Genomic DNA, 115343 nt, shown 5'->3' with positions numbered 1-115343 from the left:
CACCGCCGGCAACACCGTGGACACCACCGAGATGTTCGGCAACCCGGCCGCGGAAGCCGAAGAGGTTTCGGCCGAAGAGCTGGCCACCGTCGCCGATGCGACCGAGGCCGACGAGGCCGAGGTCAAGTAATAACAGGCCTAAGCGAACTACGAGCGCGAGCGCGTTGTAGTTTTGCGCTGTGAGCGAAGCAGGGCGGTACCGGGAGTTCGGTGCCGCCCTGCTTCGTTAGGGTCAGTGTCAGCGCTGGAACACCCAAGTGATCGGTAGGGCTCGTGGACCGAGCCGGTGAGAGAGGGCAGGTATCCGTGACAAGTAATCAGGCAGGGGTGCAGATGACATCCGCGACTGCTGGTCTGAACCTCAGTGATTCGGTGTACGAGCGACTGTTGCAGAACCGAATCATCTTCCTGGGCACCCAGGTCGACGATGACATCGCCAACAAGCTCTGCGCGCAGATCCTGCTGTTGTCGGCCGAGGACGCGACCCGGGACATCTCGCTCTACATCAACTCCCCGGGTGGCTCGGTGACCGCCGGTATGGCGATCTACGACACCATGGAATTCGCCGAGTGCGACATCCGGACGGTCGGCATGGGCCTGGCCGCCTCCATGGGTCAGTTCCTGCTCGCCGCGGGCACCAAGGGCAAGCGTTTCGCCCTGCCGCACGCGCGGATCATGATGCACCAGCCCTCCGCGGGCATCGGTGGTTCGGCCGCGGATATCGCGATCCAGGCCGAGCAGTTCGCCTACACCAAGCGTGAGATGAACGAGCTCCAGTCGCAGTTCACCGGCAAGTCGATCGAGCAGGTCACCGCCGATGCCGACCGCGACCGCTGGTTCACCGCCACCGAGGCGCTCGAGTACGGGTTCATCGATCAGGTGATCACGCACGCGCGTCAGGCGAACGGCAACAGCTAGTCCCGCTGCCCACCACACAGACTTTTGGAGACGCATATGTCGAACATGATGGACCCGCGGGGCGCGGGCATCACCTTCGCCGCCGCCGGCGGTATGGCGCCGCAGTCGCGCTACATCCTGCCGTCGTTCGTCGAGCACTCGAGCTTCGGTGTCAAGGAGTCCAACCCGTACAACAAGCTGTTCGAGGAGCGCATCATCTTCCTCGGCGCGCAGGTGGACGACACCTCCGCGAACGACATCATGGCGCAGCTGCTGGTGCTGGAATCCCTTGACCCGGACCGCGACATCACGATGTACATCAACTCGCCCGGTGGCTCGTTCACCGCGCTGATGGCCATCTACGACACCATGCAGTACGTGCGCGCCGATGTCGCGACCGTCTGCCTGGGCCAGGCCGCCTCGGCCGCCGCCGTGCTGCTCGCCGCCGGCGCCCCCGGCAAGCGCGCCGCGCTGCCGAATGCCCGTGTGCTGATCCACCAGCCGTCCACCTCGGGCGGTATCCAGGGTCAGGTCTCGGATCTGGAGATCCAGGCCGCGGAGATCGAGCGCATGCGTCGCCTCATGGAGACCACGCTGGCTCACCACACCGGTAAGGACGCGGACACCATCCGCAAGGACACCGATCGCGACAAGATCCTCACCGCCGCCGAGGCCGCCGAGTACGGGATCATCGACACGGTGTTCGAGTACCGCAAGCTCAGCGCGCAGAAGTAATGCCGTCGGGTGGCGGGGTCATGCGTACCCGCCACCCCGGGCAGGGGTGAATCAAGGCACACGTCCGGCGAGAAACGTGCCCAAGTTGTCGACCTCGGTCGGCGGAAGCGGGTACGGTCACTCTAGGGACCTTTGCTCGTGGTTGTCGGCTCTGCCTTTTAGATAGAAACGGCGTGTGGGATAGATCAGCCGAAAAGCCGGATCCGCAAACTCAGGGGTCACGGCTTACGCTCTAAGAAGGCGGCTCGCCGCAACCAAGGGACAGATGGTTGCACGCGGACAAGGAAGTAGGGACCCAGGAGATGGCGCGCATCGGTGATGGCGGCGACCTGCTCAAGTGCTCGTTCTGCGGGAAGAGCCAGAAGCAGGTCAAGAAGCTCATTGCGGGACCGGGGGTGTACATCTGCGACGAGTGCATCGATCTGTGCAACGAAATCATCGAGGAGGAGCTGGCAGAGTCCAGCGAGGTCAAACTCGATGAGCTGCCGAAGCCCGCGGAGATCCGCGACTTCCTCGAGCAGTACGTGATCGGTCAGGACTCGGCGAAGCGAAACCTCGCGGTCGCGGTTTACAACCATTACAAGCGAATTCAGGCCGGCGACAAGGGCCGTGACTCCCGTGGCGAGACGGTCGAGTTGGGCAAGTCGAACATTCTCATGCTGGGTCCGACCGGCTGCGGTAAGACGTATCTGGCGCAGACCCTGGCCAAAATGCTGAACGTGCCGTTCGCGATCGCCGACGCCACCGCGCTCACCGAAGCCGGTTACGTCGGTGAGGATGTCGAGAACATCCTGCTGAAGCTGATCCAGGCCGCCGATTACGATGTGAAGCGCGCCGAGACCGGCATCATCTACATCGACGAGGTCGACAAGATCGCCCGCAAGTCGGAGAACCCGTCCATCACCCGTGACGTCTCCGGCGAGGGTGTGCAGCAGGCGCTGTTGAAGATCCTCGAGGGCACGCAGGCCTCGGTGCCTCCGCAGGGCGGCCGCAAGCACCCGCACCAGGAATTCATCCAGATCGACACCACCAACGTGCTTTTCATCGTTGCCGGTGCGTTCGCGGGCCTGGAGCGGATCGTTCAAGATCGAGTCGGCAAGCGCGGCATCGGTTTCGGCGCGGAGGTTCGCTCCAAGGCCGAGATCGACACCGCCGATCACTTCGCGAACGTGATGCCGGAGGACCTGATCAAGTTCGGGCTCATCCCCGAATTCATCGGCCGCCTCCCGGTCGTCGCCTCGGTCACCAACCTGGACAAGGAATCCCTCGTCCGGATCCTGGCCGAGCCGAAGAACGCTCTGGTGAAGCAGTACGTCCGCCTGTTCGAAATGGACGGCGTGGACCTGGAATTCACCCAGGACGCCCTGGAAGCCGTTGCGGACCAGGCCATCCTGCGTGGCACCGGGGCCCGTGGCCTCCGCGCCATCATGGAGGAAGTCCTTCTCCCGGTCATGTACGACATCCCCAGCCGCGATGATGTGGCGAAGGTCGTCGTCAATGCCGACACGGTGAACGACAACGTGCTTCCGACCATCGTTCCCCGCAAGCGTCAGTCCGGCCCGGAGCGCCGCGAGAAGTCGGCGTAACCAGACCACCGAAACGGCCCCGCGAGATCATCTCGCGGGGCCGTTCTCGTTTGGGCTGCTCGGCGCTGTCTAGTCCGTGCCGAAGTCGCCGTAGGTCGGTGCGCCTGTCTTGCGGAGGCTGCTGATGGTCACGCCCTTGGAGGTGACTCGGGAATCGGTGAGGTCGAAGCCGGTGGGCTGGGCTCCCTCGGCGAAGAAGCGTTTGCCGGTGCCGAGGATGACCGGGAAGGTCAGGATGTGCAGGGTGTCGACCAGGCCGTGGGCGAGCAGGGTGTGGGCGAGATTGCCGCTGCCGTGGACCTGGAGTTCGCGGCCCGGGCGGGACTTGAGTTCGGTGACCTCTTTGACCAGATCGCCGTGCAGGAGTTCGGTGCCCGGCCAGTCGGCCTGTTCGAGGGTATTGGTCGGTACGTACTTGGGCAGGTCGTTCAGCTTGTTCGCGATCGGATTGCCCGGCTCATTGTGGTGGGGCCAGTAGCTCGCGAAGATCTCGTACGTCTTGCGGCCGAGGAGGAAAGCGTCGACTCGATCGAAGACGGAGACCATGAATGCGCCGAAGTCGTCATCGCCATAGGGTGCGGACCAGCCGCCGTGGGCGAACTTCCCGCTGGAGTCCTCTTCCGGGCCGCCGGGGGCCTGGTAGACGCCGTCGAGGGTGAGGAATTGGGTGACCGAGAGTTCCATGCTGGGCTCCTGTGCGTGCTGATCCTGGCTCGCACCCTCGGAGTCGCGGGGATCGTCCTTGACCCTCTTGGTTCGCCGTTGAACCTTTACTCCGTTGCTTCGAAAATCGGTGCGCTTGCTTCACCTGTTACGACGGTGCGGTGCCACGGAATTCATCGGCTTGCGGAGTGAGAAGGCAAGGAAGTTCAGCGGTTCGGCGATCCGCCGCGGCGGGTGAATCGCAGATTCAGTGGCCGGGGTTCCGGAATGGGGTTGCGTTCGCGCGGGGCGACCAGCATGCACGCCAGGCCGAGCACCGGAAGTGCCAGTGCGCCAATGAGACTGAGTGTGAAGCTCGCGCCGCTCAGGTCCATGGGACGGTGGAAGGCGTGGTAGAGGAAGTGCGGTACGCCGAATACGATCCAGGCGAGCCCCGCCACCCGTCCGAGCAGACTGTCCCGGTACACGACCGCGGCCGTGGTGACCGCCCCCATGCCGAGGAAGAACGCCCCCACATCACCGGCCAGGTGGTGGTTGTACGGTCCGTCCACGCGGACCCAGTGCATCCCGAACCCGGGGAAACTGTCGTAGAAGGACTCCGGCGCGATCACCGCCCACAGTCCGATGATGAGCGCTTGAGCGGCCAGAATGCCGAGCATGATCAGCAGGGCCAGCCAGCGCCGCCGATTCACCTCCAGGCGCATCCGCACCTGTACACCGTCACCGGTGCCGCGCAATGAGATTCGCATCGGGCCCCTCCGTCCGTCGCCGAATCGATGCATTGACCGTAATTCGGCCGACGGACGGTAAACAAGAGCTTCGGGGCTAGATCTTGTCCATCTTCAGATCTTCGGGACCCCAGTAGGCCCGCATGCTGACGATCTTGCCTTCGTCGTCGAACTCCATGATGTCCATCGGCGCGAGCGTCATCTGCTGCCCATTGAAGGTGCTGATCAGCGTGAACGACACCGCGGCGTGCTTGCCGTTGACCTTCACCGTGTGCAGTTCGGTCTGCCGCTCCTGGGCGCTCTCCAGCGCGGTGTACAGCTCGCGGATCTTGTCGTGCCCGTGCCGCGGCTCGCTCCCGATCGGATCCTCGACCACCGCATCGGCGGCGTACAGCGCCACAATGTCCTCGGTCGGCCCGGTGGCCACCAGCTTCACATACTGTTCGACCACATCACGCGGCTGCACTGCCATGCCAACTCCCTACGAATTGAAACGTGTTCTAGGGCGCAGAATAGCAGTCTGACTGGCCGCGCGGACCTGGGAGTATCGCTCTCCGGGACCGTGCCGGGGCCTCCTGAGGCTCGATCTGGACGGTTGATCTTGACGTGAATATGGCGCTGCGAACTCACAGCAAACTTGGCTCGACTTCACAGGTTCGGGGCCGATTCTTCAACTATGACCAACAACCACAACTCCCGGAACTCCCGCCGCGCCTTCGCCGCGGGAATCGCGCTCACCGCCATCCTTACGGCCGGAATCGCCATCCCGGCAACCGCTTTCGCGGACACCCCCGCTCCGGCCGGGCCTGCGGTCGTGGCCTCCGGCTGGGTGACCGGCACCAATGGCTCGAACTTCCAGATCGTGCCGACGGTGGGCCCGCAGCCGCTGATTCCCACCAATGTGGAGACAACTCCGCAAACCGCCGTCACCTATCACGGCGTCGCCGGAGCACAGGAGTCCGAGGTGATGAGTGGCCAGAAGGTTCAGATCACCGGAACCGCTCTGCCGAGCGGCGGCATTCAGGCCTCCGACGTCAATATCGGCTTCATGTTGTGAGTTTTGCCAAACCCCTGATCATCCACCCATCCCACCGCGAGGATCTGCGCTCACCGCGAGCACAGGTCCTCGCGTCATATCCGCACGCGGTCGGTGGCGGAGTAGACGTTCATGGTTTCGCCGCGCAGGAATCCGATGAGGGTCAGGCCGGTGTCGGTGGCGAGGTCCACTGCCAGGGAGCTCGGAGCGGAGACCGCGCCGAGTACCGGGATTCCGGCCATGACGGCCTTCTGGACCAGTTCGAAAGAGGCTCGGCCGCTCACCATGAGAACGAGATCGTGTGCCGGGAGCAGGGATTCGCGCAGTGCCCAGCCGATGACCTTGTCGACGGCATTGTGGCGGCCGACGTCCTCGCGCACGGCCAGGGCGGTGCCGTCGGCGGTGAAGAGACCGGCCGCGTGCAGGCCGCCGGTGGCGTCGAATACCTGCTGGCGGGAACGTAGTTCGCCGGGCAACTTGGAGAGCGTGGCGACGTCCACCAGGGGGGTCGCGGCGGGTAGTGGGTAGCGGATGCGGGTTCGGACCTCGTCGAGGGCGGTCTTGCCGCAGAGGCCGCAGGCGCTATTGGTGAGGAAGTTGCGGGGTTGGACCGGTACCGGTGTGCGCAATCGGATGTCGAGCAGGTTGTAGGTGTTCTGCCCGTTCTCGTCGGTGCCCGCGCAATAGCGGGCGGTGACAATGTCCTCGGCGGTATCGATCACGCCCTCCGCGAAGAGGAAGCCGTGCACCAGGTCGATATCCGCGCCGGGGGTGCGCATGGTGACGGCGAGCGACGCACCGCCGGTACGGATTTCGAGAGGCTCCTCGACGGCCAGGGTGTCGGGACGCTGCACCGTGCCCGTGGGTGAGATGCGCAGCGTCTTGCGTCGTGCGGTGACTCTGCTCATGCGGTGTGGGTATGCCGTTCGAGTCGGATGGTGACCGCCTTGGAGACGGGCGTATTGGACCGGCGCGCCACATGATCGAGGGGGACCAGCGGATTGGTCTCCGGATAGTAGGCGGCCGCATTGCCGCGCGGGGTCGCGTAGCCGACCAGGCGGAAGCCCTGCACGCGGCGTTCGGTGCCGTCGGTCCATTCGGAGATGAGATCGACGAGATCGTCTTCCGCGAAACCGAATTCGGCAATGTCGTCGGGATGCACCAGCACCACCCGGCGGCCATTGTGAATGCCGCGGTAGCGGTCGTCCAGGCCGTAGATGGTGGTGTTGTACTGGTCGTGACTGCGCAGGGTCTGCAGGATCAGGCGGCCCTCGGGGACCGGCAGCCAGTGCAGCTCATTGGCCGCGAAGTTCGCCTTGCCGGTGCTGGTGCGGAATTCGCGGGCGTCGCGGGGCGGGTGCGGGAGCTGGAAGCCATTGCGGCCGCGCACCTTCGCGTTGTAGTCGGCACAGCCGGGGACCACATCGGCGATGGCGTCGCGGATCTTGTCGTAGTCGCGGCGGAAGTCCGCCCACGGCACCGAATGCTCCGGCCCGAACAGCGCCTCGCCGAGCTCGCAGACGATGGCGACCTCACTGCGCAGCTCCTCGCTCACCGGGTGCAGGCGGCCGGTGGACAGATGCACCATGGACATCGAATCCTCGACCGAAACCTGCTGGCGCGCACCGTCCTGCACGTCCTCGTCGGTGCGGCCCAGCGTGGGCAGAATGAGCGCGGTACGGCCGTGCACCACATGGCTGCGATTGAGCTTGGTGGAGACCTGCACGGTGAGTTCGCAATTGCGCAGGGCCGCCTCGGTGACCTCGGTATCGGGGGTGGCGGAGACGAAATTGCCGCCCATGCCGAAGAACACCCGGGCCCGGCCGTCGCGCATGGCGCGAATGGAATCGACGGTGTCCCAGCCGTGTTCGCGCGGGCTGGTGATCCCGAAACGCTTGTCCAGGGAGTCGAGGAAGGCGTCGGGCATCTTCTCCCAGATGCCCATGGTGCGGTCGCCCTGCACATTCGAGTGCCCGCGCACCGGGCAGACGCCCGCGCCGGGCTTGCCGATCATGCCGCGCAGGAGCAGCAGATTGGTGGCCTCCTCGATGGTGGCGACACCGTGCAGCTGCTGGGTCAGGCCCATGGCCCAGCAGATGATGACCGACTTGGATTCGGCCAGTAGTTTCGCGGTGCGGTCCAGATCGGTGCGGGGCAGCCCGGTGGCCTGCTCGACCACGCCGAGATCGACTGCGCGCATCTGCTTTTCGTATTCGGCGAAACCGGCGGTGTGCGATTCCACGAAGGCGTGGTCGATCACGGTGCCGGGGGCGCGATCCTCGGCCTCGAACAGCAGCTTGCCCAGGCCCTGGAACAGCGCCATATCGCCGCCGAGCCGGATTTGCAGGAAGTCGTCGGCAATGCTGATGCCGCCGGTGAGGCCCTTCACCGTCTGCGGGTCGCTGAATCCGATCAGGCCGGTTTCCGGCAGCGGGTTGACGGCAATGATCTTCGCGCCGTGGGTCTTCGCCTCGCCGAGCGCGGACAGCATGCGCGGGTGGTTGGTGCCCGGGTTCTGCCCGGCCACGATGATCAGATCGGCCTTCTTGAAATCGTCGATCGTCACCGAGCCCTTGCCGATGCCGATGGAACTGGTCAGTGCCGCGCCCGAGGACTCGTGGCACATGTTCGAGCAGTCCGGCAGGTTATTGGTGCCGTAACTGCGCACCAGCAGCTGATACAGGAACGCGGTCTCATTGGCGGTGCGGCCGGAGGTGTAGAACAGCGCCTCGTCGGGGGAGCCGAGGCCGCGCAGGGTGTCGGCGATCAGCCGGTAGGCCTCGTCCCATTCGATGGGGGAGTAGTGGGTGTCGCCCTCGCGCAGCACCATCGGATGGGTGAGGCGGCCCTGCTGGCCGAGCCAGTACCCGGATTTTTCCGACAAATCCTCTAGCGAATGTTCGGCGAAGAATTCGGGTGTCACGGTGCGCAGGGTCGCCTCCTCGGCGACGGCCTTGGCCCCGTTCTCGCAGAATTCGGCCGGGCGGCGGGTGCCGCTGGGTTCGGGCCAGGCGCAGCCCGGGCAGTCGAAGCCGTGGCGCTGATTCACCCGGGCCAGGGTGCGGGCGGTGCGGATCACGCCCATCTCGTCGACCGCTCTGCCCAGCGCCACCGTGACCGCCTTGACCCCGGCAGCCACCGTTTTCGGTGCGGTGACCGACAGTTTCGACTCGTCGATATCGCGTTTCGGCGCGGCACGATGCATGGTGACGATTGTCCTCTCCGGCCGCGGGCGCATCCCAGTCGGTCCCTTGGATCGTATGTCCGAGATGCCGGTCTTGGGGCCAGGCATGAACACTCTCGGCATTCCCCGCGATATAGAGGCAACGCTTCGCCGCTCATGCGTCCACCAGGTAACGCCTGGGTGAGATGACTCCGCGACCGGGGTTCCGGGGCCTACCATCGAACGAGCGAGGTCACGCCCGATGATGACACATCTTCAGAACGGTCGGCGTGCCGGCAGGCAGCACCGGCATGCGAAACTCTCACGCGCTGAAAGCTATCCGAAGCGACTGGTCCGTCTCCTTCTGATCGGTGCCGTCGGCTTCGTGCTGGCGATCTCCGCCGGAATCGGCTGGGCCCAACCCGGAATCACCCAGGCCACCGGTGCCGCATCGGTGCCGCTCGCGGACCGCCACGATGCCGTACCGGCGAAAATCCCGCCGCTGGTGGCGAATTCACCGGCGGCAACCGTCACCTCCCAGCCCGGATACAACGGCGGCGACGGTGGCGGCACCCACGACGGCACCGGCGGCCAGAACAACCCGTGCACCGAGGGGTGCACGACGACGAAGTATTGCGACGATGGTTCGGTCATGCCGAAGAGTGGCGTGTGCCCGACGACCCCGAAGTATTGCGATGACGGTTCGGTCATGCCGTCGAGCGGTGTCTGTCCGACGACCCCGAAGTACTGTTCGGACGGTTCGGTGATGCCGAAGAGTGGCGTGTGCCCGACCACCCCGAAGTACTGCGATGACGGTTCGGTCATGCCGTCGAGCGGTGTCTGTCCGACGACGCCCAAGTACTGTTCGGACGGTTCGGTCATGCCGAAGAGCGGCGTGTGCCCGACGACCCCGAAGTACTGTTCGGATGGTTCGGTCATGCCGTCGAGCGGGGTGTGCCCGACCACGACGCCGAAGTACTGTTCCGATGGTTCGGTCATGCCCTCGAGTGGTGTCTGCCCGACCACGGCGCCGCCGGTCGAGCACTGCTCGGATGGGTCGGTCAAGCCCGCGAGCGGAGTGTGTCCGACGAAGGATCCGGGTGGCACCAACCCGGGCGGCGGCACGAATCCCGGTGGCACGAAGCCGGTTCCGACGAATCCCGCGGTAACCATCGTGCCCACGACCGAGCCCGCGGCACCGAACCCCTCGGGCGGTGACCCCCCGACTTCCGGCGGCTCCAATGATGTGTTCCCGGTGCCCGCAGGAACGACCGGGCTCGCGGTCGATCCGCCCGCGGTGACCCAGGGCGCGGCGGTGACGGCGAACGGGAAGGGTTGTGATCCCGGTGCCGCGGTGCAGCTTTCGATCGGCGATACCGCCGCGGGCACCACCAATGCCGCCGCGGACGGTTCCTTCGATGCGAAGGTGTTTACCGGCGGCGCGGCGGTCGGCCACTATCAGGTGACCGCCGACTGTGGCCGCAAACTCGTTGCGCCCCTGGACATCGTGCTGGTCAGTCAGGTCGGCGGCGGTGCCAGCACCGCGACCGTGTTGTTGTTCTTCCTGCTCGTCGGCGGCTGGTTCTACGGCCACCGGCTGGTATCGCACCTGCCCGCTCGGAGGCCCCGATGAATAGCACCCCGCGCTCGACCTCGAAGCTCATCCCCGTGCTGGCGGTCGTATTGCTCTGTGTGGCAGGCATATTCGGTGCTGGACCGGCCGCGGCGGCGGGCGGGGTCAAGGCGACGGCCACCATCGACGGCAAGGCCATCTCCGGCGCGAACGCCCAGAATCCGGTGCGCCTGGACCCGAACAAGGTCACCCCCGTGGTCGTGGAGGTGACGAACACTTCCTCGAATCCGGTGACAGTGCGGCGGGTCGATCTCACCGGGCATGTCATGGGCCTGAACTTCTTCTCGTACTCGACCTCGGTGGAATTGACCGTCGCCGCGGGCAAGACCGAGAAGCTCACCTATCGCCTGGATCCGGCCGGATTGGACGGGCAGGCCACCGGATTGATCGGCTCCGACCTCACTCTCATCGGCTCCGACGGTAAACCCCTCACCTCCGTCCACACCGTGATCGATGTGCGCGGCTCGCTGGTCTCGGTGTACGGCCTGTTCGGCATCATCCTGGCGGTTCTCACCGCCTTGGCCATCGCCGATGCCGCACTCACGGTCGCGCGGCACCGCCTGTCGGCCAATCGCTTCCAGCGCGGCCTCCGCCTGCTGGCCCCGGGTATCGGTCTCGGTCTGATGATCGGTTTCACCGCCTCGATCGCCCGCTGGTGGGTGCCCGGCGCGGTCCTGTGGCTCGGCCTGGCCGGTGGGACCGCCGCCTGGTTCTTCCTGGCGGGCTACTTCTCACCCACTCCGCGCACCCCCGACGATCTGGGCCTCGACCTCGAAGATCTCGCGGCCGCACACGAACTCGACGCCCACGGCTACCCCGCCGGGCCCGACCCGATCGTCACCTACAACCTCGACGGGCCGCACGTGGCACCGGTGGACCCTTACGGCGACGTCGGTTCCCAACCCACCGTCGGACTCCCGTCCGTCCGCTGGCGCGCCGATCAGACTGTGAAACCCACTGTGGGCGCAAAGGATCCGCATCCGAGTCAGCCATTGCCAACCCACCCGTACACCGATCCGTCGGAGACCATCGGACGAGAATCCGCGGGACGCAAGGTCTCCGACGATGAGGATGATGAACCGACCATCCGCAGTGGACCGCAAGGGTTCCAGCCTGGAGGTTCGGTCAGATGAGCGTGGGGGATCTGAGCGGATCCGATATCGGGCGGGTGCGGGCCGCGCTGCCCGGCTATGAGGTCGGCGGTCAGGTCGGGCGCGGCGGATGTGGGGTGGTGCTGTCCGGGACGCATCGCGGGCTGCACCGGCGGGTGGCGATCAAACAGGTGCCGCCGCAATTCGCGCACGATATGCAGGTGCGGCGGCGGTTCGTGGCCGAGGCGCGGGTGATGGCGGCGCTCGACCATCCGCACGTGGTGCCGGTGTACGACTACATCGAGCATGAGGATCTGTGCCTGCTGGTGCTGGAGTACCTGCCGGGCGGGACCGTCGAGAACCGTTTCGTCTCCGCGGGATTCGAGGCGACCGCGGCGGTGGCGGTCGCTCTCTCGTGCGCGGCCGGACTGGACGCGGCGCACCGGCACGGCATTCTGCACCGGGACGTGAAACCGTCCAACCTCATGTTCGCCGCCAATGGCACTCTCAAGCTCACCGATTTCGGTATCGCCAAGATCGTGGGTGGCGACGACACGCTGGTGACCAAGGCCGGTGAAATCATCGGTACCCCCGCCTACATCTCCCCGGAACAGGTGCGCGGACAACAGCTCTCGCCCGCCACCGACGTGTACGCGCTGGCGACCATGCTCTACCAGCTGCTCTCGGGCGTCCTCCCGTTCCCGCCCGGCGAGGACACCCTCTCCATGCTCTTCGCCCACGCCTACGGCGACCCCATCCCGCTGGCCGAGGTCGCCCCCGGCGTACCGCAACCCATTGCCGAGGCCGTGATGCGCGGCCTGGCAGGCGATCCCGCGCACCGCTTCGACACCGCCGAATCCTTCGGCATCGCCCTGGCCGAACCGGCCGCCCAGGCCTGGGGCACCAATTGGCTTACCCCCGTGGGCATCCCGGTCATCGGCGCGGACACCATCGTCGCCGCGGCCACCGGAGGCGTGCGCACTCCCAGACCCGCCGCGCCCTCGCCGTTCACACCCCCGCCCCAGCCCTTCGCCGCCGGGCCGTACACGCCGCAACCCAGCCGGTACCCGACCCCCGCGCCGGTCCACGACCCGCGCGCCCGCACCCGCGACTCCCACCCGGTCATCCCCGGCCCTGATGTCGACACCCGGGACTCCCTGCCGATCGCCGACTCCGCATCCGCTGATTCCCGTGGCTCCACCGGCGATCCGCAGCGGTCCGGCGACCGGACACCACCCCCCGGCCGCCCCCGGCCCGCGCCATCGGAACCGAACGGATGGAACAACACTCCGCGACCCGGACAGCAGCGCGGACCGGATTCCGCGCCCGAGACGGTCGTGCGGGCGGATCCCACCCAGCGCGGGTGGGTCGATTCGCGTAATGCGCCCACCCAGCAGTCACCCGCCCAGCGCGAACGCCCGCCGGAACGGCCGGGCGATCCGGCATCGCGCCGGCCGGATGACCCGGCGGCGCGCCCGGCGGGTGCGCCGATGCCGGGACGGTCCGGTCCGCCGCCGCGTCCGCCACAGTCCTCCGCACCGCGTCCGCAGGCCGCGCCTGGATGGGGCGCGGCCCCGATGACGCGGGTGCGGCCGCTGCAACCCATGCCGCAGAACGGGGTTCGGCTGGTCGATGTCGAGCGTTCGGATCTGGTTCCCGTGCAGCGCGTGGTGACCTTGCCGTCGCCGCGGGTGCCCTTCATCGCGGCGGCCGTGCTCACCGCCGCGGTGGCCGGGGCGGCCGTGCTGGGGGTCGGGGCCGCGCCGGAGCGAAATGTGCCGCCCGTGGGCATGATTCAGCTCGCGGGCGGCGATCCGGGGATGCCCGGGTCGATCGAATTGGATCTGTCCAAACCGGTGCCGGTCACGGTCACCGGTGGTGACGCCGATTCGGCAAAGCTCTCGCTGGATCTGCTGGGGGCACACGTCGGCGGGACGGATACGGCATTGAACGGTGCGACCGGCGAGTTCGCGAGCCCGGTCAATCAGTATGTGGTGGCGGGTGATCTCACGGCCGAATTGACCCTGTCCCGCAATGGGTCCGAGACCGCCCACTACACATTCGGCGTGCACACCGTGCAGCGCGGGCTGACCACCGTCGCGGCCGGAGCCATTCTGCTGTTGATCCTGTTCGCCGCCGCGTACGCGGAATCCAATGCCAGGACATTGCGGCACGGCTACGCGCGATTCACCTCGACCATCGGGCTCGCCGTCAGTGCGGGACTGCTGGGCGTGGCGGCCGTCGGCGCGTCCTGGATTCTGCTCGGCCGCGAACCGTCCATCACCGGCGTGGCCCTGTGTGCCGCCGGTGGCGTCGCGGCCGGTCTTGCCTTCGCCGTCGCCTGCCGCCGGATCGGCAAACGGTATCGCTATGTGCGTCGACAGCTGCTGTCACACCGGGGATAGTCGCGTCCGATATAGGGAGGGGATCACCGGAAACGGTGCATGGACGCGAAGGGGTGGGGCGCGATGACGGGGCAGCCGTTGATCGAGATTCGGGAGTGGGGGCAGCCCGCGCGGCGGCGTGTACTGGACGGGCCGGTGATATTCGGGAGGGAAGGCTCCTCCGAAGTGCTGGCCGATAACGGCGTTTCGCGCCAGCACCTGCGACTGGTGCCGACACCTACCGCGCTGTCGGTGGTGGATCTGGGGAGCCGCAATGGCACCACGGTGAACGGGATCGTGCTGTCGGGGCGGCGGGTGCTGGGGACCGGGGATGTGGTGCGGCTCGGGCGCAGCGAGATCATCGTGCTGCATACGCCGACCGCCGAAGCGGCCGAATCCGATTTCTCGGAAACACAACTGGGGCCGGTACGCGGTTCCGCGCCGCCACCCCCACCTCCGCCGCCGGGCGAGCAGCAGCCGACACCGGCGGTGCTTGTGGCGAATCGGATTCTCGGCATCGACCCGACCGGGAAGCGAGACCTGTTCCCCGCCTTCACCGAAATCCGCTCTCGGGTGCCGCTGCGGGTGTGGCAGGCGGTGCGGTTCGCGAGCATCGCCGCCTATCTCGCGCTCGTGGTGACGCTGTTCGTGCGCCCGGCCGGTGGGTTGTTCGTGTTCTTCGGGGTGATCGTGCCGGTGCTGCCGGGACTGTTCCTGATCGCACCCGGGTTTTGGCGCAATACGTGTCCGTTGGCGGCGACCAACCAACTGCCCCGGTTGTTCGGGTTCAGTCGCGCGGCCAATCCGCCTCGCTGGCTACAGGAACGCGGGTATCTGATCGCCGTGGCGCTGTTCTTCGGGATTGCCGGGTCGCGGCTCGCCGGATTGGATCGCAGCGGGCTCGCCACCGGTGCGGTGCTGCTGTGTGTGGTGGCCGCGGCCTTCACCGGCGGCGTGGCCTTGAAGGGCAAGAGCGGTTGGTGCAGTTCCATCTGCCCGCTGTTCCCGCTGCAACGCGCCTACGGGCAGACGCCGTTCGTCACCGTGGCCAACAATCACTGTCAGCCGTGTGTGGGCTGTGCCAAGAACTGTTACGACTTCAAGCCGCGCGCCGCCTATCAAGCCGATCTCGTCGATGAGCCCGGTTGGAGTGCGCCCCGGAAGCTGTTCGCCGCCGCCTTGCCCGGGTTCGTGCTGGGGTTCTTCCTGATCACGGGGCACACCGATCTGCCTGTGCTGCAACGGTATGCGCTGCTTGCCTTGTTCCTGTTGGCTGCCGTCGGGGTGTATTTCGCACTGGATTCGACCACCTCGCTGAGCCCGGCCATGCTCGCTGCCGGATATATCGCGGTGGCGTTGAATATCTTCTACTGGTTCGCCGGGGCCATTCTCGCGTCCTCGTTCACCACCATCACCGGGGTGGGCGCGTCCTGGCTGCGCTGGCTGATCAGTCTGGGAGTCCTGACGGCGACCGCTATTTGGTTGGCGCGCACCAGGATCAGCGAACTCCAGTACGCCGTGCACACCGGTGTGCGCTCGGAACCCGTGTTGCTGCCCATGCCTAGGCCACGCACCGCCGTGACCGAACAGCTTTCCCGCACAGCGACTTCGGTGATATTCGAACCGGGCGGTACCGTCATCGCCGCCGATATCGGCATGAGCCTGCTCGACCTCGCCGAGCGCGGGAACCTGCCGCTGGAGGCGGGCTGCCGCATGGGCGTCTGTGGGGCTGACCCGGTAGCCGTGCTCGAGGGGGCCGATCAGCTGTGTGCACCGACCGCCGACGAGAAGAACACGCTGCGGCGACTCGGATTCGCCGCGAACACCCGCATGGCCTGCTGCGCGCGCATCAATGGCGGGCAGGTGAAGGTCGGCCTCACCCCGCAGCCCGGCTCCGGGAATGGCGGCACCCCGGCGTATTTCGATCGATCCATTGTCAGCGTGGTCGTGATCGGGAACGGTATCGCCGGTGTCACCGCCGCCGATTTCCTGCGCCGCGGGCATCCGGATTGCGAAATCCACCTCATCGGCAGGGAATCGCACGGCTTCTACAACCGCATGGGCATCTCCCGGCTGGTGTACGGCCGTTCCGCCATGCAGGGCCTGCACCTGCTGCCCGACCAGTGGTTCGAGGACCACCAAGTCCACCCCTGGCTCAATACCCTTGCCACCCAGCTGGATACACGCGCCCAGCGGGTGCACCTCGGCACCGGTGATGTGCTGCCCTACGACCGACTGGTACTCGCCATGGGTGCGGCCGCCGCACTGCCCGCCATCGACGACCTGCACCGGCCCGGCAGTTTCGTACTCCGCGAGGCGGGAGACGCCATGCGTATCCGTGCCTACGCCCAGCAGTATTCGTGCACGCGCGCCGTGGTGGCCGGTGGCGGGCTGCTCGGCTTGGAGGCCGCCTACGCGCTGCACCAGCTCGGTCTGCGAGTCACCGTGCTCGAACGCGGCGAACGCCTGCTGAGCAAACAACTCGACCCCCGCTGCTCGGCCCTGGTCCTCGGCCACTTCGCCCGCGCGGGCATCGAGGTCCGCCATCGCGCCGAAACCGCCAGTCTCCTGGGGGAACCCGGTGTCCGCGCCGCCGTCCTCCGCGACGGCACCCAGCTGCCCTGCGACTTGTTCCTCACCGCCACCGGCATCCGCCCCAATATCGACCTGGCCCGCCGTGCGGGCCTCCCCACCGCGCGAGGCATCCTCGTGGACGACCATATGCGCACCCCCGCCCCCCACGTCTACGCCGCCGGTGATGTGGCCGAACACCGCGATCGCGTCCTGGGCTTGTGGCCCATAGCCGCCGAACAAGCCCAAACCGCCGCCGTCAACGCCCTGGGCGGCAATGAATCCCTCACCGCCGAAACCCCGGCCACCATCCTGAAAGGTGTAGGCCTGGAACTCTTCACGATCGGCCGTGTCGAACCCGCCCGAGGCGACGAAGTGATCATCACCGAACTTCCCGGCGGACGCTCCTACCGCCGCCTCATCATCTCCCGAGACCGAGCCGTGGGAGCCACCATCATGGGCCACCATCCCACCGATGTAGCCGCCGCCCAACAAGCCGTCCGCAACCAAATCCCGGTCCCCCCAAGCACCCGCGCCGCCCTGCGCGCCGGGGACTGGTCGGCATTGCAATGATTCAGCGGCGCGGTGGGTCCGTGCGGTAGGTGAGGATGCGTTCGCCGATGCGGATGCTCCAGCCCGGTTTCAGTTCCACCGGGCGTTGGGCCACACGGACCCAGTCCTGTGCGCCGGGGGCGGCGATGAAGGTGCCGCCCGGGGTTCCGGCGTCCTGGATGAAGACGAGGCTGTTCTCGGCGAAAACGTAGGCGTGGACGCGGGATACGTGGCGGTCGCGGGGGATGACGATCGGTGAGGCAACCGCTCGGCGGACGGATTCGTCGCTCATCGGGTCGCGGCCGATCACATAGGGGCGATCCATCGGGTAGACGGCACCGTCCGCGCTGGTGAGCGCGCCGAGCACCGATGCCATGGTGGCCGTGGGTGGCGGGGGTTCGACGGGCCGGGCCCTTCCCGGCGTGGGCGGACGCGGGCCGGACACGTCCTCGAAGGCCGCGGCCTCCGCATCGAACGCGGCGGTGGGCGGCTGATCATCCGGATCGGGCAACTCGACGGGTACGGGCTTGCCGAGCGGAATGTCATCCGGGTGCGGCTCTTTCGCGAGCTTCGGCTTGCCCGCCTGCTGCCCATGCCGGGGATTGGGTGTGGTCTCATCCGGTTCGGGCAGTGGCTGCGCCTTCTGCGGAGCGTTCTTCGGAGCGGCTGCCGGGCCTTCGGATTCGGAGACGGTCGGCCCGTCCAGTTGGGTGGGATCCACCGGGCGCACAGGCCCTTTGACGCGGGGTGGCGTGGCGGCGGCCTCCGGCGATCCGGCGGGCGATTCCGCCGAATCCGGCGCGGGCTTCGGCACTTCCGCGTGTGGTCCCGTGGCAATCGGCTCCGACCGGGGGCCTGGGGCGCGGGGCGTCTGTCCAGAAGGGGTGCCCGGGGTGCGGGGCGTCGGTCCGGACGGGGTGGCGGGAGTGCGGGGTACCGGTTCCGAAGGCTGTGCGGGCGTTCGGGGTGCCGCTTCCGGCGGGTGGCCCGGAGTGCGGGGAATCGCTTCCGAAGGGGTGCCGGGTGTGGCGAAGCGGGTGTGGGTGGGGGTGGGGAAGGCGGCGCGGCGGGTGATGTTGTCGCTGGTCGCCGGGGGTGCGGGGATGGCGGCGCTCGAGCCGCGGGTTTGGGCGGCTCCGCCCGCTTTCGGGGCGTGGACGACGAAACCGCCGCCCGAGACCACGCCCGAGCGTAGGTCGGTGTGCGGGATTTCGGTGGTCGAGGTCCCGTCGAGGCCGATCGTGAGGCGGCGCACCGGGTCTCGCACGATCTCATCGGCCCAGGTCATGGCGCGTTCACCGGACAGCTGGCGGGTGCCCTCCGCGCCGTCCACCACCGCGCGCACCGGACCGCGCAGCAGCACCAGAATGCCGCCTACCGTCGGCGCGACGACGCCGAAGGCGGGCGGTTGTGCGGACGCGCTGCTGAATACCGTGGCCGCGAGTCTCTGTGCGATCGCCACGCCCGGGTCCGAGGAGCCCGCCGCGGTCTCGGCCGCGCCGAGAATCCGTTCGGTGGACGGGCTTTCACCGGTCACGAATATGACCACGCTGCCGAACCGTGCGACCAGTCCGTCCCCGCGTGTCAAGCCGACAGTGGTCGGAATCCGACCCATCGCGCCTCCTTCTCCCGGCGCTGGAACATCGTTGCCAAGCATAGGACCGTTCACATGCTCCCCGCAGCGATCACCGAACCGCGCGACACGGAAACCGCCGGATTGTCGCAATGCGACCCGTAATGGCCGCACGGGCGCGAGGATCGAGAGATCGCGCCGGGTGCACGAGGCCCCCGCAGCATCGATGAGGACCGAACCATATGGGCACGAGCTATCGGAACAGGACCGCCGGGCAGCCGGGCGAGGGACATCCGGCACCGGCCGATCGTCCGGGCGGTGGGCATCCGCGCGCTACCGCACTGGGATTCGCGGCGACCGTGGCCGCGATCGCCTCGGCCGGAGCCATGCTCGCGGCCCCCGCCGGTGCGACCGGCACCCGGGTGGGGGTGGAACCCGGCATCAGCTTCGGCTCGGCGACCAATTACGGCACCGGCTGCACCTACGCCGTCAACGGCTATGTCGACGACCCGTCCACCCCGGTCGTGTTCTACGACAATGGCGTTGCGTTCACCTGGGCAAAACCGTCGGGCTCGATCGCCGTCGGCCACTGGACCCCCGCCACCACGGGTCTGCACCGACTGCAGATCGGCCAACACAGCGGCGACGGCACCGACGTCTTCCCTTACGTGGACATCACCGTCGGCACCGGCGTGAGCACGGGCTCCGGCTGCAACGTCTTCAACTGACCCGTCCTCCACCCATCACCCGAGCCATCGCCCGCGATCATTCGAGTCCCCTGCCCGGTGATCACTCAAAGCCCTGCCCGGTGATCACTCGAGCCCCGCCCGGGGATCGCTCGAGCCCCGCCCGGACTTATTCGAGCCACCGCACCGGCGATGCCTCCCGGACGTGGATGAGCACGTCGAATGCCGCCGCCGGAGAAGCGACGAGCATGTGTTCGGCCGCATCCCGGGCCGGGTCGTAGACGCCGCTGATCACCCGCAGTTTGGCGGGTTCGACCGCCGGACCGCCCGCACCGCGCAGATCGGCCCACAACACCGGCAGGTCGATCTCGCCGAGCAGCGCGTCCAGGAAATCGGGTGCCGGATCCGGGACCTGGGCCACGCCCAGATTCCCGTGATGGAAGCCGATCGCGATCGACGCGTATCCCGGGCCGTAGTGCTCGCGCAGCACGCTGCCCACGGTCGAGTGGGCTGCACTCCCGTCGGCCAACCCCAGCCCGGCCGGTGCCGCCGCCGTATGAGAGATGCCGTCCCAGTACACGGCCCGTCGCCCGGTCCGCCGCATCTCGGCCATGATCCGGCCCGCCCCGGGTTCGTCGCCTCCGACGAAACTGCCCCGCCCGGCGACGCTCTGCTCATGGAATTCAACGATGAACCGCATGCGCGCCCGCACTTCTTCGGATATCCCGGCGAGGGATTCCAGCAGAGCCGCCGCATCCCGGGCATGCTCGGCGAACGGCCGACCCGGATGTATGCCGCGCGCCCGCTGGACGTGCTCGTCCGCGATCGTGTGCACGGTGCGAATCGGGTCGAGATGCCCGGCCAATTCACTCAACCGATCCGGTGCCGCCGCGCGGACGGCGTCCACGACCGCGTCGTAATCAGCCGATCCGGCCTTCGGCGGTTGGACGCCGATGATCTGCACCGGATCCTCGGTATGCGTGAGATTGAACTCCCGAATCCATTCCAGCGCTCCCGCCATTTCGGCGGTCCGGTGCGGCCGCCACGCCGTCTCCAGTGCGCTCTCCGCCGACCCGGCTCCGGTGCGGACGAACAGATCCATCCGTTCCCCGGCATTGGCGCTGTCCTGCACGGCGAGCAGCCGGAACCCATGCTCGCGCACCAACTCCCAGGTCAGCCGCTCCCGAATCGTGAAGGTCTCGCGCGCGAACCGCGTCGATTCCCCGATCCCGATCACATCGGCAGCGCCGAACTCACGCGCTATCTCCACCACCGCGGCCTCGTCCAAAGCCCGTGCGTGCAACTGCTGTGCCGGGGACGAATCCTGTGCGGCCCGGTCTTCGATCATGCTCATACCCACACTCTCGTACCTCGACAAAGGTTTGGGTCAAGCGATCGCTTGCTGAAGAATGTGAGCATGCTGCTCAGTACGCACGAGGCCGACCTGTTCGAAAGTTGCCGCGGCCGTTTGGAGGCGATCGCCTACCGGCTGCTGGGTTCGGCCGGGGACGCCGAGGACGCGGTGCAGGACACGTATCTGCGCTGGCAGGCCGCCGACCGCGACTATGTCGAGACGCCCGAGGCGTGGCTGACCAAGGTGCTCACCAATCTGTGCCTCAACCAGCTCACCTCCGCGCGCGCCCGCCGGGAAACCTATGTGGGCCAATGGCTGCCGGAACCGGTATTCGCCGGTGACCGCATGCTGGGCCCGGCCGATACCGTCGAACAGCGCGAATCGGTGTCGATCGCCATGCTGACCCTGATGGAACGCCTCTCGGCCCGCGAGCGCGTGGTCTACGTGCTGCGCGAGGCATTCGGCTACGCGCACACCGAGATCGCCGAGATGCTCGATATCACCGAACCGAACTGCCAGCAGATCTACCGGCGCGCCAAGCAGCATATGGCCACCGACCGCACGCGGGTCGAGGTCGATGAGGCCGCCGCGCGCAGAATCGTGGAGGAGTTCCTCGCCGCGGCGGTCAGCGGGCAGACCGAGACGCTGGTCAAGCTGCTGACCGAGGATGCCGTCATCATCGGCGACGGCGGCCTGTTCTACCCGACGCTCAGCCGACCGCTCGCCGGTGCGCGGCGAATCGCGCAATTCGTGCGCCTGGCCATCAAACCGGCCGACGGCAAACGGAAAGCGTTCGGTCGTCCCACCCTGTTCGCCACGATCGCGAATGGCATGCCCGCCCTCGTCATGGTGGACGGTGACCGGGTCGTCGGCATTGTCTGCGTCGAAGCCACCTCCGAGGGCATCGCGGCGGTCCACGCCCAGGTCAACCCGGACAAGCTGGTGCGCGCCAACCGCCGCTGGGCGACCGTCGCCCACGGAGAACCCCTCCTCGAATTGTGGTGACCCACTTCACAGTCCACTCCTGTCAGCCTTCGGGCCGCTATCCGGTTCAAGTTGCGAACCCACCAAGACAGGAGCAAGACCATGAAGCACCGCATCGTCGTCCTCGGAGCCGGATACGCCGGAGGCATTGCCGCAGGCCGCCTCGCCAAGCGACTGCACCGCGACGACGTCGACATCACCCTGGTCAACGCCGATCCCGAATTCGTCGAACGAGTGCGCATGCATCAGCTCGCCAGCGGGCAAGGCCTGCGCTCCCGCCCGCTGCGTGAGATGTTCGCGGGCACCGGCGTTCAGGTCCGCACCGCGTGGGTCGAGGGCCTGGACGTGGACCGCAAGACCGTCGATCTCGGCGGTGAGAACGGCCCGGAAACCCTCACCTACGACACCCTCGTGTACGCCCTCGGCAGCACCATCGCCGACTACGGCGTCCCCGGCGTCGCCGAATACGCCTTCAATGTCGCGAGCAAGCAGGCCGCACTGCGGCTGCGGGCACGCCTGAGCGAATTGAGCCAGGGCGCAACCGTTCTGGTCGTGGGCGGCGGGCTGACCGGTATCGAAGCGGCCACCGAGATCGCCGAGGCCCGCCCGGACCTCGAGGTGTCCATCGCGGCGCGCGGCGGTGTCGGCGACTGGCTGAGTGAGAAGGCTCAGGATCACCTGCGCGGAGCATTCGATCGGCTCGGTATCACCGTCCGTGAGCAAGTCGAGGTGACCGGTGTCGAAGCGCACGGCGTGACCACCTCGGCCGGGACGATTCCGGCCCAGATGACCGTGTGGACAGCGGGTTTCGCCGTCCACACGATCGCCGCCGCGACCACCCTGGACCTGTCCGGCACCGGTCGCATCATGGTCGATGCCACCCAGCGGTCGGTGTCGCACCCCGATGTCTACGCCATCGGCGATGCCGCGCACGCCGCGGGAGTCGGCGGCAAGACGCTCCGAATGGGCTGCGCCACAGCCAGTCCCATGGCTTGGCTGGCCGCCGATGCCCTGGCCGCGCGCCTGACCGGCCGCAAGGTTCCCGACGCCCCGATCGGCTACAACACCCAGTGCATCAGCCTCGGCCGCCGCGACGGCATCCTCCAGCGGGTGACTCCCATGGATGAGCCCACGTCCACGGTTCTCACCGGCCGGGCCGCCGCTCGCATGAAGGAACTCATCTGCGCGGGCGCGGCCTGGAGCGTCCGCAACCCGACCCTGATGGTGCCGAGCCGTCGTCGGCACCTCGTGTCGACCGACGCGGCCCTGACTGTTGCGGGTTAATCGAATGCCGCCTCGGCAGCGACTTGGGCTGCCAGGCGGTCGGATTCGACGAGGCCGATCCGAGTCCGGCGGTCCAGCAGGTCATCGGCATCCAGTGCGCCCTCGTGACTGACGGCGAAGCGGAATTCCGCTGCGGTGACATCCATTTCGGGGGCCACGGGTTCGGTCAGCTTCGGATCACCCTGGGCCAGTTGAAGAATGGCGGTGGCCTCACTGCCGTAACGCTCGACCAGGCGCGGCGGGGCCGGAATTCGATCACGAGCCGCGCCGGACACCGCACCGACCAGCGGCAGATCCCGGGTCCGGCAGGGCGAGGCGGTGAGGTGGGCGTGCGCGATGACCGCATCCACCGTGTCCTCCGCCATCTTGCGGTAGGTGGTGAGTTTGCCGCCGACCACGGTGATCAGACCGGTGGGGGAGGTGAGCACGGCATGCTCACGGGAGATATCGGCGGTGCTGTCATCACCCGTGCGCAGCAGCGGCCGCAGACCCGCGAAGGTGCCGCGAATATCCGCGCGGGTCAAGGGTTCCCGCAGCACCGTATTGACGGTGTCGAGCAGGAAGTCGATCTCGGAGTCGGTGGCGTGCGGAACATCCGGCACCGGGCCGGGCGCTTCCTCATCGGTGAGGCCGAGGTAGACGCGATTGTGCGCGGCAGGGAAGGCGAAGATGAAACGGCTTGTGCTGCCCGGAATCGGCACCGTCAGCGAGGCGCTCAGGTCACCGAACGCGGCGGCGTCGAACACCAGATGGGTACCCCGGGAAGGCCGCAGCTCGATGCTCGGATCTACCTGATCGGCCCATACACCGGTGGCATTCACCACGGAACGGGCAGTGACCGTGAGGGTTTCGCCCGACAGTCGATCCCGCAGCGTGGCCGAAGTGCCGGTCACCTCCGTGGCCTCGACCCGGGTGAGGATCGATGCCCCGTGCCGAGCGGCCGTGCGGGCAATGCCCACCACCAGGCGCGCATCGTCCACCAGTTGTCCGTCCCAGGCCAGCAGTCCGCCGCGCAGCCCGTCCCGCCGCACCGTGGGCGCGAACCGCAGCGCTTCGGCCGCCGCCACCCGCCGCGATCGCGGCAGCACCGACGCCGAGGTTCCCGCCGTGCGCCGCAGCACATCTCCGGCCACGAATCCGGCCCGCACCAGAAGCTTCTGCGCCGCACCGATATTCGGCAGCAGCGGCACCACCTGCGGTAGCGCGCGCGTCAAATGCGGTGCGGTGCGGGTCAGCAGAATGTCGCGCTCCACCGCGCTCTCGTGTGCGATTCCCACCCCGCCACTGGCCAGATACCGCAGTCCGCCGTGTACCAGCTTGGAACTCCACCGGCTGGTCCCGAACGCCAGATCATGCTTCTCCACCAGCACGGTCCGCAGCCCACGCGATGCCGCGTCCAGGGCCACTCCGACTCCGGTGATGCCGCCGCCGATCACGAGCACATCGATCGTGTCCCCCTCGCCGAGCGCCCGCAGCTCGCGCTGCCGCCGATCGGCATTGAGCGCGGAATCGGCCTGAGTCGAATTGCCGGTCATGGCTGGACCTTTCGAGAGCGGGTGGCGACTGGGTGGGGCGAGTGCTACGGCGCGAGATAGCCGTCGATGGCGCGGGTGAGTTCGGTGTCGAGACTCTCGGCATCCAGGACCGGGGCGATGGTGCCCGCCGACTGAACCGCCGACTGGGCGATGAGCAGCAGCATGGCGGCGAGGTGTTCGGGCTCACCGGCACGAATCGAGCCGTCCCGCTGGCCTTCTCGGATCGCGTCGGCGAACAGTGCCATGAGCGCGCGCTGATTTCGCCCGAGGCGTTCGAACACATAGGTGAGCATGACATCGGCATCGGTGCGGAAGATCTTGGCGAACAGCGCGTTCCGGCGCATGGTCGCGCCGCCGTGCACGATGGCGGCGGTCAGGCGGGCGCGGCCGGTCCCGGTGGCGGGTACGGCGTCGGTGATGATCTCGCGTAGTTCCCGCACCAGCAGGTCGGCCACCAGGGATCCGGTGTCGGGCCAGCGGCGGTACACGGTCGGGCGGCTGACGCCCGCGCGACGCGCCACTTCGGTGAGGGTGGTGCGGCGCACCCCGAATTCGGCCACGCAGGCGCGGGCCGCATCGAGGATCGCCTGATCGACGGGGGACAGCGTCCCCGGATCGACGGCGGAGGACGGTTCGATCGACGTCATGGCTGCCACCATCGCATAGGAGTGTTCGTTACTGCTTGACATTCTATGTCAGACTGTAACGCATGGTCGACACACGAGCAGCCTCCACATCGACGGGCGGTGCCATTGAACTAAACCCGGGCGAGCCGCTTTCGCGCCCGAGTATGGTGTGGGACGCCTGGGGCTCCCCATCCGGACATAAACCACTTCCGGAGCAAATTCGGGGACTGCTCGCGCAGGTATTCGGGGTGTCCGGAGAGCCGGTGACTCGTCGCGATGAGGGCGACGTGCCGCTGCGCGCCTCCGCGCTCACACCGGAGCAGCAGTCCGGGCTCGTCGCGGTGGTCGGAACCGCCAATGTCTCCATCGACCACCGCGATCGACTGCGCCACGCGGGCGGCAAATCCACCCCGGACCTGCTGCGCCGTCGCGCCGAAGGACCGCAGGACGCCCCGGACGCCATCGTCTTCCCCGCCGACCACGACGAGGTCCTGGCGCTGCTGAAGTACTGCTCCGCCAATGCCATCGCGGTCGTCCCCTTCGGCGGCGGCACCAGCGTGGTGGGCGGACTCGACCCCGCCCGTGGGGTTTTCGGCTCCGTCATCGCCGTGGATCTGCGCCGCCTGGACACCCTCACCGAGGTGGATCCGATCAGCGGCACCGCCACCCTCGGCGCGGGCCTCACCGGTCCGCAGGCCGAGGAACTGCTTGGGCAACACGGCCTTTCGCTCGGCCACTTCCCACAGAGCTTCGAGTACGCCACCATCGGCGGTTTCGCGGCCACCCGTTCTTCGGGTCAGGCCTCGGCCGGTTACGGCCGCTTCGACGATATGATCCAGCGCCTGCGAATCGCCACGCCCAGCGGCGTTCTCGACCTCGGCCGCGCCCCCGCCTCCGCCGCCGGACCCGATCTGCGCGAGCTGTTCTCCGGCTCCGAGGGCACCCTCGGCATCATCACCGGCGTCACCCTGCGCGTGCACCCGATCCCGGAAACCACTGCGTACCAGGCTTGGTCATTCCCCGACTTCGCCACCGGCGCGACCGCGCTGCGCACGGTCATCCAGGCCGGGGCCGCACCCACCGTCATGCGCCTGTCCGACGAGGCCGAGACCGGACTGAACCTGGCCCGCGCCGGAGACATCGGCGGCGCGGCGGTCGGCGGCTGCCTGGCCGTCACCACCTTCGAGGGCACCGAGGCGCATGTCGCGGCCCGCAGCGCCGAAGCGAGCGCCCTGCTCACCGCGGCGGGCGGCACCGCCCTCGGTGAAACCCCCGCACGCGAATGGGAACACGGCCGCTTCAATGCCCCCTATCTGCGGGACGCGCTGCTGGATGTCGGCGTTCTGTGCGAGACCCTCGAAACCGCCACCACCTGGTCGAATCTCGACAATCTCAAGGCGAAAGTGACTGCCGCGCTGGTGGACACGCTCACCGCCGGTGGCGCTCCGGCCCTGGTCATGTGCCACATCTCGCACACCTACCCGACCGGTGCCTCGCTGTACTTCACGATTGTCGGCAAGCAGGCGAAGGACCCGATCGCCCAGTGGGCCAAGGCCAAACGGGCCGCCGGTGACGCCATTGTCGCTGCGGGCGGCACCATCACCCACCACCACGCCATCGGCGCCGACCACCGCCCGTGGATGACGGACGAGATCGGCGACCTGGGCGTGCAGGTGCTGCGCGCCGTCAAACAGGCGATCGACCCCGCCGGAATCCTCAACCCTGGGAAGCTCATTCCGTGACGAAGATCAGCTCGGTCGCATTGGTGACCAATCCGCTGTCCGGCCACGGTAAGGGCGCCGAGGTCGGCATCGCGGCCGCGAACCTGTTCGCCGCCAAGGGCGTCCAGGTCACCGAGATCCGTGGCGACTCGGCCGCCGACACCGAACGCCGGGTGCGCGAGGCACTCGCCGACCCCGCCACGCGTCCGGACGCCGTGGTCGCGGCGGGTGGTGACGGCCTGACCTGTGTTGTCCTGCAAGCCCTCGTCGGCACCGGGGTCCCGCTGGGCCTGGTGCCGGGCGGGACCGGCAATGACCTCGCCCGTGAACTCGGCGTCCCCGAGGGCACCGTGGAAGCCATCGAGGTCGTGCTGGGCGGCAAGACCCGCGGCATCGACCTCGGCACCGTCGAAGCCGAGGGCGCGCAGCGGCCCATGTGGTTCGCCACGGTCACCGGCACCGGTTTCGATGCCCGGGTCACCTTGCGCGCCAATGAGATGCGCTGGCCGAAGGGCCCGCTGCGGTACACCGCGGCCGCTCTCATCGAACTGTCCGGCAAGCTCGCGGTGCCGTACCGCATAGAACTGCACGGCTCCCCGGATCACCCGGACGGCACCGTCATCGAATTGCCCGCCATCATGGTCGCGGTCGGCAATACCCGTACCTACGGCGGCGGCATGCTGATCTGCCCCGACGCGGTCATCGATGACGGCCTCCTGGACCTCACCGTCGTAGGTTCGATGTCCCGGGTCGACCTGCTCCGCCTGCTTCCCGCTCTCTCCGCGGGCAAGCGCATCGACCACCCGGCCGCCGTCCAATACCGCGCGGCCACAATAAAACTGACCGCCCCCGGTGCCCCCGCCACGGCCGACGGCGACCCCGCCGGCCACCTCCCCGCCACCTTTCAAGCCCACCCCCGCGCCCTCGGTGTGCTGGTCCCCTGACGGAGCAATCGCTGAGGGAGCGACCATGGTGGGAATTCGCCCCAAAATCCGCCACCACAGCTCCCTGATCTTGAATACGCCTGTGCCCCTCCTTGAAGGTGAGGGGCACAGGCGTATTCGGGGTGACTACACGGCAGGCGGTGCGGCCTTGCTGGTCTCCTCGTAGCGGATGTCGTACTTGGCGGCGATCGGGTTGATCTTCGCCGGGTCGAGTGCGCCGTCGGTGAGGACGGCCGGGCCCGCCTCGAAGAGGTCCTCCAGGTAGCACTCCCACCCGCCGGGGGAGGAGATCTGCAGCAGCCGGGGCGGCGGGGTCGACCCGCAGCGCAGGGCGTGCGGAATCCCGTGCGGCAGTAGGACGAACATGCCCGCCGTCGCGGTCACGACGCGGTCGTCGAATTCGACCTCGAGCACACCGTCCAGCACATAGATGGACTCGTCGGCGACGTGGTGGGTGTGGCGGGGGATGTCGCGGCCGAGCGTCACCTCCAGCATCGAGAAGCGGCCTTCCGTGTCATCCGTGCGCGCCTTCACCGCGAAGGCGGGCGGGAACGGAACGCGCCCGGGGCGAACCTCGCCGGGGGGCAGGAGAAGGAAGCGATCGTGGGACATTGCTGATACCCTTTCCGCAAGAAACGGAACCGGAATCCGATTCCGTTTACAGTGTAGGCAGAGAGGGATCACGAGTGTCAACCCCCGCGCGCAAACCCCGCGCCGACGCCTCCCGCAATCGGGACCGCATCCTGGAGGTGGCGCGAAACCTCTTGGCCGAGCGCGGAAGTCAGGTCCAGCTCCCCGAGGTGGCGCGGGCCGCGGGCGTCGGCATGGGCACCATCTACCGTCACTTCCCGGCCCAATCCGACCTCATCGAAGCGGTTGCCGAACAACGCTTCGCCGAGATCGAACAGTTCGCGCGCACCTGCCTGGAAACCGAACCGGGACAGGGCCTGTCGCGCTACCTGCGACATGTAGGCGAGGTGCTCGCCGCCGATCAAGGCTTATCCGCGGCCATCGAAGCCGCCCGGCACGCCCCCGGCAGTGAACCGCGCGGCGAGACGCTGGCGAGACTCACGGACGTCATCGCCGAGATCATCGAAAGGGACAGCGCCGCAGGCACACTCCGCGACGACCTCACCGTGGCCGACGTCTACATGCTCGTCGGCGCGGTATCGGCCACCATCCGCACCGGAAGCGGAGACTGGCGGCGACTCCTCGCCCTCGCCACCGACGGCCTCCGCCCGCGCAGCGTCGGTCAGGGCTGAAAGAAGGACTGTGCCCCTTGCCGGAGGAGTGGCAAGGGGCACAGTCGAATTGGAGTCAAGTATCCGAGGCGGGTATCGGGCGGAGCCCTTACCAGTCCTGGATGACCATGACTCCCTGGGAGTCCGCATAGATGTCCACGGTGCCGCCGGGGTGGGCGGCCGCCTCCCCGACGACATCGGGGAGTCCTGCGAAGACGTGGTAATCATCCTGCGGCAGAGTCGAGCCGGGTGCGGTGCCCACGGAGATCACGGGGCCGGGGAAGAAACGATCGGCCAGGGCCGGGATGGGGCTGTTCGCCAGGGCCTGAGTTTCGCCATGGGAGAGTTCGACGCCGTAGGTCCCGTACTGCGGATATCCGACCGGCGTCACTGCGGCGGCGGTTCCGGCGGCGATCGCACCGGCGATAACGGCTCCGCTCACGGTGGCGGTGAGGGCGATGACTCGAGCGCGCATGGTGACTCACTTTCCAGCGGTGGGATCTGGGATCCCAGAGGGAGGTGTCGAGTACTGCGTCGAACGGTTCCTGCGTCGAAACTGGTAACGACTGGCGCCAGCCGGATAGCTAGAAGACATCACCGCAGGTAGTCGTGGCAATAGGTATGCGGCGCAGCTCACCCCTGCGCATTCGGGTGACCCGGCACACGCCCTCCGACCGGGCGATTTCAGGCCGCGAACGACACCTCGCGCAGTTCGCTCACCGCCGCCCGATCCAGAATCACCACGGACGCGGGTTCGGGCTGCGGCTTATGTCCCGCATCGACCTCGCCGATCAGCCGCTGCCAACGCTGACAGTGCAGCCGGAAGCTCAGCGGCTTCACCTGGCGGCCACGCGCGACCTGTCCGGCCAGGGCCACCTCGGCCGGGGTATCGATCATGATCAGGTGCACCGGCCGCCCGGCCGCGGCCGCCCAGGCCGCCACCAGTCGCCGCACCCATTGCCGGGTGCCGCAGTCGTGGATGATCACCGGCCCGGTGGCCCCGCGCAGCGCCGTCCGAATCCGGCGGTAGTGCGTGACGTGCACGATCGGCCGCCACAGCGGATAGGGGATCGCGTTCAGGGGCGCGGGCAGCGCGCCGAACCGCAGCTCCCACCATTTGCGTGACTGCTGCGAATCCACCAGCGTGGTCGCACTCCGGCCGGGCGCGGGTTCGACGGCATTGGCGGCGCACCCGAACAGCCGCCGCAGCGCGGTGCTCTTCCCCGCCCCTGGGATCCCGCCGATGACCACGACCGAGCCTGCGGGATAACGCAATTCGCGCACCGGATCACCGCGCAGGTCATGCACTTCCGTGGGAGTCATGACGAGCGGGGACAGGAGGAGCGGTTCGGTGGAGCCGAGCGGAACGAAGTCGAGCGGAGGGTTCACCCTATCCAGAATCATGATCGGGAACAGGTGGCACAACCGGGAAAACCCCGAATTCGCCCCGGAATTCGCCCTGATCGTGCTATTCGCCGTTGTGCGGGAGCACTATTCGGGCCGCGCGATCAGCAGATGCACCGGAATCGGCCGATGCTCCAGCCTGCGCTGTTCGACAACCAGACCGGCCTGTTCCAGCGCGGCGGCCAACTCGGTCACCGGGCGAAGCGTGAACCCGTACTGCGTGAACGGCATCTTCGCCATCGCGTCCGGATCGCCGACACCCACCACCAGGCGTCCCTTCGGCCGCAGCACCCGAGCCAATTCCGCACACGCCCGATCCAGTTCGGGCACGAAGTACAAGGTATTGGCCGTGATCACCACATCCAGGGAGCCATCGGCCAGCGGCAGATCGGTGAGCGACCCCTCCAAAACCCGCAGCCGCCCCGACGAGATGTCTTGTGCGAGGCGAGATTCCGCCCGCTTCAACATGTCTCGCGACAATTCGACCCCGGTGACCGTGCCCTGCGCGCCGACCCGATCCAGCAGCAGTGTCAGCCCGATACCGCCCCCGAACCCGATATCGGCCGCCGACTCGCCCGGAGCCACCTCGCTCGCCGCCACCGCGGCGTCGATCAAGAACCGATTGCCCCGGTCCAGCATCCGAGCCACGCCCTTACCCAGAAATCCACTGGGATTACCGAGCTGACCTGCAACGGTGGACATCACGCGCGCCACAACGGGATTCATCCTCACAGGCTACCGGGTACAACACGCGCAACGTGGATGCAACGAATTGCGGTCTACCCTGGCCGATTTGGGTCAAATCCTGAGAATTGCTTATGGATTCCGCGAAGACATCAGAAACACCGGTAAGCTGACTCTCGAGGGCGGGGCTCTCGGTGTCCCTCATCCGCCGAGAGTCCCGCCCTTCGGCTATCTCCCCCCGGCTAGGTCAAAACCCGGTAGGGGGTCGAGAATCCCAACCCGTAGAATCGCACGGTGACCAGCGCAGCCTCTGAGAACCCACGTAATCGTGCCGATGCCCTCCCCAAGAGCTGGAACCCCAGCGACGTCGAGGCCGACCTGTACGAAGGCTGGGTAGGCGCGGGTTACTTCAAGGCCGATGCGAGCAGCGGCAAGCCTCCCTATTCGATCGTGCTGCCCCCGCCGAATGTGACCGGCACCCTGCACATGGGTCATGCCCTCGACCACACGCTGATGGATCTGCTCACACGTCGCAAGCGCATGCAGGGCTTCGAGGTGCTGTGGCTGCCCGGCATGGATCACGCCGGTATCGCCACGCAGTCCGTGGTGGAGAAGCAGCTCGCCGTGGACGGCAAGACCAAGGAAGACTTCGGCCGCGAGCTGTTCATCGACAAGGTCTGGGACTGGAAGCGCGAGTCGGGCGGTCAGATCCAGGGCCAGATGCGCCGCCTCGGCGATGGCGTGGACTGGGACCGTGACCGCTTCACCATGGACGACGGGCTGTCCCGTGCCGTGCAGACCATCTTCAAGCGCCTCTACGACGCGGGCCTTATCTACCGCGCCGAGCGCCTGGTGAACTGGTCGCCGGTTTTGCAGACCGGTATCTCGGACCTCGAGGTCGACCACAAGGAGATCGACGGCGAGCTCGTCTCGCTGCGCTACGGCTCCCTGAACGACGACGAGCCGCACGTGATCGTCGCCACCACCCGCGTGGAGACCATGCTCGGTGACACCGCGGTCGCGGTGCACCCGGATGACGAGCGCTACAGCGCGCTGGTCGGCACCACCCTCTACCACCCGATCACCGGCCGTCAGATCCCGATCGTGGCCGACGATTACGTCGATCCCGAATTCGGTTCCGGCGCGGTGAAGATCACTCCCGCGCACGACCCGAACGACTTCGAGCTCGGCCTGCGCCACGGCCTGCCCATGCCGACCATCATGGACAAGACCGGCAAGATCGCCGACAGCGGAACCGAATTCGACGGTATGGACCGCTTCGAGGCCCGCCTGAAAATCCGCGAGCGCCTGGAGTCCGAGGGCCGCGTGGTCGGCCGCAAGTACCCGTACAAGCATCAGGTCGGCCACTCCGAGCGCTCCGGCGAGCCCATCGAACCGCGCCTGTCCATGCAGTGGTGGGTCAAGGTCGAGGGCATCGCCAAGGCCGCCGGTGACGCGGTCCGCAATGGCGATGTCAAGATTCACCCGGCCAGCCAGGAACCGCGCTGGTTCGAGTGGGTCGACAATATGCACGACTGGAACATCTCCCGCCAGCTGTGGTGGGGCCACCGCATCCCGATCTGGTACGGCCCCGAGGGCGAGATCATCTGCGTCGGCCCGGACGAGCAGGCCCCCGAGGGCTATGTGCAGGACCCGGACGTGCTCGACACCTGGTTCTCCTCCGGCCTGTGGCCCTTCTCCACCATGGGCTGGCCGGACTCCACCCCGGAGCTCGAGAAGTTCTATCCCACCAGCGTTCTCGTCACCGGCTACGACATCCTGTTCTTCTGGGTGGCGCGCATGATGATGTTCGGCATGTTCGTCTCCGACGACCCGGTGCTCACCGCGGGCAAGGAGCATAAGCAGGTTCCGTTCGAGGATGTGTTCCTGCACGGCCTGATTCGCGACGAGCACGGCAAGAAGATGTCCAAGTCGCGCGGCAATGGCATCGACCCGCTGGACTGGATCGAGGAATACGGCGCCGACGCCACCAGATTCACCCTGGCCCGCGGCGCGCAGCCCGGCGGCGACCTCTCGGTCGGTACCGCGCATGTGACCGCCTCGCGCAGCTTCGTCACCAAGCTGTTCAATGCCACCAAGTTCGCGCTCATGAACGGCGCGGCCACCGGCGAATTGCCCGCTCGCGACACCCTGACGGACACCGACCGCTGGATCCTGGACCGCCTGGACGAGGTTGTCGCCGAGGTGGATTCGGCGCTGGACCGCTACGAGTTCGGCAAGGCCCTGGAAGGGCTCTACCACTTCGCGTGGGACGAATTCTGTAGCTGGTACCTGGAACTGGCGAAGGTGCAGTTCTCGGAGTCCGAGGAGCGCGCCGCCAGCACCCGCATCGTGCTCGGCACCGTGCTGGATTCGGTGCTGCGCCTGCTGCATCCGGCCATCCCGTTCGTGACCGAATCGCTGTGGCAGGCCTTGACCGAGGGCACGGAGGGCGCGTCCATCGTGGTCGCGGCCTGGCCGCAGGCCTCGGGCGCGACCGCCGACGAGACCGCCGCGCGCCGCATTGCCGATGCCCAGAAGCTGATCACCGAGATCCGCCGCTTCCGCAGCGATCAGGGACTGGCCGACAATCAGAAGGTGGCCGCCAAGCTGATCGGCGTCGACGCCGCCGATCTCACCGCGCAGGTCGCCGAGATCGGCAACCTGGCCAAGCTCACCGCGCCCGGCGAGGACTTCGCCGCCACCGCCTCGCTCGAGGTGCGCCTCACCACCGCCACGGTGACCGTCGAGATCGACACCTCCGGGACCGTCGACCTCGAGGCCGAGGCACGTCGCCTGGAAAAGGATCTGGCCGCAGCGCAGAAGGATCTGGCCGGTACCACCGGCAAGCTCGGCAATGCGGGCTTCCTGGCCAAGGCTCCCGACGATGTGGTCGCCAAGATCAAGGCCCGCAAGGAGATCGCCGAATCCGACGTCGAGCGCATTACCGCGCGCCTGGCGGAAATCGCGAAGCTGGCGGAGCGCAAGTGAACGACGATATCGAGCGCCAGTACGCGCAAGAGGGCCAGCTGACCAATGGCACCTCCCCGGTCGATCTGGCCGAAATGGCCTTGGTGGAGGTCGAACTCGACAAGCGCTGGCCGGAAACCAAGATCGAGCCGTCGCTCGCTCGCATCGCGGCCCTGATGGACCTGCTCGGCTCACCCCAGCAGAGCTACCCGGCCATCCACGTCGCGGGCACCAATGGCAAGAGCTCGGTCACCCGCATGATCGATTCGCTGCTCACCGCCCTGCATCGGCGCACCGGCCGGATCACCAGCCCGCACCTGCAATTGGCGACCGAACGCATCGCCATCGACAATGCCCCCATCACGCCCGGGCGCTACGTCGAGCTCTACCGCGAACTGCTGCCGTTCCTGGAAATGATCGACAAGCAGTCCATCGCGGCGGGCGGCCCGGCCATGAGCAAGTTCGAGGTGCTCACCGGCATGGCGTATGCGGCCTTCGCTGAAGCTCCCGTCGATGTCGCGGTCGTCGAGACCGGCATGGGCGGCCGCTGGGACGCCACCAATGTGATCGACGGCCAGGTCGCGGTGATCACCCCGATCGGCTTGGACCACACCGACTATCTCGGACCGGATCTCACCTCCATCGCGGGGGAGAAGGCCGGAATCATCAAGAAGGCCCCCGTCGATGAGCTGGTGCCGCGCGACACCGTCACCGTCATCGCCAAGCAGGAGCCCGAGGTGATGGATGTGCTGCTGCGCCGCGCCGTCGACGTGGATGCGGCCGTGGCACGCGAGGGTTCGGAGTTCCAGGTGCTCACGCGCCGCGTCGCCATCGGCGGCCAGGTCCTCGAACTCCAGGGTCTCGGCGGCGTGTACGAGGACATCTTCCTGCCGCTGCACGGTGAGCATCAGGCCCGCAATGCGGTCCTGGCCCTCGCCGCGGTCGAGGCGTTCTTCGGCGCGGGCGCCAACCGCCAGCTCGATATCGATGCCGTGCGAGCCGGATTCGCTTCCGCCGTCAGCCCGGGCCGCATGGAGCGCATGCGCAGCGCGCCGACCATCTTCCTCGACGCCGCGCACAACCCGCACGGCGCACAGGCTTTGGCCGCCACCCTGACCAGCGAATTCGACTTCCAGAAACTGGTCGGTGTGGTCGCGGTGCTGGGTGACAAGGACGCCGGTGGCATCCTCGACGCCATGGAGCCGATCTTCGACGAGATCGTCGTCACCGAGAACGGTTCCCCCCGAGCCCTTCCCGTCGACGATCTGGCCAACCTCGCCGTGCAGCGCTTCGGCGACGAACGCGTGGCCGTGGCCGCCGATCTGGCCGACGCCATCGAAACCGCCATCCACCTCGCCGAGGACGGCGGCGACGGCGAACTGATTTCCGGAGCGGGCATCATCATCACCGGATCGGTCGTCACCGCCGGGGCGGCCCGCTCGCTGTTCGGAAAGGACCCAGCGTAAGCATGAGTGACGACCCGAAGCCGGAAGTTCCCGCACCCGCGACCGACCCGTGGAAGGGCCTGCGCGGCGTCATGGCCGGCACTCTCGTCCTGGAAGCCATCACCGTGCTGCTCGCGCTGCCCGTGGTGAGCGCCGTCGGCGGCGGACTGCGCTGGTGGTCCGTCCTGTACCTGGTGGGCCTGGCCGTGGTCATGTTCCTCGGCGCGGGCCTGCAGCGCCGTCCGTGGGCGGTGCCGTTCAACCTAGGCCTCCAAGTTCTGCTGCTAGCAGGCGGTTTCATCCACCTGTCGATCCTCGTCATCGGCGCGGTCTACGCGGCCGTGTGGCTGTTCATTCTCTTCTTGCGCGCGGACGTGAAGAAGCGCATGGAAGCGGGCCTCCTACCCAGCCAGCGGATGTCCGGAGCCTGAACAAAAGGGTTTTATCGGGCAGGCCGGGGCTTCCAGCCCCGGCCTGCGTTTTTCCTGCTGAGTGCCAGCCCTATACGCTTGCCCGGTGACTGAGCAGACGTTGGTACTCATCAAGCCGGACGGCGTGGCCCGGGGCCTGGTCGGGGAGATCATCACCCGCATCGAGCGCAAGGGTCTGAAGATCGCTGCGCTGAAGCTCGTGGATGTTTCCGAGGACCTGGCCGGCCAGCACTACGCCGAGCACGCCGAGAAGCCGTTCTTCGGTTCGCTCATCGAATTCATCACCTCCGGCCCGGTCGTCGCGGCCGTGCTCGAGGGCCCGCGCGCGATTGCCGCCTTCCGTCAGATCGCCGGCGGCACCGACCCGGTCGAGAAGGCCGTCCCCGGCAGCATTCGTGGCGACTACGCCCTGGAGACCCAGTTCAACCTCGTGCACGGCTCCGACGCGCCCGAGTCCGCCAAGCGTGAGATTTCGCTCTGGTTCCCCGAATTCACCCTCTGACCGAACACCCCGGGGTAATAGGGCTCGCTCGACGCCCCCGAATCTCGAAGTACAAGGTCTGAGGGCCCGGCCCGCAGACCCCCGAGGGGTGAGGACCCCGCCGCCGACCCGGTGGCGGGCCCGCCCCGACTGCGTGCGATCCGCGACTCGCGAGAACCCGACGGGGGTTCGTGGGCACGACGCCTCGACGTGGTGTGGGATACTGGCTCTGGAAGTGGCCGCTGCCCGCCGATTGCGGCAGGTGAGGGTCACATCTGATTGACACCGCGGCACGACGGACGATCATCGCAGCCGCCGACGGCTTCCTAGACTCGGCCGTGGGGCGGCACGCTGGATGAACGCTCGTGACGCGGAGTTGAGCCAAACGCCAGGTGCCGCGTGACCAGTTAGCCCGAAGACGAAGACAAAGGCGATAACGGGCCACGCAGCGCGGAGACCAATCGATCTCGTGCCCCGGTGGGGTGCGAGGCGAAAACAGACAGCGCCCCCGCGTCGGCCGCGGTCACTCTACGGAGGGACGCGCCCGGGGGCCTCCCGAGGAGATTTCGTGGCCGATCAAGAGCCGCAGGAAGCATCGCAGAGCAACGGTGGAGGGGGGATCGCCGGAAGCGGGCAAACACCGGCGAACACCAACCCGGATACCGACCAATTGCCGGAACGGATCCGAGTGCACGCACTGGCGAAGCTGCTGGGAGTGACCAGCAAACGTATCCTTGCCCACCTGACCGAGATGGGCGCGCAGGCGAGAAGCCCGCAATCCAGTCTCGATCGCACGGTCGCCGAAACGGTGCGCGACGCCTTCGGCCCGCGCGACGTCGAGGCGTCGGCCCCCGCGCCGATCGCCGAGACCACGGTCGCGCAGGCCATTGTGGCCGGTGACGACCGGGCCGCCGATGAGCTGGCCGCCGAGGAAGTCGAAGCCGCCGAGTCCGGCGTCGAGTCCAGTGCGCCCGGCAAGCAGCCGACCCTGTTCGCCAGCCCGTTCAAGGCCGCGCCGCAGGTCGAAGAGCCGTTCCAGTATCAGCCGCCGACCGGGGGCCTCGCGGCGCAGCCGCTGTTCCTGCCGCCGGACGCCACCGCCGCCGAGGAGACCCGCCGCAAACTGCGCGCGGATCGCAAGACTCGCGTCGAGGAAACCGAACGCAAGGCCGAGACCGAGCGTAAGGCCGAAACCGAGCGCAAGACCCGCGTCGAGGAGAAGGTCGCCGAGGAGAAGGCGTCCGAGGACACCGCCTCCGAAGAGCCCGAGGACGAGGGCGAATGGGATGGCGACGAGTCGGCCGAGCAGCGTGAGAACGCTTCGCGCCGCCGCCGTCGTGGCCGTCGCGGCCGTGGCCGGGGTCGTGGCGAGCAGCACGGTGAGAACGACGATGAATCGGGCGACGGCGAGGGCGATGAGCCCAAGACCATCGACGCCGAGGAGTCGGCCGAGTCCGCCGACACCGATGCCAATGAGGATGACGACGACGATTCGGCCGCCATGCCGGAGGGCTCGAGCAGCCGCCGTCGCCGTCGCCGTCGTCGCCGTAAGGGCGGCGAAGAAGCCGAGACCGAGACCGTCTCCGAGGACGATCCGCCGAACACCGTCGTGCATGAGCGGGAGCCGCGCAGCAAGCGCCGCGCCGCCGCCGCCGCGGCCGCGGCGAACCCGGACGAGGTGCAGGGCATCAGCGGTTCGACGCGCCTGGAAGCCAAGCGTCAGCGCCGCCGGGACGGCCGTGAGGCCGGTCGCCGTCGCCCGCCGATCCTGACCGAGTCGGAGTTCCTGGCTCGCCGCGAATCGGTGGATCGCGTGATGGTGGTGCGCGAGAAGCACTTCCCCGATCACCCGACGGCCACCATTCAGGTCGCGGTGCTCGAGGACAGCATTCTGGTCGAGCACTTCGTGACCAGCACCGGTTCGGCGTCCATGGTGGGCAATGTCTACCTGGGCAAGGTGCAGAACGTGCTGCCCTCGATGGAGGCGGCGTTCGTCGATATCGGCCGGGGCCGCAATGGCGTGCTGTACGCGGGCGAGGTGAACTGGGAGGCCGCCGGACTGGGCGGTCGTGAGCGCAAGATCGAGCAGGCGCTCAAGCCCGGTGACACCGTGCTGGTGCAGGTTTCCAAGGATCCGGTGGGGCATAAGGGTGCTCGCCTGACCACGCAGATCAGCCTGGCCGGTCGCTTCCTGGTGTACGTGCCGGGCGGCACCTCCACCGGTATCAGCCGCAAGCTGCCCGATACCGAGCGCAAGCGGCTCAAGGAGATCCTGCGGGACATCGTTCCCGCCGATGCGGGCGTCATCATCCGCACCGCGTCGGAGGGTGTCGAGGAGTCCGAGCTGGCTCGCGATGTGGAACGGCTGCAACAGACTTGGCGCACCATCGAGGAGCAGGCCAAGGGCGGCTCGGGTGTGCCCAAGACGCTGTACGAGGAGCCTGACCTGCTGGTCAAGGTGGTTCGCGACCTGTTCAACGAGGACTTCTCCAAGTTGATCATCGAGGGCGACCGCTCCTGGACGACCGTGGAGAACTACGTCCGCACGGTCGCGCCGGACATGCTGACCCGCGTCGAGCGCTACGAAGGTACGGGCGTCGATGTGTTCGGCAGCCTGCGCATCGATGAGCAGCTGGCCAAGGCCCTGGATCGCAAGGTGTGGCTGCCCTCGGGCGGCACCCTGGTGATCGACCGCACCGAGGCCATGACCGTGGTCGACGTGAACACCGGCAAGTTCACCGGTTCCGGCGGCTCCAACCTGGAAGAGACCGTCACCCGCAACAACCTGGAAGCGGCCGAGGAGATCGTCCGCCAGATGCGGTTGCGCGATATCGGCGGCATGATCGTCGTCGACTTCATCGACATGGTCCTCGAGTCCAATCGAGACCTGGTGCTGCGCCGCCTGACCGAGGCCCTGGGCCGGGATCGCACCCGCCACCAGGTTTCCGAGGTCACCTCGCTGGGCCTGGTCCAGATGACCCGTAAGAAGCTGGGCACCGGCCTGGTCGAGGCGTTCTCCACGAACTGTGAGCACTGCCACGGCCGCGGCATCATCGTGCACAACTACCCGGTCGAATCGTCGGCTCCGGCCGCCGAGGAAGGCGGCGTCGGCCGCCGCGAGGGCTCACGTCGCCGCCGCAAGGACCGCAATGCCGCCGCCGAAACCCCCGCCGCGCCCGAGCCTCCTCTCGAGGAGCCGAAGGCCGAGCCCAAGGAAAAGGCGGCAGTCCGCCGCGCCCACCCGGTAGCCCTGGCCATGGCCCACCACACCGACGAAGAGCACGCCGAGTATGACGAGGCTGCCGACATCGCCGATGAGGTGACCGCCGCCGAGCAGTCCGTCGAGGCCGCCGAGTCGCGAAGCGACAAGGCCCACACCAACGGAACCGCCCCGACCCCCACCGAATCCGCAGCCGCGGACAAGGCAGTCGAGGAGGAAGCCCTCGAGGCCGCCGCCGAAGCCGCAGTAACCGTGGCCCAAGCCCAAGCCGCCGAGGCCGTGCAAACAGCCCCGACCCAGCCGAAACCGGCCGTCGAACCGGAGACCCCGGCCGCCGGTCAGCCCCGCCGCCGTCGCCGAGTGGCACGCACCACCGCCGCCCCGGCAACCGACAGCAAGGCAGCCGTCTTCGTCCTCTCCAGCGCCGACAAGCCCGCCACCCCGGCCCTCTCCCTCGAGGACCTGGCCCCGGTCGAGGTAACCCCGCGTGCCCGCCCCCGCCGCCGCACCGCAGGTCGCCCTGCGGGCGCCCCTGAGGGTGGCAACTAGCTCCACCGCTCGACGATCGAACTGTGGCCCCGCCGTATTTCTACGGCGGGGCCACACTCGTCAGGCACCCCTGAACCCCCGGTTAACTCCCGGTTTGGTTGGGTAACTGCATGTCCTGTAGTCTTGGTCAGTCGCTGCCCCCGGCGTCAGCACTCTGCTGCAATGCAGTGCTCGAGACCGTGGGCCTGGTTCATACCAAGAACCATCGGCCCCGAGGCGGCGGTGAATACCAGACCAGTCATACGGCGGTTGCTTGGCGCAAGCCAAACGATTAGCCGTGTGAGCAAAGTGCGAAGCACTGATGAACGACAGAGAGAAGGGCAGCCGACCGATGGCAACGTACGCGATCGTCAAGACCGGCGGAAAGCAGTACAAGGTCGCGGTCGGTGACCTGGTGAAGGTCGAGAAGCTCGAGGGTGAGCCGGGTACCGCCGTGTCGCTGTCGCCGGTGCTGCTTGTTGATGGCGCCGAGCTGACCACCGATGCTGCGAAGCTGGCCAAGGTTTCGGTGTCCGCTGAAGTGGTCGAGCAGACCAAGGGCCCGAAGATCCGCATCCACAAGTTCAAGAACAAGACCGGCTACCACAAGCGTCAGGGCCACCGTCAGAAGCTGACGGTCCTGAAGGTCACCGGCATCAACTAAGCAGTCCGACCAGGGGTTCGCACCCCAGCACGAGGAGTTTGAAATGGCACATAAGAAGGGTGCATCCAGCTCGCGCAATGGTCGCGACTCGAATGCCCAGCGGCTCGGTGTGAAGCGCTTCGGCGGTCAGGTCGTCAAGTCCGGCGAGATCCTGGTTCGCCAGCGTGGCACGCACTTCCACCCCGGCGTGAACGTCGGCCGTGGCGGCGACGACACGCTGTTCGCCCTCGAGGCGGGTGCGGTCCAGTTCGGCACCAAGCGTGGCCGCAAGACCATCAACATCGTGGTCCCGGAGCCGGTGTCGGCCTGACGCCGCCCGGAGCCAGTCTCCACATACTTCGCGAAGCGGGTCAGGGTGAAACAACACCCTGACCCGCTTTGTTGTTTGTAAGTAGTAGTAGCAAGTCAATCCATAACGACCAGTCCTGAAGGAGGATGATCACCGATATGTCCAAATTCATCGACCGTGTCGTACTGCACGTAAGCGCGGGCAAGGGTGGACACGGGTGCTCTTCGGTGCGCCGTGAGAAGTTCATGCCGCTCGGCGGCCCGGACGGCGGCACCGGCGGCAATGGCGGGGATGTGATCCTCGAGGTCGACCGCAATGTGCACACCCTGCTGGACTTCCACTTCCATCCGCACGCGAAGGGCGGCAATGGCAAGCCCGGCGAAGGCAATAACCGCAATGGCAAGCAGGGCGAAGAGCTGCTGCTGAAGGTGCCGGACGGCACCATGGTCATGAGCGCCGATGGTGAGCTGCTGGCCGATATGGTCGGCATCGGTACCCGCTATGTGGCGGCCCTGGGCGGTCGTGGCGGTCTGGGTAATGCCGCGCTGGTCTCCAAGGCGCGCAAGGCTCCCGGTTTCGCGCTGCTCGGTGAGAACGGCCAGGAACGCGACCTGGTTCTGGAACTCAAGTCGGTGGCGGATGTGGGCCTGGTGGGCTTCCCGTCGGCCGGTAAGTCGTCGCTGGTGTCGGTGTTGTCGGCGGCCAAGCCGAAGATCGCGGACTACCCGTTCACCACGCTGGTGCCGAATCTCGGTGTGGTGCTGGCGGGTGACACCACGTTCACCGTCGCCGATGTGCCCGGTCTGATTCCGGGTGCGAGCGAGGGCCGCGGTCTGGGCCTGGACTTCCTGCGGCATCTGGAGCGCTGCGCGGTGCTCGCCCATGTGGTGGACTGCGCCACACTGGATCCGGGCCGCGATCCGATCTCCGATGTGGATGCGCTCGAGGCCGAATTGGCCGCGTACAAGCCCGCGTTGAAGGCCGATGACACCCTGGGTGGTCTGGCCGATCGCCCGCGCGTGGTGATTCTCAACAAGGCCGATATTCCGGACGCCGATGAGCTCGCCGATATGGTGACCGAGGAGTTCAAGAAGCGCGGCTGGCCGGTGTTCAAGATCTCGGCCGTGAGCCGGGAAGGCTTGCGCCCGTTGACCTTCGCGCTGGCGGACATGGTGCTCGAGTACCGTGAGCTGCATCCGAAGGCTGAGGCGTCGCGTCCGATCATCCGCCCGATCGTCAAGGGCGAGTCCGGCTTCACCGTGAAGCATGATCCCGAGGTGCCGGGCGGCTTCATCGTGACCGGTGAGCGTCCCGAGCGCTGGGTCGCGCAGACCTCCTTCGACAATCAGGAGGCCGTCGGTTACCTGGCGGACCGCCTGGCTCGCCTCGGTGTAGAGGAGCAGCTGGTCAAGATGGGCGCCGAGCCGGGCGCCTGCGTGACCATCGGCGATTACATGTTCGATTGGGAGCCGCAGATCTCGGCGGGTGTGGAGACGCTCCTGACTCGCCGTGGCGTGGATTCGCGTCTGGATCAGACCGATCGCATCGGCGCGGCGGAGCGCAAGCACGCCTCGCGTGCGCGCCGTGGTCTGCTGGACGAGGACGAGTAGCAAATTCGAATGCGGCGGTAGCGTTACCGCGGGCGAATTGAGGTGTGGTGCAGGTGAGTTCGAGTATCACGCGGGTGGAATCCGGGCTGAGCGAGGCCCGGAACGCCATTGCGACGGCGCGCAGCGTGGTCGTCAAGATCGGGTCCTCGGCCTTGACGAGTCTCGAGGGCGGCCTCGACACCGACCGGCTGGACAAGCTGGCCGATGCGGTGGAGGCGCGCATGCGTGCGGGCTCCGATGTGGTGGTGGTGTCCTCGGGCGCCATCGGCGCGGGCATGGCTCCGCTCGGATTGTCCAGGCGGCCAAAGGATCTGGCGACCAAGCAGGCCGCGGCGAGCGTCGGGCAGCTGGCGCTGGCGCACGCCTGGGGCACCTCGTTCTCGCGGTACGGTCGCGTGGTCGGCCAGGTGTTGTTGAGTGCGGGCGACTTCGGCCGCCGCGAGCAGCATCGCAATGCGCAGCGCACGCTGGATCGGCTGCGGTCGCTGCACGCCATTGCCGTGGTGAACGAAAACGATACTGTCGCAACGGAAGAGATCCGCTTCGGTGACAATGACCGGCTCGCGGCTCTGGTCGCGCATCTGGTCGGTGCGGATGCGCTGGTCCTGCTCTCCGATGTGGACGGCCTCTACGATGGCGACCCGCGTAAGGGTGCGGCCAATTTCATTCCCGAGGTGCGCAGTAGCGCCGATCTGGACGGTGTGATCGCCGGTAGCGGTGGTGCGCTCGGTACCGGTGGCATGGCCTCCAAGCTTTCGGCCGCCCGCTTGGCCGCCGATGCCGGTGTGCCCGTGTTGCTGGCCGCCGCCTCTGATGCCGCGTCGGCGCTGTCCGGCGCGACCGTGGGTACGGCCTTCGCCGCGCGTCCGGTTCGCCTGTCCGCGCGCAAGTTCTGGGTCCGGCACGCGGCCGACTCGAACGGTGCGGTGCATCTCGACGCGGGTGCGGTGGCGGCGGTGGCCGACCGGCGGCACTCGCTCTTGGCGGCCGGTATCACCGAGGTGCGTGGTCGCTTCTATGGCGGCGATGTCATCGATTTGATCGCTCCCGAGGGTCAGGTCATCGCGCGGGGTGTGGCCGCTTATGACAGTGATGAATTGGAATCCATGCGCGGCCGGTCCTCCAGCGAACTCCCGGACAGCATGCAGCGCCCGGTGGTTCACGCCGACGATCTCGTAAAGGTCTGACCGGCTGCGCATTCGGCGCGCGCTGTCCACGATGGCTCCGGCGGTCGACCGATGCCTGGTTGCGGTCGATCGATGCCCGGCTATGTCCCGATCGCGTTGCGATATGTCGTCGGTGTGGTGTGGGATCGGGTCCGGCAGAGGAGAATTCGAGAGCTAGTACTGGTCGGCCGCTTTATTGCGGCGCGTGTCGGGTGGCACGGCCGGGTGAGGGGCATCGGAAGGCCACCGAAAGGGCAGTGGGCGGACGCCGGTCCCGGCGCATCCTGGAGTTGCACCCGGCGCCGTATCGAGATGTGCCCTTCGCCGATATGCGGTTGCCAGGATCCGGCGCGGTCCGCCCTTGCCGCGCCGGGCTCGCGGTCCGGTGACCGCTCGCGGCGCCGGGTGCGCCCGCACCGCCGTGGAGGTAGCGATGTATGTACCGCAACCGGACAGCAGCGATACGTGGCGGGCGAGTGGACGTGACAATCGCTTCGCCTTCGACGACCGCCCCCTGTTGCCCGACTGGCATGAACTGCTGGCCGCATTCTGCGGCCACATCGGGGACCAGCCCGACGACCATCCGGTGACCCGCTGGGCCCGGGAGCTCGCGCTCTTGCGCCTGGAACGCCGGGAGCGACCGGCCGACACCGGTCGCATCGATGAATTGCGTTCCCAGCGTGTGCACTTCATCGACGAATGGGTGGCCGGCCGGGCGCTGCGGAGGGGTGCGGCGCGGGCCGATTCACTCGGGACGGTGGTCGATGAGATGGCCGCCGCGCATGTCCATGCCGTGCATCTGCTGCGGACGGCGCGCAAGGTGTCCGATGAGGAGGTGCATGCGGCCTGGTTCCGGCTGGCGCGCATGGCCGATGACTGGACCGACCGGGCGGCAGGGGTATTCGCCCCGCGGGAGCGTCGATCGGCGTGACGGCCTCGGTGCCGCAGCCGGGGATGGCTGCGGCGCTCTGGCAGGTGGGCATGTGGTGATCGGCGCTGGGGGCCGATCATCGCATGGGGCGCGCCTCCACCACACAGTCGGGCGCGGCGGTCTGTGTCACCTTGGTGAGGGTGAAACCACCACGCGCCAGCAGGTTTCCGAGATCGACCTGGGTGCGTTCGCGGCCGGTATTGTTCACCAGCATCTCGATATCGATGAACTTGCCCGCGTGCGGGCGGCGATGCTTGGGCAGCACGATATCGATGATCAGCAGGGTCGCGTCGGGTTCCATGGCCGCGCGGGTGGTGCGCAGAATCCGTTCGGCTTCCGCATCGGACCAGTCGTGAATGATGTGCTTGAGAATGTAGGCATCCCCGCCCTTGGGCACCGATTCGAAGAATGATCCGGTTTCGACGGTGAGCCGGTCCGCCAGCCCGAGGCTCGCGAGCTGCGCGGGGAGTTCCTCGACCACTTCGGGCAGATCGAAGATGATGCCGCGCGTGGCCTGGCTGCGTTGCAGGATGTCGATGAGCAGACTGCCGTGTCCCGCACCGAGATCCACCAGGGTGCCGAAGCGCCCGAAGTCGTAGGCGGCCAGCAGTGGTTCCACCGCGAGGGTGCTGACGCTGGTCATGGCCCGGTCGAATAGTTCGCCGATATCGCGGTGCTCGGCGGTGTATTCGAAGAAGCTCTTACCGTCCAGCATCGGGCCCACCGGCTGCCCGGTGCGTACCGCCTCGGGGAGATGCGTCCAATGATTGCGGTGGTATTCGGATCCGAAGAACCGGAACAGGTCTCGCAGCGTCACGGGTGCGTCCGAGCGCAGCGACTTCGAGAGCCCGTTCAGCGCGTAGGATCCGTCGCCGCGCTGGGTGAAGATGTCGAAGCTGAGCAGCAGCCGCATGAGCCGCCGCAGCGCATCCTCGTCGACGCCGAGCGCCTTCGCGAGATCTTGCGGTTGCCTGGGCCGTTCGGCGAGCGCGTCCGCGATCCCGAGCTCGGCGGCCGCGCCGATGGCCTGCGACAGGTACCCGGTCATATGCAATTCGAGTAGCGCGATATGCCCGGGAACCGTCCGCCGGTGCAGCTTGGCCAGACCGTTCCGGAACAATTCGAGGCCGCGCAGCAGCGGCAGTGGAGGAACCTTTGATGCGGACGCCATGACGACTCCAAGGGTCGTGGCAGCACGGACGATTATCCAGGTTACGCGGTATTTGCCCTGCAAGCGGCGATTTACGAGCCGTAGCGGCGCAGGAATTCCTCGGTCGGATCGACATTCGGCACCGTGTACCCGGCGGAACCCGGATCCAGCGCGGTCTCCTCGACCCACTTGTCCGGCTCCGGAGGTAGCTGCCGCCAGCGGGCGCGAGGATCCTGCTCGCCGCCTGAAGTGTGCTCCGCCATGATGTGCTCCCTTCCCCTGCTTCGATCGTACGGAGATCGGCGGTTCGGGGCTACTGCGAATGCGCGGACCGGGAACGGTCCGCGCACTATGCGAGTGATGTTCAGGCGGAGGGGGATTCGAGATTGGCGGTGATGCGTTCGAGAACCGAGACGGCGGTGCGGTATTCGTCGAGGCTGATGCCCGCGGTGGATAGTTCGCGGAAGGCGTCGACGCGTTCGGCCACCGCGGCGAGGCGCTGCTTGCCGTCTTCGGTGAGGGCGAGGCGGTCGGCGGCGGGGCGGTGCACCCAATTCCCGGCGAGGGCCGTGGCGATGGCGGTGTTCAGGCTGTCGGTGTCGGCATTGGCGGCCAGCACCGAGTGGATGGCGGTGTCGGGCACATCCGCGCCGTCTTCGACGACATTGAGGACCTGCCAGACCAGGCGGGTGAGGCCGAACTCGTCGAGCATGGCGTTCATATAGGAGGTGAGGGCGGCGTCGGTGCGGTTGAGCCAGTAGCCGATGGGCTTCATGAGAGGCATTCGCTTTCAGTGGGATTCGGGCTGGGCGTGGCGGGGGAGCAGGCGGGCGAGCCCACCGCAGACGACGACCGTACCCGCGATGACGGCGAGGGCGGTGGTCGTGCCGCCGGTGTGGAAGTAGACGGTGGTGACGGCGGCGGCGCCGATGCTGTTGGCCAGCTGCTGGACAGCGGAGAGCGAGCCGCTGGCGCTGCCTGCTTCGGCGGGGGCGATATCGCCGAGGGTGACGCGGTAGATGCTGCCGAAGCAGGCGCCGAGGCCGAGACCGGTGAGGAAGACGGGCGCGATGAGCGTCCACGGCGTGGGATCGGTGGCGGCGACGAGGGCGAGCAGGGAGAGGGTGCCGAGCAGGGTCAGCAGCAAACCGATGCCGACCAGCGTGCGACCGAGGCGGTCGAGCAGCTGATGGGCGGCGATCGACGCGACAATGATGCCGACGGCGATCGGTGCGAGGTTGAGAGCGGCCTGAGTCGGGCTGCGGTGCAACACATCCTGCAGATACAGGGACAGCGTGAACAGCAGTCCGGCCGTGGCGGCGAAGTAGCCGAGACCGAGCAGCAGGCCGCCGGTGAAGCCGCGATTGCGGAACAGCGAGGGTTCCAGCAGCGGGCTGCGGGCGCTGCGCTGACGCAGGCAGAACATCAGGAAGCAGGCGATGCCGGTGCTGATCGTGAGAATGGGCAGGACGGTCCAGCCATTGGCCGGGCCGTCGATCAGGCCGTAGAGGAAGCCGAGCATGGCGGCGGCCAGCAGGCCGGAGCCGAGGCCGTCGACGGTGACGGAGCGATCGCCGGAATCGTGGGGGAGCAGCCGGACGGCCAGCACGGTGGCGAGACCGCCGAGCACGATATTGATCAGGAACATGGCACGCCAGCCGAGGCCGAAAAGGTCTGCGTCGATGAGGAATCCGGCGAGGATGGGGCCGCACACGGCGGACAGGCCGAGGATGGGGGCGAAGGCGCCGAAGGCCTTGCCGAGTTCCTCGCGGGGGAAGATCGCGCCGAGAATGCCGAAGCCTTGCGGAATGAGCAATGCGCCGAAGGCACCCTGAAGGACGCGGCACACGATGATCGTGGCGGGTTCACCGGCCAGGCCGCAGGCGACGGAGGCGAGCGTGAAACCGATTATGCCGATGAGGAATAGGTTGCGGCGGCCGAACTTATCGCCGAGGCGTCCGCCGACCACCAGCAGGACACCCATGGCGAGTGTGTAAGCGGCACCTAGCCATTGGACGAGCGAGGCGCCGCCGCCGAGATCGGCGGCAATGGTGGGGGCGGCGATATTGGTGATGGTCGAGTCGAGGAGATCAATGATCTCGGCGAAGAGAATGACGGCGAGGACGGCCCAGCGGCGGCGCGTGGAGAGGGACGCGGCGGGGGCCAGCAGTGCGGACATGAAAAGCCTTGGGGGAGAGGGGGCCTCGTAGACACGAGGCCGAAGTCGAGCGCGGGGGAGGGTGCCCGGGCCTCGGAGCAGGTGCGGTCGCGAGCCATTGCGCGCGAGTCAGGAGCGGGAGAAGGCGGCGGCGTGTTCGCGAACCCACTGTTCGAAGCTGCGGGCGGTGGTGCCGAGCACGGATTCGGCGGTGTCGCCGACGGTTTCGGGGTGTGCGGTGGCGGCGGCCCAGAAGTCGAGCAGGCCGTCGGCCATATCGGCGGGCATGTGCTGGGACATCTGGGCGAGCTGTTCGGCGTGGGTGATGTGCACCAGGGGGATATCGCGGCCGAGGACATCGGAGACGATGGCGAGCTGCTCGCGGAAGGTGAGGGCTTGCGGGCCGGTGAGATTGAAGGTGCGGCCACGCACAGCGGTGGCGCCGGTGAGGGCGGCGATGGCGATATCGGCGATATCCGCGGTGTGGATCGGGGTGATCCCGGCGTCCGGGTAGGCGAGCTGGATAGGCAGATCGTGGCTGATGAAGTAGGCCCAGCCGAAGGTATTGCTGGCGAATGCGCCGGGGCGCAGCACGGTCGTGGTGAGATCCGATGCGGCGAGGGCGTTCTCGACGGCAAGGTGGTGCCCGCCGATCGAGTCGTCGGTGGCGTCCGCGTCGAGCACCGAGGATGAGGAGATGAGCACGATGTGCTCGACTCCCGCCGCCTGAGCGGTGGCGATGAAGGCGTCGATGGCGGCGGGTTCGGCGTAGAGGAGCACCTGTGTGACGCCCTTCAGGGCGGCATCGAAGGTCTCGGGGGCGTCCAGGCGCAGTTCGGCGGTGTCGACTCCGGCCGGGACGGTGAGGGCGGAGGGATCGGCGCTGGCGGCGCGGACCGGGAGGCCGTCGTCGTGCAGTCGGGCGATGACCGCCTGGCCGATCTTGCCGCGAGCGCCGGTGATGAGCGTGGTCATGGTGTTCTCCGTTCGAGCAGATTATGTGTTGCTGTGCAGATATATGCTCGCATGCACACGATTGCGTGTCAACACATGTATTCGTATGAGCATGGATATACGATGTGCACATGACTCCCAAGGACTTGCGGAAAGCCGATGACCTGCTGAATGCGGTCGGCCCCGCCTTCGGCAAGCTGCGGCGCACCGCGCTGCTGGAGGTCGAAAACCCCATCTCCTCCAAGGATCTGAACCGCACCCTGGTGCTCAATATGGTCCTGGAGGAGGGCAGGAAATCCGAGGTGACCGTCGGCATGATCGCGGAGTTGTGCGGCGTCGACCCCTCGGTGGCCAGCCGCATGGTCAGCGACATCATCAAGGCCGGATACCTGCGGCGCGCGGCCTCCCAGCAAGACGGCCGCCGCTCGGTCCTGGAACTCAGTCCCGAGGGTATCGAGTTCATGGCCCGCTACCGCAAACACCAGCGCGACGCCTACGACTACATCACCGCCGACTGGTCCGAGCACGACCGTCTCGAATTCGCCCGCCTGATGCTCCAATACGTCGATTCCCTCGAAGGATTGAAGGAGCGCGGCCTGGCCAAGGACGCCTGACGCCCGAATAATCCCGTGCGTCGACCTGGGCGCTGCACCTACCGTGTTGGACAGTCAAAAGGAAGGACAGTCCAATGTTTCCCGTCGAGCTGCGCGGAACTCGAGCGCAGACGCTCATGTGGGCCCACGAGCATGAAGTCGAGGCGGCCGCGCTGCAACAGCTGCGGAATATCGCCCGGCTGGAATGGGTCTACGGCGTGCGGGTGATGCCGGACGTGCACCTCGGTAAGGGGGCGACCGTCGGGTCGGTCATCGCGATGAAGGATGCGGTGTCGCCGGCGGCCGTGGGGGTCGATATCGGGTGTGGGATGGAAGCGGTGCGGACCTCGCTGACCGCGTCCGATCTGCCCGACAATCTGCATTCGATGCGGTCACGGATCGAGGCGGCCGTGCCGGTGGGCTTCGCGTCGCACGATGATCCGGTGAACGTGAACCGGCTCAATGCCGAGATCTCCGGGCAGCGCGCGGCGGGCACCACGCTGCGTGCGGGCTGGGAGAAGTTCTGGAAGGCATTCGACGCACTGGATCCGGCCGTGCATTCGCGGGAATCCAAGGCGCACAAGCAGATGGGAACCCTTGGCGGAGGTAATCACTTCTGCGAGGTTTGTCTGGATTCTGAACAGCGCGTATGGATTCTGCTGCACTCCGGAAGCCGGAATATCGGTAAGGAACTCGCCGAGCGGCACATGTCGGTCGCGCGGGCGCTGCCGCATAATCAGGACCTGCCGGATAAGGATCTGGCGGTATTCCTGTCCGGGACACCGGAAATGGATTCCTACCGCCGGGATCTGACCTGGGCGCAGGAGTACGCGGCCCGCAATCGCGCGGTCATGCTGGCGCTGGTCTGCAAGGCGGTGCGCGACGAATTCGCCGGAATTACCGTCGATTTCGACGACACCATCTCCTGCCACCACAACTATGTGGCGGAGGAGGTCATCGACGGTATGCCCATGCTGGTGACCCGTAAGGGGGCGGTGCGGGCGGGTGCGGGTGATCTGGCGCTGATCCCGGGATCCATGGGGACGCGCTCGTATGTGGTGCGCGGCAAGGGGAATCCGCTGTCGTTCCAGTCCGCGTCGCACGGTGCGGGCCGCCGCATGAGCCGTAATGCGGCCAAGCGGCAGTTCACCGTGGCGGACCTGATCGCCCAGACCGAGGGTGTGGAGTCGCGTAAGGACGCCGGGGTGGTCGATGAGATCCCCGCGGCGTACAAGGACATCGATCAGGTCATCGCTGCCCAGAGCGATCTGGTGGATATTGTCGCGACACTTCGTCAGGTGCTGTGTGTGAAGGGTTGATTTGCGGTTGATTCCGGGCCGGGGTCAGCGGCGGCGCAGTGTCGTCGCTACCCCGGCTCCGATCAGGAGGATGCCGACGATCAGCGGGAATCCCGTTTGCAGCCATTCGAACAGGGCCACGTGCATCTCGTCGGAGACGAGCGGGAGATTGCCGATCAATCGGAAGGTGTCGTGCGGGAAGATCAGGTGGATGATTCCGGGGAGGACTCCCCAGACCAGACCCGCGATGATGGTGCCCGCCGCTGAATAGCCGGCCAGTACCGCGACCAAGAGGAAGAGTGCCGCGGCGACGAGGATCTGGAAGGCGGAGCCGAGGCGGTCCGCGAAGTCGCCGAGAATGATCCATTGTTTGGTGCCCGCTGCCCCGCGTGCGGCGAGGGCGATCCCGATCGGGGTCACCACCAGCCCCACCAATGTGCCGGTCACCGTGCGAGAAACTGTTCCACTACTTCGGAATTGCGCCCCAGGTGGAGTCCACCCCGTGGGCGACGGAAACTTCTCCGGCATTGCCGTCATCCCTTTGTTCCCCCGGGACGCCCTTCGTTCCCGGTACTTTATTGTCCGCTCCGATCCGGCGCTTCGGGTGATCTTGACCGCACCGCAATCAAGGCGCGCTCCGCAGGTCACGCAACATCCGACAGTCCGGACAAATCGCCGCTACCACGGTGTGTTGCGGTGCGAAGTTGGATGGCGAGGGTCGACTGTCGGTCCGGTGGGGCACGATGGACCGCGTGACTTCCACCGACCCGCAGACCCAGACCGCAGCTCTGCCGACCGATTCCGCAGCCGCGCCGAGCCTGCGCGATGCGGCCGAACAGCTACTGCGGGAACTGGCCGGGCCGGGTGCGCGGCTGCGGGAGGATCAGTGGACCGCCATCGAGGCGCTCGTGGTGCAGCGGCGGCGTGCCCTGGTGGTGCAGCGCACCGGCTGGGGTAAGTCCGCGGTCTACTTCATCTCGGCCAAGCTGCTGCGCGCGGCGGGGCGCGGGCCCACGGTGATCGTGTCGCCGCTGTTGGCGCTCATGCGCAACCAGGTGGCGGCGGCGGAACGCGCGGGAGTCGTTGCGGCGACCATCAATTCGGGCAATGTCACCGAATGGGATGATATTCACGCGCAGGTGGCGGCGGGCGATGTCGATGTCTTGCTGGTCAGCCCGGAACGGCTGAACAATCCGGACTTCCGGGATTCGGTGCTGCCCAAGCTGGCCGCCGACGCGGGCCTGGTCGTGATCGACGAGGCGCACTGCGTTTCGGACTGGGGCCACGATTTCCGCCCGGACTACCGGCGGATCCGCACCCTCATCGCCGATCTCGGCTCGGACGTCCCGGTGCTGGCCACCACGGCCACCGCCAATGACCGCGTGGTCACCGATGTGGCGACCCAGATCGGCACCGACACCCTGGTTTTGCGCGGCACCCTCGATCGCGAATCCCTGCACCTGTCGGTGGTGCAGATTCCGGATGCGGTCGAGCGGACGGCCTGGTTGAGCAAGCGGCTGGGCGAACTGCCGGGCTCCGGCATCGTCTACGCGCTCACCGTGGCGGCCGCGAATGATCTGGCCGATGTGCTGAATTCGCACGGCCACACCGTGGCTGCCTACACCGGTCAGACGGACCCGAGCGAGCGCGAGGCGCTCGAACAGGGCCTGCTGAACAATGAGGTGAAGGCGCTCATCGCCACCTCCGCGCTGGGCATGGGTTTCGACAAGCCCGATCTCGGTTTCGTGGTGCACGTCGGTGCGCCGTCCTCACCGATCTCCTACTACCAGCAGGTCGGTCGTGCGGGTCGTGGCACCGAACGCGCCGAGGTCGTGCTGCTGCCCGGTCCGGAAGACCGCAGGATCTGGAGTTACTTCGCGTCCGTGGCCTTTCCGCGCGAACACATTGTTCGCTCGGTGCTGGATGCGCTGGATCATGATCGCCCGTTGTCCACCGCTGCCCTGGAGCCCCTGGTGGAGCTCAATCGCTCCCGACTGGAGATGGTGCTCAAGGTGCTCGATGTGGACGGTGCCGTGCAGCGGGTGCGCGGCGGCTGGCTGGTCACGGGTCAGCCCTGGGAGTACGACACCGAACGCTACGAACGCCTTTCGGTGGCCCGCGAGGCCGAACAGCAGGCGATGATCGACTACCAGTCCACCACCGCATGCCGGATGAACTTCCTGCGCCACCAGCTCGACGATCCGGGCCTGGCCGCCGATGCCCCCGGCTGCGGGCGCTGCGACAACTGCACCGGGACCCGCGCCGACACCACCGTGGATACCGCCGATCTCACCGCCATCCGCGCTCGCCTGGACCGGCCGGGCATCGACCTCGCGCCGCGTAAGCAGTGGCCGACCGGCATGGCGAAAATGGGAATCTCGCTGTCCGGCAAGATTACCGGCGGTGCGGAGACCGGCCGGGTGCTGGGCCGTTTGAGCAATCTGGGCTGGGGTCAGCGCCTGCGCGCCATCCTGGACGGCCCGGATGCCCCGGTGCCCGATGAGGTCTTCCAGGCCTGCACAACCGTTCTCCGCGAATGGAATTGGTCCCAGCGGCCTACCGCCGTCATGGTTCTGGACACGCCCCGCCACCGACTGCTGACGACTTCCCTGGCGGCCCGCCTCGCCCAGGTCGGCAAGCTCCAGGATCTCGGCATCCTGCAGCTGCGCCCCGATGTGCCCCCGCCCTCGGCCGTCAATTCCGCCCACCGTGTCGCCGCGCTGCACAATGCCTGGGAGACACCGGATCTCACCGCCGTGGACGGACCCATCCTGCTCGTGGACGCCCTCTCCGACACCGGCTGGACCTTCACCATGGCCGCCCGCGCGCTACGTGCCGCCGGGGCGGACGCAGTGCTCCCATTCGCCCTGGCCACCCCCTCCTGACGGCCGCGGCCACTACTTCGCCTGAAGGAGATGCCGATCGCCGGTCAGGTCAGGGTTCGACGAAATCCGCTGCGAGGGAACAGAGTTTCCAGGAGCCGTCGCGGCGGACCATATTGCCGGTGTAGTCGATGTCCTTGAAGTACTGGCGGTACTTCTCGGGGACATTGGTGAAGGCTTCGTGGAAGACGAAGGTGGCGGTATTGGGGTCGGATTGGGTGACGCCGGTGACGGTATTGGTGTATCCGGCGTTCTTGACCTCCGACCCGAGGCCCTTGTCGAATTGGGGCGTGTAGCCGAAGACGATTTCGTCTATGGCGTCGGCGTTCTCGGGGCAGACCAGGGAGCGGAAGCCCTCCCAGTCGCGGGCATTGGAGGTGGCGGCCACGGCCTTGGTGGTGCTGATCAGCTGCGGGTCCAGGGTGGTGGGGTCGCCGGGTTCGACGGCCTTGTCCGGGGCATTGAAGACGACGGGGGCGGCCAGGGGCTTGTAGCCACCGGCGGTCAGGTTGGTCTCCATGGACTTTCGCCAGCTGCCGTCGTCGATCATCATGCGAATGATCGCGGTGATCCGGCCCTGCAGGTCGAGATCGCCCTTGCGGATGCCGACGCCGTAGCGCTCGCGGGTGAAGCGGTGACCGGCCACCTTCAGGGTGCCGGGGTGTTCGTGGGCGTATCCGGCGAGGATGACATCGTCGGTGGTGACGGCGTCGACCGTGCCGGTGAGCAGGTCGGCGACGCACTGCGCGTAGGTGTCGCGGGTGGTGAGCTGCACGCCGTAGGCGAAGCTGCGGCGGATCTTCTCGGCGGAGGTGGAGCCCTCGGCGGTGCATACGGTGCGGCCATTGAGATCCTCGGGCCGGTCGATGCCGCGTTCGCTCTGCCGCACCAGCAGGTCCTGTCCGGCCATGAGGTAGGGCCCGGCGAACGAGACGAGCTGCTGCCGCCCGGCGGTGATGGAGTACGAGGCCACGACGAAATCGACTGTGCCCGAGTTCAAGAGGTCTTCGCGCTGCTCGGATCTGGCCTCGCGCCACGTGATGTGATCGGGGGTGACGCCGAGCTTCCCGGCAATGTAGACGGCGGTGTCCACATCGAAGCCCTGCGGTTTGCCGTCCGCCCCGCGGGTGGACAGCCCGGGCTGGTCGAATTTGATGCCGATGGTGAGCGTCCGCGGCGGCGGTGCGGGCGGTCCGGCGTCGGGTTCGGTGTCTCGTGCACAGGCGGCCAGTGTCAGACCGGCCGCGACGGCGGCCACGCGGATCGCACGCTTCATCGAGCCTGATCTCCTGTCGTCATATTTGCGGGGAAGAACAGCTCCGGGCCGTAATCACCGAAGGCAACCTGTCAGCACACCGAGCATCAAATCACCAGAGCGCGGAAAATATGTGCACATCGCCGAACTACTAGGGCGATTTGTGAATTGCTCCAATGCTCCGCAATATTTCAGCGATCTTTGCTAGAGCTTTGCGACAGCGCTATCGGGTGCGGAGTCCGTCGGTCATGACGGCGAAGGTCCGGGCCAGTAGCCCGGAATCGGCATTGCTGGTGTGGGCGGCCAGGAACAGGCCCTTCAGAATCGCCACGAGATCGTCGACGCCGATATCGTCGCGCACCGCGCCCGCCCGCTGGGCGCGTGAAAGCAATTCGCCGATCGCCTTTTTCAGCTGCTGGGACGGCCCGGCGTAGACATCGTGTCCCTGGGGGCCGAGGGCATCGGCCAGGTCCCGCTTGACCCCGCCGTCTTCGACCATTCGTTGCAGGAAGTCGAAGAACACCGCGCCCGCGTCCTCGGCGGTCGCCGCGTCGCGGGCGTGGGTGGTCATTTTCTCGACCCGGTCCAGGATGGCGGCCTCGAACAGCGCCTCCTTGGTGGGGAAGTGCCTGTACACGGTGCCCGCGCCGACGCCCGCGCGCCGGGCGATCTCGTCCAGGGGTACCGAAATCCCCTCGGCGGCAAAGGCTTCCTGCGCGGCGGCCAGGACGCGCTCGCGATTGCGGCGGGCGTCGGCGCGCAGGGGGCGATCGGTCACGTTCGCAGCCTACCCGCCCATTGACAATCGGAACGTGCGCCCCGGATACTTAGCGGGCTATACGTTCCGTTTTAGGAGGCGTTATGTCCACATCCCTCGAAACCCCTCGTGACCTGGTGGAACGGCTGTTCCTCGGCCTACCCGCCCGCGATGCTGATGCGTTCGCCGCACTGATGGCCCCGGATGCCGTCTTCGAGATCCCCTTCCCCATTCCCGGCCTGCCGGACCGGCTCGAGGGGCGCGAGGAGATCCGCGCGCTCCTGGCCAAGCGCTGGTCCGGAATGTCCGGCGTCGAGGTGTACGGCATCCGCCCGACCATCCACGAGACCGCCGATCCGGAGGTCTTCCTTGTCGAGAACGACGTCGAGCTGTCCTATCCGGGCACGGAGCGCGCCTGGATTCGCACCTCTGTCAACGTGATTCGAGTACAGAACGGCCTGGTGACGCTGTTCCGCGACTACATGGACACCGCCCGGATCGCCGCGCTGGCGCAGCCGCAGCCATCGGCGTGAAAGCCGTCACCACCGCATCGCAAGCTAGGCCGAGGAAGGCGATTCAACTCGATTCGCCGACGCTGTCGCCGCTGCTCAAGCGGCTCGAGGCCGCCGGGCTCATCACCTGGCGGCGCGACAGCCACGATGAGCGCAATGGGTTCGCAATGATCTCACCGGAAAGTATGCCTTCCCAAGGCATCTCATTCGCGGCCTGTTCCCGATGACCCCGATCTTCGCCGCATTCCTGCTGTTCCCGGGCGAACTCTGGCTGCGCGGCGCAATGATCCTGCTGGCATTCCTGCTGGCGGTCTTCTACATCGTCGCCTACATGCCGATGAACCGTGCTCATCGCCTCGCGAAACATGGCTTCCCGCAAGACTTGGAGAGCCCGGCCCGAGCCACCCGACGTGCCGCCGAACGTGCCGCTTATGAGGCCCGCTACCAGCGCTAGTCGGGAACGTCAGTTCGCGGGAGTCCAGTCGCGGACGAGATTCAGCAGGCCTGGGAAGCGGGCATCGAGGTCTTCGGTACGGACTCGGCTGCGGCGTTCCAGGCCGTACTGCTGCTGGCGGGTGACGCCGGCCTCGCGGAGCACCCGGAAGTGATGGGTCAGCGTGGATTTCGGGCGGTCGATGCCGAACCAGCTGCATGAGCGGTCGGTGTCGGGGGATTCGAGCAGCAATTTCTGGACCATGCCGAGGCGTAGGGGATCGCTCAGTACGCCGAGGACATCCTCCAGGCGCAGGTCGGCGCGGGCGGGCTCGGGGAGCGTGGTCGCCGGGCTGTCCGTGGAAGTCATCGAGTCTCCTGTGATTCGCGGCCGCCTAGTACGAGTCTTATCGTACTAGATGCTAAGTTCGACTCTTGTCGTAGTAGTACGAGAAAAGTCGAACTAGTGGAGGATGCGATGGCGACACTGATGGCGCGGCCCGGAACCGCGCGATCGACGGGGACCGCCACGGTGTGGCTGGCGGCCTGGCCGGTGCTCGCGGTATTCGTGCTGTCGAACGCGCCGACGCCGCTGTATGTGGTGTGGCAGGGCGAGCTCGGCTTCTCGTCGGGCACATTGACGGCCGTATTCGCCTGTTACATAGTCGGTTTGCTGGGTGCGCTGCTGGTCGCGGGCGTGTTGTCGGACCGGATCGGCCGCAAGCCGGTGCTGCTGCCCGCGGTGGTGCTGGCGATGATCGCGTGCGTCCTGTTCGCCACCGCGGGCTCGGTGGCGGTGCTGGCGGTCGCACGCCTGCTCACCGGCATAGCGGTCGGCGCGACCGTATCGGCGGGCATGGCGGCGGTGACCGATATCGGCGGGCCGGAGCGGAAACGGCTTGCCGCACTGGCGGCTTCGTCGGCGATGGTGCTGGGGGCGGGGTTCGGTCCGCTGCTGGCGGGGCTGTTGTCGGAGACGCTGCCCGCGCCGACCGTCACCATATTCGTGGTCGAGATCGTCTTGCTGGCTTCGGCTTTCGCGGTGGTGGTGCGGTTGGATCTGCCGAAGGGGCCGGGCGGACGCGGCCCCTGGATTCGGATTCCGGCGGTGGCTCCGGGCGGGCGGACCGCCGTGCTGCTCGGAATTGCCGTGTTCGCGCCGGGGATCACCGCGACCTCGTTCGTGTTGTCGCTGGGCCCGTCGCTGTTGTCGTCGCTGCTCGGGGCCGGTAATCGGATTGTCGCGGGTGGGCTGGCCTTCGTCATGTTCCTGGGCGCGACCGGAATTCAGTTCGCGGTCAGCCGCCTGCGGTTGCGCACGATTCTGCTCGGCGGAGCCGCGGCGACGGCGCTGAGCATGATCACCCTGGTGTCGGCGCTGCGGCTGTCGTCGTTCGTGCTGTTCGGGGTGGCCGCGATCCTCGCCGGAATCGGGCAGGGGATGGGGCAGTTCGGTGGTCTCACCGCGATCAGTGCGAGTGTGTCCGCGGATCGGCTGGCCGAGGCGAATGCCGCGCAGAATGTCGGCGGTTATCTACCGGCCGCGGTACTGCCGCTGTCGGCGGGATTCCTCAGTGACGCAGTCGGTTTGACGACGGGCGCGACGACCTTCGCGGGTGTGGTCGGGGCCGCGGCGGTGGTCGGCGCGCTGATAGTCCGCGTCCGGGCCGCCACCGTGGATTCCCCTCGGTGAGATTCGGGCTACTGCACGTTCACGGTGCAGGCAGAGGCGACTACGCGGGCGGCGCGGGGGCTGGCGCTGCCGAGGTCGGGGAAGGCTGGGGTGCTTTCGCCGAGGCCCGCCACGGCGGCTCCCTCGGCCTCCTCGCGGGAGCCCGCGGCGGCCCAGCCCCAATTGCCGTCCGCGCCTTGGGCTATGGCGGCGCAGCCGTCATTGAAGCGGAAGACGATTTCGCAGTCGTAGTAGCCGCAGTCGCGGATGGCGGCGGCATCGGCCTGGACCTTGCTCCCGCCGTCGGCGGAGACCACCGCGGAGTTCTTGAGCTTGGAGACCGCGATGGTGCCGAAGTACTGCCCTGCGGCCGCCGCGTTCCCGGCGGTGGCGACCGTGCAGACGGCGGCCATGGCCGCGGTGAGGGTGGCGATGCGTGCTACCGACAAGAGAACCCCCAACATTTCAGACAATGCGAACCTGCCCGATGCTAGACGGTGATCGTTTACGCGCGGAGGGCTTTCGGCTGGGATTTGGCTGAGAGCTCGGCGACGAGTTGGTGAACAGCGCCTACGAGACGCCGGTGCGGGTGAGGGCCTTGCGCAGGGCGGTGAAGGCGGATGCGTTGGCCTGCTGGGTTTCCGGGAGGTGGAAGGCCATGGACATGAAGCCGTGGACCGTGCCGTTCCAGCGGTGGATCTCCACGGGCACGCCCGCGTCGCGCAGCAGCCCGCCGTAGACCTCACCCTCGTTGCGCAGCGGATCGAATTCGGCCGTGGCGATATGGGCGGCCGGGAGGCCGGTGAGTTCGGCGAGGAGGGGATTGGCGTAGGGGTCGGACCTGTCGGCGTCCGTGATCAGATACTGCTGCCAGTACCAGCGCATGTGGGCCGCGGTGGTGAAGTAGCCCTCGGCGTTCTCGGTGTAGGACGCGCTGTCGCAGGCGGGATCCAGCATGGGGTACAGGAGCAGCTGGAAGGCGATATCGGGCCCGCCATTGTCGCGGGCCTGAATGGCGGCGACGGTGGCGAGATTGCCGCCCGCGCTGTCTCCGGCCACGGCGAGGCGGGCCGGGTCGCCGCCGAGGGATTCGGCATTGTCGGCGACCCAGCGCAGTACCGCGTAGGCGTCGTGGGCGGCGGCGGGGAAGCGGGCGTCGGGGGCGCGGCGGTAATCCACCGAAATCACGATCACCCCGGCCTCGTTCGCCATGAGGCGGCAGAACCGGTCATGGCTGTCGAGGCTGCACAGGACAAACCCTCCGCCGTGATAGAAGACCACCACGCCGGGTGTCGGCTCGGCGTCGAGTGGGCGGTAGAGCCGGACGGGCACCTCGGGTGCGTCCTCGGGTCCGGGGACCAGCCATTCCTCGACCGCCGCAACGGGAATCGGTACGACGGCGGGGGCGGAACGGGCGGCGAGGAAGGCCCGCGCCTCCGCCGCGTCGAGCACCTCGGTGCCGAGGGCGGGGAACGCGGCGGTGGCGGCGTCCACGAAGGACTGCCATTCGGGTGCCAGGGGCATTGCGGGCCTTCCTTGAAAACTGTGCTGTTACTGCATATCTCGCGGGATGAACTTGCCCGCGGCGAGACCGCCGTCGACGGCGACTTCGGCGCCGGTGATGTAGGCGGCGGCATCGGAGGCCAGGAAGGCGACCAGTTCGGCGACCTCCTCGGGCAGGCCGGTGCGCTCGAGGGGAAGGGTCGGGAAGCTGCCCGGGCCGGTGGTCAGATAGGGGACCATCGGGGTGGCGATCGGGCCGGGGTACACCGAGTTGACCCGGATCTGGTTCGGGCCGAGTTCCAGTGCGGCGTAACGGCTCAGGCCGCGCAGGCCCCACTTGGAGGAGCCGTAGGCGGAGTGGTTCGAGAGCCCCTCCAGGCCGGACTGTGAGGAGATATTGACGATCGAGCCGCTCCCGGCCTCGATCATGGCCGGGACGACGGCCTTGATGCCGTGGTACGGGCCGATCAGGTTGACCTGCATGATCCGTTCCAGCTCGTCGGCGCTGGTCTCCACGAGTGGCTTCATCAGGTAGATGGCGGCATTGTTGACCAGGACGTTCAGCGTGCCGAAGGCCGCGAGGCCCGCGGCTACCGCGGCATCCCAGCTCTCGGGGTCGGTGACGTCGTGGCGGACGAAAAGGGCGGCGTCGCCGAGGGATTCGGCGAGTTCCTTGCCCTCGGTCTCCAGCACGTCGGTGATGATCACCTTCGCGCCGCGCTCGACGAACAGTCGCGCCTCGGCGGCACCCTGGCCGCGCGCGGCACCGGTGATCAGGGCGACTTTGCCTGTCAGATCAGCCATTTCGATTCCTTCTACTTGTTGCGACGGTGCTATTTGGTCCGGCTTTGAAAATGGGGAATGACCTTCTCGCCCCACTGACGAATGGTTTCCAGGCACGCCTCTTGCGGCACGGTGCCCATTTGGATGAGGCATAGGATCTCGTCCGCGCCCGCTTCCTGAAGGCGTTCCACGTACGCGATGGCGTCGTCGGCATTGCCGTAGGCGTGCTCGGTATTGAAGATGGCGGTGGAGCCGGACTTCACCGGGATCTTGGCTTCGTGCAGGTAGGCGACGTGTTCCTCGGCCGCCTGCTTGATCTTGGCGACCTCGTCGACGGTGGGATCCACGGCCTCGTCCGGCACCGGCCCGGCACCGTAGTAGTGCTTGATGGCCTGGGCGAAGAACCGCTGCCCGCGCGCGCCGATCTGCTGCGCGCGTTCCCGGTCGTCCAGCACGATGGTCGGGCACAGGGCCGCGAAGTGATCATTGACGACGGTGGAGACGAATCGTTCCCCGGTGCGTTCGGCAATGGCCGCGTCGTAGATGCCGCGCAGTTCCGCGATTTCCTCGACACCCGCGAAACCCAGTACCAGCGCGCCGATTCCGTAGTCGGCGGCCAGCTTCAGGGTGTCTTTCTTGGTGCAGGCCATGAACAGCGGCGGATGCGGACGCTGCACCGGACGCGGCAGCAGATGATGGGGTGAGATATCCAAAAGCTCACCGTGGTACTCGAATTCGGCTTCCGGATCCTGCCATGCGGCGGCGATCATGCGCAGTGATTCCTCGACCTCCCGATAGGTTCGGTCGGGATCGACTCCGCACATGGAGGTTTCGACGGTGGTCGCGCCACGGCCCGCGCCCAGGTTCAAGCGCCCGCCCGAGAGCACGTCGAGCATGGCGGCGCGTTCGGCGGCCCGCACCGGATGATTGAAGTTGAACGGCATGCACACCACGCCGTGGCCGATGCGAATCCGCGAGGTCTTGGCGGCCACCCAGGTCAGGAAGATCTCCGGCGCGCTCATATGCGCGTACCACTTGAGCCCGTGGTGCTCGACCGCCCAGACGGTGTCGAAGCCGACCTCGTCCGCCAGCACCGCCTGTTCGACGGAGTCGCGCAGGACTCGAGCTTCGTGCTCGGCGGTGGGGTCGGTCATCTGCGCTTCGAAGATCATCGAGAACTTCATTCGGACTCCTTGCCGCCTGGTTCCCGCCCTCGCGGGCGCTTATGCCTAACCGGAATACTTCTGGACTCAAACCCTCAGGTCATTCGGATGTCTCAGTGGCCGGGACCACACGGTGCCGCTGCTCACCCCCCGCCTTAGCGTCGGTTCAAACGCTGAGGAAGGACGGGAACCGGTGGGACAGCTGGACGGGAAGGTCGCATTCGTCACGGGCGGTGCGCGGGGCATGGGTGCGGAGCATGTGCGGCGCTTCGTCGCGGCGGGTGCACGTGTGGTGTTCGGCGATGTGCTCGATGAGGAGGGCAAGGCCCTGGCCGCCGAGATCGGCGACGCCGCCCACTTCGTGCACCACGATGTCACCAGTGAAAGTGACTGGCAGGCAGCGGTTTCCGAGACGGTCGCCCGCTATGGGCGGCTGGACATCCTGGTCAATAACGCGGGCATCCTGCGGTTCAAGCCCATCGTGGACATGAGCCTGGACGAGTTCAACACCATCATGGCCATCAATGTGACCGGCTCCTGGCTGGGCATCAAGACGGTCGCGCCCGCCCTGATCGCGGCCGGTGGGGGATCCATTGTCAATGTGTCCTCGGTCGAGGGCTTCGTCGGCGCGTCCGGCCTGGCCGCCTACAGCGCGAGCAAGTTCGCGCTGCGCGGTCTCACCAAGTCCGCCGCCCGGGAACTGGGGCACTCGGGTATCCGGGTGAACTCGATCCATCCGGGCGCCATCGCCACCCCGATGACCGCGTCCGTGGCGGGTGCGAGCGGGGTGGACGGCAACACCTTCTTTTCCGAACTGCCCATTCCGCGCTGGGGTCAGCCCGTCGAGGTCTCCGAGGTGGCGCTGTTCCTGGCGTCGGATGCCTCGAGCTACTGCACCGGCGGCGAATTCGTCGTCGACGGCGGCATGCTCACCAGTTGCGGCTACTAAGGACTTATTACATGGAATTCGAATTCGACGTCGTTGTCGTGGGTTCCGGCGCCGCGGGCATGACCGCCGCGCTGACCGCCGCCTACCGTGGCCTGTCGGTCACCCTGATCGAGAAGAGCCGACTGTTCGGCGGGTCCACCGCGCGTTCGGGCGGCGGCATCTGGATCCCGAACAATCCGGTGCTGAATGCGGCCGGTGTGCCGGACAGTCCCGAGATGGCCCGCACCTACCTGAAAGCCGTTGTCGGCGACCGGGTTCCGGAGGAGAAGCAGCGCGCATTCCTGGACAAGGGTCCGGAGATGATGTCCTACATCGGCGCTCGCTCCAAGCATTGGGAATTCGCTTACGACCGTGGCTATTCCGATTACCACCCGGAGTACCCGGGCGGCCTGGCGCAGGGTCGCAGCATCGAGCCCAAGCCGATCGACGGGCGACTGCTCGGCGGGGATCTGCACAAGATCAATCAGCCGACCATGTCCGCGCCCAAGGGCATTGCCATCACGGTCAAGGACTTCCACGACCTGAATATGATCGCGCGCACCTGGGCGGGCAAGAAGACCGCCATGAAGGTGGGTGCGCTCACCGCGCTGAACATGCTCAAGGGCGCGCTGCCGCTGAGCCTGGGCAAGGCGCTCGCCGCTCGGTTGTGGCTGTCGCTGCGCGATGCGGGCGTGCCGGTGTGGCTGAGCACGCCGCTGACCGAGTTGATCACCGAGGGCGACACCGTCGTCGGCGTGCGGGTCGAGCATGAGGGCCGTCCGGTCACCATCAAGGCGCGGCGCGGCGTGATCCTGGCCGCGGGCGGCTTCGAGCACAACCTGGAGATGCGCAAGCAGTACATCTCCGGGCCGCAGTCCACTGACTGGACCGTCGGCGCGGTCGAGAATGTCGGCGAGGGCATTGTGGCGGGCCAGAAGGTCGGCGGCGCGGTCGATCTCATGGATGACGCCTGGTGGGGTCCGTCGGTGCGCAGCCCCGAGAACCGGCCGCCGTTCTTCTGCCTGGCCGAGCGATCACAGCCGGGCGCGATCATGGTCAATGACAATGGCGAGCGCTTCGTCAACGAGTCCGCGCCGTACGTGAACGTCGTGCACAAGATGTACGAGATGGAAGCCGAAGGCGTGGGCAGCATTCCGGCGCACTTCATCTTCGATCAGAACTTCCGCGACCGGTACCTGTTCCTGGGCAACTTCCCCAAACGTGAACTGCCGCAGAGCTACTACGACTCGGGCATCATCAAGAAGGCCGACACGCTCGCCGAGCTGGCCGCCAAGCTGGGCATTCCGGCGGACAAGCTGGCCGCGACCGTGGAGCGTTTCAACGGGTTCGCCAAGCAGGGGCGCGACGAGGACTTCCAGCGCGGCGATTCCGCCTACGACCGGTACTACGGTGATCCGACCGTCAAGCCCAACCCGACCATTGCCCCGCTCGAGCGTGGCCCGTTCTACGCGGTCGAGATGGTGCCGGGCGATCTGGGCACCAAGGGCGGCCTCGTCACCGACGAGCATGCACGCGTGCTCAATGACCAGGGCGAGGTGATTCGCGGGCTCTACGCTGCGGGCAATAACTCCGCCGCGGTCATGGGCAATGACTACGCCGGTGCGGGCGCGACGATCGGACCCGCCATGACGTTCGGCTACATCGCCGCCAATCACCTGGCCGATCTGGAACCGGTTGCCGCGGAAGTGACTTCGGCCGATCCGGCTCCCGCCAAGCGGGCTCCCCGGCGTGCTGCCGCGCAGAATCAGGAGAAATGACATGGGACGTGTCGATACCAAGAACGTCATCATCACCGGCGGTGCGCGCGGCATGGGCGCGGCCTTCGCCCGCAGGCTTGCCGCCGAGGGTTCGAAGGTGGTGATCGCCGATGTCCTGCTCGAAGAAGGCACGAAGCTGGCCGCTGACATCGGTGAGAACGCGCTCTTCCTGCCCCTGGATGTGACCGACGAGGGTGCCTGGAACGAGGTCGTCGCCACGGCCGAGGCGAAGTTCGGTCCCGTCTCGGGCCTGGTCAACAATGCGGGCATCGTGCATGTGGACCCGATCGAGAAGCTCGCGGAAGCCGACTACCGCAAGGTCATCGACGTCAATCAGGTCGGCGTCTTCCTGGGTATGAAGGCCGTGATCGGTTCCATGCGCCGTGCGGGCGTCGGCTCGATCGTGAACATCTCCTCGACCGGCGGGCTGATCGGCTACTCGAACATCCTCGGCTATGTGGCGTCCAAGTGGGCGGTGCGCGGTATGAGCAAGACGGCCGCGCAGGAACTGGCCGTCGACAATATCCGCGTCAACTCGGTGCATCCCGGCATTATCGCCACCGAGATGACCGCGACTTCCGAACGCTCCCTTGCTATCGCGGCCACCCAGCCCATCGCTCGCCCGGGAACCCCGGAGGAACTCGCCAATCTGGTGCTGTTCCTCATCTCCGACGAATCCTCCTATAGCACCGGCGCGGAATTCATCGCCGACGGCGGCTTCACCACCCAGTAGTACCTCGCTGCGAGACAAGGAAATTGGCCACATGAAGGACTTCAACGGCAAGGTCGCCGTCATTACCGGTGCGGGTGCGGGCATCGGACGGGCCCTGGCCCTGGAACTGGCCCGCAATGGCGCGCAGCTGGCGCTGTCCGGCCGCACGCTCGAGAGCGTCGCCGAGACGGCGGCGCTGTGCGAGAAGGAGGGTGCGAAGGCCCGCGCCTACCAGCTGGACGTCTCGGACCGGGCTGCCGTCTACGCGCACGCCGACGAGGTGGTGGCCGATTTCGGCAAGGTCAATATCGTCATCAACAATGCCGGTGTCTCGCTGACCGCCAATGTCGAGGACGTGACCTGGGAAGATTTCGAGTGGATCTTCAATATCAACTTCTGGGGTACGGCGAACGGCACCAAGGCGTTCCTGCCGCACGTCATCGCCTCCGGTGACGGGCACATCGCCAATGTGTCCTCCATGTTCGGTCTGGTGGCCTGCCCGAGCCAGAGTGGTTACAGCTCTTCGAAGTACGCCATGCACGCGTTCACCGACGCGCTGCGCCAGGAGATGATCATCGCGGACAACAATGTCGGCGTCTCCAGCGTGCATCCGGGCATGATCAAGACCGAAATCGCCTGGAAGGCACGGGCTTCCGCCAATCGCGACCGGGATGCCCTGGCCGCCAACTTCGACCGTCTGGCTCAGGTCAGCCCGGAGAAGTGCGCGCAGGTCGTCCTGGACGGCATTCGAAAGAACAAGCCGCTCATCCTGATCGGCAAGGACGCCAAGGCCATGAACCTCATGCGCCGCCTGCTCGGCTCCGCCTACATGAAGCCGCTGACCGCCCAGATGCGCAAGGAACTTTGACCCGCCGCCCCACTCTTCGTCAACGGCCGCCCGCCGCGATCCGGGCAGCCCGACGACGACCGTAGCCCTGCACCCTCGGGTGCGGGGCTACCGCGCATCTGTATCGGTGGGCCGAGGGACCCGTGCTCGGCTAGGCCAGTTTGCGTAGCTGGTCCTTGAGGACCTTGCCGCTGGCATTGCGGGGGAGGGCTTCGGCGAAGACCACTTCGCGGGGGATTTTGTAGCCCGCGAGGCGGGTGCGGGACCACTCGATAATGGTGGTCGGATCGGCGGTGGCGGGATCCTGTGGCACCACCACCGCGCGGCCCACCTCGCCGAGCCGGTCGTCCGGGATGCCGATGACGGCCACATCGCGAATGTCGGGGTGTTGCAGGAGGACTCGTTCGATTTCGGCGGGGTAGGCATTGAAGCCACCGGAGATGTACATGTCCTTGAGGCGGTCGGTGATGCGGAGGTAGCCGCTCTCGTCGAGGGTGCCGATATCGCCGGTGTGCAGGTAGCCGTCGGGGTCTATGGCGGCGGCGGTGGCGTCGGGGTCGTCGAGATAGCCGCCCATGACATTGGGGCCCTTGACGGTGATTTCGCCGGGTTCGCCGGGCGCTACGGGTGCGCCGCTGCGGTCGACTATGCGAATCTGGGTGCCCGCGAGGGCTTTTCCGACGGTGCCCGCGACGAGTTCGGCGGGGGCGGCGGGCGGGCAGACCGAGACGACGCCGATGGATTCGGTGAGTCCGTAGGCGGTGAAGACGTAGGGGACGCGGAGGTCTTCGCGGATGCGTTCCACGAGTTCGGTGGGGATCGTCGCGCCGCCGGTGCCTGCCAGGCGCAGGGAGCCGAGCATGTAATCGCGGCGGCCGGTGCTCAGCAGATCGGTGAAAAGCGTTGGTGGGCCGATCAATACGGTGATTCGCTCGTGCTCGACCAGTTGTAGCGCCGTGTCGGGATCGAAGCGTTCCATCGGCACCATGGTGGCGGTGCACAGTAGGCAGGCGATGATCCCGGCCTTGTATCCCTGGGTGTGCGAGAACGGATTCACCAGCAGGTATCGGTCGCGTGGGCGCAGGGTCACCGCGTTCGCCCACAGCGCGAAGACCTCCAGGGTCTGCCGGTGGGTGGCGAGCACGCCCTTGGGCGCGCCGGTGGTACCGGAGGTGAAGAGGATGTCGCACACCGATTCCGGGTCGATGCCTTGGGTCCGCTCGCGTGCTTGTTCCGGCGGCACCACCGTGCCCGGCGCGAGGAATCCCGCCCAGGAACTGATGTCCCACTTGGCGGAACTGTCCCCGCGCGCATCATCCAGGAGGATCAGATGTTCCAGATCCGGTAGTGGATGGCCGGATTCGGCTAGCATCCGGGGATAGTCATTGCCCAGGAATTCCTGCACGGTGCACACCGCCTTGGCGTGACTGCGCGCCAGCACATCCGCGGCTTCGTGCCCGCGCAACCGCGTGCTGATCGGCACCAGAGTGGCTCCGGCTCCGAGCATTCCGAGCGCGCCCACAATCCACCGCACGCTATTGGGAGCCCACATCCCCACCCGGTCCCCGGACTCGATTCCGGAGGCGATGGCCGCGCGGGTCACCGCCGCCGCCTGCTCGGCCAATTCGGCGAAGGTCAGCCGCCCCATGGGCCCGGCAACTGCCACGGCGTCCGGGTAACGCCGCGCCCGGTCCGCAACCAGGGCCGGAATGGTCGAAATCGGTGCGGCCACCGGGTGCCCGCCGATGGACGCCGCGTGCCGCCGATCCATGCGCTTATCCTGCCCTACCGCCGCATACGAACTGCCGGTTTTATCCGTGCCATCCCAGTGACCGGGCGTGCCGTTTCGTGTCGCGGCGTGCCGGGGTTCCGCTCATTGGGATGCGGGTTGGGGGTGAGGGGGGTCACGCGGCAGGCTCGAAACATGCCCCCGAGGTGGGGCGCGGGATATGGCCCGGCAGCCGCTTTCGACGGCGGCGAGCGCTGGAGTGCGGATGAATCCAGGACATCGAAGGAGTGACATGACCGCGGGAGCGGAGCTTGCGCAGCGACCTGATGTGGCGGCCGACGCCGTGACCGTCGTGGAACTCGACGGCACCTGCGGGCTGTCGCGGGAGAAGATCGGCGGCAAGGCGTGGAGCATCGATCACATGCGGGCGCTCGGGCTGCCGGTGCCGCCCGCATTCGTGCTCACCACCGATGCCTGGGCCGACTACACCCGGCGGGGTGCGATCGCGGCCGAGATCTGGGAGCAGGTGCGGGCCGGGATCGCGGGAATCGAACGCGGCACCGGGCGGCGTTTCGGATCGGCCGATCGGCCGCTGCTGGTGTCGGTGCGCTCGGGCGCGGCGATCTCCATGCCCGGCATGATGGACACCGTCCTGAATCTCGGCATGACCGATGCGGTGCGGCAGGCGCTGGCGGACGAGACCCGGAATCCCGGCTACGCCGAGGACACTCGGTCGCGGTTCGTGCACCAGTACCGGGAGACCGTGCTCGGTGACGCCGCGGGCGAGGTGCCGGTGGATCCGTGGGATCAGCTGCGCGGGGCCATCGAAGCGGTGTTCCGGTCCTGGGATTCCGCGCGCGCCAAGACCTATCGCGCCAATCGTGGTGTGCCGGACACACTCGGCACCGCGGTGACCGTGCAGGCCATGGTGTTCGGCAATCTCGATGAATTGTCCGGCACCGGAGTGCTTTTCAGTCGTAACCCCAATACCGGCGACGGTCCCGTCTATGGCGAGTGGCTGGTCGGCGGGCAGGGCGAGGACGTGGTGTCCGGTCGCCTCACGCCGCGCCCGCTCGACGACCTGGCCGCCGCGCAGCCCGCGGTCCATGAGCGACTGATCGCCGCCACGCAGCTGCTCGAGCGCGATGGCCGCGATATGCAGGACATCGAGTTCACCGTCGAATCCGGCACGCTGTGGATGTTGCAGTCGCGAGCCGCCAAGCGTTCGGCGCGGGCCGCGGTGCGCACCGCCGTCGCCATGGTGGCCGAGGGTCTGATCGACACCGAGGAGGCGCTGGGCCGGATCACCGCCGATCAGGTGCGCGAGGTGCTGCGCCCGGCCTCCGGTGATACCGCCGGGCAGGAGCCCTTGGCGCGCGGCGAATCCGCGTGCCCCGGACTGGCTTCCGGTGTGGTCGTCACCGATCCCGACGAGGCCGAGGCCCGCGCGGAGGCCGGTGAGGATGTCATTCTGGTGCGCCCCACCACCAGTCCCGACGATCTGCACGGCATGATCGCCGCGCGCGCCATTGTTACCGAATTGGGTGGCACCACATCGCATGCCGCGCTGGTGAGCCGGGAGCTCGGCCGCCCGTGCGTGGTCGGCTGCGGGCCGGGTGTGGTGGCCGCGCTGGTCGGCAAGACCGTGACCGTGGATGGCGGGGCGGGTCTGGTGCTGGCGGGCGAGGTCACCGGCAAGCCGGTGGAGCAGGTCATTCTCGATGATGTGCGGCAGCTGGCCGAGTGGGCCGGTGCCGATGTGACGCAGGGGCCGGGCACGATCGGCGAACAGCTGACGGCTCGCCTCGAAGAGCGTGCCGGGTCGCCGGAAGACGGTGGGCAGGAAGGGGTTACAGAAGTGGATGCTCCCGTGACCGAACTGGCCGTGCTGCGCCTGGTCGGGATCAAGGGCCGGGTGAATGCCGATAATCTTGCGGCCAGCCTGTTCGCCGATACCGCCGAAATCGCTTCGTGCTGTGCGGATCTGGTGAATGCCGGGCTGTGCGCCACCACGCCCGCTGGATTCCGGCTCACCCCCGAGGGCCGTCCACGCCTGGCGGAGCTGCTCACGCAGGAGCGCGCCACCATCGATCATGCGGCCGTCACCGCGGCCTACGACGAATTCTGTGTCTTCAATGCCGATCTCAAGGTGATCATCACCGATTGGCAGATGAAGGACGCGGCCACCGTCAATGATCACGCCGACGCCGAATACGACGCCGCAGTGCTGGGCCGCCTCACCGCGACGCATGACCGGCTGCGCCCGCTGATCCAGCGTCTCGGGCAGCTCGCGCCCCGCCTGGTCCGCTACATCGATCGTCTCGACCGTGCCGTCGAGCGCATCGGCGAGGGCGACCACACCTATGTGGCCCGCCCGATCATGGACAGCTACCACACCGTGTGGTTCGAACTCCACGAAGACCTCATCGGGCTGTGCGGTCTCACCCGCGCCGAAGAGGCGGCGGCGGGCCGTGCCCACTAATCATGTGGAGACAGAGCACGTAGAGACAGAGCACGTAGAGACAGAGCACGTAGAGACGGGGCATCTGACGATGGATCGCTGGGTCGAGTTCGCCGAGATCGACAATGTCCGGGATCTCGGCGGGCTGCCCGTCGAGGGCGGCGGCACAACACGTTTCGGTGTGGTCTTCCGCTCCAGCACCCTCCAGCAGGCGACCGGCGACGACCTGTCGCATCTCACCGGTGAACTCGGCCTGCGCACGGTCATCGACCTGCGCCTGCCGGACGAGGTGGAGCGAGAGGGTTACGGCCTGATCGCCGATGCGGGCCTGCACATCGCGAATCTGCCGATTCGCAAGTCGCCCCAATCATCGCTGGCCGCACGGGATCTGGTGCCGGACAAGACACGCGTGGATCTGACCGAGCTCTACGGCCAGCTCCTCGCGGGCAGCGGCGAGCACATCGTCGAATCCGTGCGCCTGATCATCGATCCCGACCGCCGCTCGGTGCTGTTCCATTGCGCCGCGGGCAAAGACCGCACCGGCGTGCTGGCCGCGGTCCTCCTGGACGCGGTCGGCGTCGCCGCCGAGGTCGTGGCCGATGACTACGCGCTCACCAACTTGCGCATGCAGCGCGTGCGCGATCGCCTGGACGCATTGCCCTCCTACGAGGGCCTCCCGCAGGTGAATACCGGAATCCTCGCCGTCACCGCCGAGGTCATGCTCGGATTCCTGGACAATGTCCAAGCCGAATACGGCGGCAGTGCCAAATGGCTACTGGCTCAGGGGCTTTCCGAGGCCGAGCTGGGGCAGCTCCGCGAGGCCCTGGTCGGCCCCGCCTGAGTCTCGCGGCAGTCCCGAATATCCAGCAATGACAATGGCCCGGAATCACCAGGTTCCGGGCCATTTTCGGTCAGTTCGTGGGACCAGAGGAGAAAAGCGGCCGGATATCGCCGAATTGGGTGCCGCACGACTGGCAGGCCCACCGCGGCGATCCTTGCCCGAGCGCGGCCCCGCCCAGCACGATCTCTCCCCGCTCGGCCTGCTCGAGGGCGGAAGCGGCGGGCTGGCCGTACATGATGGGCGTCGCCGCGGTGCCGCATTTCGGGCACGAGGGTTGGTCGTTCATCACCACAGCCTAGTGTGGTCCCGCGCGCCCACGTACCGCCGCGGTAAAGCAGCGGGTGAATTCTGTGTCGGTAGGGTGGCCGGGGTGAGCTGGGTTACCAGGTTCCTGTGGGACCACAACGCCTTCTATCACCGCCTGATGCTGCGACGACTCCCGTCGTCGTGCACGCGAGTCCTGGATGTGGGTTGCGGGGCAGGCGCTTTCGCGACCGCGCTGGCTCGGCGTGTCGAGAAGGTGGACGCGCTGGACCGTTCGGAAGTCATGATCGCCGAGGCACGCCGGGTGGTCCCACCGAATGTGACGTGCATCCTGGGCGATGTCCTGACCGAACCGCTGCCTCCCGAAACCTACGACGCGATCACCTCGGTCACCGCCCTGCACCACCTCCCGCTCGATCAGGCCCTCCCGATATTCGCGCGCGCCTTGCGCCCGGGCGGAGTGCTCGTGGCCATCGCCCTCCCCAAGGCCGATCTGGCGCGTGAACTCCCGATCGAACTGGTCGCCATGGTCGCCCAGCGCGTCTTCGCCGGTACCTTCTTCCTCCTGCGCAAACTGGGACTCGGCACCTGGTACGCCAGGGAATCCACGCACGATGTCATGCCGGTGGTGCTCGACCCACCCCTGACCACCCGCGAGGTGCGCGCTCAGGCGAGCGCCCTACTCCCCGGTGTCCGAGTCCGCCGCTTGCTCTTCTGGCGCTATCTCCTGGTGTGGCACAAGCCCTGAGGAATCTCAGGAAATATGGGGAATTCGACCCATACCGCCGCCGGTCGTTCGCCCATACGTTTCTCCTCACCCCCGTGATCAAGGAGAAATGTGCTCGACCCCATCGCCTACGGGCTGGCAATCCTGCTCGACCTGCTCATCATCTTCATCGGATTCCGCTTCTTCCTGGTGCCCGACGCCGCGGCCACGGCCTTCGGCGTCCCCGCCAAATCCGACGGTGACGCCGGCGCCTACCTGACCGTCAAGGGCCTGCGCGATATCACCTCCGGCGTCATAGGCCTGGCCGTCCTCCTCTTCGCCGGAGCCCACCCCGCAGCCTGGGCCATGCTGGCCGTCGCCCTCACCCCGTTCGGTGACTGCGCCATCGTGCTCCGTCACGGCGGCACCAAGGCCGCCGCCTTCGGCATCCATTTCGCCACCGCAGTGGTCGTGCTGATCAGCGCGGCCCTGCTGTTCGCCGCCTGAAACCGGGAGTTTCGACATGACCGACAACGAACTACGCACTGTGGTCGAGGGCCGCGTCTGGCTGCCCGGTGACGAGGATTTCGATCGCGCCCGGCAGGCCTGGAATCTGACCGTGGAACAACCGGTGGCGGCCGTGGTGGAAGCCCGGGACATCGATGATGTGGTCGCTCTGGTGCGCTATGCCGGACGGACCGGGGCGACGGTGACCGTGCAGCCCAATGGCCACGGTGCGTCCGGCAATGCCGAGTCCGCGATTCTCTTGCGCACCAACCGCTTCGACGAGATCTCGATCGATCCGGACCGGCGGGTCGCCCGGGTCGGCGCGGGTGTTTCCTGGGGGCGGCTGCTGGCGGCCGCCGAACCGCACGGCCTGATCGGCCTGGCCGGAAGTTCGCCGGTGGTCAGCGTGGTCGGCTACACGCTGGGCGGCGGCATGTCCTGGTTCGGCCGCAAATATGGCCTCGCATCGGACAGTGTGCGCGCCTTCGATGTGGTCGACGCGGACGGCAATCAGGCGCACGTGACGGCGGAATCCGATGCCGAGCTGTTCTGGGCGCTCCGTGGCGGCGGCGGTGACCTCGCGATCGTCACGGCCCTGGAGTTCGAGCTGTACCCCGCGCCGAATCTGTATGGCGGGCACATCATGTGGTCCGATGATCATTCCCAGGAAGTTCTGGCGGCCTATCTCGAGATCATCCGGCAGGCTCCGCCCGAACTCTCGGTATGGATCAACAGGCTGAAATTTCCCGGCGCTCCGGGCATTATCGCGATCGCGGTCACCTATCTCGGCGATGCCGTTGCGGGGCAACGACTGCTGAGCGGCCTCGACACCATCGACGGCGTGATGGTGGACAGCCGCGGGCCGCTGGCCCCGTCGAATCTCGGCGCGGTGACCTCGGAGCCGACCGACCCCGGCCCGGGCATCATCCGTTCGGAGCTTCTCACCAGCCTGGACGAACGGACCCTTGAGGTGCTGTTCACCGAATCGATCGAGCCGCTGATCGGCGTGCAGCTGCGACACCTCGGCGGCGCGTTCACCGAGCCGACCTCGGGTGCGCATCCCGCAGTCGCCGAACCGTTTTCGGTGTACCTGCAAGGCCTCGGGCCGACCCCGGACGCGGCCGACGCGGTCCGTGAAGCCCAGCGCCGCATCATCGCCGACCTCGGTCCGCGGGTGAGCGGCCGAAAGCCGTTCACCTCCTTGATCTCCGGCGATACAGTCGCCTCCACCTTCGACGACAAGACCGTCGATCGACTGCGCGACCTCAAGCGAATTCGAGATCCGCACAACATATTCCGCGCCAACTACCCGGTCCTGCCGACACCGCTCAGGATCGTCTCTTGAGGAAGCTCTACTTCGCGGCGGCCCTGTACACGCTCCTGGGGTTGGCCGCCGGGCTGTACTACCGCGACCTCACGAAGGCCCACGACTTCACCGGCCGTACCGAACTCGCGGTGACCCACACCCATCTACTCGCCTTGGGAACGCTGTTTCTGCTGATCGTCATCGCCCTGGAGAAGCAGTTCGCGCTCTCGGAGACCAAGACCTTCCCCTGGTTCTTCTGGACCTACAACGCCGGGGTGCTGTGGACGACCGTATTCATGACCATCCACGGCACCCTGACGGTCCTCGGACAGGAAGTCAGCGCGGTGATTTCGGGTCTGGCGGGCCTCGGACACATCCTGCTGACCGCAGGCTTCCTGCTGTTCTTCATCTGCCTGTACCGCCCGGTCACATCGCAATCCGATCGGGCACACAGCACACCTGTTCACCAGTCGCATCAAGCAATCTGAGAATCGAGTCGATATGACATCGGAAAGAACGACCATTCTGGTAACCGGGGGCACGGGGAAGACCGGGCGGCGGATCGTGGAGCGGTTGCGGGGACTGAACCTCGACGTGCGAGTGGGATCACGCAGTGCCGCATTGAGTTTCGATTGGGAGGATGCCGATACCTGGCCGGGTGCGGTGCAGGGTGTGCGCGCGGTCTATCTGTCGTACTTCCCGGACCTCGCAGCGCCCGGAGCGACCGACGTCATTCGGGCGTTCACCGAGGTCGCGGTGCATGCCGGGGTCGAGAAGCTGGTGCTGCTCTCGGGTCGCGGTGAAGCCGAAGCGCAAGCCTGTGAGCAGATCGTGGTGGACTCCGGGGTCGAATGGACCGTTTTGCGGGCCAGTTGGTTCAGCCAGAACTTCAGTGAGAACTATTTGCTGGAGCCGGTATTGGAGGGGCAGGTCGTGCTGCCGGTCGGTGACGTGCCGGAGCCGTTCGTGGACGCGGACGACATCGCCGAGGTGGCGGTCGCAGTGCTCACCGGCGAGGGTCACCACGAGAAGATCTACGAACTGACCGGGCCACGGCTGCTCACCTTCGCCGAGGCCGTCGCGGAGATCTCGGCCGCCGCCGGACGTCCGGTCGAGTTCATTCAGGTCAGTGCGGACGACTATGCCGCCGCGCTCACCGAGGCCGGTCTCCCGGACGACACGGTCGGCTTCCTGATCTACCTGTTCACCACCGTCCTGGACGGCCGAAACGCCCGGGTGGAGACCGGCGTGGAGCAGGTGCTCGGCCGGTCGGCGAGGGACTTCGCCGACTACGCCCGAGTGACGGCGGATACCGGAATCTGGAAGGAAGGCCAGCTGTGAGGACTTGGATGACGGGCGCGCTTGTCGCGTCGACGCTTGTTTCGGGGCTGATGGCGGGGTTGTTCGCGGGATTCGCGTACTCGGTGATGCCCGGGTTGAAGAAGAGTGGGGATCACTCGTTCGTCGAGGTGATGCAGAACATCAATGTGGCCATTGTGAATCCGCTGTTCATGACCTTGTTCATGGGCGGTCTGGCGGTGGGTGCCATTGCGGTGCTGGGGCTTTGGCGGGGAGCGGACAATCGTTTGCGGATTTGGCTGTTCGCGGGGCTCGGTTTCTATCTGGTGATGCTCGGAATCACCAGCGGGATCAATGTGCCGCTGAACGATCAGCTGGCCGCCGCGGGTGACCCGAATCAGATCGATCTGGGCGCGGCCCGGTCGGCGTTCGAGGACAAGTGGGTGGTGTGGAATATCGCTCGCGCGGTCGTCAACGTGGCCTCCTTCGCCAGCTTCGCGTGGTCGCTGGTGCTGCTCGGCCGGGTCCGGAATTCCGCACCGCAGGTCAGTCCAGTTCCAGCCGCGCCAGGGCGACCCGGCTGGTGACGCCGAGTTTCGGATAGGCCCGATACAGGTGGTTCCCCACGGTTTTGGGGCTCAGGAACAGCTGGGCGGCGATCTCCTTATTGGTCGCGCCCGCGGCGGCCAGCCGAACCACTTGGAACTCTTGGGAAGTGAGCAGGGCGGCCAGGTTCGAGGGGTTCCGGTCGCTCATGCCGACGCCGGCCGCACGCAGTTCACCGCGTGCGCGCTCGGCCCACGGTTCCGCGCGGAGTCGTTCGAAAGTCTCCAAGGCCGAACGCAGGTGCGTGCGGGCCTCGGTCTTGAACCGCTCGCGGCGCAACCATTCCCCGTACAGCAGTCCGGTGCGCGCATGGTCGAACCAACGGCCCTCGGCGGCATGCAGTGTCAATGCCTGTGCGAACAGCTCGCCATCGTCCTCGAGCATGGCTCGGCAGCGCAGGACGTGTGCTTGAATCCAGGCCAAACCCGTTGCCGCCGACCACCGTTGGAGTATGTCCAGCGGATCTCGCGCGCGCTCCTGGGCGCGCAGCCGGACGGCGGCCTCCACACAGTCGCTCATCAGATGAATCCGTTGGCCGACGGCACGATCCTGGTTCCGATAGATCGCCTCGATTCGTTCCAGTGCCTCCTCGTGACGGCCGTACCCGAGATCGAGCAGCGCCAGCGCCCAGCCGGCTCGGGACGCTATGAGCGCATTGAAGCCGCGGTCCGCCTGCCGCAGCGAGTGTGCGGCGAAGTCCCGGCAACGTTCCTCCTCGCCTCGGACGGCAGCGACGATGGAAAGGATGGACTGGGCGTGCCCGACCTGACCCGGTTGCCCGATATCCTCGGCGATCCGCAGCGCATCGCTCAGCGTCGCCTCCGCCTCGCGGATCCGGCCGAGCAGTAACTCCACCCGTCCGAGGCCGCAGCCGACGGTGGGCAGCCAGCCCACCATTCCCCGGTCCCGGCACTCGGCGGCCAACCCCGCCAAGATTTCTCGCGCTTCGTCGAGATCGCAGACCATGATCGATTGCACCGCCAGGGTGAACCGCAGGGGAGGCGGTCCGCCGCACATCGACATGGCCTGCGCGACATTCGCGCGGATCAGCCGCACTCCGGCCGCCGGATCGGGCGAATACAGTGCGAGCGGGCCGTCGATGATCGTGAGCATGCCGTCGTGCAGTGGGCCGGTGGATATTTCGGCCAGCCGCGCCCGCGCCGTTCTCGCCCCGGCCAGATCGCCTGTGGGCCAGGCGGTGTGGGCGGCCTCGACCAGCATCGTCGCCGCCATATCCGGGTCGATCGGGGCTACCCGCACGGCCGCACCGAGCAGCAGCTCGTAGGCGACCGGCAGCGTGCCGCGGTCTATTTCGATCCTGGCCTGCACCGAGGCCAACCGTGCGGCGGCGACCGGGTCCGCTGTCAACTGCTTGGTCTCGGCGATCAGTCCGAGTGCGCATTCCAGGCGGCCCGCGTCGGCGGCGGCCTCAACCGAGAGCACCAGACGACGCAGCCGATCGGCCGGGTCCGGCGAGAGTCGCGCCGCACGCTCCAGCATGAGACAGGCTGTGGCATAACCAGTTCGGTCGCGCGCGTGCTCGGCGGCCTCCTCCAAGGCGGCGGCGACATATTCGTCCGGACCGCTCGCGGCACCCGCGAGGTGCCAGGCCCGCCGATCGGGATCATCGGTGAGCGCGGCGGCGATCGCGGCGTGTACGGCGCGCCGCTCGGTGAACGTGGCGAACTGGTAGACGGCCGAGCGCCGGAGTGGATGGCGAAAGGTGATCGACTGCTCCGAAACCACCAGCATGCCGGTCGGTTCCGCGGCCGCCAGCACCTCATCCGTCAACCCGAGACCGGCCAGCACCCGCAATACCAGACCCAGGTCACCGGTCTCCTCGGCGGCCGCGACCAGCAATGCGGTGCGGACCGATTCAGGCTGATTCACGAGATGGCACTGATAGCCCCTGCGCAGCCGCTCCGGCAACGGCAGCGGGCCGATAGGAAGCCGGTCCAGATTCATTGCGGGCATTTCCAGCAGGGCCAGGGGATTCCCCGCGGCCTCCGCCAGCACACGATCGCGTACCTCCGGCCTCAGCCCGGGTGTACTGGCCGCCAACAGTTCTCGTGCGGCGGCCGCGTCGAGTGCAGGCAGTCGAAGCTCCGGCAGACCTTGTGCGGCGAACTCCTCGCGCCCGCCGAACAGGATGACGACGCGCTCATCACCCAGTCGGCGCGCCGCGAACAACAAGGCTTCGATGGAGGGCAGATCCACCCACTGGGCGTCGTCCACCAGGCACAGCACAGGCCGCTCGGTGGAGACCTCGGCCAGCAGCGTCAGCATTCCCAGACCGACCAGAAAACGGTCCGCGGCCAAGTGTGGCCCGAGCAGTCCGAAGGCGCCACGCACGGCGTCGGCCTGGGTCTGCGGCAGCGTGTCGAGCTTCCCCATGAAGGGGGCGACCAGCAGCTGCAGCCCGGCGAACGGCAGCTCCGATTCACACTCGACGCCCGTGCACCGCAGTACCTGCCACGTCTGCTCGACCGAGCTCGCCGCATGCTCGAGCAGTGCGGATTTGCCGACGCCCGGTTCGGCGACAATGACCAGGGAGCCGCTCGAGCCCTGTTCGGCTTTCTCGAGCAGCGTTCTGATCTGCTGCTCTTCGCGGGCCCGACCGTATAACACAGCGTCAACCTAGCAACTCCGCACCGCCCGCCGCGACCTGCGCACCGGTGGCCGATCAGTCGATGACGATCTTGCCGTCCACACCGGGCGCGAGGATCGGGAACATCCGCTCGGCTTCGGCCTGAACGGCCGCTTCCTCGGCGGCCGAGAGCGGATGCCACGGGGTCACGCGAATCGTCTCGCCCTCGAGCGCCCATTTGCCATGCACGAATCCATCGACGAGATACATGGGGACACCACCGGAGGCCACCTTGGCGATACGGGCGCGGTCCTCGGCGCTGATCACTCGGCTGCGGTCACGGTGTCCCTGGAGCGCATTGTCGAAGGCGGGCAGGAAGCGAACCGGGGCAGGGGTATTCGAGTCGGCGAGTGGGGCGTCCGGCAGGTCGAAGAGTTCGCGGCCGGTGTCGTCGCGGAAGACCCGCAGTTGCGGACGCAGCCGCGCGAGGACCTCCGCGAGGCGGGTCGTCCCCGACCAGGCCTGCACATCGGCGACACTCGCCGGGCCGAAGGCGGCCAGATAGCGCAACACCATGGTTTCCGGCTGCGGCCGCTCGGCGAGCGGCGCGCCGATCCATTCCTCGGCGAGGGAGACCGAGACATACCGGCCGCGCCACCCACCCCAGGCTCCTGCGGCGGCGTCGTGCGCGAGCGGGTGCAGGATGCCGAGCAGGTGCATGAGTTTTCCGGAATCCCGGTTCGGGAAGCGCTCGGCCAATGCGCGGCCCAATTCACGTCGTGGCAGGGTCTTTCCGACGAGGAGTTCGCGTCCGGCCGAGGCGAATTCGTCCAAGTCCAGCCCAGGCATGACGTCGCAGAAATACGCCGTCCCCAGAGTCGCGGTGGGGTCCGGGCGCACGGTCGGGAACAGCCAGCGGTAGTCATCGGCGGTGGTCAGGTGGACGGTACGGCGAATCGTGGTGGCGCGCATCACGGTTCGATCCTCGAGCACGGCGGCGAGATCCTCGTGGCGGAAGTCGTTGAGCCGCGCCCACATCCCGATGTATGGCCAGTTCGGCTCCTGCGCCTGTACGGCGATCACATGCCGGATGAGGTCGGCGACGGGCATCGATACCCGTTCGAGCAGGTGCTGACGCAGCAACAGGGTTCGGTTCAGATCACGCAGCGAGAGTTCCGGCATGAATTCAGTGTCTCGGGGATATAGGACAGTTTCCGTCCTAATCTTGGAGAGGTGCGCCGAAAGGTTTCCGCGGGGCGGTTCGAGCGGATCTACGACCCGAGCGATCGGGTGGGGGAGCCGTGGTACATCAATGATCACAGCGTGATTCGAGGTGCGGACGGGGTGTGGCTGGCCCCTTGATCTTCCCGGGCTGAGTCGATTCTGCGGATTTCGGGCATGGCCGCCGGGCTGAGCTGGGATTCTGGAGGGGAGTCGAGAGTCCACCCAGTGCGGGGAGGCAGGCATGGCCGGTATCGGCGTTATCAGCATTTTGGACGGCCGCGACTATGTGCACGGGGGCATTGTCGGACATATTCACGCCGTTCCCGGTGATCACCGGGCGACGGTGCGCGCGGCCTGCGAGCTCATGGGCGTCATGCTCGACGAATTCACCCGGGCGGGCTGACATGCTCCTCGGCATCGATATCGGCACCTCCGGTTCCAAGGGCGTCCTGGTCGACCGGCACGGCATGGTCGAGTTGAGAGCCGAACGACCGCACCGGGTTTCGACACCCCGGCCCGGATGGGTGGAGCATGATGCGGAGTCGGTGTGGTGGGCGGACTTCGTCGCCATCGCGCGTGAGCTGGTGGCAGCCTCCGATGGTGAGCCGCTGGAGGCGCTCGCGGTGAGCGGGATCGGGCCGTGCCTGCTACCCGCCGATGCGACCGGGCGACCGCTGCGCCCGGCCATACTGTACGGGGTCGATACCCGCGCCGGGCTCGAAATCGCCGAGCTGGAAGCGGAATTGGGGTCCGACACCGTGCTGGAGCGTGCGGGCTCGCCGCTCACCAGCCAGGCCGTCGGCCCGAAACTACGCTGGCTCATCCGCAATGAGCCGCAGATCTGGCGTGAGACGCGAATGCTCTTGATGGCCAGCTCATTTCTGGTGCATCGATTAACCGGACGGTATGTGCTGGATCATCAGTCGGCCAGCCAGTGCGTCCCCATGTATGACCTGATGGCCTGCGACTGGGCCACCGATTGGGCCGAATCCGTCGCGCCCGGCCTCGAGCTACCCGAATTGGCCTGGCCCACAGAGATAGTCGGCCGCGTCACGCGTGAGGCGGCAGCGGCGACCGGCCTCCCCGAGGGCCTCCCGATCACCACCGGCACCATCGACGCGTGGGCCGAGGCCGCCGGTGTGGGCGTGCGCGCCCCGGGCGACATCATGATCATGTACGGCACCACCATGTTCCTGACCCAGGTGCTCACCGAACCCCGCCCGCACCACGGCCTCTGGACCACCTGCGGAACCTGGTCCGGCACATACACTTCCGCAGCGGGCATGGCCACCTCCGGTGCGGTCACCGACTGGCTGCGCTCACTCACCGGCAGCGATTTCACCGATCTGGTCGATGAGGCCGCGCACGTCCCGCCCGGCAGTCGCGGCCTGCTGGTGCTGCCCTACTTCGCGGGTGAACGCACCCCGCTCTTCGACCCCGACGCGCGCGGCATGATCACCGGGCTCACGCTCACGCACCAGCGCGCCGACATCTACCGGGCCGTTCTGGAAGGCATCGCCTACGGTGTCCGCCACAACCTCGAAGCCATGGCGGAAGCGGGCGGCCACGCCTCGCGTCTGGTGGCCGTCGGCGGCGGCACCAAGGGCGGACTCTGGACCCGCATAGTCTCCGACGTCACCGGCATGCCGCAGCAATTGCCCGCCGATACGGTCGGCGCGGCCCTCGGCAATGCCCTGCTCGCGGCCGAGGCGGTCGGCCTGGACACCTCCGCCTGGAATCCGATCATCACCACCATCGAGCCCGATCCCGCCCGTACCGCCCACTACGACCTCTACTACCGCCACTATCGAACCCTCTACGAATCCACGCGCGCCACAGCCCATTTCCTCGCCGCCGAACAGCACCGCGCCGCCGGATCGGATGTCTGACGCGCCGCCCGGCCCGGGTGATTCGCGCCCTGCACAATGGCTGCCTCGAGGACCTGCTCGATCGAGTCGAACGTGAACTGACCGGCACCGTGCGCACCCCCGCCCGCCGCAGCCGCTACGTCACGCTGCTGCTCCGGGCCGGAGTTATGTGAAACGGAGTTAGTACAAAATTCACCCCGAGGTGGTATGACTTGCCGGTGGCATGGACATTGCGGCTCAGCGAGAGTGAAGAGGCTGCGCTGAGCGCGCAGGCGGTGGCGGAGGGGCGATCCAAACAGGAGATCGCCCGGGACGCCATCCGCACCTATATCACCAGGGAGGAAACCTGGGATGGATACCTGGAGGACGGTCCGGTCGTCTACGGGTAATAGGTGTCCCGAATTTCCGTGTAGCGCTGCCGGATCGCCACCCCGACGCCGATCGAGATCGATGAGAAGTCGGTGCCGAGCGGCGCGGGCCAGCGAGGTGGGCGTGGTCCGCCGCGCAGCGCCCAGGCCGCCTGCCGGGCGGCACCCAGGGCCACGTACTCCCCGGGATCGGGCACGGTCACGGTGCGCCCGAAAATCGTTGCCGCGGCATGCGCGATGAGCCGCGAGCGCGACGCCCCGCCGATCAGCAGAATTCGGCGCGGGGTACTGGGCAGCCGGTCGAAGGCCTCGGCGATATTGCAGAGCATGCCCTCGATGGCGGCCCGGGCCAGCAGATGCGGGCGCATGGTGTGCGGGCGCAGGCCGTGCAGGCTGCCGGTGGCGTACGGGAGATTCGGGGTCCGCTCACCTGTCAGATAGGGGAGCAGGGTCAAGCCCTCCGCCCCGGCGGGCGATTGCGCCGCAAGCACTTCCAGGCCCGACACATCGGTGCCCAAGAGGATCGCGGCCGAATCCAGCACCCGCGCGGCATTGAGCGTGCACACCAGCGGCAGGAACGCGCCGGTGGCATCGGCGAAGCCGTTCACCGCGCCGGAGGGATCCGAACTCGGTGTCGCGGCCCGGGTGAACACCGTCCCGCTGGTGCCCAGCGACACCACCACATCGCCGTCCTCGATGGCCAGACCCAGTGCGGCGGCGGCATTGTCGCCGGTGCCCGCCGCCACCATCCGGCCGCCGGGGGTGTGCCCGGCCACTTCGGACGGGGCGAGCACCCGCGGCAGTCCGGGGGTCCGGCCGCGGAATGCCATGGACAGCAGGTCGTGCCGGTAATGCTCGTTCGCGGGCGACCAGTACCCGGTGCCGGAGGCGTCGCCGCGATCGGTGGTGGGTTCGGTGTCCGGATCGCCGCCGCGCAGCTGCCAGGTGAGGTAATCGTGCGGCAGCAGGACCCTTTCAGTGCGGTCGGCGAGTTCGGGTTCGTGATCGGCGAACCAGCGCAGTTTGGCAATGGTGTGCGCGGCCAGGGGCACGCTGCCGACGGCATCGGCCCACGCCTGTGGCCCGCCGAGTTCGTGCACCAGTTGCTGGGCGGCCTCGGCGGAGCGGGTGTCGTTCCACAACAGCGCATCCCGCACCGGATGCCCGGCGGCGTCGAGCACCACCAGGCCGTGCTGCTGTCCGGCCACCGCAATGGCCTCCACATCGCGCATCATTCGATCGCAGGCGGCTCTCAAGGCCTCCCACCACATGTCCGGCGGCACCTCGGTGCCGTCGTGATGCGGTATCTGACGCTGGCGCAACACCGTTCCGGTGTCGGCGTCGCACACTACGATCTTGCAGGACTGAGTGGATGAATCCACTCCGGCGACGACCGTCATTGGCCTCTACCCGTCTATCGCGCAACCCGTCGGGGATGCAGCTGGATCTTGCGTCCGGTGCCCGCGCGGAAGGTCCGCAGGGCATCGCCGAATTCGTCGAGCGCGTAATCGTGGGTGATCATGGTGTCCACGTCGATGACGCCCTCGCCCATGAGATCCACGGCCCGCCCGAAACTGTGCAGGACCGCCATCGAGCCGACGATGGTGATCTCGTCGTTGTAGATGCGGAAGGGGGAGATCGCCGCCCGCGCCGCCGCGGGGGCGACGCCGAACTGCTGGTAGGTGCCGCCGCGCCGCACTCGCGACAGCCCATCCTCGATCGCGGCGATGGTGCCGCTGCAATCGATCACGATCTCCCAGCCCTCCGGTCTGTCCAGATCGTCCGCCTCGATGGTCGCGGCGTCCGCGCCGAGCGTGCGCGCGACGGCCAGTCTGTCCGGATTGGTGTCCACCATCGACACCGATGCCGCCCCGGCGGCCATGGCCAGTTGCAACATGAGCAGGCCCATGGTGCCCGCGCCGTAGATCAGATAGTGCGAGCCCAGTTGTCGTGGCAGCACATCGAATCCGTGCACCGCGCACGAGAGTGGTTCCACCAGTGCGCCGTGCGCGGCGGGCACATGCCCGGGTAGCCGATAGCAGTTGGCGGCGGGCACTTTCACGTATTCGGCCATCGCACCGTCCACGGTGTCGCCGATCGCGCCCCAGTTCTCGCAGAGGTTGCCGCGGCCGATCGCGCAGAAATGACATCTGCCGCAGAACAGCGAGGGATCCACCGCGACCCGATCACCCACGCGCACTCCGGCCGCGCCGGTCCCGAGTGCGACCACCTCCCCGGCGAATTCGTGGCCCGGGACGATCGGATAGGGGGTGGGCGGGAATTCGCCCTCGACGATATGGATATCCGTACCGCAAATCCCCACCGCGTCAACGCGAACGACCGCTTCTCCGGCGGCCGGTAAGGGGTCCGGCACGGTTTCGACCGAGAACTGTCCAGGCTTCTCGACGAGCAACGCACGCATAGCAATACCATGCACCCGAACGACGGCCGCTCGCCGCGTTTTACGCAATAGCAATCGCATTCTTTCTGTTGCTTCACATCCTTTACGGGTATCCGTAGGGGATGCGGGACGACAGAATGGGTGCGGCGGCTAGGGGGTCAGGGGAGCGAGTGATACCAGAGGGCGGTTGTCGCCAGGTGTGCCTGGTCGAGCGGTAGGTAATGACCGTCCTCGCGCCAGCCCAGCGCCTGGACGGTCACCCGTAGACTGTCCTCGAAACAGATCGGATCCGGAATGTGCCAGCGGTACATGCCGAATCGTTGGTGTGGTTCGTAGATTCGATGCGGCGGCAGCACCTGCACCATGCCCAGATAGGGGGTGGAGTAGGCGTGATAAGCGCCTTCGAGATCGAAATTCCATGCGCCGCCGAAATAGTCCTCGGTGCCGGTACCGCAGATGGTCGGGAATTCGGTGTCATCGTCCACATAGAACTTCAGCTCGCCCTCTCCCCACCAGCCCTCGGCGCGCGGCTGGATCGCCAGATACGTTCCGGCATACCGGCCCGGGCCGCCCGCGATCTCGATCAGCGGATGCACGGCCGGGGAGCCGAGCGGGTCGCTGCACCGCCACGTCGCGTGCAGATAACCGGCAGAATCGGGCACCTCTTCCTCGAGGTAGGTGAGCTGGTAGTAGACCGGCGCGGGGCGATCGGAGCCATTGTGCAGGGTGATCAGGGCCTCGGAATGGAACGGCATGGGCCAGTAGCTGTTCAGGCCGCCCGCGGGGGCTACCACGATCATCTGGGAGTTCACCACGGCCAGGTGATCCCAGGCATTGCAGAAGAAGTCGCCGAGCGGGACGGCGATCGCCGGTTCGGGCGCACCGTCCCAGAACATTTGGAGGGTGAAGTCGCGCAGGAGGGCGCGGTCGGTGGTGAGCCAGAAATGTCGGATTACTCCCGGTCCGCCCGAAATGTCTGCGAGGGTGGCGGTTTCGCCGGGAGCGATGTCGATGGAGGGGGAGACCTTCCAGCCGCGGCCCAGGCCCGCGGCGGCGAAAGCCCCGGTCCCGGCAATGGCCCGGCCGCCCGCGCCCGGAGCGCCGGTCGGGTTCTCCGGACTGATCGAGCGGGTGCGCCGCCCATCGAGATGCCAGATCTCCTGCACCATGCGAATTTTCGCACGGTGCACGGTCTGCTGTATCGGACATCGGGTGCCGACGCCGTTCCCACACACGGCGTCGGCACCCGACGTTCAGAAGATCAGGAAGCTCAGCCGCCGAACGAGCCGGTGCCGACGCCGCCCTTCTCGATCAGCTTGTCCTGCAACTTCTTGATGGTCAGATTGTCGATGCCCAGACCATTGGAGATGAACAGCTCCATCGAACCGAACGACTTGGCGGCCTGATCGAAGGACGCCTCCAGGAAGTCACGCTGCACGCCGAGCACCGGATCGAACAGGGTGCGGTCGGTGACCAGGCCCTGCGCGACCAGAGCATCCAGGGTGGCCTTGTTGCTGGCCGCCAGGCGATCATTGGACGCCAGGTAATTGGTGTAGATCTGGCCGGACGGGGTGCCCAGGATGGTCATCAGGATGGCGGTCATCAGACCGGTGCGATCCTTACCGGCGGTGCAGTGGTACAGCACCGCGCCCGACGAGTTCGCGATGTCCTGCAGCGCCTGCGCGAACTGGCCGCGAGCGGTCGGATCGGTGATCATCCAGCGGTAGTAGTCGCGCATGTACTGCGCGCCCTTACCGTCGCCGAGCAGTTGCTGCTGCACGGTCGGGCCGCCCTGTACGACCTTGGCGAAGAAGGCGTAGAAGTCATTGTTCGGGTCGAATACCGGCAGCGACTTCACCGGGATGGAGGACGGAACCTTGTCCGGGTTCGCGCCGCGCTCGGTCGGGCTGCGGAAATCGATGATCTCCGTGACACCGGCGGTGGTCAGCGTCTGCTGATCGGCGTCGGTCAGCCGGTTCAGGGCATCGGTGCGATACACCAGTCCCGACTTGATGGTGCCGGAGGTCGCCGAAACGCCGCCGATATCACGGGCATTGGGGGCGGCCTGGAGCTTGAAGTCCGCACCGATCGGGGCCTGATGCAGGATCGAGATGGCTGGGGCCGCCATGGCCACGGGGGTGGCCGCGACCGGGAGGACGGCGATGAGCGCGGCGGCTACACCGGTGAGGGTGCCGCGTACTGCGCGCGAAATCGTCACTTGGGGGATTCCTTTCACTCACGAGCCGGGCAGTGGGCGCCCGGCCCGAGTTCTTGCGGGCCGCAGGGGTATCGGCCCGGGGTACGGCGGGCGAAGATCCGGCAAACGTCACGATGAGTGGGCCTACCTCTTGCAGCCGTCATCGCACGACCTCGTCATGGGTCGACGAGGACGTGTATTCGGTGTCCGGAAGGGCTACTCGGTGTCGGTGGTGTTCCTTCCGGCGTGCCCCACCGGAAGCCGTCGCAATGCAATGCGTCATCGCGTGTCCGGCCACGGCGGGCCGGACGACGGGCGAATGGGGATTCGGTTGTGGGTCGAGGGATTCGGGTCGGCTGGTCGATGGGGTTCGGGTGCCGAGCCGCTCGATCGTGGACGGCTCGGCACCCTGCCCGGGCTACTCGGCTTCCGCCAGGAGGGTGATGGTGCCCGCCGCGCCGTCGACTCGGACGCGCTGGCCGTCCTTCAGGGCCGTGCTGGCGGTTTTGGTGTCGACGACCGCGGGGACGCCGAATTCGCGGGCGACAATGGCGGCGTGTGAGGCCGCGCCACCGATATCGGTGACCACCGCGCCCGCGTAGGCGAACATGGCGGTGTGGCCGGTATCGGTGACCGAGGCGACCAGGATGTCGCCGGGCTCGATGTCGTCGTCGAGGGTGAGGACCCGCTTGACGATGCCTTCGACCACGCCGGGGCTGACGCCGATGCCGGTGAGGGAGTCACCGACGGCGAGTGCACCGGCGGCGGGCTCAGGCTCCCACGCGCCGAGGACGAGGTCCGGCATGCGGACGTCCTGGAGACGGGTGCGCTCAGCGCGACGGCGGGCCACGCGCTCGGCCATATCGGCTGGGGCCCAGAGGATTTCGTCGAGGGTCAGGAAGGCCGAGTCCTCGATCGCGGTCAGCTTGTCCGCCTTGACCAGTCGCGCGGCGCGCTCCTGGGTGGCCATGCGCAGGCAGTTGGTGATGCGCACGACGGCATCGCGGGCACGCTCGCGGTAGACGGTCGCGCCGACGGCCATCTTGGCGGTGCGGCTGGTCGGGTCGGGGACCGGTTCGCGGTGCGGCGCGGGCATCTCGGCGGCGCGGGCGGCGGCGGTGACGAGCAGTTCGGGGCGGTCGCCGAAGGTGGCATTGATGAGCTCGCACTCGCCGGGGCCGCGGTGACCGACCTTGGCGAGTTCCTCATCGAGGGCCTTGGCGAACTCCGGGGACTTCTCCCGCGCGGCCGCCACATCACCCGTGCGGGCGATCTCGGCGAGCCCGGCGTCCTTGCGGCACAAGGCCGCCAGGCGTTCCACCGCCAGCATGGGCTTGGCCGATTCCAGCCGCTCCAGGTTGATCTTCACCTCGCCCTTGTGGGTGGAGGTGGCCGCGCCGGTCATCATGACGCCGATGGAGGCGGCCTGCCAGCCCTGGTTCAACCGGTCCCGCCACAGCAGTGCACGAGCGTGCAGCTGCTCGTCGGTGAGCTCCGAAATCTGGTCGCGGGTAAGGGCTTCCGCATGCGAGGCGGCATTGATCAGCTCGGCGGTCTTGCGATAGCTCAGCGCGGTGGCGGCCACGCGGCCGGTCGCGGTGAGCGTGCCGAAACGTGCCTCCGTCGGCGGACGGCCCTTGGGCTGCAAGGGAACTTCCGGCGGAATGGTGCCGTAGACGTCCTTGCGAATGGTCTCCTCGTCCCAGCCGGGCATATTGTCCGCGGCCAGCACGCCGATCGAGGCATTGATGTAGAAGTGGTGACCGAGCACGGTGGTGACGCGGGAAACCCAGTGCTCCAACGCGATTCCATCGAGCGCGATCATGTGACCCATGGCCTCGTTGCCGAGCCGGATCGCACCCGCCTGCAAATCGATGGTCAGCGGGGTGAGCGGGCCGGGCAGCGCCTCGGCGGTATTGGTGGCGGTGTGCACCGGAATGCGCTCGTCGATCAGATCGTCGAATTCGCCTTGCAAGCCCTCGGGGGCGGCGGCGAACAGTTCGTGATTGTCCGAGGTGCGCGCGTTCTGCGGCACCAGATGCGTCGGCAGCGGAATGGCACCGGCGCGAGTGCGGAAGCCGGAGCCGCTCGCCTTGCGGCCGTGCAGTCCGCGCGCGACATCGGCGATCACTTCTCGGGCGGTCCAGCCGTAGCGGAAACCCCAGTCCTCGCGTGAAGAAGTGGTGTTCACCGGTGTCTGTCCCGAGGATGAACGAGGAAGCCACGCAGAGTATTTGACGCCCGCGTTCTTCAGCGTGCGACGCACCTCGTCGCCGGATACCTCACCGGGAGCAGCAAGTTCGACCGTGCCGCTGCGCTGGGAGAGCGCGGCCAGCACCAGGAAGCGCTCCAGATCGTCGTAGTGGAGTACTTGGATCGCGCCATTGCCGCGCGGTCCCGCCAGATTCTCCAGCACCCGCCAGCTCGCGCCGTCGATGCGGCGACCGGCGACCAGCGCGGTGCGCACGATGACAGCGTCCGCGCCGCTGCTGTCCACGCTTCGCTCGACACTCGTATCCTGGCTTGCCACAACGGGAACCACGATCCGCGCACCGGCTTCCTTCGCCGCCTTCGCGACCGGCGCGATGCCCTGACCCGCCAGGTGCACGACGGCATCGGCTCCGGCCGTGGCCCGCGCGCACACCTGCGCATCGGACAGGTCGCCGACGGTCACCTCGACCCGGGGGTCGACGTAACGATGCCGCTGCCGGTCCAGTCCCACGACTTCGTGGCCGGCGGCCAGCAGCATGCGCGCTACGGCACGACCACTCGGTTCGGTGACTCCGGTGACCAGAATCCGCATTGACTCTCCTCCTTGTGAGGCGTCCCCAACCAACGTGACGCCGTTCACACACCATCCACAGTTCACCGCCGCGCGAAGGCCCGCAGTCCCGTTCAACGGGATCGAAGAGTCGGTGAGCAAGATGGGACGCTATGTCCACCCGGGCGGAGCGGGCACCGTCGAGCCATGACGTTGCGCAATTCGGTCACGCCGCGGTCCGCGGGCGAGGTGGGCCACTACGACATCGAGACCGATGTGCTGGTCGTCGGCTACGGCGCGGCGGGGGCCTCGGCCGCCTACGAGGCGGGGCTGGCCGGAGCGAACGTGCTGATCATCGACCGCGCGGGCGGGCCGGGCGGCGCATCGGCCATGTCGGGCGGCGAGATCTACCTCGGCGGCGGCACACCCATTCAGGCGGCCTGTGGATATGACGACAGTCCCGAGGAGATGGCTGCCTTCCTGAAGGCGGCCCTCGGTGTGGGCGCGGATGCCGCCAAGATCGACGAGTACAGCGCGGGCAGCGTCGAACACTTCCACTGGCTGGTCGATCGCGGCGTGCCGTTCAAGCCGACGATGTGGGATGCGCCGACGTGGGTGCCGCCCACCGATGACGGCCTCATGTGGCTGGGCGAAAACAGTTGGCCCTTCACCGAATTGGCCAAGCCAGCCCCACGAGGCCACCGCCCGACCGCCAATGACTTCGGCGGCAAACTGCTGATGGAATGCCTCTCCCGAGCAGCCGAATCCGTAGGTGCCACAACCCTGTTCGACACCTACGCCGCCACCCTGATTACCTCCGACGACGGTGCGGTGGTCGGCGTGGTCGCTCGCCGATACGGCAAAGAACTCACCATCCAGGCGCGCCGCGGCGTCATCCTCACCACCGGCGGCTTCGTCGACAACGATGCCATGCTCGCCACCCACGCGCCCCAACTCCTCGGCCACACCAAGGTCAGCGCGGGCACCGACGACGGCAGCGGCATCCGCATGGCCCAATCCCTCGGCGCCGCAGTCCGCCACATGTCCGCAGCCCAGGTCGGCATGTCCCTCATCCCCGGCATCGCCGCCCGAGGCATGGTCGTCAACGCCCTCGGCCGCCGGTTCATCAACGAGGACACCTACCCGGGCCGCATCGGCCAATCCGCCCTCTTCCGCCAGAACATGGGCGGCAGCTGGGCAGGCGACGACACCGCCATCTGGGTAATCGTCGACGAAGAAGGCTTCGAAGACGTCCCCGAACCCCAGCGCTGGGGCGTCCAACCCACTCACGTAGCCGAAACCCCTTCAGAACTCGAACAACTCACAGCCCTCCCCGCCGGCTCCCTGGTCGAAACCATCCACCGCTACAACGAATCAGCCACCGCCGGACTAGATCTCGACCACCACAAATCCCCCCGCTGGCTCCGCCCCCTCACCCCGCCCTTCGCAGCCATCGACGTAAAGGCAGGAATCCGCCCACCCTCCGAATCCGGAGACCGCAAAGGCACCGGCGCCTCCGTCTTCACCTTGGGCGGCCTCCACACCGACCTCGACGGGCACGTCCTGAACCTGAACGGCGCACCCATCCCCGGCCTCTTCGCCGCAGGCCGAGCAGCCAACGGCCTCCACGGGTTCGGGTATATCTCGGGAACCTCCCTCGGAGACGGCACCTTCTTCGGGCGTCGTGCCGGGACCGCCGCTGCCCGTTGTCACTGAACCCCTCTGACGGCTCGGCCTTCGGCCATCGCTTTCATTAACCGCACCGGTCAAAACCAGCGTCTCGGCCGCTCGTGCCCCAAGCGCACGGCAGTACGGATATAGCGTGGTCGCCCCGCCTGCCGTACCCGACTTTGGCTCCCCAGCCCCGAGCCGCCACCTCTCGTCCCAGCCTGGCTGAAAGGCTGTGGTCCCGTTCCGGGACCAAACCCCAAAGAACAAGAGATACAAGAACAAAACCCAAAGACGCCCGGACAAGAAGAGACAAAACTCAAAGAACTCGAGACACCCCGGACCGTGGATGTCTCCCCCTGGCTCGCTGCGCTGCGCGTCCCGGACCTCACTGCACTTCGCATCCGGGCGTCGCTGCGCTGCGCTTCGCATCCCAGGCCTCGCTGTGCTTCGCATCCCCGAGTCGTTGCGCTGTGCTTCGCGTCCCGAACCCTGCTGCGCTGCGCATCCCGAACCTCGCTGCGCTGCGTGTCCAGGACCTCGCTGCGCTTGGATTCCACCGGCTCATTCTCGAAAGGGGGCCCTGCGGGTGCGTCGAGCTGCGGGTGGCGGGAGTCGAGTTGCGGCTGGCGGGCGGTGAGGGAGCTGTGGTGGTGGGATTTCCGGCGTGTCCCCACCACCACAGCTCCCTCACCCCACCACCCGGCGTGTCGAGCCGCGCCACGCCCGTGTCGGGGTCGCTGGTTCGTCGAGTGGGACATGAGCCGGGGTTTTGTCCGGATCGACCAGCCTCATGTCCCACTGAACGTGTTCCACCGCTGGGATGCGCGATCGGCGGGGCCTTCCCGGTGGCGACGCGCTGGGAAGGTCGGCGGGGAAGCCCCTCGAAGGCGTGCCCGGCAAGGGGATCCGGCGAATCGGGCATGAACGCGCACGGGCCGGGGGCGGGCGTCGGTGTGTTGCGGCGTGTCGGGTGGCTCGTTCATCGAGAGGGGACATGAGCCGGGGTTTTGTCCGTTTACCCCAGCCTCATGTCCCTCCTGAACGTGTTCTACCTCCGAGGCGCGCAGCGGCGGGGCCTTGGAGGCCTTCACGGCTGCTCGTTGGGGTTTGTTCTTGTCTTGTATCTCTTGTTTTGTCTCTTCTTGTCCAGGCGTCTTTGTCTTTTGTCTTGAATCTCTTGTCTTTTCGTGTTTTGTCTTTGGTGGTTGGTCCCGGAACGGGACCACAGCCATCCAGCCAGGCTGGGACGAGAGAGGACGGCACCCAACGGGGGAGCCAACGTCGGGTACGGCAGGCGAGGCGACCACGCGATATCCGTACTGCCGTGCGCTTCGGACACGAGCTCCCCGAGACGCTGGTTTTGACCGGTGCGGTTAATGACAGCGATGGCCGAAGGCCGAGCCGTGCAAGTCTTACCGCCCAAATCTCAACGAGTGTTCAACCATGCAGGCCATACACGGCGTGTCGCCTGCATGGTTGAACACTCGTTGGAGGAGGGGCATGAGACTCGGGGGCATGACGATCTTGGCGCGGGTGTGGGAGTTGGGGCGGGCGGCGGAGCGGGCTGTTCGGCCGAACTATCCGGGGGTGCTGGTCGCGGCGATCTTTTTTGCCTGGTCGGTGTCGCCTTCGCTGTTGCCCAGAACTTGGCTGTTTCAGGGGCTGGTCAGTGGGATCAGTGCGGCTATTGGGTATGGCGTGGGGTGTGTGCTGGGTTGGGCGGTTCGGAAGTGGGTGTTGCCTCGGTTGCCGGAGGAGGCCGGGGTGATCAGCCAGTTGTTGCGGCCTTCGGATCGGGTGCGGGAGATCAGCAAGGTTGTGATCATGGTTGGGGTTGTTGTCGGGGCGGCTGTGGTGTTGGCGCGGTCGGCTCGGTGGCAGCGGGATTTGCAGGTGTTGATGGGGATGGAGCCGACTACCACTCCCGGGTATTTGCGGGCTGAGTTGGTGGCTGCCGGGACATTGGCGTTTGTGATCGCGGTGTATCGCGGGTTGCGGTGGGCGGTGCGGCGGATCAGTGGGGTATTGAGTATTGATTTTCGGATTCCGCGGGCTATCGCGTTTCCAGGGGCGGTTGCCGTGGTAGCGGTGCTGTGTGTGCTGTTGTTCCAGGGTGTGCTGGTGAAAGTGGTTTTCTCCGTGGCTAATTCGGCGTTCAGTCTGCGGAATGGGCATACGTCGACGGATGCCTTGCCACCGACTTTGCCGGAGCGGTCGGGGAGTCCGGATTCGCTGGCACCGTGGAATACCTTGGGGTCGGAGGGGCGCTGGTTCGTTTCCTATGCGCCCAGCGCCGAGCGGATCGCGAAGGTGACGGGTAAGCCTGCGCGCGAGCCGATTCGGGTTTATGCCGGGCTGGAGTCGGCGAAGACGCCGGAGGATGTCGCGAATCTGGTTGTGGCCGAACTGGATCGCACGCGTGCGTGGGAGCGCAAGGTCGTCGTGGTGGTCACCACCACCGGCACCGGGTGGGTGGATTCGACGACTGCGGCGGCCTTGGAATATCTCTACGGCGGGGACACGGCCATCGCGGCTACGCAGTACTCCTACTTGCCGAGCGTGCTGTCGTTCCTGTCCGACAAGGAGAAAGCGACCGAGTCCGGGAAGACCGTCGTGCATGCCGTGCACGAGCGGTGGGCTGCCTTGCCGCCGGAGCAGCGGCCAAAGCTGCTGGTTTATGGCGAGAGTTTGGGGTCGCAGGGGTCGGAGGGGGCGTTCACCGGGCTCGATGACATTCGCAGTCTGGTCGACGGCGTGCTGTGGGTGGGGCCGCCGAACTCCAATCGGATCTGGAGTCAGATCGAGCAGCGGCGGGATCCGGGGACTCCGGAGGTGCTGCCGGTCTATGCCGACGGGCTGATCGTTCGCTTCGCGGGCGTCGCGGATGATCTGGACAAGCCTGCGCGCCCTTGGGTTACGCCGCGCGTCGCCTATCTCCAGCATGCTTCCGACCCAATCGTCTGGTGGTCACCGGACCTGCTGTTCACCCAGCCCGACTGGCTGAAGGAACCGCGCGGCCGCGATGTCTCCAAGTCCATCCGGTGGTGGCCGATCGTCACCTTCTGGCAGATCAGCGCGGACCTCGCGCACGCCCAGAAGGTGCCTTCCGGGCATGGTCACCGCTACGGCACGCTCGTCCTGGATGGGTGGGCTGCCATCGCTCAGCCGCCGGAGTGGAATCCGGAACTCGCGCAGCGCATCCGGCTGGCCTTGGACGAGGACATCGACTGGGAGTACGCGCACAAATAGCGCCGGGCGGGTGCCGCGCTGATGGTTGTGGATTCCGTTGACCGGGACTTTTCCGGGTCGGCGGGGCCCGTGGCCCATAGCGTCGAGTGCAGGACCACTGCACGAGGAGGAAACACCCGCATGACTAACAAGGTGCTCGATCGGGTTCGGGATCTGCTGCCCGCGATCCGGGAACGGGCGGTGGAGGCCGAAGAGCAGCGGCGGGTGCCCGACGCCAGCATTGCCGAGCTGATCGAAGCCGGTGTGTTTCGGATGTTGCAGCCGGCTCGGTACGGCGGGGCGGAGGAGTCGCCGGTCGACTTCTATGCGGTGGTGCGTGCGGTCGCGACGGCCTGCCCGTCGACGGCGTGGGTGACCTCGGTGCTGGGTGCGCACCCCTGGCAGCTCGCGCTGTTCGACGATCGCGCACAGCAGGACGTGTGGAGCCAGAACCCGGACACGCTGGTGTCGTCGTCGTACGCGCCGACGGGGAAGCTGAAGGTGGTCGACGGCGGTTACGAGATCTCCGGTCGCTGGAGCTTCTCCTCCGGTTGTGATCACGCGCAGTGGGTGTTCCTGGGCGCGCTTACGCCGAACGAGAACGGCGGCATGGACTACTACACCGTGCTGGTGCCGCGCACCGACTACCGCATCGAGGATGTGTGGAACGTGTCCGGACTGTCCGGCACCGGATCCAATGACATTGTCATCGAGAAGGCGTTCGTCCCGTTTTACCGCACCTACAGCGCCGCCGATCAGGCGAACCTGGTGGGTCCGGGGCAGGAGGTGAATACCGCTCCGCTGTACAAGATTTCGTTCGGCAGCGTGTTCTCCAACACCATCACCGCGCCCATCATCGGTGCGGCCGAGGGCGCGTACGAGTCGCATCTCGAGCGGCAGCGGGAACGCGTGCGGCTGTCCTACGGCGGGCAGAAGGTGGCCGACGATCCGTTCGCGCATGTGCGAATCGCGCGGGCCGCCAGCGAGATCGACGCCGCCATCCTTCAGATGGAGCGCAATACCAACGAGCAGCTGCGCTATGCCGAAGCGGGCGAAGAGATTCCGTTCGAGATCCGGCTGCGGGCCCGGCGCGATCAGGTGCGCGGCACCGAACGTGCCTTGGAGGCAATCGATCTGCTGTTCAAGAACTCCGGCGGGCACTCCATTCGCAAGCCGAACCCGATCGAACGGCACTGGCGGGACGCGCACGCCGGTAGCGTGCACGCCATCAATGATGTGGAGCGCGCGCTGGCCATGTTCGGTAAGGGCGCAATGGGTCTCGAAGTCACGGATCGGATGCTGTAGATGACTCTCACCGCCGAGAACACCACCCGCTGGGTCACCGTCGACGGACACAAGCTTCGCTATCACGAAGCCGGTTCGGGTGCGCCGCTGGTGCTGTTGCACGGTTCCGGCGCGGGCGTATCCGGCTGGGCGAACTTCGGCAATAACCTGGACGCGCTCTCGCAGCACTTCCGCTGTCTGGTGCTGGATCAGCCCGGGTTCGGCGCGAGTGGACGGCCGGAGGTGTACGAGCGCAACTATCTGCGGATCGCCTCCGACGCGGTGATCGGTCTGCTCGATGAGCTCGGCATCGAAAAGGCGCATCTGCTCGGCAATTCCATGGGCGGCGGGGTGGCGGCCATGACGGCGCTGGACCACCCGGGGCGGGTGGATCGCCTCGTACTGATGGCGGCCGGCGGGGTCGGCGTGAATATTCTCGGGCCGGAGCCGTCCGAGGGCATCAACGCACTGATGAAGTTCAATGCCGAACCCACCCAGGAGAATGTGGTGGCGTGGTTGAAGACCATGGTCTTCGATCAGGCGGTGCTCACCGAGGAATTGGTGGAGCAGCGGCTGCGCACCGCATCGGATCCGGGCAATATCGCGGCACTGCGCGATGCCTACGCCACCTTCTACAACCCGAAAATGGCCGAGCCGATGCCCTTGTGGGCGCGGCTGCGCGGATTGCGGAATCAGACGCTGCTGCTGCACGGCCGCGATGATCGGGTCACCCCGGTAGAGGGCTCGCTGTTCCCCGCGCGGCAGCTGCCCAATGCGGATCTACGCATCTTCTCGCGCTGCGGGCACTGGGTGCAGGTGGAGCGCAAGGACGCTTTCGAGCGGTCCGTGATCGACTTCCTGAACCACGGCCTGTAGTACGGCTTGTAATACCGGCATTCGCACCCGTCCCGAGTTCTCGCACCGCGAGGTCCCGGGGCGGGTGCTTTGGCGTGTCGGGGTGCGAGGTTCGAAAACCTCTTCGCATCAGTGGAACCGGTGCCTACAGTCGAAGGCATGACGTGGACGGCACCGGAAATTGAACGCACACAGCAACTCCTGGTCGGCGACGAGCGCGCGATGCTCCAGTCCCTGCTCGACCGAAATCGCGCAATCCTGCTCTGGAAATGCCAGGGACTCAACGGTTCTCAACTCGCAGCGCGCAGCGTCGAACCCTCCAGCATGTCGCTACTGGGCCTCATCCGGCATATGACCGAGGTGGAACGCGGCTGGTTCCGCATGCGCGCGGCAGCCGAGCCGGTCGAGTACGTCTACTCCTCCGAATCCAACCAAGACGGCGACTTCGACGACACCGATCCGTCCGTCGCCGAAGCCGACTTCGCCCGCTACCACGAGGAAATCGCCCTCTGCGACAAGGCGATTGCGGCTTTGTCCCTGGACCACACCGTCCTCCACCCCCGCAGCGGCAAGGACATCTCCCTCCGCTGGATCTACCTCCACATGATCGAGGAATACGCCCGCCACGACGGCCACGCCGACCTACTCCGCGAATGCCTCGACGGCATAACCGGCTACCAATAGGTTCGGCGGACGCCGTTCAGAGGTCGTGTTCGTGGGCCCAGGCGGCTACTTGGGTGCGGGAGGTGAAGCCGAGTTTGGTGAGGATGTGCTCGACGTGGGTTTCGGCGGTTCGGATGGAGATCACCAGGTCGGCGGCTATGCGTTTATTGCTGTGGCCCGCTGCTACCAGGCGGGCGACGTCTTTTTCGCGTCGGGTGAGGACGTTGGTTTCCGAGGCGGCGGTCGCGGATTTCCGTGGGGCACGTGTGGGAGTGACCGGCTCCGAGTCCGCTTCGGGCCGGGCGGGAGTGCGGCCCAGTGCGTAGTTGATGGCCTCGTCGAGGGGGAGGTTCGCGCCTGCGCCGTAGGCGGCTCGGTAGGCGTCTTCGCCCAGGGCATCACGGACTTTGAGGCGTTCCTTGTCGCCCACGGCGATAGTGATGGTGTGCGCTAGGCGAATGGTGCTGCGTTGCAGGCTTTCCGAAGCCCCCAGCAAGCGAGCGGCGCGGTCGTAGTCGCCGCGGGAGGAGACGGTCCAGGCCAGGCCCTCGAAGGCCGAAGAGAGCCAGACGCAGCGTTCGAAGAGGGCGAGCTGTTCGATTGCGCGGCCGTGGTATTCGGCGGCGGCATCGATTTCTCCGCGCCGCCAGTGGTCGATGCCGACCGTCCACAGCGCCAGGCCGCCCATGAGATGGGAGCCGTTCTCGGTGGTGATCTCCAGGAAGCGCTGGGCCAGCTCGGTGCGGCCGGGGGCTTCGATCACCATCGCGCACATGAAGGAGAAGGCGTGGGAATCCATTTCGATGGCGTGCTGGCCGTTCTCGGCCGCGATGGCGATGGAGGCGCGGCCCAGTTCCATGGAGCGTTCCCGGTCGCCGTCGGCGAAGGCCAGCAGCGACCGATCCAGCGTCACCTCGGCCATGATGTCGCGATCATCCAGTGCCGCAGCCAATTCCAGGCAGGCATCCACCAGCCGGTGCGCCGATTCCCGGTCACCCAGCAGCGCCGCCAGCGAGGCTGCGGACGACAGCGCTTTCGCGCGCTCGTGCGTCGGTTCGGGATTGCGGGCCAGCACCTCATTGAGCCAGCCGTAGCCCTCGGACAGGAACCGGTTGTGCTCCCAGAACGGCCGCAGCACCGTCACCGTCGCCATGGTTTCGAGGGGTTCGTCGTCGAGCCCGGAGCGCAGTGCCGCACGCAGATTCGCGTGTTCGCGGATCAATTCACGGAACCAGGCCACATCGTCGGCGGTCCAATAGGCGGTCTGCCCCCGCATGGCCAAGCGCCGGTAGTGCAGGCGATGCCGCGCCCGGGTCGCCTGCTCCGCACCTTGTTCGTCGAGCCGGTCTCCGGCGAACTGGCGGATCGGTTCCAGCATCGAATAGCGCGCCACATCACCGTCGAAGCGCAGCATGACGACCGACTTGTCGACCAGCCCGGTGAGTGCGTCCATGAGCGCGACGCGGTTTCGCTTGGGTGTGCCCGCTCCGAGCTCGCACACGGCTTCGGCGGCATCGATGTCGAAACCGCCCGCGAATACCGAAAGCTGTTCCCACATCCGCTGTTCCGCGGGCGTGCACAGGTCGTAACTCCAGCGGATCGCGCCCTCGATGGTCTGCTGCCGCTGCGGCGCGGTGCGCGGCCCGGCACTGAGCAGGCCCATGGTGTCGTCGAGCCGGTCGAGAATCTGTTCGGGCGTGAACATGCGCAGCCGTAGCGCCGCCAGTTCGAGTGCGAGGGGCATGCCTTCGAGCCGTCGGCAGATCTCCGTCAGGACAGCCCGATTGGCCGTGGTCACGGTGAATCCCGGGTTGGCGGCAGTGGCGCGTTCGATGAACAGTTGCAACGCGTCGCTGTCTCCGGAGTCGGTGTCCGGCAACTCCAGCGGCGGCACCGGCATCACCTGTTCGCCGGGGATGCCCAGCACTTCGCGGCTGGTGGCCAGCACCCGTACGTCCGGCGTGGTCGCGATGATCCGCCCGACCAGCGTCGCGCACTCCTCGATGAGGTGCTCGCAGTTGTCGAGGATGAGCAGCAGTCGCTTGTCCGCGAGGAACTCGGTGAGCCGGGGCAGCGGCGCACTCGACTCGTCGCGCAGATTGAGCGCTTCGGCGACGCTGAGCGTCACCAGATTGGGGTCCTGGAGATCGGCCAATTCGACGAACCAGACGCCGTCCGGGAAGGCCCGCGACACCAATTGCCCGATCTGCCGCGAGAGTCGGGTCTTGCCCATGCCGCCCGGCCCGAGCAGGGTCAGCACCCGGGTGGTGGGCAGCAGTCGCTTCGCGGTTGCCAACTCGTCGCGGCGGCCGATGAAGCTGGTGACCTCCTCGCCGAGGTTTCCGTTGACACGCCGCGCCATGCGCACCAACCTATGCGATCGGTCACGCTCCAAGCCAGCGCCGGGCCATAAACCCAGCGTGTGACTGTGGGTGGGACCGGTGTAAGCGGCGGCACAGGGTGCCTATCAAACGAGCTGGGCGCACGGCAACCCGCTGACCGATATGTCCGAGCCGATCATGCAGTTGAACTATTACTCGCAGGTAGCTCGATCGCCCTCCGGTTGCCCCGGCTCGCCTAGAATCATCGGGGTGCCGAGCAGAACGCGCCGGGCCCGTATCGCCGATGTCCACGAACTCGCCCTCGCCATGCCGCATGTGACCGTCGAATACGGCGCGACGACGGAGAATCCGGTCTACCAGGTGGGCAGGAAGTCGTTCATCTTCTTCCGCACGCCGCGCCCCGACGCCTTCGATCCGGATACCGGCGAACGGTATCCGGATGTCATCGTCTTCTGGGTGCCGTCGGAGTCCGACAAGCTCGCGCTCACCCAGGACCCGGACTCCCCGTTCTTCACCACGCCGCACTTCGACGGTCACCTCTCGGTGCTGATTCGCGCTTCCCGCCTGAACGAGATCACCGTCGCCGAACTCGCGGAGGTCATCCAGGACGCCTGGCTCTCCCGCGCCTCCGCGACTCGGGCTCGGCAGTGGCTCGCCGACCATCCGCAGGCGGACTGACCCTCGAACGCCGAAGGCCCCCGGGGAAGACAACCCCGGAGGCCCTCGAAAGAAACAGCGGCGCAACTCAGCCCGGCACACCCCAGTGCAGCACCCGCGAGGTGAACAGCACCAGCCCGAGCGATACCACCGACACCACCAGCAGGCCGACCACCGCGACCACCAGCGGACGCCAACCCGTGCGGGCGATCTCGCGAATATTCGTATTCAGCCCGACACCGGCGAAGGTCAGCAGGAACGCCCACTTCGACAGATTGGCCAGATTCGCGCTCTGCCCCTTGGTGAACCAGCCCGCCGTAGCGATCGCCGACACCGCGAGGAAGCCGAGCACGAACTTCGGGAACTTCGACCACACGAACGCGGCCTTGGCCTTCACACCCGGTGCGATGCTGTCGGCCTCGCCGCGCGAAGCCCAGTACGCGGCGAACCCCAGAACGACGAAGCCGATCAACGCATTACGGGTCGCCTTCACCAGCACGGCCGTCTTGCCCGCGGCATCGGAGTACAGGTATCCGGTCGCGGTCGTTTCCGCGGTGTTGTCCACCGCCAGCCCAGCCCACAGCCCGAACTCATGGTCGCTCAACCCCATTGCGTGTCCCAGCGGCGGCAGCGCGAACAGTGCGACCGCACCCAGCGCCAGAATCGCGGCAATGGCGTAACTGACCTCGGAATTCTTCGCCCGGATCGCACCCTTGCTGGCAATGATCGCCGACACGCCACAGATCGAAGTGCCCACCGCGAGCAGCGATCCCAGCTTCCCGGACAGCCCGAGCCACTTCGCCACCGTCAGGATGATGGCTCCCGCGATGGTCATATCCACAATGATCTGAATGAAGCTGGTGCCACCCAACTTGGCGACATCCCCCAGCACGAATCGCGAACCGAGCGCGACAATGCCGATCTTCAACCAGAACTCATAGGTCCCGACCCCGGGCCGGAAGATCCTGTGCAGACCGATCGTATTGGTGATCAAGAGCCCGATCAGGATCGCCCATAGCACGTACTCGATATCGGGCACGGTCCAATGCTGGTGCTTGGCAAGGTCTTTCCACCAGATCTGGGAGTACTTCCCGAGCACCCCGATCGCGATCAGCAGCAGAATCCCCGGCACATACGCGAGCGGATTGCGCGGCGCGGCCTCTTCGGCGAACTCGTCTTCGACAACGGTCGTAGCGGTCACAGCAGTCATCACGTCACCACGGAATCTTCGGCAGCGCATCGAACACGGCCAGCAGCACGACCACGCCGGTCACGATCACCGACCACCAGTCGGCCCCGAGCCCGGCGGCCCGCCCCAGCCACGACGCATTGCCGGATTGCTCCGGCGTCGAAATATTCACCACTGCCTCCACGAACTCCAAGTGAGGCCCCGGACTATCCGGGATCGTGGCGCGCCCGGCCAGTATTCGAATCGCGGTGATTCGATCAGCGGCGAACGGTCTCCAGAGCGGTCTTCAACTGCGCGATCATCTCGGCTTGGGCGGCACGGCCTTCGGAGGTCGGAGTCAGCGGATAGACGTGTACCAGGTCGGTGGCTTCGTGAAAGTCGACCTCGACGCCCGCGCCGCGCGCCTTGTCCACGAGGAGCCGGGCGTCCGGCCACAGAATGTCGCGGGTGCCGCAGAAGAGAGTGAGCGGGCCGAGATTCGCCATCTCGGCGAACAGCGGGCTGACCCGGGGATCGGAGATCGGGAGCGGGCCGCGCCAGTGCTCGCCGAGAACCAGGCCGCCGTCGTGGCCCAGCCAGGGATCGGTGGGCAGGACGACCGGGATCTCGGGATTGCTCAGCGAGAGATCGAGCGCGGGGGAGATGAGGATCGTGCGGGGCAGGGTCACCTGATGCTCGTCGCGAAGCACCACGGCCGTGGACAAGGCGATCTGCCCACCGGCGGAGTCACCGGCCAGGCAGACCTCGCCGTACTGAATTCGATTGGCCAGCACCAGATCCGCGAATGCCGGAATGACCACATCGGCGCTGCCGAACGGAATCAGCGGATAGATCGGCACGGTCACGGTGGTGCCCGCCCGGACCGCGATCTCGGCCGCCAAAGCCCAATGCTGCGGCTGGATCTCATTGACCCACCCGCCGCCGTGCGCGTACACGACATTCCCGTGCGGCTGCCCCGTCCGGGGAGTGAGCGTATAGATCGGCCAGCCCCGATCGTGGTCCACCGTCACCGCGACATCGGCCCGCAAGCGCCGTGGCGGCCCATACGGCTGTGGGCGAAGCGTGCGCTCCCGAATATGCCTGCGCGCGCCCTCGGTGCTGATGAAGGGCCGATTGGCCCGGGCAATCCGCAGATAGACCGGCACGATCCGACTGACGAAGCTCGGCACACTCTCCTCCTACGACTCCGTATTCACCCGCGACAGTACCGCCGCCACGGTGTCCGGAGTCGTTATGCCGACAAACCTCCTCAGCGGAAACCGACCGCGATGTCGATCTCCTCGAGGGCGTGGCTCATACGGTCGCGCTTGGTCCGCAGGTAGTGGACATTGTGCTCGGTGGGCTGGGTTTGCAAGGGGATTCGGGACTCCACGGTGATGCCGTGCGCTTCCAGACCGGATTGCTTGGCGGGGTTGTTGCTCAGCAGCCGGACCGAGGTGATGCCCAGGTCGGCGAGGATCTGCGCGGCGGATCCGTAGCTGCGCGCATCGATGGGGAGGCCTAGCTTGACATTGGCGTCCACGGTGTCCGCGCCCTCGTCCTGAAGTTCGTAGGCGCGAAGCTTATTCAGCAGGCCGATGCCCCGCCCTTCCTGGCCGCGCAGGTAGACGATGATGCCGCTGCCTTCGCTGGCCACGGCGCCCATTGCCGCGTCGAGTTGTTCGCCGCAGTCACAGCGCAGCGAGCCGAAAGCGTCGCCGGTCAGGCATTCGGAGTGGATGCGAATGAGAACGTCTGCGCCGGTGGGGTTTCCGTACACGAGGGCCAGGTGTTCGGCGGTGTCATCGCTGTAGCCGAAGACCCGGAAGGTGCCGAAGCGGGTGGGCAGCTGGGTTTCGACCACGCGGGAGATGGTGTGCTCCAGTCGCTTTCGATATTCGACCAGATCGGCGATGGAGACGATCGGAATATCGTGCGCACGGGCCATGATCAGAAGTTCGGGCAGTCGCGCCATGGAGCCGTCGTCATTGACGACCTCGGCGATCACCGCGGCAGGCCGCAATCCGGCCAGCCGGGCCAGGTCGACCGACGCCTCTGTGTGGCCTTCGCGGCCGAGGACGCCGCGCGGATGCGCGCGCAGCGGGAAGACGTGCCCGGGCCGGGACAGCTCATCGGCGGTGGTGCGCGGATCGGCCAGCAGTCGCATGGTGTGCGCCCGGTCAGCAGCCGAAATGCCGGTGCTCACACCGGAAATCGCGTCCACCGACACCGTATAGGCGGTGCCCTTGGGATCCTGGTTCACGGTGGTCATGGGCGGCAGTTGCAGCCGGTCGAGGTCCTCGCCCGCCATGGGCACGCACACCACGCCGCTGGTCCAGCGCACCATGAAGCCGATGTTCTCCGGAGTCGCCTTCTCGGCGGCCAGCACCAGATCGCCTTCGTTCTCGCGGTCCTCGTCGTCCACCACGAGCACCATGCCGCCGGTCGCGATGGCGGCCACCGCGGTCGCGATCGTGTCGAGTTCACCGGTCATCGTCGACCACCTCCTCCGGGCCGCACGATTGTCGGCCATATGACTAATAGAAATATGTGAGCCGCGAAACAACGAGGTGGGGTCTCGCTCACCGGTCAGGAATACGGCAACTACCCGGAGACAGGCGACGGCCCGGAGGCAATCGCCTTCGGGCCGTCGATCTATTCAGTCAAGCGGATTCAGTTGTGCGAGGCGTGCGCCTCGCCGCCGGTGGCCCCGGTCCTGCCATGCCTCATGATCACCGCGCCGACGAGTGCGATGAGCGCCGCACCGGCGATGAAGTAGAAGCTGACCTCATAGCCCTTGTCCGCGTAGACCAAGGGGATGTCCTTGATGACGGTGGGCGTACCCATGACCGTGATCTCGGCCTTCACCGGATTGGCATTCAGGAACGCGGTGGCGACCGCGAGGCCGATGGCCGCACCCATGGCCTGCATGACGCCGAGCATGCCCGCGCTGATGCCCTGCTGTCTCGCGGGCACCGCCTCGACGATGAGGTTCGGCGTGGCCGCGTAATACAGCGCGAAGGCGATACCGAACACCGCACTGATCAATGCCTGCGTCTGCCACCCGTGCGACAGCGCGGCGTAGGCGAGCGCACTACCGACGAAGATGACCAGCGCGGTCACCAGCGGCAGGCGTGCCCCGGAACGTCGAATCCACAGGCCGCCAAGGAAACCGAACAACATGGCGATGAGCGACTGTGCGAGCGTGACATGCGTGGCGAACTTCAACAGGGTGAAGCCGTCACCGTAGGAGTAGCCCGGATTCAGTTCCACCTTCACCATGTCCGGCGGCAGCTGCGAGTACACCATCTCCTCGGGCACCGCGCCCGGCGGAAGTTCCACGCCCGGCGGCAGCGAAGCCTTCGCCTGCGCTTCGGCCTGCGCCATGGCCCCGGCCTTCACCTGAGTCCAGGTCGCGTCCTTGACCTGCGAGACGACCTCGGCGGACGGCGGCGACTGGGTCATGTAACCCGTTGCGTAGGACTGATAGCCGATCATGAAGGAGGCCAGCAGCGAGACGAACAGCAGCACGCTCACCTTCGGATTGAACAGCAGCTTCATATCCATGATCGGATTGCTGGCGCGCTTCTCCACGAGCGGGAACAGCACCAGCAACGCCAGGCCGACGATCAGCCAGGCCAGCGTGGTGGGCTTGCTCCAACCCCAGTCCTGGCCCTTGTCCAGGTAGATCAGGACCAGTGTCGCGCCCGCACCGAGCAGGCCCGCGCCGACAATGTCCAGGCGCTGCGGGGTGCGCAGCTTGGACTCCGGCACCACGAGGATCAGCAGCGGAATCATGATCACCGTGAAGACGAACAGGAACCAGAACAGTGCCCGCCAGCTGTAGTGCTCGGTGACATAGCCCCCGATGAGCGGTCCGGCCAGCGCCGACACGCCGAGGCCGGTGGCCGCGATGCCGAGGCCGATCGGAACGAGCTTGCGCGGCATCAGGTCTCGGATGAGGCCGTAGGAGATGACCGTGGTCGCGATGGCCGTGGCTTGCAGGCCGCGGCCGATCAGGAACAGCATCCAATTGCTGGTGACCGCGCAGATGACGCAGCCCAGCATGAACAGCACGCCGCAGACCAGGAACATCCGCTTCTTGCCGTAGATGTCACTGAGCTTGCCGATCAATGGGGACACCGCGGCGCCGACGACGCCGAAAATAATGATGGCCCAGTTGATATTGGCGCCTTGATCGGGGAAGGTCGGCGCGATCTGCCGCAGCGCCGCCGAGACCATGACGTACTGCATCGGGGAGACCTCGGTGAACAGCACGATGATGGCGAGGACCGAGAAGATCCTCAGCTTCGATGCGCCATCGAGGCGACCGGATTCGTCAGGCGTGGTGCCGGGTGGCACCGCGGTATCGACGGAGGTGGACATGTTTTGCGTCCTCCAGGATGGGTAGGTAACACGATGGCGTGAACCGTGTCACAGCCCGGGGCCGCCGCCTATGGACCATTCCGTTCAGTGGGAATTCTCGAAAAACTGCTCGTAGACAGCTTTTTGCTGGCTAAGCTGTTTCGCTTACCGTGGGAGTTCGGTTGCCGAGCGCGGCCTTGCGATTGATTCGATCGGCGGCGATCAGCAATCCGACCGGGATGAATCCGAGCAGGAAGCCCGACGGGAACAGCAGGTAGGAATTGAGCAGCACCCACGCGCCGAGACTCCAGCCTGCGTAGGCGGGCGCAATTCGGCCATTGCGCACCGTCCGCACCATGAGTGCGCCGAGCACGATCAGCGGAACGGCGAAACCGCCCGGCAGCGCCCAGAAACGCCAGGTCGATACCGCGAGATCGAAATCCTTGTCGGGATCGCCCGAGTGCAATTCGCCTGTGGCCCAACCGGACCAGCTGTCATGTGTGAACAGGACGAAGGCCACGATGTGCAGCACGCCGATGGCGATCAGTAGTCGTCCGGCCCAGATGGTGAGTTTTCCGGCGGTTGCGCTGGCCAGTCGATCGGCCTCGGTGGCAGTGGCGGACATGGTGACTCCTTGAACCCAGAATTACGGTACCGCAGTTTCGATACTCTGGTTCCGTATTATGGGCCCATGACTACCAGCGGACAAGGGCCGGGCCGTCCCAGGGAGACTCGAATCGATCACACCGTGACGACGGCTACGCGAGAGCTACTTGCCGAGCACGGCTACGCGGCGCTCACCGTGAACGCGGTGGCGCAGCGGGCGGGCGTCGGCAAGGCCGCCATCTACCGCCGGTTCGGCTCCAAGGCCGAAATGGCCTTCGCCGCGGTCGTTCACGATCGGGAGGTGCCGCCCGTACCCGATACCGGTTCGCTGCGTGGCGATCTGGGCGAGATGGTCCGGACGATTCACGCCGCCATGAGCAATCCGCTCGCCATGGATGTCATTCCGGCACTCCTGGCCGAACTCGGCAAGGATCCGGAGCTGGGGCCCCGATGGCAGCAGAGCTCGTTCGCCATGGAACGCGAGTACATCGCCCAGCTGCTCGACCAGGCGCGTGCGCGCGGTGAGCTGGACGCCGACAGCCCTGATGACGTGACGGTTGTGCTTCTGCTGGCGGGCCCGATCTTCTACGCGCTCTACGGATTCCGCCTGCCCGTCGACGAGGCGCAGATCGACCGGCTCGTCGATATCATCGCGGCGGGCCTGCTGAGATCGGCACGCTAGCCGGTCACTTGGACGACTTGCGGCGGCCGCGCTTCCTCGCGAGTTTGTCGAGGTCGGCCAGGAGATCCTCGGCGAATTCCTTCTCGGCCTCGTAATGCTTGACGCACCAGCGCAGTACGGCGCTGGGGTAGGCCCACTCCGGGTTGGCTTCGGAACCCTCGGCATCCACCTCGGCCAGCTTGCGCATGCGTTCCGCGTACTCGATGTGCTGTCCGAGGATTTCGCGCATGCGATCGGGTTCGGCGAGATGCCCGAGCCAGGCCCGCAGCATCACACTGTGTTTGAGCACCGGCGGTTCGACGGGGGAGTGGTTCACCCAGTGCGAGGCCGCTTCCCGCCCGCTCTCGGTAATGGCGTACATGCGCTTGCCGCGCATGCCGTCCTCCGAGACCACGGTGCGCGAGACCGCGTAGCCGTGTTTCTCCAGCCGTTTGAGTTCGGCGTAGATCTGGCTGAACGACGGGCTCCAATAGAAGAATTGCAGGCTCCAGTCCGCCCACTTCTTCAGGTCGTAGCCGGAGAGTTCCTCTGCGTGCGAGAGCATTCCGAGCACCGCCCACGCGGTGGTGGGCAGATCCGGAACTGCTTGCTCGTCGCCCTGAGCAGGGCGCACGCCGCCATCGGTCATCATGGAACTGTATAGCCCTCGCATGTCGGCTCCGCTCGACGCCAATTATTCGCTCCCCTCACTACCGGTTGTTCGCTTCGATCAGCGCCAGTGCGCGCGACGCGGGAACAGGGTGCGCCCGGCCTCGTGCGCGACCTCGAGCACGACGCGGGCCAGCCGGTCATAGCTCATGCCGTCGGCGCGGCCGGACAGCGAGAGTGCGGCGGGCGCGGTGCCGCGTCCCCGCAGCGGCGCTGCGACACAGGCGATTCCGACGACGGCCTCCTCGCGGTCGATGGCCACACCCTGGCGCAGGCGGATCTGTTGGAGCTCGCGGGCCAGCGCCTCGGGCTCGCAGATGGTGCGCGGGGTCAGCCGGGGCAGGCGATTGCGCAGCGCGGCCTCGGCGATATTCGGCTCGAGACAGGCGAGCATGGCCTTGCCGACACCCGTTGCGTGCGCGGGCATCCGGCCACCCAGGCGGGTGGGCAGGCTGCTGGCGAACCGGCCACCGGCCTTGTCCAGGTAGACCACATCGCGGCCATCGAGGACGGCCAGGTGGCCGACCATGCCGGTGCGCTGGCTCAGTTCGTGCAGCAGCGGGCTCACGGCATCGCGAATCTCATTGTGGTCCGCGGTGAGTCCGCCGAGCTCCAGCGCGCGCATGCCGAGCCGGTAGCCGCCGGAGGTGTGCGCCAGCCAGCGGAGCTTGATCATCTGGTCGAGGATCCGGTGCACGGTGGACCGCGGCAGCCCGGTGCGCTCGACCAGGCCGAGCAGTGTGAGGGTGGGGGTGGAGGCGTCGAAAGCGTCCAGGATGAGCGTCATTCGCTCGATCATCGAGACTGGGACTTCGGCCGCGGGCCGGGATTCCTTGGCGCGCAGGGGGTTGTGAGTAGGCCGAGTCTCCGCCGGGGGCAGCAGGGCGACGGTCATATGTACCTCCGTTGGTTCATATCCAGTCTAGGGATATACCGATTAGGCATGTGCCTGAATCGGAGCTTGTGTTACCCATCACAGTGCCCTGCGCCACACGCGGGGGAATCGGGAGAACTACGTAGGTTCTACGGATCCGTGTCTCGGTGACCGAACCCCGATATTGACGCCTCCCGGCTGCGACCTGCTGTTATGACGGTCAGGCCTATTTCGAACCGAAATAAAGGAGGCGCCGTGGAACCGGTGCTGGAGGCGGACGCAGCATCCCGTGAGATCGATCCGGCAGCTTTCAAGACCGTGCTGGGCAGGTTCTGCTCCGGAGTCACTGTGATTACGGCCCTTGACGACGGCGAACCCGTCGGCTTCGCCTGCCAGTCGTTCGCCTCGCTGTCCATCGACCCGCCGCTGGTGAGCTTCTTCCCCGCCAAGACCTCGAGCACCTGGCCGAAAATCCGTGCGGCCGGACGGTTCTGCGTGAACATCCTGGCCGACCACCAGACCGATATCTGCCGTCAGCTCGGCCGCCCGGGCGCGGACAAGTTCGCGGGCATCGGCTGGTCCGAATCCGAGAACGGTTCGCCACTGCTCACCGGCTCCATGGCCTCCATCGACTGCGAACTCCACGACGAGGTCGACGGCGGCGACCACACCATTGTCATCGCCCGGGTGACCGGCCTCAATGAGCATTCCGAGGCCGCCCCGCTGCTCTTCTACCGCGCGGCGTTCGGACGTCTCGCACATCAGTAGCAACCTCCCGGCCAGTGGGATTGCCATTGTCATCGGCGTCACATCGGCCGCGACCATCGAAGCAAGCAAGGGAGAGGAATTCACATGACCACCACGGACGGTGCCGCGACCTCGAGTGAGGTGCGAGTCATCGATGCGGCCGCCCCGCCGGCTCGATTCGCGCGCGGCTGGCACTGCCTGGGCCTGGCCGACTCCTTCCGCGACGGAAAGCCGCACGCCATCAAGGCATTCGGCACCGAGATCGTGGTGTTCGCGGCCGAGGACGGCAGCCTGAACGTGCTCAATGCCTACTGCCCGCACATGGGCGGCAATCTGGCCGACGGCACCGTCAAGGGCGATTCGCTGGCCTGCCCGTTCCACGACTGGCGCTGGAACGGCAAGGGCAAATGCACCGGCATCCCGTACGCGCGCCGCGTGCCGCCACTGGCCCGGACCAAGGCCTGGCCGACCATGGAGGAGAACCGGCAACTCTTCGTCTGGCACGACCCGGAGAACAAGCAGCCGCCCGCCGAACTCGCCATCCCGCGCATCGACGCGGCATTCGACGACGAGTGGACCGACTGGACCTGGAACTCCATGATCGTCGACGCCAACTGCCGCGAGGTCGTCGACAATGTCGTGGACATGGCGCACTTCTTCTACGTGCACTACGGCTTCCCGACCTTCTTCAAGAACGTCTTCGAGGGCCACACCGCCAGCCAGTTCATGACCTCCATCTCCCGCGAGGACATGATGGGTGAAACCGCGAAAGCGTTGGGCGGCAAGAACGTTCTGGAATCCGAGGCGTCCTACTACGGGCCCTCCTACATGATCGACTACCTCAAGAGCGAGAGCCCGGGGCTCACGGTCGAGGGCTACCTGATCAACTGCCACTACCCGATCAATGAGAACCAGTTCGTGCTGCAGTACGGCGCGATCGCCAAGAAGCCCGCGGGCGTCCCGCCCGAGCAGGCCGCGGAGATCGCCCAGAAGTTCGTCGGCGGACTCGGCAAGGGCTTCGAACAGGACGCCAATATCTGGAAGCGCAAGTCGCGCATCAACAATCCGCTGCTGTGCGAGGAGGACGGGCCGGTCTACCAGCTGCGTCGCTGGTACGAGCAGTTCTACACGAATACCGCGGACGTCACCGAGGAGATGACCACCCGCTTCGAGTTCGAGGTGGACACCACCCGCGCCGTCGCCGCCTGGGAGCAGGAAGTCGCCGACAACCTCGCCAAGCGCGCCGAAGCCGACGCGAACGCCTGAAAGGCACAGCCATGGAAGAGGTTTCGTGCCGGTCCTGCGGGACCTGCGTACTGGTGGAGAAGTTCAGCCCCCAGCACACCAGCGTGCAGTGGAACAAGACCGCCGTGGCGGCCTGCACGGAACTCCCGGCCGCGGGGCTGCGCTCGCGCACCTCGCACACCTGCCAGGCGCTGCGCGCCAGCATCGACGCGGCGGTGGAGGCGGGCGCATTGAGTGTCAGCACACGAGATGTGGACGTGACCACGCGCGGCCGGACCCTGGCGTCCTGACCCTTCCGGGGTGCTTTGGCCGGAACCCGCAGCGGCCCAAGGGGTTGCGATGGATTCCGGCCGAGAACATGCCGGAAGGACTGGGTGCCTTGCGAGGCCGGAACGACATTGACAGCACAGGAATGGAACTGGTGGATCGGATGACGGTGACAGAGTTCGAGCCCGGCCAGGCGCGGCTCGCATCGCAGCCCGCCGCGGCCGACGTCGCGCAGCTCGGGGCCGAGGTGGCGCTGGAGACCGCTCAGCAAGCGGGCGGCATCGCGTCGGTGCGGGTCGTGCGCGTGCTGCGCGAGACGGAGGATGCGGTATCGCTCGAGCTGGCTCCGGATGCGGCGCATGCCGATCGGTTCGGGTACAAGCCGGGCCAGTTCCTCACCCTGCGCATTCCGAGTGAGCTGACCGGGTCGGTGAGCCGGTGCTATTCGCTGTCCAGTGCGCCGCATGAGGGTGGGCCGTTGAAGGTCACCATCAAGCGGACCGTGGCGGGATACGGCTCGAACTGGCTGTGCGACAACGCGGTCGAGGGCATGGCTCTCGATGTATTGCCGCCCGCCGGGCTGTTCACTCCGGCCTCGCTGGACGACGATCTGCTGCTGTTCGGTGCTGGCAGCGGCATCACGCCGGTGCTGTCGATCCTCAAGGCCGCGCTGGCGGAGGGCTCCGGGCACGTCACCCTGATCTACGCCAACCAGCATGAGAACGCGGTCATCTTCGCTCGGGAATTGGCGGAATTGGCGGCGGCGTACCCGGATCGGCTGCTTGTACTGCACTGGTTGCAGTCGGTGCAGGGGCTGCCGAGCGTCGAACAGCTTGCCGCACTGGCCAAGCCGTGGGCCTCGCGTGAGGTCTTCACCTGTGGACCCGGCCCGTTCATGGATGCGGTCAGCGCCGCCATGACTTCGCTGGGTGCGGATCGAAAGCGGGTACACAGCGAGAAGTTCGTGTCCCTGTCCGGCAATCCGTTCGAGACCGACACCGCCGCAGTCGATATGGAGGCGGCGGTCGCGGCCGGTGACAATGCCACGGTCCAGGTCGAACTCGATGGGGAGAACCACGAGGTCACCTGGCCGCGGCAGCAGTCCCTCCTGGATGTACTACTCGCCAAGGGCCTCGAAGCGCCCTACTCGTGCCGGGAAGGCGCGTGCAGCGCCTGCGTCTGCCGGGTGGTCTCCGGCGAAGTGTCCATGCGGCGCAATGAAGTTCTCGAAGACGCCGACCTGCAAGACGGCTATGTGCTGGCCTGCCAAGCGGTTCCGGTGACGGACGACGTCTCCGTCACCTACTCGTAAATAGAACACCGTCTGATTGCTACGAGGAGTACAAATCATGGCTGCTTTCAGCTCCCTCGGCTACGTCCGCGCCCGCATCGCCGATGTGGATGCCTGGCGTAAGTTCGCCTTCGACACCATCGGTTTCGCCGAAGGCTCCGGCCCCCACCCGGACTCGATCTACCTGCGCACCGATGAGCACACCTACCGGCTCGAACTGGTGCCCGGCGAACGCGACGAGGTGATCGCGGTCGGCTGGCAGGTCGCCGACAGCCGCTCGCTCGGCCTGGTCCGGGAGACCCTGGAGAAGGCGGGCGTCGCCGTCGCCACGCTCTCCCTCGCCGAGGCCGCGAACCGGCATGTCGAGGAGGCGATCAGCTTCGTCGACCCGTCCGGCTTCACGATCGAGGTGTTCCACGGCCCGCTGCTCGACCACAGCCCGATCCTCACCAGGCACGGCGCACGATTCGTGAACGGCAATCTCGGCCTGGGCCACGTGGTGCTGCCGGTGCGCGATATCGAAGAGGCGCGGCTGTTCTACACGGAGGTCCTGGGGTTCGCGTCCCGCGGCTCCTTCCGCGTCGGACCGCCCGAGCACCCGATCTGGATCCGCTTCATGGGCGTGAACCCCCGCCACCACAGCCTCGCCCTGATTCCGGGCTCGCGTCCGGACGGCCCGGGCATCGTGCACATCATGGTCGAGGTCGACACCCTCGACGAGGTCGGCCGCACCCTGGACCGCGTCAATAAGGCGGGCTACCACCTGTCCTCGACGCTGGGCCGCCACACCAACGACAAGATGATCTCCTTCTACGTCCGCACTCCCGGCGGCTGGGATCTCGAATTCGGTTGCGAGGGAATGCTGGTCGGCGACGACTACGTCGCCGAGGAGATGACCGCCGACAGCTACTGGGGTCACGAATGGGCCCGAGGCTGATCACCACGGACTAGGCCCGCCGTCCCCGGGACGCGGGCCGTCGCGTACCCGCCAGAGCCCCGGTGGGTGCGCGGCATTTTCGGAGCACAACTGAATATCCCCGCAAAGGAGCGCCGAAAATTGAATCAGCCCACCGTCTCCGGACCCACCCGGTTCGGCTTCTTCATCGCGCCGTACCACCCGCTCACCGGTAACCCCACCCTCCAGATCCAGCGCGATCTGCGACTGGTGGAACTGGCGGACGAACTCGGCTATGCCGAGGCGTGGGTCGGCGAACACCATTCCGCCGGAATGGAAATCATCTCCGCCCCGGAGGTATTCCTGGCCGCCGCGGCCGAACGCACCCGGCAGATCCGCCTGGGCACCGGCGTGAATTCGCTGCCTTACCACCAGCCCATGATGCTGGCCGACCGGCTCTGCCTGCTCGACCACCTGACCAAGGGTCGCGTCATGATGGGCATCGGCCCGGGGCAGCTGGCCTCGGACGCCTCCATGATGGGTGTGCCGCAGCCGCGGCAGCGCGACATGATGCACGAGTCCATGGAGGTGCTCGCCCAGCTGCTGCGCGGCGACGTGGTCAGCGCCAAGACGGACTGGTTCGAGCTCAATGAGGCCCGATTGCAGCTGCTGCCCTACCAGCGGGGCGGGCTGGAAATGGCTGTGGCATCGACCATTTCGCCCTCGGGTGCGGTGCTGGCCGGAAAGCACGGTGCGGGCCTGCTGTCCCTGGCCGCCTCCGATCCGAGCGGGTATGACGCGCTGCTGCCCAACTGGAAGGTCTACGAGAAGACCATGGGCGACAACGGGTTCACCGTCGACCGCTCGAAGTGGCGGCTCGTCGCACCCATGCACATCGCCGAGACGCGGGAACAGGCGCGACGCGAAGCCGAATGGGGCATCGGGCATCTCACCGAGTACATCAAGCAGCTCTCCGGTATGGAACTGCCGTGGGACGACGCCTCGGCCGCCGCCTCCGTCGAACAGTGGACCGGCCCCGGCTTCCCCGCCTTCGGCCGCGCCACCATCGGCACGCCGGACGATGCCATCGCCACCATCGAGGCGCTCGCCGCACAGTCCGGCGGCTTCGGCACCTTCCTCATGCTGTCGCTCAATGTCGCCGACCCCGAAGCCAACCAGCGCTCGGCCAAGCTGTTCGCCGAACACGTCATTCCGCACTTCACCGGGGCGAACCGCAATCGCGTCGCCTCCCTGAACTGGGCCAATGCCAATAGCGACCGGCTCATGTCCGGTATGCGCGCGGGCGTGGAAGCCGCCTTCGAACGCCACGGCCAGGCCCTGCAGGCCGCTCTGACGCCCGATACGGAAGGACAGTAGTCATGCGCGCGGTAGTCATGCGCAATCGGAAGCTCATTGTCGACGAGGTTCCCGAACCCGTGCCCGGCCCCGGTCAGGTGCTGGTGGAAACCATCGCCTGCGGCGTCTGCGGGTCCGATAAGCAGGCCCTGGACTACACCGACGAATTCCTCCAGGCCTCCCGCGACAGCGGCATCCCGACCTTCATGTTCGACCCACACCGGGATCTGGTCATGGGACACGAACTGGCCGCCCGCGTCATCGGCGCGGGACCGGATACGCCATTCGTGGAGGGGCAGAACGTCGTCGCGCTGCCGTGGGCCATCGACACCGCCGGTGGCATTCACGGCGTCGGCTACTCCAATGACTTTCCCGGCGGGTACGGCGAGCGCATGGTCCTGCAGGCCATGGCTCTGGAACCCATTCCCGAGCACGTGCCGCCGCACGTGGCGGCCATGACCGAACCGCTCGCGGTCGGCTTCGGCAATGTGGCCCGCACCGGCATCGGACCCGAAGGCACCGGCATCGTCATCGGTTGCGGCCCCGTCGGTTTGGGTGCGGTGGCGGCCCTGGCCGAACGAGGTGTCACGCCGATCGTGGCCTCTGATCCGTCCAAGCTGCGGCGTGCGGCGGCACTGCGGCTGGGCGCGCATCGCGTGGTCGATCCGGCCACCGAGGATCCGGTCGAGGTGTGGCGCGAACTCGCCTCGCCCGGCCAGAAACTCCACGTCTGGGTGTGCGCCTCGGTGCCCGGCCTGCTCAATGACCTCATGTACAAGGTCCCGCGTGAGACGGCCATCCTCCAGATCGGCGCGGTCATGACCGATGACGTCATCCGCCCGATCGTCGGCATCTATAAGGACATCTCCCTGCAGATGTGCATGGTCTATCCGCACGAGGAATACGCGAAAACCCTGGGTCGCATTGCCGAAGGCACCATCGACGCGGCGTCCCTCATCACCGACGAGGTCGGTCTGGACGGGGTGGCGGGCGCGATCGAATCGCTGCGCAATCCGGAGGACCACATCCAGATCCTGGTTCGCCCGAATCTGTAGAACCACCCCGCTCGGAGGGACCTTCGTTCTCGGACGTTGCCAAGTGGGGGAACGGCGTGGGGGGGGGGGGGGGGGGGCGGCGGCCCCGGGGAGAAGACCCCCCCGGGGAGAGGTTGGGGGGGGGGTTTGTGA

The 115343-nt window shown here is 67.0% G+C and carries 107 protein-coding genes and 1 pseudogene (1 of these 108 only partly in view); 63 read left to right on the top strand and 45 right to left on the bottom strand.

What is annotated here, in order from left to right; all coding sequences use genetic code 11:
- From tig to clpX, 4 genes are all read left to right on the top strand, one after another.
- Positions 1–130, top strand: the 3' end of a protein-coding gene (tig, locus tag AB0N05_RS24340; protein WP_364698135.1) for a trigger factor. The gene continues 1274 nt to the left of window position 1, outside the view; the window shows 130 of its 1404 coding nt (coding positions 1275–1404); the start codon falls outside the window, past its left edge; it ends in the stop codon at positions 128–130.
- A gap of 203 nt (positions 131–333) precedes the next feature.
- Entirely contained in the window at positions 334–918 is a 585-nt protein-coding gene (locus AB0N05_RS24335; RefSeq protein ID WP_364698134.1) for an ATP-dependent Clp protease proteolytic subunit, read from the top strand.
- A 93-nt stretch (positions 919–1011) separates the two neighbouring features.
- Entirely contained in the window at positions 1012–1632 is a 621-nt protein-coding gene (locus AB0N05_RS24330) for an ATP-dependent Clp protease proteolytic subunit (RefSeq protein WP_364698399.1), read from the top strand.
- 302 nt (positions 1633–1934) lie between these two features.
- Positions 1935–3218, top strand: coding sequence for an ATP-dependent Clp protease ATP-binding subunit ClpX (gene clpX / locus AB0N05_RS24325; protein ID WP_364698133.1), 1284 nt, complete (start codon positions 1935–1937; stop codon positions 3216–3218).
- Positions 3219–3287: 69 nt separating this feature from the next.
- Here clpX and AB0N05_RS24320 read toward each other — a convergent pair whose 3' ends face one another.
- The 3 genes from AB0N05_RS24320 to AB0N05_RS24310 form a co-directional block, all read right to left on the bottom strand.
- The gene (locus tag AB0N05_RS24320; protein WP_364698132.1) at positions 3288–3902 is read right to left on the bottom strand and encodes a dihydrofolate reductase family protein; all 615 of its coding nucleotides are present in this window, start codon (positions 3900–3902) and stop codon (positions 3288–3290) included.
- 185 nt (positions 3903–4087) lie between these two features.
- Positions 4088–4630, bottom strand: coding sequence for a hypothetical protein (locus tag AB0N05_RS24315; RefSeq protein WP_364698131.1), 543 nt, complete (start codon positions 4628–4630; stop codon positions 4088–4090).
- A 76-nt stretch (positions 4631–4706) separates the two neighbouring features.
- Entirely contained in the window at positions 4707–5081 is a 375-nt protein-coding gene (locus AB0N05_RS24310) for a nuclear transport factor 2 family protein (RefSeq protein WP_364698130.1), read from the bottom strand.
- Positions 5082–5285: 204 nt separating this feature from the next.
- On the opposite strand from AB0N05_RS24310, the gene AB0N05_RS24305 reads away from it, so the two are divergent.
- Positions 5286–5666: a hypothetical protein gene (locus AB0N05_RS24305; RefSeq protein WP_364698129.1), complete on the top strand. Its 381-nt coding sequence runs from the start codon at positions 5286–5288 to the stop codon at positions 5664–5666.
- 74 nt (positions 5667–5740) lie between these two features.
- Here the strand turns inward: AB0N05_RS24305 and fdhD are convergent, their stop codons facing one another.
- The 3 genes from fdhD to AB0N05_RS24290 form a co-directional block, all read right to left on the bottom strand.
- Positions 5741–6553, bottom strand: a complete 813-nt coding sequence (gene fdhD, locus AB0N05_RS24300) for a formate dehydrogenase accessory sulfurtransferase FdhD (protein ID WP_364698128.1) — start codon at positions 6551–6553, stop codon at positions 5741–5743.
- Positions 6550–8850 carry an FdhF/YdeP family oxidoreductase gene (locus tag AB0N05_RS24295; RefSeq protein ID WP_364698127.1) on the bottom strand — a complete coding sequence of 767 codons (2301 nt, stop codon included), beginning with the start codon at positions 8848–8850 and terminating at the stop codon, positions 6550–6552. Before AB0N05_RS24295 ends, fdhD begins: the two co-directional genes overlap by 4 nt.
- A 294-nt stretch (positions 8851–9144) precedes the next feature.
- Positions 9145–9807, bottom strand: coding sequence for a hypothetical protein (locus tag AB0N05_RS24290; protein WP_364698126.1), 663 nt, complete (start codon positions 9805–9807; stop codon positions 9145–9147).
- Between AB0N05_RS24290 and AB0N05_RS24285 the strand changes: the two genes are divergently transcribed.
- From AB0N05_RS24285 to AB0N05_RS24270, 4 genes are read left to right on the top strand one after another with little or no spacing between them, the layout of a single operon-like run.
- Entirely contained in the window at positions 9806–10441 is a 636-nt protein-coding gene (locus AB0N05_RS24285) for a hypothetical protein (RefSeq protein ID WP_364698125.1), read from the top strand. The genes AB0N05_RS24290 and AB0N05_RS24285 overlap by 2 nt on opposite strands.
- Positions 10438–11574 carry a hypothetical protein gene (locus AB0N05_RS24280; protein WP_364698124.1) on the top strand — a complete coding sequence of 379 codons (1137 nt, stop codon included), beginning with the start codon at positions 10438–10440 and terminating at the stop codon, positions 11572–11574. The genes AB0N05_RS24285 and AB0N05_RS24280 overlap by 4 nt, the downstream gene beginning before the upstream one ends.
- The gene (locus tag AB0N05_RS24275) at positions 11571–13937 is read left to right on the top strand and encodes a protein kinase (RefSeq protein ID WP_364698123.1); all 2367 of its coding nucleotides are present in this window, start codon (positions 11571–11573) and stop codon (positions 13935–13937) included. Before AB0N05_RS24280 ends, AB0N05_RS24275 begins: the two co-directional genes overlap by 4 nt.
- A 39-nt stretch (positions 13938–13976) precedes the next feature.
- Complete coding sequence (locus AB0N05_RS24270) at positions 13977–17060, top strand: FAD-dependent oxidoreductase (protein ID WP_364698122.1); 3084 nt, start codon at positions 13977–13979, stop codon at positions 17058–17060.
- A 1-nt stretch (position 17061) separates the two neighbouring features.
- On the opposite strand, the gene AB0N05_RS24265 is transcribed toward AB0N05_RS24270, so the two are convergent.
- Positions 17062–18654 carry an FHA domain-containing protein gene (locus tag AB0N05_RS24265; protein WP_364698121.1) on the bottom strand — a complete coding sequence of 531 codons (1593 nt, stop codon included), beginning with the start codon at positions 18652–18654 and terminating at the stop codon, positions 17062–17064.
- A gap of 200 nt (positions 18655–18854) precedes the next feature.
- On the opposite strand from AB0N05_RS24265, the gene AB0N05_RS24260 reads away from it, so the two are divergent.
- Positions 18855–19340, top strand: a complete 486-nt coding sequence (locus AB0N05_RS24260) for a hypothetical protein (RefSeq protein WP_364698120.1) — start codon at positions 18855–18857, stop codon at positions 19338–19340.
- Positions 19341–19467: 127 nt separating this feature from the next.
- On the opposite strand, the gene AB0N05_RS24255 is transcribed toward AB0N05_RS24260, so the two are convergent.
- Positions 19468–20652, bottom strand: a complete 1185-nt coding sequence (locus AB0N05_RS24255; RefSeq protein WP_364698119.1) for an erythromycin esterase family protein — start codon at positions 20650–20652, stop codon at positions 19468–19470.
- Positions 20653–20715: 63 nt separating this feature from the next.
- On the opposite strand from AB0N05_RS24255, the gene sigJ reads away from it, so the two are divergent.
- Both sigJ and AB0N05_RS24245 read left to right on the top strand, forming a co-directional pair.
- A complete protein-coding gene (sigJ, locus tag AB0N05_RS24250; protein WP_364698118.1) occupies positions 20716–21657 on the top strand; it encodes an RNA polymerase sigma factor SigJ in 942 nt (313 codons plus the stop codon).
- A gap of 81 nt (positions 21658–21738) precedes the next feature.
- Positions 21739–22920 (top strand): FAD-dependent oxidoreductase, encoded by a 1182-nt coding sequence (locus AB0N05_RS24245; protein ID WP_364698117.1) that lies wholly within the window; start codon positions 21739–21741, stop codon positions 22918–22920.
- On the opposite strand, the gene AB0N05_RS24240 is transcribed toward AB0N05_RS24245, so the two are convergent.
- Both AB0N05_RS24240 and AB0N05_RS24235 read right to left on the bottom strand, forming a co-directional pair.
- Positions 22917–24455: a glycerol-3-phosphate dehydrogenase/oxidase gene (locus tag AB0N05_RS24240; protein WP_364698116.1), complete on the bottom strand. Its 1539-nt coding sequence runs from the start codon at positions 24453–24455 to the stop codon at positions 22917–22919. The two genes, AB0N05_RS24245 and AB0N05_RS24240, sit on opposite strands and share 4 nt — an antisense overlap.
- A 44-nt stretch (positions 24456–24499) precedes the next feature.
- On the bottom strand, positions 24500–25102 hold the full coding sequence (locus AB0N05_RS24235) for a TetR/AcrR family transcriptional regulator (RefSeq protein WP_364698398.1): 603 nt from the start codon (positions 25100–25102) through the stop codon (positions 24500–24502).
- Between the two features lie 143 nt (positions 25103–25245).
- On the opposite strand from AB0N05_RS24235, the gene AB0N05_RS24230 reads away from it, so the two are divergent.
- Positions 25246–26823, top strand: coding sequence for an FAD-binding oxidoreductase (locus AB0N05_RS24230; RefSeq protein WP_364698397.1), 1578 nt, complete (start codon positions 25246–25248; stop codon positions 26821–26823).
- Entirely contained in the window at positions 26820–27746 is a 927-nt protein-coding gene (locus AB0N05_RS24225) for a YegS/Rv2252/BmrU family lipid kinase (RefSeq protein ID WP_364698115.1), read from the top strand. The genes AB0N05_RS24230 and AB0N05_RS24225 overlap by 4 nt, the downstream gene beginning before the upstream one ends.
- 126 nt (positions 27747–27872) lie before the next feature.
- Here AB0N05_RS24225 and AB0N05_RS24220 read toward each other — a convergent pair whose 3' ends face one another.
- Complete coding sequence (locus tag AB0N05_RS24220; protein ID WP_364698114.1) at positions 27873–28358, bottom strand: cupin domain-containing protein; 486 nt, start codon at positions 28356–28358, stop codon at positions 27873–27875.
- Between the two features lie 74 nt (positions 28359–28432).
- Here AB0N05_RS24220 and AB0N05_RS24215 point away from each other — a divergent pair, with 74 nt between their 5' ends.
- Complete coding sequence (locus AB0N05_RS24215; RefSeq protein WP_364698113.1) at positions 28433–29008, top strand: TetR/AcrR family transcriptional regulator; 576 nt, start codon at positions 28433–28435, stop codon at positions 29006–29008.
- Positions 29009–29096: 88 nt separating this feature from the next.
- Here the strand turns inward: AB0N05_RS24215 and AB0N05_RS24210 are convergent, their stop codons facing one another.
- The 3 genes from AB0N05_RS24210 to AB0N05_RS24200 form a co-directional block, all read right to left on the bottom strand.
- Positions 29097–29462: a hypothetical protein gene (locus AB0N05_RS24210; RefSeq protein ID WP_364698112.1), complete on the bottom strand. Its 366-nt coding sequence runs from the start codon at positions 29460–29462 to the stop codon at positions 29097–29099.
- Between the two features lie 209 nt (positions 29463–29671).
- Positions 29672–30376: an AAA family ATPase gene (locus AB0N05_RS24205; protein ID WP_364698111.1), complete on the bottom strand. Its 705-nt coding sequence runs from the start codon at positions 30374–30376 to the stop codon at positions 29672–29674.
- 102 nt (positions 30377–30478) lie between these two features.
- Positions 30479–31117, bottom strand: coding sequence for a methyltransferase domain-containing protein (locus AB0N05_RS24200; RefSeq protein ID WP_364698110.1), 639 nt, complete (start codon positions 31115–31117; stop codon positions 30479–30481).
- Positions 31118–31369: 252 nt separating this feature from the next.
- On the opposite strand from AB0N05_RS24200, the gene AB0N05_RS24195 reads away from it, so the two are divergent.
- The 10 genes from AB0N05_RS24195 to AB0N05_RS24150 all read left to right on the top strand — a co-directional run bounded on the left by AB0N05_RS24195 (position 31370) and on the right by AB0N05_RS24150 (position 44810).
- On the top strand, positions 31370–34066 hold the full coding sequence (locus AB0N05_RS24195; RefSeq protein WP_364698109.1) for a valine--tRNA ligase: 2697 nt from the start codon (positions 31370–31372) through the stop codon (positions 34064–34066).
- A gap of 74 nt (positions 34067–34140) precedes the next feature.
- Entirely contained in the window at positions 34141–35511 is a 1371-nt protein-coding gene (locus tag AB0N05_RS24190) for a folylpolyglutamate synthase/dihydrofolate synthase family protein (RefSeq protein ID WP_364698396.1), read from the top strand.
- A 2-nt stretch (positions 35512–35513) separates the two neighbouring features.
- Positions 35514–35921: a DUF4233 domain-containing protein gene (locus AB0N05_RS24185; RefSeq protein WP_364698108.1), complete on the top strand. Its 408-nt coding sequence runs from the start codon at positions 35514–35516 to the stop codon at positions 35919–35921.
- An 85-nt stretch (positions 35922–36006) separates the two neighbouring features.
- On the top strand, positions 36007–36423 hold the full coding sequence (gene ndk / locus AB0N05_RS24180; protein WP_067699870.1) for a nucleoside-diphosphate kinase: 417 nt from the start codon (positions 36007–36009) through the stop codon (positions 36421–36423).
- Positions 36424–37072: 649 nt separating this feature from the next.
- Positions 37073–40171 carry a translation initiation factor IF-2 N-terminal domain-containing protein gene (locus tag AB0N05_RS24175; protein WP_364698395.1) on the top strand — a complete coding sequence of 1033 codons (3099 nt, stop codon included), beginning with the start codon at positions 37073–37075 and terminating at the stop codon, positions 40169–40171.
- 331 nt (positions 40172–40502) lie between these two features.
- Positions 40503–40814: a 50S ribosomal protein L21 gene (gene rplU, locus AB0N05_RS24170; protein ID WP_067692061.1), complete on the top strand. Its 312-nt coding sequence runs from the start codon at positions 40503–40505 to the stop codon at positions 40812–40814.
- A 43-nt stretch (positions 40815–40857) separates the two neighbouring features.
- Positions 40858–41124 carry a 50S ribosomal protein L27 gene (gene rpmA / locus AB0N05_RS24165; RefSeq protein ID WP_364698107.1) on the top strand — a complete coding sequence of 89 codons (267 nt, stop codon included), beginning with the start codon at positions 40858–40860 and terminating at the stop codon, positions 41122–41124.
- Between the two features lie 137 nt (positions 41125–41261).
- Complete coding sequence (gene obgE / locus AB0N05_RS24160) at positions 41262–42713, top strand: GTPase ObgE (RefSeq protein WP_364698106.1); 1452 nt, start codon at positions 41262–41264, stop codon at positions 42711–42713.
- Positions 42714–42799: 86 nt separating this feature from the next.
- Positions 42800–43900, top strand: coding sequence for a glutamate 5-kinase (gene proB, locus AB0N05_RS24155; RefSeq protein WP_364698394.1), 1101 nt, complete (start codon positions 42800–42802; stop codon positions 43898–43900).
- A 412-nt stretch (positions 43901–44312) separates the two neighbouring features.
- Positions 44313–44810 carry a DUF4254 domain-containing protein gene (locus tag AB0N05_RS24150; protein ID WP_364698105.1) on the top strand — a complete coding sequence of 166 codons (498 nt, stop codon included), beginning with the start codon at positions 44313–44315 and terminating at the stop codon, positions 44808–44810.
- Between the two features lie 76 nt (positions 44811–44886).
- Here the strand turns inward: AB0N05_RS24150 and AB0N05_RS24145 are convergent, their stop codons facing one another.
- From AB0N05_RS24145 to AB0N05_RS24125, 5 genes are all read right to left on the bottom strand, one after another.
- Positions 44887–45981, bottom strand: a complete 1095-nt coding sequence (locus tag AB0N05_RS24145) for a methyltransferase (RefSeq protein WP_364698104.1) — start codon at positions 45979–45981, stop codon at positions 44887–44889.
- Between the two features lie 71 nt (positions 45982–46052).
- Positions 46053–46223, bottom strand: a complete 171-nt coding sequence (locus AB0N05_RS24140; RefSeq protein WP_364698103.1) for a hypothetical protein — start codon at positions 46221–46223, stop codon at positions 46053–46055.
- Between the two features lie 101 nt (positions 46224–46324).
- Complete coding sequence (locus tag AB0N05_RS24135) at positions 46325–46744, bottom strand: MarR family winged helix-turn-helix transcriptional regulator (RefSeq protein WP_364698102.1); 420 nt, start codon at positions 46742–46744, stop codon at positions 46325–46327.
- A gap of 6 nt (positions 46745–46750) precedes the next feature.
- Positions 46751–48139: a DHA2 family efflux MFS transporter permease subunit gene (locus AB0N05_RS24130; protein ID WP_364698101.1), complete on the bottom strand. Its 1389-nt coding sequence runs from the start codon at positions 48137–48139 to the stop codon at positions 46751–46753.
- Positions 48140–48247: 108 nt separating this feature from the next.
- On the bottom strand, positions 48248–49093 hold the full coding sequence (locus AB0N05_RS24125) for an NAD(P)H-binding protein (protein WP_364698100.1): 846 nt from the start codon (positions 49091–49093) through the stop codon (positions 48248–48250).
- 110 nt (positions 49094–49203) lie between these two features.
- Here AB0N05_RS24125 and AB0N05_RS24120 point away from each other — a divergent pair, with 110 nt between their 5' ends.
- Both AB0N05_RS24120 and AB0N05_RS24115 read left to right on the top strand, forming a co-directional pair.
- Positions 49204–49686 (top strand): MarR family winged helix-turn-helix transcriptional regulator, encoded by a 483-nt coding sequence (locus AB0N05_RS24120; protein WP_364698099.1) that lies wholly within the window; start codon positions 49204–49206, stop codon positions 49684–49686.
- A gap of 74 nt (positions 49687–49760) precedes the next feature.
- Positions 49761–50984: an RtcB family protein gene (locus AB0N05_RS24115; RefSeq protein ID WP_364698098.1), complete on the top strand. Its 1224-nt coding sequence runs from the start codon at positions 49761–49763 to the stop codon at positions 50982–50984.
- 24 nt (positions 50985–51008) lie between these two features.
- On the opposite strand, the gene AB0N05_RS24110 is transcribed toward AB0N05_RS24115, so the two are convergent.
- Entirely contained in the window at positions 51009–51410 is a 402-nt protein-coding gene (locus AB0N05_RS24110) for a hypothetical protein (protein ID WP_364698097.1), read from the bottom strand.
- A 296-nt stretch (positions 51411–51706) separates the two neighbouring features.
- On the opposite strand from AB0N05_RS24110, the gene AB0N05_RS24105 reads away from it, so the two are divergent.
- The gene (locus tag AB0N05_RS24105) at positions 51707–53848 is read left to right on the top strand and encodes a RecQ family ATP-dependent DNA helicase (RefSeq protein WP_364698096.1); all 2142 of its coding nucleotides are present in this window, start codon (positions 51707–51709) and stop codon (positions 53846–53848) included.
- Between the two features lie 49 nt (positions 53849–53897).
- Here the strand turns inward: AB0N05_RS24105 and AB0N05_RS24100 are convergent, their stop codons facing one another.
- The gene (locus AB0N05_RS24100) at positions 53898–55121 is read right to left on the bottom strand and encodes a glutamate ABC transporter substrate-binding protein (protein ID WP_364698095.1); all 1224 of its coding nucleotides are present in this window, start codon (positions 55119–55121) and stop codon (positions 53898–53900) included.
- Positions 55122–55323: 202 nt separating this feature from the next.
- The gene (locus AB0N05_RS24095; protein ID WP_364698094.1) at positions 55324–55878 is read right to left on the bottom strand and encodes a TetR/AcrR family transcriptional regulator; all 555 of its coding nucleotides are present in this window, start codon (positions 55876–55878) and stop codon (positions 55324–55326) included.
- Positions 55879–55961: 83 nt separating this feature from the next.
- Here AB0N05_RS24095 and AB0N05_RS24090 point away from each other — a divergent pair, with 83 nt between their 5' ends.
- The 3 genes and pseudogenes from AB0N05_RS24090 (at position 55962) to AB0N05_RS24080 (ending at position 56823) form a co-directional block, all read left to right on the top strand.
- Positions 55962–56390 carry a nuclear transport factor 2 family protein gene (locus AB0N05_RS24090; protein ID WP_364698093.1) on the top strand — a complete coding sequence of 143 codons (429 nt, stop codon included), beginning with the start codon at positions 55962–55964 and terminating at the stop codon, positions 56388–56390.
- Between the two features lie 38 nt (positions 56391–56428).
- A pseudogene (locus AB0N05_RS24085) lies at positions 56429–56497 on the top strand (MarR family transcriptional regulator); the annotation flags it as partial.
- A 77-nt stretch (positions 56498–56574) separates the two neighbouring features.
- Positions 56575–56823, top strand: coding sequence for a DUF5313 family protein (locus AB0N05_RS24080; RefSeq protein WP_364698393.1), 249 nt, complete (start codon positions 56575–56577; stop codon positions 56821–56823).
- A 9-nt stretch (positions 56824–56832) separates the two neighbouring features.
- Here the strand turns inward: AB0N05_RS24080 and AB0N05_RS24075 are convergent, their stop codons facing one another.
- Positions 56833–57171, bottom strand: a complete 339-nt coding sequence (locus AB0N05_RS24075; RefSeq protein ID WP_364698092.1) for an ArsR family transcriptional regulator — start codon at positions 57169–57171, stop codon at positions 56833–56835.
- A gap of 108 nt (positions 57172–57279) precedes the next feature.
- Here AB0N05_RS24075 and AB0N05_RS24070 point away from each other — a divergent pair, with 108 nt between their 5' ends.
- A complete protein-coding gene (locus AB0N05_RS24070; protein WP_364698091.1) occupies positions 57280–58494 on the top strand; it encodes an MFS transporter in 1215 nt (404 codons plus the stop codon).
- Positions 58495–58502: 8 nt separating this feature from the next.
- Here AB0N05_RS24070 and AB0N05_RS24065 read toward each other — a convergent pair whose 3' ends face one another.
- The 4 genes from AB0N05_RS24065 to AB0N05_RS24050 all read right to left on the bottom strand — a co-directional run bounded on the left by AB0N05_RS24065 (position 58503) and on the right by AB0N05_RS24050 (position 61943).
- Complete coding sequence (locus AB0N05_RS24065; protein WP_364698090.1) at positions 58503–58922, bottom strand: DUF4189 domain-containing protein; 420 nt, start codon at positions 58920–58922, stop codon at positions 58503–58505.
- 121 nt (positions 58923–59043) lie between these two features.
- Positions 59044–59997, bottom strand: coding sequence for an alpha/beta hydrolase (locus AB0N05_RS24060; RefSeq protein ID WP_364698089.1), 954 nt, complete (start codon positions 59995–59997; stop codon positions 59044–59046).
- A gap of 27 nt (positions 59998–60024) precedes the next feature.
- The gene (locus tag AB0N05_RS24055; protein WP_364698088.1) at positions 60025–60780 is read right to left on the bottom strand and encodes a glucose 1-dehydrogenase; all 756 of its coding nucleotides are present in this window, start codon (positions 60778–60780) and stop codon (positions 60025–60027) included.
- A gap of 29 nt (positions 60781–60809) precedes the next feature.
- Positions 60810–61943, bottom strand: a complete 1134-nt coding sequence (locus AB0N05_RS24050; protein WP_364698087.1) for an LLM class flavin-dependent oxidoreductase — start codon at positions 61941–61943, stop codon at positions 60810–60812.
- Between the two features lie 172 nt (positions 61944–62115).
- Here AB0N05_RS24050 and AB0N05_RS24045 point away from each other — a divergent pair, with 172 nt between their 5' ends.
- From AB0N05_RS24045 to AB0N05_RS24030, 4 genes are read left to right on the top strand one after another with little or no spacing between them, the layout of a single operon-like run.
- Positions 62116–62871, top strand: a complete 756-nt coding sequence (locus AB0N05_RS24045) for a glucose 1-dehydrogenase (RefSeq protein WP_364698086.1) — start codon at positions 62116–62118, stop codon at positions 62869–62871.
- An 11-nt stretch (positions 62872–62882) separates the two neighbouring features.
- Positions 62883–64628 carry a 3-oxosteroid 1-dehydrogenase gene (gene kstD, locus AB0N05_RS24040; RefSeq protein WP_364698085.1) on the top strand — a complete coding sequence of 582 codons (1746 nt, stop codon included), beginning with the start codon at positions 62883–62885 and terminating at the stop codon, positions 64626–64628.
- A gap of 1 nt (position 64629) precedes the next feature.
- Positions 64630–65361: a glucose 1-dehydrogenase gene (locus AB0N05_RS24035; protein ID WP_364698084.1), complete on the top strand. Its 732-nt coding sequence runs from the start codon at positions 64630–64632 to the stop codon at positions 65359–65361.
- A 31-nt stretch (positions 65362–65392) separates the two neighbouring features.
- The gene (locus AB0N05_RS24030) at positions 65393–66208 is read left to right on the top strand and encodes an SDR family NAD(P)-dependent oxidoreductase (RefSeq protein WP_364698083.1); all 816 of its coding nucleotides are present in this window, start codon (positions 65393–65395) and stop codon (positions 66206–66208) included.
- Between the two features lie 130 nt (positions 66209–66338).
- Here the strand turns inward: AB0N05_RS24030 and AB0N05_RS24025 are convergent, their stop codons facing one another.
- Positions 66339–67958: a FadD3 family acyl-CoA ligase gene (locus AB0N05_RS24025; protein WP_364698082.1), complete on the bottom strand. Its 1620-nt coding sequence runs from the start codon at positions 67956–67958 to the stop codon at positions 66339–66341.
- Between the two features lie 250 nt (positions 67959–68208).
- On the opposite strand from AB0N05_RS24025, the gene AB0N05_RS24020 reads away from it, so the two are divergent.
- Together AB0N05_RS24020 and AB0N05_RS24015 are read left to right on the top strand one after the other, a co-directional pair.
- A complete protein-coding gene (locus AB0N05_RS24020) occupies positions 68209–70398 on the top strand; it encodes a pyruvate, phosphate dikinase (RefSeq protein ID WP_364698081.1) in 2190 nt (729 codons plus the stop codon).
- Between the two features lie 70 nt (positions 70399–70468).
- Positions 70469–71218: a tyrosine-protein phosphatase gene (locus AB0N05_RS24015; RefSeq protein ID WP_364698080.1), complete on the top strand. Its 750-nt coding sequence runs from the start codon at positions 70469–70471 to the stop codon at positions 71216–71218.
- Positions 71219–71288: 70 nt separating this feature from the next.
- Here the strand turns inward: AB0N05_RS24015 and AB0N05_RS24010 are convergent, their stop codons facing one another.
- Positions 71289–71504, bottom strand: a complete 216-nt coding sequence (locus tag AB0N05_RS24010) for a hypothetical protein (RefSeq protein ID WP_364698079.1) — start codon at positions 71502–71504, stop codon at positions 71289–71291.
- A gap of 84 nt (positions 71505–71588) precedes the next feature.
- On the opposite strand from AB0N05_RS24010, the gene AB0N05_RS24005 reads away from it, so the two are divergent.
- From AB0N05_RS24005 to AB0N05_RS23980, 6 genes are all read left to right on the top strand, one after another.
- Positions 71589–72230, top strand: a complete 642-nt coding sequence (locus AB0N05_RS24005; RefSeq protein WP_364698078.1) for a class I SAM-dependent methyltransferase — start codon at positions 71589–71591, stop codon at positions 72228–72230.
- Positions 72231–72320: 90 nt separating this feature from the next.
- The gene (locus AB0N05_RS24000; protein ID WP_364698077.1) at positions 72321–72695 is read left to right on the top strand and encodes a DUF4267 domain-containing protein; all 375 of its coding nucleotides are present in this window, start codon (positions 72321–72323) and stop codon (positions 72693–72695) included.
- Between the two features lie 16 nt (positions 72696–72711).
- On the top strand, positions 72712–74040 hold the full coding sequence (locus AB0N05_RS23995) for an FAD-binding oxidoreductase (RefSeq protein ID WP_364698076.1): 1329 nt from the start codon (positions 72712–72714) through the stop codon (positions 74038–74040).
- Positions 74037–74489 carry a DUF2871 domain-containing protein gene (locus AB0N05_RS23990; RefSeq protein ID WP_364698075.1) on the top strand — a complete coding sequence of 151 codons (453 nt, stop codon included), beginning with the start codon at positions 74037–74039 and terminating at the stop codon, positions 74487–74489. The genes AB0N05_RS23995 and AB0N05_RS23990 overlap by 4 nt, the downstream gene beginning before the upstream one ends.
- A 13-nt stretch (positions 74490–74502) precedes the next feature.
- Positions 74503–75342, top strand: a complete 840-nt coding sequence (locus tag AB0N05_RS23985; protein WP_364698074.1) for an NAD(P)H-binding protein — start codon at positions 74503–74505, stop codon at positions 75340–75342.
- Positions 75339–75887, top strand: a complete 549-nt coding sequence (locus AB0N05_RS23980; protein ID WP_364698073.1) for an anthrone oxygenase family protein — start codon at positions 75339–75341, stop codon at positions 75885–75887. The genes AB0N05_RS23985 and AB0N05_RS23980 overlap by 4 nt, the downstream gene beginning before the upstream one ends.
- Here the strand turns inward: AB0N05_RS23980 and AB0N05_RS23975 are convergent.
- Together AB0N05_RS23975 and AB0N05_RS23970 are read right to left on the bottom strand one after the other, a co-directional pair.
- A complete protein-coding gene (locus AB0N05_RS23975) occupies positions 75847–78534 on the bottom strand; it encodes a LuxR family transcriptional regulator (protein ID WP_364698072.1) in 2688 nt (895 codons plus the stop codon). The genes AB0N05_RS23980 and AB0N05_RS23975 overlap by 41 nt on opposite strands.
- Positions 78535–78589: 55 nt before the next feature.
- Complete coding sequence (locus tag AB0N05_RS23970; protein WP_364698071.1) at positions 78590–79675, bottom strand: winged helix DNA-binding domain-containing protein; 1086 nt, start codon at positions 79673–79675, stop codon at positions 78590–78592.
- 51 nt (positions 79676–79726) lie between these two features.
- Between AB0N05_RS23970 and AB0N05_RS23965 the strand changes: the two genes are divergently transcribed.
- From AB0N05_RS23965 to AB0N05_RS23945, 5 genes are all read left to right on the top strand, one after another.
- Entirely contained in the window at positions 79727–79855 is a 129-nt protein-coding gene (locus AB0N05_RS23965) for a hypothetical protein (protein ID WP_364698070.1), read from the top strand.
- Between the two features lie 103 nt (positions 79856–79958).
- Positions 79959–80120 (top strand): hypothetical protein, encoded by a 162-nt coding sequence (locus tag AB0N05_RS23960; protein WP_364698069.1) that lies wholly within the window; start codon positions 79959–79961, stop codon positions 80118–80120.
- 1 nt (position 80121) lies between these two features.
- Positions 80122–81606, top strand: a complete 1485-nt coding sequence (locus AB0N05_RS23955; RefSeq protein ID WP_364698068.1) for an FGGY-family carbohydrate kinase — start codon at positions 80122–80124, stop codon at positions 81604–81606.
- Between the two features lie 17 nt (positions 81607–81623).
- A complete protein-coding gene (locus AB0N05_RS23950) occupies positions 81624–81758 on the top strand; it encodes a hypothetical protein (protein ID WP_364698067.1) in 135 nt (44 codons plus the stop codon).
- A gap of 45 nt (positions 81759–81803) precedes the next feature.
- Positions 81804–81974, top strand: a complete 171-nt coding sequence (locus AB0N05_RS23945) for a CopG family transcriptional regulator (RefSeq protein WP_364698066.1) — start codon at positions 81804–81806, stop codon at positions 81972–81974.
- On the opposite strand, the gene xylB is transcribed toward AB0N05_RS23945, so the two are convergent.
- The 5 genes from xylB to AB0N05_RS23920 form a co-directional block, all read right to left on the bottom strand.
- On the bottom strand, positions 81965–83353 hold the full coding sequence (xylB, locus tag AB0N05_RS23940) for a xylulokinase (protein WP_364698065.1): 1389 nt from the start codon (positions 83351–83353) through the stop codon (positions 81965–81967). The genes AB0N05_RS23945 and xylB overlap by 10 nt on opposite strands.
- 14 nt (positions 83354–83367) lie before the next feature.
- Positions 83368–84375 carry a zinc-dependent alcohol dehydrogenase family protein gene (locus AB0N05_RS23935; RefSeq protein WP_364698064.1) on the bottom strand — a complete coding sequence of 336 codons (1008 nt, stop codon included), beginning with the start codon at positions 84373–84375 and terminating at the stop codon, positions 83368–83370.
- A 137-nt stretch (positions 84376–84512) separates the two neighbouring features.
- A complete protein-coding gene (locus AB0N05_RS23930; RefSeq protein ID WP_364698063.1) occupies positions 84513–85544 on the bottom strand; it encodes a glycoside hydrolase family 172 protein in 1032 nt (343 codons plus the stop codon).
- Between the two features lie 80 nt (positions 85545–85624).
- Positions 85625–86572 (bottom strand): tyrosine-protein phosphatase, encoded by a 948-nt coding sequence (locus AB0N05_RS23925; RefSeq protein ID WP_364698062.1) that lies wholly within the window; start codon positions 86570–86572, stop codon positions 85625–85627.
- Positions 86573–86969: 397 nt separating this feature from the next.
- A complete protein-coding gene (locus tag AB0N05_RS23920) occupies positions 86970–89354 on the bottom strand; it encodes a PEP-utilizing enzyme (protein ID WP_364698061.1) in 2385 nt (794 codons plus the stop codon).
- A gap of 165 nt (positions 89355–89519) precedes the next feature.
- Between AB0N05_RS23920 and AB0N05_RS23915 the strand changes: the two genes are divergently transcribed.
- The 5 genes from AB0N05_RS23915 to AB0N05_RS23895 all read left to right on the top strand — a co-directional run bounded on the left by AB0N05_RS23915 (position 89520) and on the right by AB0N05_RS23895 (position 97034).
- Positions 89520–91028, top strand: a complete 1509-nt coding sequence (locus tag AB0N05_RS23915; protein WP_364698060.1) for an FAD-dependent oxidoreductase — start codon at positions 89520–89522, stop codon at positions 91026–91028.
- 1470 nt (positions 91029–92498) lie between these two features.
- A complete protein-coding gene (locus AB0N05_RS23910) occupies positions 92499–94232 on the top strand; it encodes an alpha/beta hydrolase (RefSeq protein WP_364698058.1) in 1734 nt (577 codons plus the stop codon).
- Positions 94233–94352: 120 nt separating this feature from the next.
- Entirely contained in the window at positions 94353–95516 is a 1164-nt protein-coding gene (hsaA, locus tag AB0N05_RS23905) for a 3-hydroxy-9,10-secoandrosta-1,3,5(10)-triene-9,17-dione monooxygenase oxygenase subunit (protein WP_364698056.1), read from the top strand.
- Positions 95517–96371 carry an alpha/beta fold hydrolase gene (locus tag AB0N05_RS23900; RefSeq protein ID WP_364698054.1) on the top strand — a complete coding sequence of 285 codons (855 nt, stop codon included), beginning with the start codon at positions 95517–95519 and terminating at the stop codon, positions 96369–96371. It begins immediately after the preceding gene.
- Positions 96372–96509: 138 nt separating this feature from the next.
- Positions 96510–97034, top strand: a complete 525-nt coding sequence (locus AB0N05_RS23895) for a DinB family protein (RefSeq protein ID WP_364698052.1) — start codon at positions 96510–96512, stop codon at positions 97032–97034.
- A gap of 16 nt (positions 97035–97050) precedes the next feature.
- Here the strand turns inward: AB0N05_RS23895 and AB0N05_RS23890 are convergent, their stop codons facing one another.
- Positions 97051–99375, bottom strand: a complete 2325-nt coding sequence (locus AB0N05_RS23890) for a LuxR C-terminal-related transcriptional regulator (RefSeq protein ID WP_364698050.1) — start codon at positions 99373–99375, stop codon at positions 97051–97053.
- Positions 99376–99604: 229 nt separating this feature from the next.
- On the opposite strand from AB0N05_RS23890, the gene AB0N05_RS23885 reads away from it, so the two are divergent.
- Positions 99605–100033, top strand: a complete 429-nt coding sequence (locus AB0N05_RS23885) for an MmcQ/YjbR family DNA-binding protein (protein ID WP_364698048.1) — start codon at positions 99605–99607, stop codon at positions 100031–100033.
- A 67-nt stretch (positions 100034–100100) separates the two neighbouring features.
- Here AB0N05_RS23885 and AB0N05_RS23880 read toward each other — a convergent pair whose 3' ends face one another.
- The 6 genes from AB0N05_RS23880 to AB0N05_RS23855 all read right to left on the bottom strand — a co-directional run bounded on the left by AB0N05_RS23880 (position 100101) and on the right by AB0N05_RS23855 (position 106170).
- A complete protein-coding gene (locus AB0N05_RS23880; RefSeq protein ID WP_364698046.1) occupies positions 100101–101222 on the bottom strand; it encodes a YeiH family protein in 1122 nt (373 codons plus the stop codon).
- 4 nt (positions 101223–101226) lie between these two features.
- Complete coding sequence (locus tag AB0N05_RS23875) at positions 101227–101373, bottom strand: hypothetical protein (protein WP_364698044.1); 147 nt, start codon at positions 101371–101373, stop codon at positions 101227–101229.
- An 85-nt stretch (positions 101374–101458) separates the two neighbouring features.
- Positions 101459–102370 (bottom strand): alpha/beta hydrolase, encoded by a 912-nt coding sequence (locus tag AB0N05_RS23870; protein ID WP_364698042.1) that lies wholly within the window; start codon positions 102368–102370, stop codon positions 101459–101461.
- Between the two features lie 80 nt (positions 102371–102450).
- A complete protein-coding gene (locus AB0N05_RS23865) occupies positions 102451–103674 on the bottom strand; it encodes a bifunctional 3,4-dihydroxy-2-butanone-4-phosphate synthase/GTP cyclohydrolase II (protein ID WP_364698040.1) in 1224 nt (407 codons plus the stop codon).
- 179 nt (positions 103675–103853) lie between these two features.
- Positions 103854–105566, bottom strand: a complete 1713-nt coding sequence (locus tag AB0N05_RS23860) for an MFS transporter (RefSeq protein WP_364698038.1) — start codon at positions 105564–105566, stop codon at positions 103854–103856.
- Between the two features lie 130 nt (positions 105567–105696).
- Positions 105697–106170, bottom strand: coding sequence for a DUF6463 family protein (locus AB0N05_RS23855; protein WP_364698036.1), 474 nt, complete (start codon positions 106168–106170; stop codon positions 105697–105699).
- A 66-nt stretch (positions 106171–106236) separates the two neighbouring features.
- Between AB0N05_RS23855 and AB0N05_RS23850 the strand changes: the two genes are divergently transcribed.
- Positions 106237–106833: a TetR/AcrR family transcriptional regulator gene (locus AB0N05_RS23850; protein ID WP_364698034.1), complete on the top strand. Its 597-nt coding sequence runs from the start codon at positions 106237–106239 to the stop codon at positions 106831–106833.
- A 4-nt stretch (positions 106834–106837) separates the two neighbouring features.
- On the opposite strand, the gene AB0N05_RS23845 is transcribed toward AB0N05_RS23850, so the two are convergent.
- On the bottom strand, positions 106838–107485 hold the full coding sequence (locus AB0N05_RS23845; RefSeq protein WP_364698032.1) for a PadR family transcriptional regulator: 648 nt from the start codon (positions 107483–107485) through the stop codon (positions 106838–106840).
- Positions 107486–107542: 57 nt separating this feature from the next.
- Positions 107543–108376 carry an IclR family transcriptional regulator gene (locus AB0N05_RS23840; protein ID WP_364698030.1) on the bottom strand — a complete coding sequence of 278 codons (834 nt, stop codon included), beginning with the start codon at positions 108374–108376 and terminating at the stop codon, positions 107543–107545.
- A gap of 234 nt (positions 108377–108610) precedes the next feature.
- Between AB0N05_RS23840 and AB0N05_RS23835 the strand changes: the two genes are divergently transcribed.
- From AB0N05_RS23835 to AB0N05_RS23805, 7 genes are all read left to right on the top strand, one after another.
- Positions 108611–109123, top strand: a complete 513-nt coding sequence (locus AB0N05_RS23835; RefSeq protein ID WP_364698028.1) for a flavin reductase family protein — start codon at positions 108611–108613, stop codon at positions 109121–109123.
- An 84-nt stretch (positions 109124–109207) separates the two neighbouring features.
- Complete coding sequence (locus tag AB0N05_RS23830; protein ID WP_364698026.1) at positions 109208–110368, top strand: Rieske 2Fe-2S domain-containing protein; 1161 nt, start codon at positions 109208–109210, stop codon at positions 110366–110368.
- Positions 110369–110379: 11 nt separating this feature from the next.
- Complete coding sequence (locus tag AB0N05_RS23825) at positions 110380–110637, top strand: hypothetical protein (RefSeq protein ID WP_364698024.1); 258 nt, start codon at positions 110380–110382, stop codon at positions 110635–110637.
- Between the two features lie 140 nt (positions 110638–110777).
- Positions 110778–111926 carry a ferredoxin--NADP reductase gene (locus AB0N05_RS23820; RefSeq protein WP_364698022.1) on the top strand — a complete coding sequence of 383 codons (1149 nt, stop codon included), beginning with the start codon at positions 110778–110780 and terminating at the stop codon, positions 111924–111926.
- 37 nt (positions 111927–111963) lie between these two features.
- Entirely contained in the window at positions 111964–112842 is an 879-nt protein-coding gene (locus tag AB0N05_RS23815) for a VOC family protein (protein WP_364698020.1), read from the top strand.
- 120 nt (positions 112843–112962) lie between these two features.
- A complete protein-coding gene (locus AB0N05_RS23810; RefSeq protein ID WP_364698018.1) occupies positions 112963–114177 on the top strand; it encodes an LLM class flavin-dependent oxidoreductase in 1215 nt (404 codons plus the stop codon).
- Positions 114178–114179: 2 nt separating this feature from the next.
- Positions 114180–115211, top strand: coding sequence for a zinc-binding dehydrogenase (locus AB0N05_RS23805; protein ID WP_364698016.1), 1032 nt, complete (start codon positions 114180–114182; stop codon positions 115209–115211).
- The last annotated feature ends 132 nt before the right edge of the window (positions 115212–115343 follow it).

The sequence above is a fragment of the Nocardia sp. NPDC051030 genome (assembly GCF_040683015.1).
Taxonomy (GTDB): Bacteria; Actinomycetota; Actinomycetes; order Mycobacteriales; family Mycobacteriaceae; genus Nocardia.
Note: the sequence above shows the minus strand (reverse complement) of the source record. Positions and strands in the feature narration are given on the sequence as shown.

Bases quoted from the DNA above. Each gene is read 5' to 3' on its own strand.
- AB0N05_RS24335 (WP_364698134.1), top strand. From the start codon at position 334: ATGACATCCGCGACTGCTGGTCTGAACCTCAGTGATTCGGTGTACGAG.
- AB0N05_RS24330 (WP_364698399.1), top strand. From the start codon at position 1,012: ATGGCGCCGCAGTCGCGCTACATCCTGCCGTCGTTCGTCGAGCACTCG.
- clpX (WP_364698133.1), top strand. From the start codon at position 1,935: ATGGCGCGCATCGGTGATGGCGGCGACCTGCTCAAGTGCTCGTTCTGC.
- AB0N05_RS24320 (WP_364698132.1), bottom strand. From the start codon at position 3,902: ATGGAACTCTCGGTCACCCAATTCCTCACCCTCGACGGCGTCTACCAG.
- AB0N05_RS24315 (WP_364698131.1), bottom strand. From the start codon at position 4,630: ATGCGAATCTCATTGCGCGGCACCGGTGACGGTGTACAGGTGCGGATG.
- AB0N05_RS24310 (WP_364698130.1), bottom strand. From the start codon at position 5,081: ATGGCAGTGCAGCCGCGTGATGTGGTCGAACAGTATGTGAAGCTGGTG.
- AB0N05_RS24305 (WP_364698129.1), top strand. From the start codon at position 5,286: ATGACCAACAACCACAACTCCCGGAACTCCCGCCGCGCCTTCGCCGCG.
- fdhD (WP_364698128.1), bottom strand. From the start codon at position 6,553: ATGAGCAGAGTCACCGCACGACGCAAGACGCTGCGCATCTCACCCACG.
- AB0N05_RS24295 (WP_364698127.1), bottom strand. From the start codon at position 8,850: ATGCATCGTGCCGCGCCGAAACGCGATATCGACGAGTCGAAACTGTCG.
- AB0N05_RS24285 (WP_364698125.1), top strand. From the start codon at position 9,806: ATGCCCTCGAGTGGTGTCTGCCCGACCACGGCGCCGCCGGTCGAGCAC.
- AB0N05_RS24290 (WP_364698126.1), bottom strand. From the start codon at position 9,807: ATGACCGAACCATCGGAACAGTACTTCGGCGTCGTGGTCGGGCACACC.
- AB0N05_RS24280 (WP_364698124.1), top strand. From the start codon at position 10,438: ATGAATAGCACCCCGCGCTCGACCTCGAAGCTCATCCCCGTGCTGGCG.
- AB0N05_RS24275 (WP_364698123.1), top strand. From the start codon at position 11,571: ATGAGCGTGGGGGATCTGAGCGGATCCGATATCGGGCGGGTGCGGGCC.
- AB0N05_RS24270 (WP_364698122.1), top strand. From the start codon at position 13,977: ATGGACGCGAAGGGGTGGGGCGCGATGACGGGGCAGCCGTTGATCGAG.
- AB0N05_RS24265 (WP_364698121.1), bottom strand. From the start codon at position 18,654: ATGGGTCGGATTCCGACCACTGTCGGCTTGACACGCGGGGACGGACTG.
- AB0N05_RS24260 (WP_364698120.1), top strand. From the start codon at position 18,855: ATGGGCACGAGCTATCGGAACAGGACCGCCGGGCAGCCGGGCGAGGGA.
- AB0N05_RS24255 (WP_364698119.1), bottom strand. From the start codon at position 20,652: ATGAGCATGATCGAAGACCGGGCCGCACAGGATTCGTCCCCGGCACAG.
- sigJ (WP_364698118.1), top strand. From the start codon at position 20,716: ATGCTGCTCAGTACGCACGAGGCCGACCTGTTCGAAAGTTGCCGCGGC.
- AB0N05_RS24245 (WP_364698117.1), top strand. From the start codon at position 21,739: ATGAAGCACCGCATCGTCGTCCTCGGAGCCGGATACGCCGGAGGCATT.
- AB0N05_RS24240 (WP_364698116.1), bottom strand. From the start codon at position 24,455: ATGACCGGCAATTCGACTCAGGCCGATTCCGCGCTCAATGCCGATCGG.
- AB0N05_RS24235 (WP_364698398.1), bottom strand. From the start codon at position 25,102: ATGACGTCGATCGAACCGTCCTCCGCCGTCGATCCGGGGACGCTGTCC.
- AB0N05_RS24230 (WP_364698397.1), top strand. From the start codon at position 25,246: ATGGTGTGGGACGCCTGGGGCTCCCCATCCGGACATAAACCACTTCCG.
- AB0N05_RS24220 (WP_364698114.1), bottom strand. From the start codon at position 28,358: ATGTCCCACGATCGCTTCCTTCTCCTGCCCCCCGGCGAGGTTCGCCCC.
- AB0N05_RS24210 (WP_364698112.1), bottom strand. From the start codon at position 29,462: ATGCGCGCTCGAGTCATCGCCCTCACCGCCACCGTGAGCGGAGCCGTT.
- AB0N05_RS24200 (WP_364698110.1), bottom strand. From the start codon at position 31,117: ATGAATCCCGTTGTGGCGCGCGTGATGTCCACCGTTGCAGGTCAGCTC.
- AB0N05_RS24190 (WP_364698396.1), top strand. From the start codon at position 34,141: ATGGCCTTGGTGGAGGTCGAACTCGACAAGCGCTGGCCGGAAACCAAG.
- AB0N05_RS24185 (WP_364698108.1), top strand. From the start codon at position 35,514: ATGAGTGACGACCCGAAGCCGGAAGTTCCCGCACCCGCGACCGACCCG.
- rplU (WP_067692061.1), top strand. From the start codon at position 40,503: ATGGCAACGTACGCGATCGTCAAGACCGGCGGAAAGCAGTACAAGGTC.
- rpmA (WP_364698107.1), top strand. From the start codon at position 40,858: ATGGCACATAAGAAGGGTGCATCCAGCTCGCGCAATGGTCGCGACTCG.
- obgE (WP_364698106.1), top strand. From the start codon at position 41,262: ATGTCCAAATTCATCGACCGTGTCGTACTGCACGTAAGCGCGGGCAAG.
- AB0N05_RS24150 (WP_364698105.1), top strand. From the start codon at position 44,313: ATGTATGTACCGCAACCGGACAGCAGCGATACGTGGCGGGCGAGTGGA.
- AB0N05_RS24145 (WP_364698104.1), bottom strand. From the start codon at position 45,981: ATGGCGTCCGCATCAAAGGTTCCTCCACTGCCGCTGCTGCGCGGCCTC.
- AB0N05_RS24140 (WP_364698103.1), bottom strand. From the start codon at position 46,223: ATGGCGGAGCACACTTCAGGCGGCGAGCAGGATCCTCGCGCCCGCTGG.
- AB0N05_RS24135 (WP_364698102.1), bottom strand. From the start codon at position 46,744: ATGCCTCTCATGAAGCCCATCGGCTACTGGCTCAACCGCACCGACGCC.
- AB0N05_RS24130 (WP_364698101.1), bottom strand. From the start codon at position 48,139: ATGTCCGCACTGCTGGCCCCCGCCGCGTCCCTCTCCACGCGCCGCCGC.
- AB0N05_RS24125 (WP_364698100.1), bottom strand. From the start codon at position 49,093: ATGACCACGCTCATCACCGGCGCTCGCGGCAAGATCGGCCAGGCGGTC.
- AB0N05_RS24120 (WP_364698099.1), top strand. From the start codon at position 49,204: ATGACTCCCAAGGACTTGCGGAAAGCCGATGACCTGCTGAATGCGGTC.
- AB0N05_RS24115 (WP_364698098.1), top strand. From the start codon at position 49,761: ATGTTTCCCGTCGAGCTGCGCGGAACTCGAGCGCAGACGCTCATGTGG.
- AB0N05_RS24105 (WP_364698096.1), top strand. From the start codon at position 51,707: ATGGACCGCGTGACTTCCACCGACCCGCAGACCCAGACCGCAGCTCTG.
- AB0N05_RS24100 (WP_364698095.1), bottom strand. From the start codon at position 55,121: ATGAAGCGTGCGATCCGCGTGGCCGCCGTCGCGGCCGGTCTGACACTG.
- AB0N05_RS24090 (WP_364698093.1), top strand. From the start codon at position 55,962: ATGTCCACATCCCTCGAAACCCCTCGTGACCTGGTGGAACGGCTGTTC.
- AB0N05_RS24075 (WP_364698092.1), bottom strand. From the start codon at position 57,171: ATGACTTCCACGGACAGCCCGGCGACCACGCTCCCCGAGCCCGCCCGC.
- AB0N05_RS24070 (WP_364698091.1), top strand. From the start codon at position 57,280: ATGGCGACACTGATGGCGCGGCCCGGAACCGCGCGATCGACGGGGACC.
- AB0N05_RS24060 (WP_364698089.1), bottom strand. From the start codon at position 59,997: ATGCCCCTGGCACCCGAATGGCAGTCCTTCGTGGACGCCGCCACCGCC.
- AB0N05_RS24055 (WP_364698088.1), bottom strand. From the start codon at position 60,780: ATGGCTGATCTGACAGGCAAAGTCGCCCTGATCACCGGTGCCGCGCGC.
- AB0N05_RS24050 (WP_364698087.1), bottom strand. From the start codon at position 61,943: ATGAAGTTCTCGATGATCTTCGAAGCGCAGATGACCGACCCCACCGCC.
- kstD (WP_364698085.1), top strand. From the start codon at position 62,883: ATGGAATTCGAATTCGACGTCGTTGTCGTGGGTTCCGGCGCCGCGGGC.
- AB0N05_RS24035 (WP_364698084.1), top strand. From the start codon at position 64,630: ATGGGACGTGTCGATACCAAGAACGTCATCATCACCGGCGGTGCGCGC.
- AB0N05_RS24030 (WP_364698083.1), top strand. From the start codon at position 65,393: ATGAAGGACTTCAACGGCAAGGTCGCCGTCATTACCGGTGCGGGTGCG.
- AB0N05_RS24025 (WP_364698082.1), bottom strand. From the start codon at position 67,958: ATGGATCGGCGGCACGCGGCGTCCATCGGCGGGCACCCGGTGGCCGCA.
- AB0N05_RS24020 (WP_364698081.1), top strand. From the start codon at position 68,209: ATGACCGCGGGAGCGGAGCTTGCGCAGCGACCTGATGTGGCGGCCGAC.
- AB0N05_RS24015 (WP_364698080.1), top strand. From the start codon at position 70,469: ATGGATCGCTGGGTCGAGTTCGCCGAGATCGACAATGTCCGGGATCTC.
- AB0N05_RS24010 (WP_364698079.1), bottom strand. From the start codon at position 71,504: ATGAACGACCAACCCTCGTGCCCGAAATGCGGCACCGCGGCGACGCCC.
- AB0N05_RS23995 (WP_364698076.1), top strand. From the start codon at position 72,712: ATGACCGACAACGAACTACGCACTGTGGTCGAGGGCCGCGTCTGGCTG.
- AB0N05_RS23985 (WP_364698074.1), top strand. From the start codon at position 74,503: ATGACATCGGAAAGAACGACCATTCTGGTAACCGGGGGCACGGGGAAG.
- AB0N05_RS23970 (WP_364698071.1), bottom strand. From the start codon at position 79,675: ATGCCGGAACTCTCGCTGCGTGATCTGAACCGAACCCTGTTGCTGCGT.
- AB0N05_RS23960 (WP_364698069.1), top strand. From the start codon at position 79,959: ATGGCCGGTATCGGCGTTATCAGCATTTTGGACGGCCGCGACTATGTG.
- AB0N05_RS23955 (WP_364698068.1), top strand. From the start codon at position 80,122: ATGCTCCTCGGCATCGATATCGGCACCTCCGGTTCCAAGGGCGTCCTG.
- xylB (WP_364698065.1), bottom strand. From the start codon at position 83,353: ATGACGGTCGTCGCCGGAGTGGATTCATCCACTCAGTCCTGCAAGATC.
- AB0N05_RS23935 (WP_364698064.1), bottom strand. From the start codon at position 84,375: ATGCGTGCGTTGCTCGTCGAGAAGCCTGGACAGTTCTCGGTCGAAACC.
- AB0N05_RS23920 (WP_364698061.1), bottom strand. From the start codon at position 89,354: ATGCGGATTCTGGTCACCGGAGTCACCGAACCGAGTGGTCGTGCCGTA.
- AB0N05_RS23915 (WP_364698060.1), top strand. From the start codon at position 89,520: ATGACGTTGCGCAATTCGGTCACGCCGCGGTCCGCGGGCGAGGTGGGC.
- AB0N05_RS23910 (WP_364698058.1), top strand. From the start codon at position 92,499: ATGACGATCTTGGCGCGGGTGTGGGAGTTGGGGCGGGCGGCGGAGCGG.
- hsaA (WP_364698056.1), top strand. From the start codon at position 94,353: ATGACTAACAAGGTGCTCGATCGGGTTCGGGATCTGCTGCCCGCGATC.
- AB0N05_RS23900 (WP_364698054.1), top strand. From the start codon at position 95,517: ATGACTCTCACCGCCGAGAACACCACCCGCTGGGTCACCGTCGACGGA.
- AB0N05_RS23895 (WP_364698052.1), top strand. From the start codon at position 96,510: ATGACGTGGACGGCACCGGAAATTGAACGCACACAGCAACTCCTGGTC.
- AB0N05_RS23890 (WP_364698050.1), bottom strand. From the start codon at position 99,375: ATGGCGCGGCGTGTCAACGGAAACCTCGGCGAGGAGGTCACCAGCTTC.
- AB0N05_RS23880 (WP_364698046.1), bottom strand. From the start codon at position 101,222: ATGACTGCTGTGACCGCTACGACCGTTGTCGAAGACGAGTTCGCCGAA.
- AB0N05_RS23865 (WP_364698040.1), bottom strand. From the start codon at position 103,674: ATGACCGGTGAACTCGACACGATCGCGACCGCGGTGGCCGCCATCGCG.
- AB0N05_RS23860 (WP_364698038.1), bottom strand. From the start codon at position 105,566: ATGTCCACCTCCGTCGATACCGCGGTGCCACCCGGCACCACGCCTGAC.
- AB0N05_RS23855 (WP_364698036.1), bottom strand. From the start codon at position 106,170: ATGTCCGCCACTGCCACCGAGGCCGATCGACTGGCCAGCGCAACCGCC.
- AB0N05_RS23850 (WP_364698034.1), top strand. From the start codon at position 106,237: ATGACTACCAGCGGACAAGGGCCGGGCCGTCCCAGGGAGACTCGAATC.
- AB0N05_RS23845 (WP_364698032.1), bottom strand. From the start codon at position 107,485: ATGCGAGGGCTATACAGTTCCATGATGACCGATGGCGGCGTGCGCCCT.
- AB0N05_RS23840 (WP_364698030.1), bottom strand. From the start codon at position 108,376: ATGACCGTCGCCCTGCTGCCCCCGGCGGAGACTCGGCCTACTCACAAC.
- AB0N05_RS23830 (WP_364698026.1), top strand. From the start codon at position 109,208: ATGACCACCACGGACGGTGCCGCGACCTCGAGTGAGGTGCGAGTCATC.
- AB0N05_RS23825 (WP_364698024.1), top strand. From the start codon at position 110,380: ATGGAAGAGGTTTCGTGCCGGTCCTGCGGGACCTGCGTACTGGTGGAG.
- AB0N05_RS23820 (WP_364698022.1), top strand. From the start codon at position 110,778: ATGACGGTGACAGAGTTCGAGCCCGGCCAGGCGCGGCTCGCATCGCAG.
- AB0N05_RS23815 (WP_364698020.1), top strand. From the start codon at position 111,964: ATGGCTGCTTTCAGCTCCCTCGGCTACGTCCGCGCCCGCATCGCCGAT.
- AB0N05_RS23805 (WP_364698016.1), top strand. From the start codon at position 114,180: ATGCGCGCGGTAGTCATGCGCAATCGGAAGCTCATTGTCGACGAGGTT.